Source organism: Paenibacillus bovis (genome assembly GCF_001421015.2).
Classification (GTDB): Bacteria; Bacillota; Bacilli; order Paenibacillales; family Paenibacillaceae; genus Saccharibacillus; species Saccharibacillus bovis.
Genome location: NZ_CP013023.1, coordinates 795001 through 910343, shown reverse-complemented (window position 1 = coordinate 910343; position 115343 = coordinate 795001). Strand labels below are relative to the sequence as shown.

Here is a 115343-nt window from a genome sequence, read left to right as displayed (position 1 = left end):
TATCACCAGATGCCTCAGTTTTAAGTTTAGTTATGCGCATAACGGAAATGGTTCTTTATTCATAGCAGTCTGTCTCTTTGCGACTGCAATCTGGGTGTGCATGCAGTTCCGTATGCAGTCATTTATATTGATAGCGTTTACATTATAGCTGTGTACCAAATGTCTGATTTTGTCTTTTTATGCTATCACATAATTCATATTTACGGGACAAAATGTTTTGTGTAACCGAGGCGGTTAATTGAGCGATTCTCTGTACGAAAGAGGGTTATATCCACTTTGCGGTTAATCCTCTCTCTATATAATGGAGCATGGAGCATGGAGCATGGAGCATGGAGCATGGAGCATGGAGCATGGAGCATGGAGCATGGAGCATGGAGCATGGAGCATGGAGCATGGAGCATGGAGCATGGAGCATGGAGCATGGAGCATGGAGCATGGAGCATGGAGCATGGAGCATGGAGCATGGAGCATGGAGCATGGAGCATGGAGCATGGAGCATGGAGCATGGAGCATGGAGCATGGAGCATGGAGCATGGAGCATGGAGCATGGTCAATTATGTGTTCTTTCAATAAGAAACCGCCAGAACAAAATATTCCGGCGGCCAGATTACTTTTTATTTATCTTCATTATAAAAACGGACCTGGGAACGGCCGCATCGTTTGGCGGTATACAGGGCTCTGTCAGCATAACGCAGCAGCGTTTCTGCTTCTGTCGCGTCATGCGGGTATACGGCTACTCCGATAGAGGATCCGGTTACGACTGACTGTGATTGAAGATCCCATGGTTGCTGAAGATGGGCACAGATCCGTTCGGCGATTTCGGCAATACAGCCACGCGTAGTAATCAGCGGCAAAATAACAACAAATTCATCGCCGCCAATCCGGGCAATCGTGTCCATCGGGCCCAGCTCGCCGGATATCCGCTTGACCATCTGTACCAGCAGTTCGTCACCTGCTTCATGCCCCAACGTATCATTTACTTCCTTGAATCGATCAATATCCAGATACAGAACGCCCAGCAGTGTATTGTTATCTATAGTAGTCTGCATATCCTGGTTCATCTGGTTCATCAGGTAGCGACGGTTAGGGACACCCGTGAGCGGATCCATATAGGCCAGCGAGCGTAGCTGCTGCTCATGGTTTTTGCGCTCCATAATATTGCGCGAGACAATCAGTACATAATCGGTATGGCTACCACTGCGGGCAACATAGGTCATATTCATTTCAAACCAGAGGTAATGCCCTTCTGCATGATGATATCTGCACTCCTCTTTGGTTCCGATGGCGCGATCTGTTACTGTCCGCTCAAAGGCCGCTACAAAACGCTCCAGATCGTCGGGATGCAGCAGCGAGAATCGTTCCTGTTTATAAAATGTCTCGGGGGAATAACCAAGCATCATCTCCAGGGAAGGCGACACATATTGAAGCTTTCGCTCCGGTGTCATCATCGTAATTACATCCGACATATTTTCGGCGATAAGTCGGTATTGTTCCTGGCTGGCATGCAGCGCTTCCTCAGCCTTTTTGCGCTCGGTTACATCCCGGCTCACGATTACGAGCCGGTGTCGTTTTCCATATTCATCGAAAATCGGTGTTTTCATGACTTCCCATGTGCGATGAATACCGTCAGGAGCGACAAATGACTTTTCGACCAGCAGCGCAGAGCCTTTTTCCCAGGCAAGCTCATCGGTCTTGTAATTATATTCAAACAATGCTGTGTGTTGGGGACGATACGCGGCAATCTCCAGATCGTTGTGGTACAGATAGTCTTCGAGTTTCAGCTCATACATATCCATAACCAGCTTGTTGCATATGAGCCAGCGTCCGTCGCCGTCTTTGAGCACGATAAATTCGGGAATCAGATCAATCAGCGTACGCAGCTGGGATTGATCATTCAGGCTGGAAAGCAGTGACTGGTGAAAATCCATAGTTGTCCTCCTTTCGGGTGAAATAAGATAGCAAACAGGGGGCCGGCATCATGATCGCCTTCCCCTATGAATCCCTATCAATCCGTATAATTGGTTTAGTACTATATATATCGGTTATAGCAGTCAATATTGAAAGAATCACACATGTTCACGGCAAATTTTTGCCAAGACTGTTGAAGGATCTATTATTTTCGGTTCAGGACAGCAGTGAAGCTCCTTATCACCTACTACTTGGCACTTCGTATTCGCGATACGCAATTTCATATTTTTATCAGATCATTCCGATTTCAGTACCTCCCCAATGATATAATAAGGGGATACCAATTCTGACTTGATCGCAGGAGAAATGAACCCTATGGAACCTAAAGATAAAATCTATACGGATGCAGACATGTACCCTTCCGACTATTCCCTAGCTGACTGGCAGCAGCATATGAACGAACAGCTGTCTCCGCTAGAAGACAGTATTCGGAATGTCCAATATACCGAGCAGGCACTGGAAATACTTATGCAGCATCAGCCCCGGCTGACTCCGGTTGCCGAAGCTATCTACCGGCTGAATGCACTGCTGCTGATCTATGGCAGCGTCATGCAGCCTACCCACAAAATTACCGGTTCTACGCCGCTCTCGCTCGGCTATCATACCCGGATGGCGGTAACAGAGATGCAGAATCTGCTGAACGCGCAGTTGAGTCAGTCTCTTCCCGCTCCGCAAAATGAGCAGGAATGGCAGCTGCTCACCGCTATGCTGGATCATATTCGGCACGGGATGCTGGCTGAAGTAAGAGATTCCTATGCTCTGCTGTCCTGCTATTATGAGTTCTGGCACAGCTGGATTGTTCCGCTGGACCGTGGACAGAAGCTGCTGCGCGATGAACCGGCTGCGCTGCAGCAAGCTATCCCGGTAGAAGAACCACAGCCGGGCATGCGCAGATCCGGAAGTTCCTTTGCCTATGCTTCCCTACTACTGGCGCAAAGCTATATTGATTTTCTGCTGGAACAGGATGATCAGGCGCTGGAGGTTCTGCATGCAGCCGCAGAGCGGCATGACTTTTACCCGGAAAGACTGCCGGATCTACTGACCCAGCTGGAGCAAAAGCAACAGTGGCCGCGGATGGTAAGATGGCTTGTCGAGCTCGCTCCTATTTTACGACGGCAGTATTCGGATCTGCAGGGCTATGGTGAGCACTGGGAACAAGCAATCCGACATCAACCGGAAGCACAGGCACAGATGTGGACTACACTGGAGAGTCTGCTGCCGCTGGGCGGACGTTTGTATGAAGATAAATTACTGGAATACGGCAAATGGCAGCAGTGGATGGATTATCAGCTCTCTTCCGGCAAAGACCCTGCCAGCTACAAAGTGACCGAGCTGAAGCCGCTGGAAATGAATGCACCGGAGATGCTGTTGCCCTTTTACCATCAAGCGGTAGAGCGTCATATGGCCCACAAAAACAGGGACGGCTACAAAGCAGCCGTACGGCTGCTCAAACGTCTGTCCAAACTATATAAAAAAATCAAACAGGAAGAGCGCTGGGAACAGTTCATGGAGCAGTTCACCGGACGACACAGCCGTCTGCGCGCTCTTCAGGAAGAATTACGGAAAGGAAAACTGATTCCATGAGCCATTATTTGCAAAACATCACGATTCAGGCAGGGATCAGCGAATACGGCGATGCCCTGATTTACGGTTCCAAGGAAGCTTACGGCTTCGTTCCGGCCATGTATCTCAAGCACCTGCTGTTTGCCTGGCATGAGCCTTCCTTTTATGGAACAGAGCTGGAGGTCGAGCAGACACCGGAGGTGGAACTGATCATTTTGCCGGCAGAGCAGGTGATCTCTTTCTTTGCCGATCAAAAGCTGCTGCATCATGTGAACTGGAAATGGGAGGGCGAAGCCGCCCAGCTGCATCTGCTGGCTCCTTATCTGCTCTCCAGTCTGGACAACAAGAAGTATATGCCCAGCCTGAATGCGTATCGACGGGGCAAGCTGCAGTGGAAATGGGATACCGAAGAAGTACTCAAAGCAGCCGGGCGCAAACGGCAAAAGGCTGAAGTGCAGACTATCCTGAAAGAAGCGGATAGCGACTTTCTGCAGGGATTGCAGGCTGCCTACTCGGCGGCGGTATCCGAGCGCTATTACAACGATGAAGCCGAAGCGGCGGATCTGCGGCGGGAATATCCGCAGTTATTTGACCGGAACAACAGCACGGCAGGTCTGGACGAGAATACCTGGCTTGTCTCGATTGGTTGGAAAAGCGATATGGCTCCTTTCCGTCCGGCGCTGCAGCTGCTGGAACCGGAAGATACCAACAGCGGATGGCGGCTGCGGCTGGTACTGCAGGATAAGGCGGACGAGACCCATCTGGTACCCGTCCGTCTGGAAATGAGCGGCTATGCAGAAGGAGATTGGCCGGACGGTTGGGAGCATCATGTACGTGATCGCTCTGCCGGATGGCGCGAACAGCTGCGTGCGGTTCTGCCCGTCACCCAATTTGCTACGGAACAGGATATGATCGGCCGAACGCTGAACAACGAGCAGGCCTGGCGCTTCCTGTCCCAATACAGCAACCGTCTGCTGCAATCCGGTTGGCTCGTACTGCTGCCGGCCTGGTGGGAAGCAGCACGCCGCAAGCGTCCGAAGCTCAAAGCCAAAGTCAGCGAAGAAGAGGAAAAACGGACGGGCAAGTCTTTCTTTGGACTGGATGCACTGATCGACTTTGACTGGCGGGTATCGATTGGAGAGACTGAGCTAACCGAAGAAGAATTCGCCGAACTCGCGGAGAAACAGGAACGGCTTGCCCTGTTCCGCGGTCAGTGGATTGTGCTTGATCCGGAGCTGCTGGAGCAGATTCGCCGCGCGATGAACGGGATCGACCGGCGGCGCGGGCTTTCTTTTCAGGATGTGTTACAGCTGCATCTGATGCGACAAAGCCGTGCTGCCAAAGAAGAAGAAAACGAAGCGGAAGAAGAGGAAAATCAGCGGATTGAGATTGAAGTGGAGCTAAATGAGCATCTCGCCGGACTGATCAGCCAGATTAGCCAGCAAAATGATATGCCGCTTATCCCGGTTCCTGCTGCTCTGAACGCCCAGCTGCGTCCATATCAGCAGGAAGGCTTCTCCTGGCTATCCTTCCTGCGTCGGTTTGGACTGGGTGCTTGTCTGGCCGATGATATGGGTCTCGGAAAAACGATCCAGCTCATCACCTATCTGCTGCATATCAAGGAAGATGCAGCTTCCGAGACGCTACGTCTGTCCCGTCTGCTCCTGGAAACGGCTGAGGAAGATATACAGCATAGCCAGCTGGCAGCAGCCGCGGATACAGTATCTGACCCTATGAATCGTCTGGATTCGGCGAATCGAATAAATCATGCAGGGGCAACCACTATGGATAACCGTGAGCAAAACGACAAGGCGGATAAAGAAGCGGCAGCGATACTGCAAGTCAGTCCGGCGGTATCCAACCCAACTTCACTGGTCGTATGTCCGACTTCGGTTCTCGGCAACTGGCAAAAGGAAATTATGCGCTTTGCGCCTTCGCTCAAGGTTGCGCTACATTATGGCAGCAAGCGATTATCCAGCGATAATTTTCACCAATTGGTCAGCGAACACGACGTTATCCTGACGTCTTATGCCACTGCATCACTTGATCAGTCATTGCTGCAGGAAGTGACCTGGGCAACGATCTGTCTGGATGAAGCACAAAATATCAAAAATGCCCAGACTCGTCAGTCGCAGACGGTACGCAGCCTGTCCGCGCTGCACCGCGTTGCACTGACCGGTACACCGATCGAGAACCGTTTGGCTGAGCTATGGTCGATCTATGACTTTATCACACCGGGTTATCTGGGTAGTATGAAAGGATTCCAGGACCGATTCGCCCAGGCGATCGAAAAAGAGCAAGACGAGCAGCGTACGCTGGATCTGCAAAAGCTGGTCAAGCCGTTCATGCTGCGCCGGACGAAAAAAGATCCGAATATCCAGCTCAATCTGCCCGAGAAAAATGAAATGAAAACCTATATTAATCTCACGCCGGAGCAGGGCGTTATGTACGATCAAGCTGTTAATCAGCTGATGCAGCATATGAATGATCTGGAAGGCATGAAGCGCAAAGGAGCGATCCTGTCTGCACTAACCCAGCTCAAACAAATCTGCGATCATCCAGCGTTGCTGCATACCCGTGCCCAGACTCCAGATCCGGAAGAGACCGAAATACCGGATGTGCCGGAAGATCTGGAAGCACTGGTCAGTCGCTCTGCCAAAATGGAACGTCTGCTGGAAATGGTACGCGAGCTTCGTTCCAAAGACGAGAAGTGTCTGATTTTTACCCAGTATATCGGGATGGGGCAAATTATCCAGCGTGTGCTTAGTGAAGATCTGGATGAGCCGGTACTGTATCTAAACGGCAGCACGTCCAAAACCGCGCGCGACCGGATGATTGAACAGTTCCAGTCTCCGGGCGAACCGAATATATTCATTCTGTCCCTGAAAGCAGGCGGCGTCGGTCTCAATCTGACCGCAGCCAACCATGTCTTCCACGTTGACCGCTGGTGGAACCCGGCAGTTGAGAACCAGGCAACTGACCGGGCGTACCGGATGGGCCAGACCCGAGATGTGCAGGTACACAAATTCATCTCCCTCGGTACGCTGGAAGAACGCATCGACGAGATGCTGGAAAGCAAGCAGCAGCTCAGCAACAATATCATCTCGACCTCGGAAGGCTGGATTACCGAGCTGTCCAACGACGAACTGCAAAGTCTGTTCAGTCTGCGACGGGAATGGGCTGAAGTATAAGCTACACATGGATAAGGTTAAATCCAAAAAAAGCGTGATCTGTTCCCAGGAACAGGTCACGCTTTTTTATTTTATAGGAATGCAGTTAGATTACGATCTCTCATAATCAACAACTGGCTGCGCTGCATTTAAATATCTACTACAGCCATTACACCAAAGTGATCCGATACTACTGCACCATTCTCACCGTTCAAAGCTACATGGGAAGATTGCACCTGTACCGGACGATTGGCATAAATATAGTCGATCCGCAGATTACGCGCATTGCCTTCCCAGCCGGCGATTGACTTGACGACGGTATGGCCGGCGTCTTTGACCGCTGCAGCTGTATACGTATCGTGCCAGATCTGCTTCATCATATAATCGTATCCTTCGCCGCGAATCTCCGCTACATTGTTGAAGTCGCCGAGAAAGAACATAAGCTGCTCCTGATACGGTTCCAGCAGCTGCTCGGCTGCATCCCACTGTGGACGAAACGGCTCAATCTCATCATTCCACCAGCCAAAATGTCCATTAACCAGCCAGAGCGGCTGCCCTGCTTGTTCGGTTTGTACCGCCAGTATTTTACGGGTTTTGGAATTGTTATAGTCCTGCAGCTGGGATACATGTCCGTGCATATGAGCGGTCAGTGGCGTTTTGGATAGAATGGCCAGACCTTCATCCAGTGTTCGCCGGGAAGCGGAATGTACAGGAATCCACGTCCAGTGATAATCGTATTGCAGCTGTTGCAGCAGCACGTAAGCATAATTATTTTTGCGGATAACTGTTTCTGGATCGGCATTATAGTAGCGTCCCAGATCCGGCACCGCTACTGCTTCCTCGGCAGCCAGCTGGTTCACTTCCTGCATGGCAATCACATCAAACTGCTGCTTATTAATAAAGTCTGCCAGCTGGCTGATCTTCTCCAGCTGATTTTCCTCGTGCCAGGCATGGGTGTTCAGTGTAAGTAGTCTCATTGGTTTCTCTCCTGTTTGGCAGGTATCGTCTTGCCGGATAATCTGTATGTATCTACTATACCATATGCCCTTACGGCTCCTTTTATAAAAAAGGCACTTCCGGTGTACTGCCGGATCGTTCAATAGTAAAAAAGCACACAGCAAATTCGCCAGACCCTGCTGCCCGGTCTGGCGAATGGATTGCTGTACAGGATGGAAATGAGACTCTCGATTCGAACTGTGCTTTTCATCCAGATTTTAAATTCAGACAGGCCGGCACTTTATCCTGCAAATGTACGACACGACAGCCTATCTGTTCATTCTCAAGGCTTCCACCAGTTGCCGGAGATGAACAGCAGATTGAGCATATTATAAGAATCGCTGAAATAACTTTCCTTGTGCGTAACCATCCAGCTCCAGCCTTTGTTCACCCATGCCTGATTGCTGCTGTCCGTCACCCCTGCCGATATAAATGGCGCTACAAATACGGCTGTGGCATAGCTGCCTCGATCGTTGCCATTCAGCTGATAGCCGTCTTTGATATTATCCGGGTTACCGCCGGTTTTCTTTTGAATCCATGTTGCCATTTTGCTCGCGATATTCTTGCCACGTGTATCTCCATAAAGGGCATAATCCATAACTATCCGCAAAGGGACACGGGAAGAATTGTAGTTATATTCATTAGTCTCTTTGAACTCATCCAGAAACCATTCCGGTGCAGGCTTCGGCGGATTGCCCACGACAAAGTCGGAGATCAGACCAGTCGCTGGCGAATAGGCAGCGCTGAACTGAGCATATTTGTTGTACAGATTATTAATCACATTCAGCCAGGTCTGGTCGCCGGTCACATCATAATAGGCGCGCAGATGACTGAGCATCCAGTCGGAAGGGCGGGTATCGTAGCCGGATTTGGAGTCCCAGTCACCCAGATTGATACCATTATTGCTCGTGATGTAGCTGGACTTGATCGCACTGATCATCTTTTTGGCTTCGGCGAGATAATTGACAGTACCGCCGGAGCCCCACTGCCGATCTGCCAGAATCAGTGAATAGGCAATATCCAGATCGCCATCGGTAGCGGAACCAAAGTGACCCTGAGCTGCCGAATCATCTGCAACCACCCATCCCATCAATGCTGGGTTGCCGCTGCTGTGGTAGGCTCTGACTGTTTTGAACAGTCCATCGTAGATTGTACGTGCATTGGTATCATGACCGGCCATCAATACGGTAATGATCATGCCATAGCCCTGCCCTTCCGATGTGCCCAGCGGCTCAAATCCTTCGGCATCACCAGTAATATCGCCCTTCACATAATAGCCCCCTGGCAGCGAAGACAGATCATGCTTGAGATAAGTTGATTTCCAGCAATCATAGTAGCCCGATACCTCCCGATTCATTTGCGCCTGGGTAATATGATTGGGCTTGATCACACCTGGATAGTTAACCTGCTGTGGAAAAGGCTTTTTCTCTCCGGCCGCATATGTTGTACCCGGCATCCCGGTCATGCCAATAGACGCAATAATCATTGTCAAAACAAGGGAGAGATAGGTCAGACGGGATCTCAATATGTTTCTTTTACGGATAACATGTCGCATACTTCTGATTCCTCCTTCATTTTTGTGTAAGGCAAAGCCTGTCCTATAGGGAGTTGCTAGACCAGCGCTTTATCTTCAGCAGGCATCTCTTTCTGGAAAAACTGCGGTAGATAAGGACGATTGGCTTCCAGCATTTCTTCCAGCAGCGCTTTGGCAATATCCACCGATGGAACCAGCGGATGGTGCACCATCGCCTGAAGCGCAATATCCCGGTCACCTGTTATCGCTGCTTCGATCGTCAGTTGTTCATACGTCTTCACTGCATGGATCAGTCCCTGGATATGCTGCGGAATGGTGGTGAGCTGGATCGGCAGCGGACCATTCGCAGTCACCAGACAGTTCACTTCAATACAGGCTTCATCCGGCAAAAAATCGATAATGCCCCGGTTGGGTACATTCAATGTCTGTACATCGCCGGTACCGTTATACAGGGAGCGCATCAGATTGACGGCCGCTTCAGAATAATAGGCACCACCACGCTGTTCCAGCTGCTTGGGTTTCTCTTGCAAATGAGGATCACTGTACAGTTGGAATAGTTCTTCTTCGACTTTTTTGACGACTTCGGCACGGCTACCTTCACCCTGCATTGCCTGGATCTGATCTTCCAGCATGGCAGGTGTCATATAGAAGTATTTCAGATAATAAGACGGAAGCGCCCGGAGCGAACGCAGGAAATCTCCATCCCAATCCTGATGGGATACATTCACCGCCGCGTATTCCTGACGATTGTCCAGCAGCTCGGTCAATTTGTCCTGACCATCCACCTCGATCCGGGTGATCCAGTGCAGATGGTTCAGTCCGACAAACTCGGCATATACACGATTCGGACTGACCTGATATTGGGAAGTCAGCCATTTCATCATCCCGATCGGTGCATTGCATAATCCGATACTCCGTACTGTGCTGTGTCTGGTAATCGCTTCGGTGACCATACCGGCAGGATTGGTAAAATTGAGCAGCCATGCGTTCGGAGCCAGCTCTTCAATATCCCGGCAAATATCCAGCAGAACCGGGATCGTACGCAGCCCTTTCATCATGCCGCCCGGTCCGGTCGTCTCCTGACCGATCACTCCATACTTCAGCGGAATGCTCTCATCCTGTGCCCGGGCAGCCAGCATACCGACCCGCATCTGGGTACTGATAAAATCTGCTCCCTTAATTGCATCTCTACGATTCGTTGTTAGACGAACTTCTATCGGTAATCCGGATGCAGCTATCATTCTTTTGGCGAGTTCGCCTACAATATTCAGCTTGTGCAGTCCCGGCTCAATATCGACCAGCCACAGCTCCTGTACTGGCAGCTCGTTATGATAACGAATAAACCCCTCTACCAATTCCGGCGTATACGAGGACCCTCCGCCGATTACTGCAATTTTCAGTTTCTTTGACATATCAGATCACATCCTGTCCTATAGTTCCAATCTGTAATTTCACCTGAATGAGCTGTATATTTCGCTTGATCCAAAGTTTCTGCACTTGTGTCCCGGATGCTATGGTTCTATTAGCTCTGCAGATAACGGATGCAGATTGCCATGTTCACGCAGTTGGTTGTATACGCTCTCATAAACCGTAATATCCGTCTTTTCCATAGCCCGAAGGACAGCTCCTACGACCGGTTCCATATCCAGCCGTACCAGCGAAGCATAAGGAGCACATTCCTGCATAGCCGCTTCAATCCAAAAGCTGATCCAGCCGCGGTCTCCCCGGGTCAGCAAGCTGCCTGCCATTACTACATCGAATGTCTCCTGCTGCATACCGAGCCGATGCACAATTGCTGTAACCGATCGGCCGATCTCCTGTCCCTGACGGGCAAGAATATCGAGTGCTGCCCGGTCTCCTTCTGCGGCTGCTGTAAATAACAGCTCGGCCACCTGAAGCGGGACCTGTTGCTGGTGATCCAGATAATCATGAAACATCGTGGATACATCCGGATAACCGAGCTTTTCCAGCAGCAGACCGGTCAACAGCGTTGGCTGCTCCCTGCCATCCCAGGCACGAATAACGGTACGGAATACCTCGGTGCAAAGCATGCCTCCTCCTCCAAAATCTCCATACATATAATCGAATCCGCCACACTGAAAAATCTCGCCGTCCGGTGAAACACCGGCGCTGTTGGTTCCGGTACCGCAGATCACCGAGATGCCATATGGCCGGTTGGTTCCGGCACGCAGGCCGATAATCGTATCACATACAATTTCATAATTTACAAAGCCAAGACCGAGAATCATCGGATGCAGGATATCATAATCGGCCTGACGGTCAGCTCCCGCCAGTCCAAAACAGCTAAATGTCAGCTGCTCTCTCCGTATCCCCGCCTGCCTGAGCGCCGCGTCGGCTGCCTGACCGATATGGTCCGCAGCCAGCTGTCCGGCGATCTGATGATTGCCGTTACCCGCAAGGCCGCGGCCAAGCAGACGCCCGGATTCGTCGGTAACATACGCCAGCGTCTTGGTTCCGCCAGCATCAATACCCAGGTAATAGTTCACATTATTCACCTCTAGCGGCAGTCGATTGTCGTATAATCAGCTCCGGTTTTAATTTGATTCCATTCATACGTTTGTTCTGATTCGCCATTTTGCGCAGCAGGATATCGACAGCTGCCAGACCGATGTGATCGGCAGGCTGACGCATCGTCGTCAGCAGCGGATGCAGCTGGGAAGCGAGCATCTGATCATCATAACCGATCACCGACATGTCTCGGGGGACCTGGATGCCTTCTCGCATCAGTGCATTGATAAATCCAATCGCCATATGATCATCCCCTGCGAACAGCGCCGTAGGCAGCTTGCCACTTTTGAGCCATTTCTGTGCCGTCTCATAGCCAAATTCCACACCATATACACCCTGTTCCATCGCAAAAGGTTCCAGTCCCGCTTCCTTCATGGCCCACAGGAATCCTTGCCGCCTCTCCCTTGTACTCAAAAAGACTTCCTGCCCGCTCAGATGTGCAATCTCGCGATGACCCAGTTCCAGCAGATGACGGGTCGCTTCATAGCCACCGCTGAAATTATCCACGCTGATCGAAGCCGAATTGTTCTCTTGTAGCTGGTTGTCGATCAATACATACGGAATATTGCGCTTTTTCAATTCCGCTACAAAACGGTCTTCCTCCAAAGGAGACAGCAGAATCAATCCATCCACCCGATCTTCCTGAATCAGATAATGACTCTCTTCATTGCCGAATCCGCTGGATACCGAGATGGCCAGATAATAACCCTGCAACGCGAGCGCATCGTTAATTTCCTTGGCTACCGAGTCAAAGAAAGAATCATGCAGCGTCGTGACGATCAGACCGATCGTTCCGGTTCGCCCCCGGGCCAGTGAACGTGCCGCCGCGCTCGGGCGATAATCAAGCTCTTTGATCGCATCCAGCACTTTCTGGCGATTTTTCTCCCGCACGGTATCCGCACCATTAAGTACACGGGAGACCGTGACCACGGATAGACCGGAACGTTTGGCAACATCAAATATACTGGCTTTCATTGTGTATTCTCCTAGTTGATGCAGTCTTTCCTGTATCAGCGAACTGAATAAGGCTTCCTTCACTGCAGTAAAGCTGACATCCGTTTTTGTGCTCATTATACAGGAAGGAATACGGTACTCACTACAGTTGCCGGTATTTATGACAGAATTTTATTTTTTGGAACGGGCGAGAATCTCTTCCATTTTCTGCTGAACCTTCGGCATCACATCCTCCACTTTGGCAGTACCGTTTTGCAGCGGCTGCATTTCATTGATCATCATATCGTTGATCTGGGAGTAGTTGACGATCAGGTGATTGAATGACTCGTAGCCGTATTGATATGCGCCTTCATATACATTGCGTAGATCCTTTGGATCTATACTTTGGAAATGGGAGTAATAATCTTCGGCCGCATCCTGGTTTACCGGAGGCGTACCGCCGCTCAGCTCGATCGATTGCTTTTGAATATCGGTCTGCAGCAAATACTCAATCCACGCCAGGGCTTCCTTGGGATGCTTGGAATCTTTAAGAATAAAAAGTGGATCGACGAACAATGTACTGCGCACCTTGTCATTGCCGCCTGCCGGAACAGCAGCCACACCCACATTAAAGCCAAAATCATTGGCACCCGACAGGTTCCACGAACCGCCCACCGACATCGCGACCTTACCGGTTACAAAAGGATCACCGCCCTGACCGGCTACACTGGCAGACCATTCGGGAGGTGGAGATACCTTGTCATCGAATACCAGCCCAAAAATTTTCTGGTACGCTGCGATCGCTTCCGGTGAGTCAAAGTAGGATTCGGACGGTACGCCGCCATTTTTCCAGGTATCATCGGAATACATTTTGGCACCAAAGTAGAATGGACGGTTATCCAGCTCGCCCCATCCGAACTGCAGGCCGTATTGCTGCTTGTTCGGATCGTCCGAAAGGACTGTCAGCTTTTTGGCATCTTCGACCATTTTGTCAAACGTCCAGCTCTTGTCGTTATAATCCGATGGCGGATAGGCTACGCCTGCAGCATCAAATAGATCCTTGTTGTAGAGCAGCAGCGTAACATAGGAGCTGAATGGTATGCCGTACGTATGACCATCCACCTGGTAAATGTCCATCAGGTTCTGTGGAATCTTGTACTTGTCCGCCTGGAACCCGGATTCCTTGAGCAGATCGGTCATATCCAGCAGCATGCCCTTGTTGTAATACTCCGCAAACCCTCCATAGCCGAAATGTGAAGTGATATCCGGGGCATTGCCGCCTGCGATCATCGTCTGCAGCTTGCTGTCAAATTGCTCATAGGGAGCGGTCGCGACTTTGACTTTGATATTGGGATGCTGCTTCTCAAAATCCGGAATCAGCTGTTCGACAAAGGTACGATCCGGCGAATCAATCGTATAATACGTGATCGTCACTGCATCCCCGCCTGCTCCCGCATTGTTGCTGCCTCCTCCACAACCGCTCAGTATCATCGTCGTAGCGAGCAGGGTACTGAGGACTGTCAGCGTTTTTCGGTACCATTTCCTTTGGATATTAACCATGAACCATTCCCCCTTTATTTGATACCGGTCAGCACGATGCCTTCGACAAAGCGCTTCTGGGCCAGGATAAACAGCACAACGATCGGGAGCAGAGCCAGCACCGAAGCTACCATTAGTAGATGCCAGGGAGCTACCCGGAATTTGGACGAGGTTAAGGAGGCCATGCCGACCGGCAGCGTGAACTTGTCAGCAGAGTTCAGGTACAGTACCGGTGTCAGCAGATCGTTCCAGCTATAAATGAAGGAAAAGATCGCAATCGTCGCCATCGCTGCTCCGGAGAGCGGCAGCGCGATTTTCCAGTACATGCCGATCTCGGTACAGCCATCCATTCGACCGGCATCGAACAGTTCTTCCGGCAAATTGGCGAAAAATTGACGCAACAAGAAGATGTTATACGCAGAACCGAAAAAAGCAGGCACAATCAGCGGTAAAAAAGTATCCACCCAGCCCAGCTTGCTGAACAGTACAAACTGCGGAATCATAATCGCCGGATACGGTAGCATCATTGTACTGAGCAGCAGCATAAACATCAGATTCCGTCCTTTGCCACGAAAACGAGCGAAGCCATAAGCAACCAGAGATGAAGACAATAGTGTAGCCAGTACCGTAATCACTGCAATCATCAGACTGTTCTGATACATCGTACCGAACTGCAGCCGGGAGAAAATATCCATGTAATTACTGAACTGCAGACTGTCCGGGAAAAGAGTCGGCGGATACTGCATTGTCTCCCGCTGGGACTTGAATGAAGTCGTAACCATAAAAATCAGCGGCATCAGCATCAGCAGCGTGATCATAATCAGCAGGATAAAGCTGATTATTCGCGTCATATCCAGCTTGCGCCGTGAACGTGCTGCTGTCCATACGCCCGATTCCTGCATCCGGTTGGACGTAATCATCGGCTTTTCCCTCCTTCATAATACACATACCGATTCGACAGCTTCATAATGATATACGTAACAATCAGGACCACAATGAGCAGCACCCAGGCCATCGCTGATGAATAACCTGCCCGGTATTCCTTGAATGCACTCGTATACAGACCGTACACATAGAACCAGGTTGAATAACTGGGCCCTCCATGGGTCATGACAAAAGCCTGCGTAAATACCTGAAACGATTCAATTACGCCGAGGATCAGCTGAAATAGCAGAACCGGCGAGATCATGGGTAGTGTCACATGCCAGAAAATCGACAGCTTGCCCGCTCCATCCAATCGGGCTGCTTCCAGTAGGCTCGTCGGCACCCCTTGCAGTCCGGCCAGGAAAATAATCATCGCACCGCCCACACCCCAGAACGACATAATAATAAGGGAATACAGCGCCGTATTCGGGTCCATCAGCCAGGCAGGTCCTTTGACACCGAACCAGGACAGCATGTAGTTGAACAATCCGATCTGCGGATTGAATACCCAGTACCAGAGCAGAGACATGGCTACACCGGACACCATACTCGGAAAATACATCGCTGTACGGAAAAATCCTTTGAACGGCAGCTTCTGATTCAGCAGCAGCGCAAAGCCCATCGCCAGTAGCAGCTGCAGCGGCACACTGATAAAGGTATACTTGAGCGTGACCATTACTGAATTCCAGTACAGATCATCGGCAAACATTTCCCTGTAGTTGCCCAGCCCGACCCACTTGGGCGAATGGATAATGTCATAATCGGTGAAGCTGTAATAGAGTGAAGCCAGAATAGGAAACAGGGCAAAAACCGTAAATCCAATCACCCATGGCGATATAAAAGCGTACATTAACAACGTCTCTCTTCTCATCTCACGAGTCAGCAATTTATCACTTCCTCACTACCAGATTTGTTCAAAAGTTATACCGCTTTAACTTTTTGGATAGATAGAATCTGTTTGGTCATTCCTAAGGGTATGTGTATGCATATTTTTGGTTGTCTTTATAATCCTCCTTTTTCAAATCAATTAACTACTTTTGGATAAGGGGAATGATGTGTAGTGACATATGGCAATAAATAACGATTGGTATTACTTTTTTACGTGTACGATTTACGTCTTCATAATTCATTACTATCGATACTGTCTACTCAAAAGTTAAAGCGTTATAACTTTAGGTTGAGTTTATCATAGATGATCTTTTTACCAATTACAATACTGTTTTTCATTTTTTCTTCTTTTTGTGTCAGTATATTTAACTAAAAAGTAGTTATATATCTAAATTTTCAGTTTTATGTGTTAATTTAGTTATCATTTAAAGTTAAATAAAATAATTTCATACTATTATGTTGATCATCCTGTTCAGGATAAATAATTTATGATGTATCCAAAAGGCAAAGTCTGAATTCCAATTATATTCGAAGCCGAATAGCCCGATAATCTCTATACTAAATTCAAAATAGCAAGAAACCTTTAACCCGCTCGACAATGAATGCGTTTACATGGGAAAAGGCTAAATTCTGTTTTGAATTTAGCCGCTGCTATTTTCTCTTGTCTGTTCTTGTACCGGTGGGTGTTCCCGATCTCTGCCGTACAGATTGTGTAGCAGAGATCGTTTATGTTTGCTATGAGTCGATTGTGCTTACTGTGGAAAGTACTACTTACTGTTCATCCTGCTGATCTGCCAGCCATTGATTGATCCTGTACTTGTGGTGCTCGGACAGTGGCCATTGGGGAATATCCTGCCGGATCTGTGCCAGTGTTATATGTCCACGGCTGAATCCATTTAGCCGTGCAGCAAGCGTAGAATGAAATAGCTCTGCCTGATCGGGATACAGCTCATACAGCTGCTCCATCAGCCGGTGCTGCCGCTGCAGGTAATATTTCTGATGCCTTGCTTCAGCTGGATACCATGTATCATAAGGCTGGATCTCCGTCATGCGTCTTTTCTCTATACCATCAGGATCGATTGCTCCACTATTCCCGGTGCCTGCCGATTCGGAAGAAGCAGGATTCTTTGAAGACTTGGAACGTACCGCCGACGCTGCTGTCTGCTGCATCTGTTCTATTGTGCAGCGCTGTTGTTCATTCCGGTAAAACAGCAGGGAATGATATTGTCGTCCTTTGTATCCATTGATCACCGATGGATTATGATGATTCCAGAACATCTCCAGCAGCTGTTCCAGTGTAATAACGGAAGGGGCAAACTCGATCTCTATCGTCTCGGAATGATCTCCCAGCTGACGATATACCGGTGAGCCTGTTGTTCCGCCAGCGTAACCGGTTCGGGTATACAGCACACCCGGCAGATGCCCAAACAAAGCTTCGGGTCCCCAAAAGCAGCCCATGCCCAGAGTAAGTATCTCCGTTTGAGGCACCGGGGTACGTTTTTCTTTTTCCATACCATGTTCACCATTTTCATGGACAGACATAGCTATCCCTCCTCTCTATCTATTCAACTATTATACAGTCCGCTGATCGTTTCTTCGGATAGTATTGTACAAAAAAGAGCAAGTGCGCCTGCATCAGGAAGCGGCACTTGCTCTTTGCTTTTGTTCGTTTGTACATTGTAGGTGTTAGGTATACGCGATCAGGAGACGGTAATGGTCAGCACTTTGTCCTGTGCAGCAGTGACGCTGCCGGTATACTCTTCCACTCCCTGAAGGGCATCCTGACCATCGGGAATAATGACCGGTGTGATGACCGGATAGCCTGCAGCCTGGATCTGGGCAATATCAAATTCCAGCAACAGCTGGCCTTTTTTGACCGAATCGCCTGTGGCAACGTGAGCTTGGAAGCCTTCCCCTTTGAGAGAAACGGTATCAACACCGACGTGGATCAGCATCTGTACACCAGAGCTGTGCTCCAGCATGATCGCATGTTTGGTTTTGAACATCTGCGCCACATTTCCATCGAATGGAGCATATACTTTACCTTCGGATGGCTCAATAGCGATTCCCTGACCCATCATTTTCTGGGCAAAAGCAGGGTCTGGTACATGGGACAGATCGACTGCCTTCCCTGTAATAGGAGCAGGAATGTCTATAGTCTGTGTCTTGTTTTTTTTGAAAAATGATAGCATGGTTTACTACCTCCTTGGCTGCCTGCACCTCTGTATATATGACAGGCTCTGGTATCAATTAATCATATAAGGGTGGCAATTGCTCTGTCAAACACACCAGAAGAAGCACATATAACAGCATGAATCGTGTCTATTGATAAATAGATCGACGGAGTTGAATATATTCCACACTTTTATCCAAAATAGCATAAAGTCGCTGTTTATTTACATATTTCATCTATTGCACAGGTAGATATTCACTTATCCTTGCTTCTTTTTTAATAGATTTATCTCCAGATTATCTTTATAAAAGCAAAATCAGCACTTTTTCACTTAATCCCTATGTTATTTATTCTCCTTTATCCAAAGTTAATTTCATTTTGGTTAAAAGATGATATACTGGGAAGAGTGAACAAAGGAGACGGTTATGAAAACATCCTATAGACATCAACTGAAGACACTACTGGAGTTATTTCTTGTTTTTTTCAAAATAGGCCCTGCTACTTTTGGCGGTGGTTATGCCATGATTCCGATGATTGAGCGCGAGATCGTCCACAAGCGCAGCTGGATCAGCGAACAGGAGCTGGATGAGCTGCTGTCGCTTGCAGGCTCGGCACCAGGCGGTGTGGGCGTGAATGCTTCCACCTTTATCGGCTATCGGATGGGGCGTATTCCCGGTGCTGTTGCAGCGCTGCTCGGCATTACTTTCCCTACCTTTTTTATTGTTTTCGCGATCAGTATGTTCTATTCCCGATTCGGTGATCTGCACAAGGTACAGGCGGCTTTTCAGGGAATCAAAGGCGCTGTGATCGGTCTGATCGCAGTCGCTGCCTATCGTATGGGCAAAAACGCACTGTTCGACCGGACGACGATTGCAGTAGCAGCCGGGGCGCTAATCCTGCTGCTGGTGACCGGTCTGAATCCCGTAATTCTCATTCTGTGTGGTCTGCTGCTGGGTATTCTGATTATCCGTGTCAAAAAGCATATGGGACTGAATACACGAACAGAAAAAGAAAGACCTGCCGACCAGGATCGACAGGCACAGATTGAATATTATATTTAAGGAGGTGCTCCGGTGATTCTGTGGCAGCTGTTTATCTCTTTTCTCAAAATAGGCTTTGTTTCTTTTGGCGGCGGTTATGCGGTCATCCCGATGATCCAGCATGAATCCCAGCGTTATGGCTGGCTGACACCGGAGCACTTCCAGCAGACCGTATCGCTGGCAGGCATGTCTCCGGGTCCGATTGCGACCAATAGTGCAACATTGATCGGGTATCAGGCAGCCGGTGTTGGCGGCGCATTTGCTGCTACTACTGGTATTGTGCTGCCTTCGCTGGTGCTGGTGGTGCTAATCGCCAGCTTTTTCTACAAAATCAACAGCAACCCAGCGGTCAAATCATCCTTTTATGGACTGCGTCCGATTATTACCGGCCTGATTATCTACGCAGCACTTCATTTCGGATTCGCCAGCGGCTGGTCGTCCCTGCTGCAGCCGTCGAACTGGCTGGTTCTATTGATCGGGGCAGCTGCCTTTATAGCGATTGTAAAATACAAAACCCATCCGCTGCTCGTTATTGCCGGTTCTGCTGTACTGGGTATGGCCTTTTTCTAAAATGCAAAACGGCGCAGCTTGGTCAGTGTCGCAAATGCCTGTTGTAGCTTATCCCTACAGCGAATTACTTCTGGAGTACACTTGTTGCAGCCGGAGTAACAGCAGCGAAATCTTTTTTGAGGTACGTATCCTCTTGGGTGCATAAGGGTTATCCCAGGTTCTCTGCCCACAGCAGATCATGATGCTGATCTTCATACCGCTTCATCGGAATAATAAAGTAAAACAGCGAGCCTTTTCCTTCGGCAGAACGGACGCCGATCTCCCCATCCATCAGCTCAATCAGATTTTTGCAGATAGCGAGTCCCAGTCCGGTTCCTTCATACGTACGGTTGATTTTGGAATCAATCTGGTAAAAGGGCTGGAACAGACGCTGCTGATCTTCCTCGCTTATTCCAATTCCGGTATCCTGCACAGTAAAATTAAACTGCCAGACCGGCTCTTCCGCAGCGTCCGAGGCTGCAGGTGCCGCATGAACCCCCATACGAATACCACCCTCGAACGTAAATTTCACCGCATTACTGATCAGATTAATCAGCACCTGGCGGATACGCTGCTCATCGCCGAGTACTACATCGGGAATAGAATCATCCGACGAGAAATCCAGTTCCAGATTCTTCTGCCGAACCTGTGTACTGAACAGGCCGGACGTTTCTTCCAGCAGCTGCCGGATACTGAACGGCTCGCGTGCCAGACTCATTTTACCGGCTTCCAGCTTGGAATAATCCAGCACTTCATTGATCACATGCAGCAGCACAGTTCCACTATGATGAATATGACCGACAAATTCCTTTTGCTCTTCGTTCAGGTCCATCTCCAGCAGCACATCGCTCATACCGAGTACGCCATTCAGCGGAGTACGCAGTTCATGACTCATCATCGCCAGAAAATCACCTTTGACGCGCAGCGCTTCTTCCAGCTCCTGCTTGGTATGCAGCAGATCGTATTCTGCCTGCTTGCGGCTGGTAATGTCTTTGGAAATGGTATAAATATCTTTTACCCCGTCACTTTCTACCCAGGGAACCATCGTCGAACTCAGCCACATCTCCTGTCCATCCCGGTGACGGAGCATAAATTCGACCGTATGGGAGATTCCATGGAGTGCATCACGAAAGGAGTCCCGGATCATATCATTATATGGCTCTATAATCATGTCGGTAAAAGAAACCCTTTTCAATTCATCCATCGTATAACCCATAATTTTCTCTGCTGCCGGATTCGCACGCAGCAGCTCTCCACTGCGGTTAAACAGCAGCACCACATCCGGATTATGTTCAAATATCGAATCGTACCGGCGCTGATTGATCTGTGCCTGCCGGAATGCAAAGCGTTTGTCCAGAATCTGACTGATCATCAGCAATACCAGAATCAGCAGCATCGCCCCGCCAATCATGATTGCCAGTGTATATTCGTTAGTCTCTTGAACCGGATGCTCTACCGGCAAAGGATACATATTATGAATATGGAGAGCACTCATTCCCGTATAGTGCATCCCGGCTATCGCACTGCCCAGCAGCAGGGACATGAGCAGCTTAGCTTTACGGCTGATCGTCTGCTCCTGATGGCGATGACGCGCCGAGATTTTGAGTGCGGCAAACGAGGCACTCCAGGCGATCATTACCGATAGACCCACCATCCAGCCGTTATAATGCTGCTGAAACGGCATATCCATGGCCGCCATACCGGTAAAATGCATGGCTACAATCGCAAATCCCATCCACAGCGAACCCATAAGCAGACTGCTCGTTTTCATAAAATCGACACTGATCATCCAAAAGGCAGCCAGTACCGCGATAATAGGCAGCAGCATCGAGGTCAGCAGCCAGAAGGGATTATAATGTACATCGGCCGGCAGATTATAGGCGAGAATTCCGATAAAATGCATCGACCAGATGCCGAGTCCCATAATAGCCGATCCGAATACAATCCAGATCAGCCGTGAACGTCCATGAAGTATCAGAACCCGCTCATATATATAGAGTGCACAATAGGAAGCAAAAAAGGAGATAAACAACGAAAGTAGAACAAGCGGAATATTATAGTTTCCCTGCAATTCTGTCATATGCATGTTCCTTCCTCAACGTTGATAGACAGCGTTCTACTATAGGTTTTGTGTATAGATATAGATGAGTGTTATATAAGATTAATTTAACCTAAACTTCGAAATACTCAATACATTTTGGGATGAATTGTAAATGTCTTCCGCCCAAATTTATATTTTTCGCATATTTCATGCGTCAACTCTATGAAATCAGGTGAAAATTTTTCAGAGCTATGCTATCCTAAAATATTAGAAGAGATCATTGATTTTGTTAAGCCTATATGAATGTTGTTGGTATGACACGGATACTTGTCGGGTGGTGAAAGATACACCCATTTTGCTGTGCAAACTTCATGTTCGTCCTGTACAAATATTTTGATTTCATAATGCGTTGGTTCTGACGCTGAATTATACTGTGTTTCTAACTTTAGGGAGGTTTATTCAAACGCCATGCTCATTATTGGTATTGCCGGTGGTACCGGCTCAGGCAAAACAACCGTCGCCCGCTCCGTCATCGAACGTATGGGAACGAGAAAAGCAGTTACTTTCATCTCTCAGGACAATTACTATAAAGATCACACGCATCTGAATCTGGAAGAACGGGCCCTGATCAACTACGATCATCCTTTCGCTTTTGATAACGAACTGCTGATTCAGCACCTGGAAGAACTCAAGCAAGGCAAAGTCGCTCATGCACCAGTCTATAATTTTACGATGCATGCCCGTTTTACCGACCAGACGCTGGAACTTCAGCCCAACAATATTGTTATTATCGAAGGACTTCACGTACTGTCTGACGAGAAGCTGCGCGAACAATTGGATATCAAGGTATTCGTGGATACCGATCCGGATGTGCGTATTTTGCGCCGTGTGCTGCGCGATATCGAAGAACGCGGACGCAGTATTCAATCGATTCACCAGCAGTACATGACGACAGTCAAACCGATGCACGAAGCCTTTATTGAACCTTCCAAAAAATACGCCGATCTGATCATTCCGGAGGGCGGACATAACGAAGTAGGTATTCAACTGCTGTCGATTCTGACCGAGAAATACCTGAACGGCGACCGCAAATGGGGCACGCTGTAATTACCAATTGATTGCATATCGTATAAAAGCTGTCCGGGCAAAGGCCCGGCAGCTTTTTGCATAAGGAGAGAACGATACCCGATGAACCGCAAAATTGTAGCTGTCGATATGGATGATACGATCTGTCATCTTCTTCCCAAAGCCATTCATTATCACAATGCGCTCTACCCAGATCTGCCGCTGACGATGGAGCAGATTATCAACTTTGATCTGAGCCGGATCTGGCATCATGAATGCTCGGAGGAAGTCTTTTTCGGCAGACCAGGGCTGTATGAAGAGTTGGAGATTTTCGACGAACATACGGTGGAAGAAATGCGCCGGATTCATGAGCAGCATGATCTGATCGTCGTTACCGCTGCCCGCCCTTCGTCGGTGCCGGAGAAATGGAGATGGCTGCAGCAGCATCTGCCTTTTATTCCGTATGAGAATTTCTTTGTCGCCAAGCGTAAATATCTGCTGGAATTCGATGTGCTGATCGACGATGGACCGCATAATCTGCTGGCAGCCCGTGAAGCCGGCAAGCGTACGATCGGTATTCCGCGTCCATGGAATCTGCCGCTGCAGCAGGACTTTCTGATGAAGGATTCATGGGAAGGCATGAGTGATCTGGTGAACAAGGTATTGGCGGAACAGCCGCAGAGATAAATTCGCAGCAAAATCGGTTTTATCGCTTCGCCGGCTGCTCAGGATTATTGGTCATTGTGCTCAACCCTAACGGCTCTCGCATCGTGAGAAGGCATTTATGCTATGAGTATCTCTTTTTAGATACTTGGTTAACCTCATAGTCAGAGGTCTTTTTATAGGTCAACTAAAAGCCGGATCATTGTGATCTGTTCAACGAACAGGCAGCAGTGATCCGGCTTTATTTGGTATATAGATGCTATAGGGTGTGTATGTCTTGTGTCTATTCATACATGTGACTATCGATGAGATACATAAAGACAATAGCGATATGAGTGATACTCCCCCTCATCTTCAGGCGAAAAAGTGATCGATCTACGCCCTACCGCATCAGACGTGTATTGGTACAGTGCCGCTTCAGCCAGGCACTAATTCCCTGCAGACCCGGATAGATGATCCGTTCATTTACATTGGCCTGATCCAGCTTGTCTCTTACTTCCAACTTCAATTCAGCCGGGATAATAATCTTTTTGTACAGTCCCGGGTACTGCTTGAGCCAGTCATCCAGCCCGCGATCCCGGTTGCTCATAATCGTGAACATAGCGTACTGGTTCACAATCCGCTCATCAATCGATGGTGGGTCCAGGCAGATGACAAAGTCATCATCGCCTTTTAACTGTTCAAAATCACTCATATCCTGGAACAGTTCATCCAGCAGTTCGACCGTAAATACGAGCAGGTCATCGTCAGCCAGTCGATGCCGCAATGCCGACGGCAGATGAGCATGTACCTGATCGGTATCCAGGCACCAGACAGCCCCGTCCTCATGGTAACGGGTCAGATCCGATGTGGCAAAATGCAGCGCCACATAAGGCGAGAACGACCAGTCCAGCATGCGCGTAGGCAGTCCATGGTGCTGGGCGACTGCCAGCAGCTCCCAGTCATTGCGTTCGTCTTTGAGTGACGCACGGGCGAATTTTTTAAAATTGCGTAAAAGGTGAGACTCCATACCTGTATTTTCAATCCTCATCAGACTGGTACTCAGATCAAAAGAAGCGCTATCCATTCCCCGGTAGGCATATGGAGAATGAAAGCGGCCATGTTCAGGATGAGGAGGAAAGTTAAACAGTTCTTCATGGAGGTCCAACCAGCTTTCTGCGACGCTTACTCCATCCTCAATCGATTTCAAAACAACACCTTCCAACTTATGTTTGTATTTGACTTCTCTATTTATTACACTACTTTGGACCATTTTAATGAACTCCAAAGGTATTTTTTTACATAATATGATGTATTCAAAATAACTGGCAGGCCTGCTGTCAAAGGAGAAAATCCAATTTCGCTATTCGTCTGCTGCTGTCTGTATGCTACACTGATAGATGTAATTCAGCTAACAGAGAACATGCAATATGAATAAGAGAACCTAAAACAACTTGCAACAATTTTTAGCTGAGGATGGCTATTTTTGCTTATCCATACTGAAATTTTACCTTGATCCATTCCTCTATGAATAATTTTATTGGAAAAGGAGTGAATATCGATGCTTGGCAGTATTATGATCGCGCTCGTCGCGCTGGAACATCTGTATATTCTGATTATGGAAATGTTCCTCTGGACAACCCCCCGTGTGATGAAGACGTTCGGCACAACATCCGAGCAGGCACAAATAACCCGTCCGATGGCGGCGAATCAGGGATTGTATAACGGCTTTCTGGCTGCAGGTCTGATCTGGTCGCTACTGCATCCGGACGATCACGTAAGCAGGCAGATTGCTTTCTTTTTCCTCGGCTGCGTCCTGGTCGCTGCCCTGTACGGTGGCTGGAGTGTCAAAAAGTCAATCTGGCTCATGCAGGGTCTGCCTGCGCTGATTGCCCTGCTGCTAGTTTGGCTGGGTTATTAATAATTAGATTTGTAAACACCAAAAAGCCTGCCGACTGCTCCATGTGCCAGAAGATTCAGCACACGGAACAGACAGCAGGCTTTTTCAGTTACATTTCGTTTATTCATCGGCTCCGATATTTATGGCCGAACCGGAGATTCGGGGCTGTCCATCCATATCCTTGCTGTTCCGCATTCCGGGATCAACATATCCACTGTCTACTGCCGGGGAGGAAGATTGCAGATGGTAATCATCATTTTGGGCATCGACAAATTGCGGATCAGCGAAAAGAGAATGGAGATCGTTGCCGCTGCCTTTGCGATACGCCTGCAGACCGCTGTATGCCTCGCCTTTCCAGATCCAACTGGAGCGGGTAATGCCATCCTCGGCGAAATACAAATTATAATCGACCTTATTGCCCGAATTACGAGTGTATTCGTTATAAATGAGCACACCCGAATCTCCGGCGACCATCATATTATTGCGGATCACATTACGCCGGGTATCATACTGGATCAGCAGCTGTCCATTGCCAGCTCCCAGGGTATCATTATGGTAAAGCGTATTATTCACAATCTGTGAATCCGTTGTGGAGCCGCGTTCTTCATCATAACCGCCCATAGCAATTCCGGTCTGACGGTTATGGTAAATGACATTGCTGCGCACATTAATACGGCTGGTACTCCTGCCCGCATGCTCGGAAGCGATCTCGATACCGATATCATTATTGTATGAATAGTTCTGTTCGATGATGCTGTCCCTGCCTCCATCCACATAGATGCCTCCTGCCGAGTTGCTGTGATTCGGCAGCTTTTGGCCATACGAAGGGTTCTGGTTAGAGGAGACATTATAAATACGGTTACTGCGGACTATACCGTTACGGGTCTGGTCGTATTTTATGTCCGGCGCTATGCCTTCGAATCCGATCAGGTCGATGCCAATATTATCGCTGTTATAAATCCGGTTATTCGTTACTGCGAATCCGTCTACATTACCATTCACGACCAGTGATTCGCTGCTGCCCAGTACCAGATCATGCAGCTCGTTATGGTCGATAGTTACCTGCTTGAGCGCAGCCGGTGCCTGGTCGCCGTACACCGCTATACCGTGCGCATCCCGACCTGTAAGATCCGGACCAATGGGAGTCGCTGTATTGGCGATATGATGCACATGATTGCCCGTCAACTGGATCTTCTGTCCGCTACCATGCACATAGATACCGACCGGCACGGCATTGCGGGAATTCGTTTTGTAATTGCGCACTTCCAGTCCCTGGATACGAATATAACTGGCGTCAGCAATGTCGATAAGTCCCTGCAGACCGCCCACTTTTACCCCCTTGCCATCCAGTACGGCCTGCTCCCCCGGATAACTGGCATATGTAATATAACCTGCTGCAGCCGAGCCGGAGCGGCGAATGTCCACCCTCTCATGGTACACGCCGCCGCGAATATAGATCATACTGCCCGGAGCCGCTTGGTCGGCAGCATGCTGTATCGTTTGCCACGGCGCACTCTGGCTGCCCGGTTGGGTGTCTTTGCCTTCGGGAGCGACATAATAGACGGGTCCTGTGCTGTCTTTTGCAGGCGCTGCTGTCGCTTCTGCTTCCACCGATTCTCCCTGTGTGGAGCAGGCTGCAACGCCGATGCCCAGTAAGAGCACTGCACACAGACGTGCTGCTTTTCTGGCGTAATGGTTCAATGAACGTCCTCCTCTGCTGTAGCTCATATTTACTTTCCAATTATTTCCCATGTACAATAAAAAGACAGACCGTACAGTCTAGTAGTCTCGGATAATATAATAATACCTGACGTATAAGCAAGAGGATCATCCAAATCTGCACTCCGGAGGTATCTTAATGAAACAAGCTATTATACAATTCGCTCGCAGAGAGCTATGGTGGAATCTGCTGGCAGTGTTTCTACTATTTATCGTACTGCCATTAGCCGTGCACCATCCACTTGGCAATATGCCACTGATTGGTTTGCTTTCTTTGGTGCTGCTGTCTGCGGTTGGCATATGGGGTAAGCACCGCCAGCTCCAAGCATAGAATGAATAGTGATACTGTATTATTTGGCTTTGAGTGCATATGGATAGCGAGCGAGTAAACCGTAAAAAGCAAGCGCCGGAAGAATCACCCACAACAATATGGGAGTAGCCAGAATAATCATTACCCCTACTATAGAGATGATTGTAGTGAGAATACCGGTTAGATGCCTGTTGGACCAGCGGTACATGACATGCCCTAATACTGCTGCGAGCAGAGCCAGAATCAGGATTACGCCTATGAGATAAATGATGCCCATACACAGTACCTCCTTCTTGTTGAGATATCTCCAGTATAACATTGCGATTTACAATATGTGGAATGTAAGAATGATGCAACCATGCGTAACGGAAGAAAAGAAATAAGAGCAAAGGACGACATTTAAGCCTGGAGATCCCCATTACCTATACCACTTCAGGGATCTCCAGGCTTAACCGGAGGACGTGCTCTTATTCTTTTCTGGAGTGCATGATGTACAATGCGAAAGACACAACGCATGCTCATTCTTCATTGTATCATGCTCCATACCGCTATATACGTCCCACAGCACCCGCTAGATAATCCGATGCTGCAGCCACCTGTTCCCATAAAACCGTTTCATGAAAATAATCCCGCGTACTGCCCATTCGCAGTCCATCGCCAGCCATACCCCGAGTACGCCCCAACCGAGCACAACGCCCAGTACATACCCGAGCACCACCCGGAACAGCCACATCGACAGCATGGATACCATCGAAGTAAACTTGGCATCCCCGGCCGCCCGCAGCGCAGACGGTGTAATAAACCCGATCGCCCACAGCGGAATCTGTGCGATTGTATTAATCAGCAGCACCCAGAAAATCTCATCCACAATCTCTGCCGGCGGATCGAACAGCGAGATCAGCGGATAGAATAGTGGCAGAATAATCAGCCCCATTAATACAAACGACAGCGACGCCAGCACCAGGAATGACTTGGTGAACTTGCGAGCTTCGTCAATATGCCCGCTGCCGATACACATACCAACTACCGTAATAATGGTCAGCGACAGTGCATTGGCCGGAATCTGCATGGCGCCTGCCAGTGCGGAACAGATCGCATTGACCGCAATCGCATATGTTCCCATGCCGACAATGAAGATCTGGGTCAGTATTTTCCCCCCGTTAAAAAACATCTGCTCCGTCGCAAACGGAAAGCCGATAAACAGGATCTTTTTGAACATCTCCCATTTGACCTCGAACAGCTCGCGCACACGCACTTTCAGATTGACGTCCATTTTGAACAAATAGTACAGCGCACACGCCGCGCCGCCATACCGGGCAATGTTGACCGACAAGGTCATGCCGAGTACACCCATATCCAGTCCATTGATAAAGACAAAATTCAGCAGTACATACAGCAAGTTCATAATCAGCGATAGCACCAGTGAAGCCCTCGTACTGCCGACTCCGCGTAGCGCGCCGCAGACCGCTTCCACAATCGCTATCCCGACAAAAGAAATACAGCTCCCGATCAGGTATGTACGCGCATGGTCCATAACTTCCGCTTCGGCCGAGCCAAACAGCAAACTGAGCAGCGGCCCGTGAAAAATAATTCCGATCAGTGCTACAGCCAGCGCCAGCGCAGACACGGATGTTACTGCTCCTGCACTCGCCTGTGATACTTTCAGCTCATTGCCATTGCCCTTGTACTGGGCGACCACGACGGTTCCCCCTGTAGCGACAGCAATAAATACACTTAACAGGAAAATATTCAGCGAATCCACCATATTGACCGCACTGACCGCGGCCACACCTGCCGAGCTGATCATGGCGGTATTGATCAGATTCAGTCCCATGACAAACGCCTGATCGATCAGGATCGGAATAAATAGCGAGATCATCTGGCGGTAATTCATTGTTGCTCCGGAAAAATACTTTTCCAGCAGATTATGAGCTCTACTCCATCTTATGCTGGGGTCTCCCATGTGATTACCTTCTTTATAACTGGATTCATGGCCTCTCCGACGGTTGACATTCTCCACATTATACCGGAATCTCTACAGGATTCCAGTGGAACTCATAATAAAAACGCCCTTCAGGTTAAAATAACTGAAGGACGTAATTGGTAATTATGTATATTCACGTTGTGCGTTTTGAAAAATAGGAATGCGGCCGAGAGGACTCGAACCTCCACGGGGGTAAGCCCACACGGACCTGAACCGTGCGCGTCTGCCAATTCCGCCACGACCGCAAATGAGTTAGTGAGCTGCGTTACGCAATCACAAGGAATAATATATCATGATATTTCGAAAAGCACAAGCTTTTTTGTGAAATATTTTAACGCAGCTCTTACTCCGCAATTCCTCTGATTTATTTCGTATAATTCTGCCTGTGCAGGCTGTACACTTTGTAATTAAATTCGTTCCATGCCCGCGTCTCACCGGCCTGTACATATTCGAGCCGGATCGTGATATGATCCTTGCCTGCCGTATATAGCGCTGGAATCTCGTATTCATCGTCCAGCCAGCGCTGGTACGGATTGCGATCAGCTACATACCAGCTGCGTTCCTGCACAAGTGCTTCATCTACATACACCTTTGCTTTTTGTCGACCGGTCATCTGATCGGATTTGCGCCGCAGACGTACGCCCTGGTTATTCGGATGGATAGATACAACAAATTCACTCCACCCCTCTGTCTCATGACCTGTATCCGTAATGAACACATCATCCTGATCGCCTTCATAACAGGCACACAGGGTATAATAACCACGGCTACCGGATGTACGATAGTGATGGATGCCTTCCGAAGCCTTGTTCCCGATATCCAGTTCGTCCGTCAGTGTCATGCCCTGCTCATCCACGCCATAATAAAACAGAATACCCGAGTGGCGTAAATATTGATTATTGTACTCTCCCGATTCGATGCCAAAAACCAGTTCCTGCCGAAAAGGATACACATCTCCGCTGCACAGTCGCACCATTGACCATGGACTGTCCGGCAGGCCGTCATAAGCACTGGATGGATTCATTTCCGGCGGTGTCGGGAAGCCCCAGCCGTAATTCACCCAGCTCTCGGAGCCATCGCTCTCCACCTGCGGTGTTAATTTACCATCGATATGAACACGCACATCCCCTTCACAGCTAATTTGCCCCATAGACCGGCTGAAAGCAGTCACCTGCCCGGCTACCAGATGTCCGCGACCGCTAATCCGCCCGATAATGCTGTCTGTTCCTTGCGCCGCCTGCGAAGGATAGTAAGCCGAAGAACGGAAGTACCCGGTCCTTCCTTTGGGGTACAGCGGATTATACTCTGTTGTATAACAGATTTCCCATCTGGCAAAGGCAATGTCTTTCTCTCCCCGGTTGATCAGCTCGATGCGTGCACTTGTCCAATATGGCATCGGAAAATACTGATACAGCATACCCTGTTCAGTCTCTCCATGGGATATCAGTCCAATACGGTTATATCCCAGCTCATTACCGAAAAAGGCACCCAGCGGACATTCCACATCCGGCTGCTCATGACCATCCCACGTCGCTCGTACCCAGATCTGCTGCAGCTCCGGCCGCGGAAAACCATTAAGCGGCGCATTGAAGGCTATATCTGGCAGAGTCGTATTCATTTCAGCGAGGACCGCCGTAATACTGCCTGCACCTTGCTGTTCCAGCAGAACCACGCTTTCTCCGCTGCGCAGTGTGAATTGTTCGGTAACAGCCGATTGTACAGGCACAGCCGGCTTGGGGTCCTCCCCTGTACGGTTCCAGGTATCCCGCAGATTATCCAGATGCTCATGACCTGTAAATGTCGTTATCCCCTCTGCAGTCGAATAGGAATGGTAAATAACATGACCCCACCCTCCATCTCCTTTGGCTGCCCCTTTTAGCCGGATATCCGATGTGATGCGGCAGGAACGAGCATATTCCATCGGCACAAAGCTGCGTACCACCCGGATCGGCCCTCTGCCATTATCATCCGGTCCCATATAAGCATCTGCCAGTGGTGCGGTAAAAGGAGCCTTGTGACCAAACTCCGAATGCCGGATACGGAATCTCGGCTCGGCTTCTCCGTCGAAATAAAATGAAAATGTCGGCTCCTCACTTTCCGGATACCGATGCTGTACAAAGTTGTAAATACAGCCGGGACCATCCACATCGAAGATCACCCATTCCGATCCTTCCTGATATAACCACCAGTCCCAGTCGGCATTGCCTCCCTGCTTGTCTATACTGCCCTCATAGTGAACCTGTACTCCTTCGCGCAGCAGTGGCAGCAGTTCGAATCGCTCCATAGCCTTCAGGCCTTTGGGTACGTTATGTTCGGATTCCCCGTTTGATTTCATTATGCTGCTCCTGTTCTCCGTATACATGAACGGATGATAATAGATAACGATTCGATCCTGTTTGCTAACGGACGTTGGTATAACGGATATTACTTGCTCTATCCAGTATAAAAGGAGTCGTCTCTCGCCGGGATTGAACAATTTTCAGATGAGTTGAATATTTTCGATTTGCGATGAGCTTGGTGAATACGCAAAAAGACAACGATCCAGTTGCAGATCGTTGTCTTTTTGGTCTATCGCGTGCTATGCATCTTAACTCAATCTCTATCATTCAAATACCAGCGGTTGATCTAGTGTTTGGATGATTATTTGGAGGACAGCTCGGCCAGCTGGGCTGGTGTCAGGCTGCCTTCGAATACTTGCAGCTCATCCAGCTCGCCTTTGAACGGGGTATCCCAGTAGTTTACGCCGAGTCCAAAGCTGGCGTTATCCGATGCCGAGAAGCGATCCGGGAAGCCAGTGCCGGTAAAGGTTTCTTTGCCGTTCACATACACGGTAACGTTGCCCTGATCGACCGAGAAAGCCAAATGGCTCCATTCTCCTGCCGGAATCTTCATACCGGTGCTGGCATCGTACCATGGCGTACTGCCTGCCCACAGCATCGTGTTATCTCCAGCAGTACCGCGCGGCAGCAGGCTGATCCAGTGATCGCTGTCTGCTGCGCCAAAGAATGCCGGTGAATACAGGTTCAGCTGTTCCGGCTTCACCCACATGGAGACGGAATACGAATTGCTGTGAATAAGTCCATTTGGCAGACGGATACCCGTTGTACCATCCAGTACCGCCGATTGTCCGTGTACTCCTGTACCATACGTGAGGGTGCTTACCGTTGCCGGACGATCCAGGCGATCTCCGGTCAGTTCACCTGCACCATGTTGGCCAGTACTGTCATTCAGGTTCTGATCAAAGCTGTACTGTGCTGTGAGTTGTGCATTGGTATAAGGAAGTACAGTAACTTCAAATATCTTGGTCCGTGTCTCACTACCACGGGTAATACGTGCGGTCAGTGTCACCGGTACAGCCGAACTGCCGGATTCCGGACGGGTTACCTGTCCATTTGCAGCAATAATCTGTTCGTTGGAAGACGTCCAGTTGATCGTTGTACCGCGACTGCCGATAGTTGGCAGTTCCAGATTGGCTGTAATGCCACTTGTTCCGCTCAGTTCCAGTTCTCCGTACACATCTTCGATCACCTGCGTATCCGAAGCATCCGGCAGACGGCTGCCCCAGCCCATAGTCGCCTGGTCGGATAGCGCTGTGAAGGTCATAACGTACTGTTTGGACATCGGGTCCCAGTCTTTGACAAAGACGCCGGTATAGTTTTTGCCGCCAATCGTCAATTCTGCATTATTGGTTCCTTTTTTCTTCCAGGTCCCCTGCAGTTCGCCGGTAATCGTATGATCTTCATTCAAGCGAATAGCGCTCGCTTCTTTGATCGCCGGAGAAGAATCACTGCCGTGATCGACAAATTGATAATCGCCGGTGATCATTTTGTCGCTGACTTTGGCTTCCTGCTCGCCTGCATAACGATAAGGTGAGACAACTGGCCAGCCTTCTTTGTTGATAAACATCTGGTGGATACGCAGCTCATGCTCTTCGCCGCGTCCCGGGAAGCGGGTATGGAACACGAGGAACAGCTGACCGGTCTTCGGATCGGTATAGACCGAGTTATGTCCCGGAGACACATAGCCGTAATCCTGCTCTTTGCCCGGATCGCCTACTTTGCTGTCGAACAGGAAGTTGCCGATCAGCTTGTTGCCGTACTCATCATTACTCGTATTGGCCGGCCAGGTTGCCTGATGGCCTCTGGCATCCACATAAGGGCCGTCTGCAGACTTGGAGCGGAATACACGCATATTGTAGCCGCCGTTCGCTGCCAGTCCACCATACGTCATGTACAGGTAAAAGTAGCCGCTGTCCTTGTTGTACTGGATATACGGGCCTTCACCGGATTTGCCGTAACCACCGGCAATTTTGGTGCCAAAGTAGCGGTCGATCATGCGACCATCTTTGGTTTTGCCGTCTTTGCCCGGATAGATCGGCTTGCCTGTTTTCTGATCCACTTCCAGCACGAAGATACCGCCGGACCAGGAACCATAGGTCATCCACATTTTGCCTTTGGCATCGTAGAAAATGGTAGGATCGATCGCATTCGGATACTGCTGGTTCGCATAGGAGCCGTTTTCGTTAAACCAGGCCGGATTCTCGGCGCTGATCTTTTTCTGGTCGATCAATGTCTGGATATTGGTATTGGTCCACTTTTTATCGACCTGGCTATTGGCATCGAATGCCTTATCTTTGGTGAATCCGGTATAAATGAAGGTATCTGTATATTCATACGGTCCTTCGATTTTCTGGGATACTGCCATACCGATCGCAGAGCGGATATACGTAGATGAGGTGGAGTAATACAGTGTATACGCACCTTTGGAGCCGTCTTTGTTTACATATTTGGGATTCCAGATCACATCCGGTGCCCATACGGCGAATCCGCCTTTGCTGTCGGCATCATTTTCACCCGCCCATTTAAAAGAACCGGCCAGCGTTTTGGACAGATCACCATACAGCGTATTGCCCGGTGTGGTGTAACCGTTTGCAAAATTCGACCAGTGCAGCAGGTCGGGAGATTTGGCTGCCGAGATATGAGAGCCGAATACATAGAATGTATTGCCGGTTTTGATAATGGAAGGATCATGTACAGTCGCATTGGAAAACGTCGGCTCGGCCGGTGGGTTATCTACTTTGGCTGCAGAAGCCTGTTCATTGTTGGTTACGCCTGCAGCAGAGACTGCAAGTGAAAATGCCAGCGTCGCTACAGCGAGCTTTTTGGTTACATTTTTGCGCATATAGTAATCTCCTTCTTGTTTTGAAATGGTTATTTATGACGAATTCGCTGGTTGTATGCTTCTGTTGTGATTTGGTTGTTCTTTTTTGTGCTTCTGTTTCACTTCAAATTGGATGGTGAATAGGACGATTGATAATATGCATTTGCTGGTTCGCTGCAGTTTAAAAAATGAACTGCCTCCATAACTCTCAATGATCGAAATAGATCCTATCCTTTTCATATCGAAGCTTATGGAGGCAGTCAGATTAAGTCATATCACAGCTACCCTTGTTCAGATGAAGCTCAGTTGTTCAGACGCAGTACGAGCACATTCACCGAGCTTGCTGGCAGATCCAGTACAACAGTGCTGCCTTCCAGCTGAATTGTCTGTTCGGAAGGTACAACCTGTTCATTGTTTTTCTTGTTCACATTCGGTGTGTGCAGAAGAGACACATCGCCGGTCAGTGTAATCAGCTGCGCTGCTGCCTGTACGTTCAGCTCTTCCAGATTCAGACGAGTCGCTTTGTCGGCGGCATCGGCATTGACCAGCTTCACATAGACATGCTCATCATCCCGGGTTACAGAATGGAACACTTCACGATTGTAGGCTTCCAGCTTGTAATCCAGCACTTTGCTCTCTGTCTGTCCATCCGTATAGGAGCAAATCAGATTCCGTCCGGTGTCACCACCATAGTCGACAGTGATGACATACTCGGTGTCATCACTGAGCGGTTCATAGCTGGCCGCTCGCAGATTACCGGCTGCCGTACTGGAAGAATAATCACCCAGTGTGTAGCCTTCGATGCCCTGCTTGTATACTTTGACACCGGTCGCATTGCCATTGTAGTTGATCGCATATTCAGTTACATCTTTGGTATCCGGGTGGATATCGGTCAATCCGGCACCGATGTAGAATCCTTCCGGACCACTCAGACGGGTAGCGGTTACTTCTACTTTGTAGTTGGTCCATTCATCATTCAGCAAATACAGACCGTTCAGACCGCTGCTCTGTGCGGATAATATCAGTCCGTGCTCGGCATCTACCGTGTAACCAGCCGATCCCGGGATTACCTGCCATGACGGATGAAGCTCGGCGGTAAAGTCCTGCTCCAGCAGTACGCTGCCATCGGTATTCGATGTGACTTTGACATGTTTCACCGCGATCTTCGCATTACTAGTAGCGATCTCGATACCACCGCGCGGGATCAGCTCCAGCTGGCGGCCATGCTTGTAGGTCGAGAAGGAGGTATCCAGCACTTTGTGTCCGAGATATTTGGCGAACAGATGCTGTACATAATAGTTTGGCGTATACCATACCGTCTCATCATCGAACCAGATGCAGTCCGGGGTCCAGCGGTAGGTGCCGTCGGTCAGTACTTTGTTGAACAGCGGCGCATACGCGGCGAGACGTACCACATCGGCATTTTTCTCAAACCCGGTCATCACAGCGGCTTCGCCGATTGCACCAGCCAGCGTGTTTTTATCGGTTGAAGCATATTCACCGACGAATACTTTGGAAGTCTCCTGCCAGTTGATGCTGCCGTCGGCATTATAGGCTCTGTAATAGTAGTTATAGCGATCTGCGTTGTTGAGCAGATACTCATTGGAGCGGTAATAATGCTCATCCGCAATCGTATCCATATAGTTGTCTTCCTTGGCATACCAGGTAATCGTTTCTTCGATCACTTTGTCGCGATCGGCAAATGCCACTTCTGCTGTTCCTTCCAGGTTACCGCTCAGGAATTTCCAGCCCTGTTGATACGCATCGTCATCGGCCTGCGCACCAACGGTCGAGATAATATTCAGCTCGTGGTCCGGATAATGCTGTGCCATATATTCGTCGATTGACGTTTTGAATACCTCAAAGTTGGCAAAGAATTCGGTACCCCAGTTCTCGTTACCGACTCCCAGATAACGCAGATCAAATGGCGCTTCATGACCCATATGCTTGCGCATCGCTGCCCATTCGTTATGTTCAAAATCCATGCTGATCGCAAAGTCGATCAGATCGGTAAAGTTCTTGATATAGTAGTCACGCAGCTCGCCACCTGCCGGATGCGCATAATCGGAGCGCGCCTGACAGAGCACACCGCAGGCCATAACCGGCAATGGTACAGCATTCAGATCCTCGGCCAGCTGGAAATACTCCATATATCCGAGTCCCATCGTCATCATGTAGCCCCAGACGTTGAAGTTTTCTTTGCGCAGCTCGATATCGCCGACCGATTCTTTCCAGTCATACACATTCTCCCAGATAAAGGAGCCTTCCGAGATACAGCCGCCCGGGAAACGCAGGAAGGTCGGATGCATATTTACCAGTGCATTGACCAGATCCTTGCGCAGGCGATAGTTCGGGTTGCCGGTGTAGTTGGCATGGGCGGATGGAGAACCTTCCTCTTCGCCTGCTCCCCATACATCCTGCGGATACAGGGATACCATATCGATCGATATTTCTCCGTCAAAGGTCAGTGCCAGCTGTCCCAGCACCTGCGTGGAGCCTGTCAGAGTGAGCTTCTGTTCTACGCCATATTTGCGCCAGATTCCGTCACTTTCCACCTGTACAGTCACCGTATCACTGGCTGTCTGTCCATCCGGTGTCTGCAGCTGCAGCGTAATCGTACCAGCGGCTTCTGCTTTGGCCCAGATGGTGAAGTCATAGCGGGCATCCTGCTGGATAAACATCGCGCAGTTGTTGTTCGTATCGTTAAATCCGCGATTGATGATCGTTGCACCATCAGCCACGGTCACATAGTAAGAGTTCACATCCGGATCACTTACACCAAAATGTTCATTCAGTCCGCCGCTATTCTGCGGAGTCATTTTGTCCGTATCGCCATACCAGGCGAATAATGGCTCACGGTTACGACCGGTTGAGCATCCGCATTCACCGGAAGCATGGGAGTACGTATCAAAGGCAAAGGATTCAAAGGAGCGGTTCTGTACCATCTCCGCATAGATTCCGCCATCGGCCGCATTGTTGATATCTTCGTAGAATAGTCCGTACATCACTTCGCTCACATCCAGCACTTCACGGCTGCCATGAATCGTCAGCGTATACGGCGGCAGATCCCTCGGCAGTACGGATACATCGAAGCTTTTCTCCAGTGTACTGCTGCCGCGGGTCATGCTCGCTGTAATCGTTACACCCTCCGCTTCGCCAACTTCCTGGATTCGGCCGTCATGAGTCAGAATCTCCGGACGACTCGATGTCCAGCTGATCTGCACCCGGCCGCCCATGAGGGACTCGGGAAGTGTCAGATCACGCGTAATAATCGTAGTCGGAAAAGACAGATACTTATCTCGTGCCAGACGGGTAACCTCTTCATCGGTCAATGAGTCGCACATGACTTCGATCACTTCATCCTCGGACAGTCCTGCTTGATACACCCGGAAGTCTGCAATCGCTCCGGTATAATCATCATCTGCTGCGAACTGGGAACGTCCGATATAATTGCTGTTGTAATTGCCTTCTTCGGTAAATGTAGCAAACCAGGCACGCAGACGCGCATAATTGCCGCTCGATGTCTGGCTGATCGTTCCATCTACAGCGACTTCACCGTTGACATAGACAACTGGACCTGCACTGCTGAGTGTTCCGCCTTCGGTTCCTTTGACCGAGATGGCGACGTGCATCCACTCATCACGGACAAATCCCTTACCAGGATCGACAGCCAGATCACCGTCTGCTGTCAGGGTTCCACGCATCTGACGAGTAAGGAAAATGGAAGGCTTGCCTTCTCCTCCGCCAAAGTCAAAAATACGTTCCCAGATACTTACGCCCATTCCGAAGTTCACCCAGGCAGTTACAGTGAGTCCTGTGTTATCGCTTACATCTTTGAATAAATCAGCAGGCAGCTGTATGTACGAAGAACCATTCGCTCCGCCGGAAAATGCAGCAGCATGACGTCCATATACTTCTTTGACGATAGGAGCATTGCTCCCGGAAGCGGTTGCATTATTGCCTTTACCCGAGCTGTCATTACCGATCTGATCAGCATGTTCGAATTTGTACTGTGCAATGAGTCGATCCTGGATATGTGTCATTTGCAATACTCCTATACTCTATAATGTTAATATTTATATTAATATATTAATGTAATTATATTCTATAAAGTCATACTACTCTATATAAGGGCTATTTTTCAACTCTTTTTCAACAACAAAGTATTTTGGGAAGAAATTATTGTTTATATATTTGCTGATAAGTCAGAAAACAGACAACTTATCGTATTATGCTACGTTTATATTAAACCCACTATTTTAAGGAAGGAGGATAGCTTCATTGAAGACAATATTACATAGAATATAGATTGTAAGTCTCGTAATTATGGGCTTCATCTCGGTAGTATGGATACTTTTGACAAATAATGAACCTTCAAGCACCCAACTGTATTACACGGGTACGATTACGAATATCAAAAAACTGGATAGTAATATCGATGGTGCCAAACTGTACTATTGGGTGACTCTGGATGATGGCTCTGGCCACGCCGTCACCAAAAACTCCAGATTTTTTATAGCTATGCCTATGCCGTTTGGATCCGAAGAAGATCCTGGTACCAAATTCACCAAAGTTCGGGAAGAGATTGATTTTGATGCTATTCAAGTGGGTCAGATGGTTGAGCTGTGGGAGAGAAAAGTAAATGAACATGCCTATGAAATCTATGAACTAAAAATTCTCGATCCTACAGATATCAAGTAAAAGAAAAATCGCTGAATCCACAGTTGTACTGTAGGTACCATACATTTTAAATCAGTAAAAAGCCCTTCCTGTTAGGAGCGAAGGGCTTTTTGCCAACTTATATAACTTATATATTTAGAAATCATGCATTTGCTACTTTGTTCATTATAATTTACAGCAATAGATTGATCGTGGTATTACCTCTATATCGTCTGGATCATTACCTAATCAAATACGCTTCAGTTCGATCCATTCCACCTGCATACCCGGCTTCACAAATTCAAATGTCACTTCATAGACGCCGCTTGCCAGCTCGGCTTTGACCAGCTTCTGGCGCAGCCATCTGCCTTCGGTGCCGTTGGTCTGGATTGTCGTTACGACTTCGCCATTCAGCAGCAGATTACAGGCACTCTGGGCCAGTTCGGTATCCGGTGACATCACATGAGCGAACAGACGGTAGACGCCTGGCTGTTCCACATGGATTAATGTCGCTGCTGCTGTATCCACTGTTATCTGGCGATCTTCTGTGGCTGGCTGTGCCTGATCTGCGGAGAGGGATGCATTCGCAGCATACGTGTTCACCGTCTCTTCAATCACCTGATTACGAGCGAATACCGGCGCCTGGATCAGGAAGTTACAGATATTGATCGCACTGCGCTGCAGTTCGCCGCGGGTCAGTGTGCCATTCGCCAGCGATTCGATCGTATTGTCGCCCCATACATTCGTCTCGGCACCATAGTTGCTGACAACCATATACAGATCGTTCTGGGCGCGCACCATGGCGTTGGTGTTTTTACGATCGGCCGGGCCGCCATTTACAACGTCATTCATAATCGCCCACCAGTCGGTCATCACGATGCCCTGAAAGCCCCATTCACCGCGCAGAATCGTGGTGTTCAGATCATAATTGGAAGCTGCCCAGTGTCCGTTGACCGGATTGTATGAGGTCATGATGCAGTTGGAACCGCCCTGTTTGACTGCGATTTCGTAGCCTTTGAGATAAATCTCGCGCAGGGCACGCTCGGATACGACGGCATCGACTTTGCTGCGGTACTGCTCCTGGTTATTGCAGGCAAAATGCTTCAGCGTACCATTGGAGCCGCCGCGCATAATCCCGCGTACACAGGCAGCCGCGAGCTGACCGGTGACGAGTGGATCTTCGGAAAAGTATTCAAAATTCCGTCCGTTCAGCGGACTACGGTGAATATTCATACCCGGTCCGAGCAGTGCATCGACATGGTTACGCACCAGCTCCTGTCCTTCCAATACATACATTTCTTCGACCAGCTCCACATTCCAGGTAGATGCCAGCAGTGTACCGATCGACACCTGCGTAGACTTGTCCCCGCTGTCCATACGGATACCGGACGGGCCATCTGCTGTACAACCTACCGGAATGCCGTAGCGCAGCAGACTGTCGCTAACTCCGCCAAATGCCGATGCTGTACCCGGTGTAACCAGTGGACTGCTCATGCCTTCTCCGCGTACAATCGCAGCCAGATCCTCATCGCTCAGCTGGGCGATAAATTCCTCCATACCGACCTTCTGTTCTGCTACATCCCGCAGCTTGTAACCGCGGTCTCCGGTCTGCTCCAGCTGCCGCGGCATCTGCTGTTCTATCCGTTCTGCCAGCGAAATCTTCTGCTTCGGCACTTCGGTGTATGTGATTTCATACGTGCCATTCTCCAGACGCTGTCCCGGCTTGATCCGGTTAAAGGTTACGGTCGGCGCCATCGCCTCCTGCAGCTGCTCCACGACCTGCAGCGAAGCGACTTCATAACCCTCACCACCAGCCCATTTCACAGCATCCAGCTGACGAATACTGCTGCCTGCATAGAAACGATATATTCCCTCTTCGAGCACATAGGCATGTGCATGTCCGGTAATCCCGCTGTCGTCGTAGGAAGCCATGCTATGTACCGGGAAAGTAATTACGAGCCGCTCCGATTCGCCCGGCTGCAGCAGTCCGGTTTTGCCAAAAGCAGCAAGTGAACGTGCCGGCTGACCCAGCTGACCCTGCGGCGCTTCGTAGTAGATCTGTACCACTTCTTTACCTGCATAGGCTGTACCGGTATTCGTCACCTGCACGCCGATCTCGATATACTCCTGTCCTTCGTGGCTAACCAGCTGCGCTTCTTCCGGCTGCACGTCAAAAGAGGTATACGATAATCCATAACCAAACGCATACTGTACCTTCTCCGGCGCGAACGTCTCAAAATAACGATAGCCTACGTAAATATCTTCTTCATAGAGACTCTGATGCTCATTGCCGTAATTTTTAGTGGATGGATAATCGTCGATAGAATACGCGATCGTATCCGGTAGTTTGCCGCTTGGCGTTACTTCGCCGACCAGCACATCGGCAATCGCATTACCGCCCTCCATACCGCCATGCCAGGAATAGATTACCGCCGAGATCGGATGGATATGGCTCTCATCCTGTACCCAGCTCATATCCACGATATTGGATACATTAAGTACCACTGCTGTTTGTTCAAAATGAGCCGTAACCTGCTTCAGCATATTCAGCTCGTTATCCGTCAGTCGGTAGCTGCCCGGGGCATCCGCATTATCCTTGTCCTCACCGGCAGTACGTCCGATTACAATAATCGCCTTGTCCGACTGCTGCCTTGCCTGCGCGACCAGCTCGTCTGTCAGCGTCATCTCCTGCTGGTGCCACGGCTCGGCTGCCCAGCCACCACCTCCGTTGTCAAACGGATTCTCCTGAATCCACTGCTCATATACCTGTGCCAGCTGTTCATTAACGCGAATATCCGTTTTGCTGCGCAGTCCCTCCAGCAGATTGGTCGTATAAGCTACGTTTACACTACCGCCAGAACCTGTACCACTGCGATAATAATCGACTTGTACCCGCCCAAAAATAGAAACGCTTTCATTTTTCTTCAGCGGCAGAACCTGATTATTATTTTGCAATAGTACTGCACCTTCGGCAGCAACCCTGCGGCTAAATTCAGCAAAGCCCTCGAGTGGGACTCCGATTTGTGAAGTAGTTGGTGTAGTCAATGTATTCCCTCCTGAATCATAAGTAGTCTGGTGGTCAAACATGATGTCCATAGTCATGATCTGCATACTTTCTTCTACCATTATGTACGTAACGAACTGGAAAAAGCAAAGGCATCAGCAGTAAATGATCATCCAGTTATGGCTAATTTGTGAGATACACGGGTATGCAGGTCGTTTGCAGAAGTCAGTAGTAGATGTCCGGTATTTATTTCGCTCTTGGCGTTCGTTTGGTGGGTGCTTATTGCCAAATGGGATACTGTTGACATGCTTTTGGTAGTTTGATGATTGATGATTGCTGTTGCTGGTTGCTGGTTGCTGGTTGCTGGTTGCTGGTTGCTGGTTGCTGTTCATTATGCTGGCAGGAATAACAATAAAGGAGTATTTTATAGTTGTGTCTGATGGATGGTCACCGCTCCGGGAAGGGATCATACCGGCGGCCTCCGGTTAAGAATGGATATTTTGAAATACCGCTTGTCGCGGTAAATATCCATTCTTAAATGTCGGCCTATGGTATGATTCCCTTCCCTACGCTCCGTACGTTTGATTGCATGTATTCGGTATGCATACTTCGTATTTTGCATTCGTATGCCGTATGCCGTATGCCGTATGCCGTATGCCGTATGCCGTATGCCGTATGCCGTATGCCGTATGCCGTATGCCGTATGCCGTATGCCGTATGCCGTATGCCGTATGCCGTATAAAATGATGCACCACCTTGCACAGAATGCATACGCACAGAACGAAAGAAAGGAAATAAGGGAAATGGACGACCTTTAAGCCTGGAGATCTTCCTTTTCGCCTACTTATAAAAGATCTCCAGGCTTAACCGGAGGACATTCCCTTATTCCTTTCTGGAGTGGATGAAGCATCCCCACGCCATACACACATTACATACACATCCATATCTTGTATCATTTTAGACTTCAAACAAAAAGGCACCGTAGCAATAACGGTGCCTTGCATTGGACAACGATGCAACTTCCATAACCATACGGTTCACAGTATACAGACGGTCTCCTGCTCAGCAGCACACTTCAGTAAATGTGATGCTTACCGATCACGGTGCACGATATAATCGAGCAGATGTTTTAGAAAAGGAACATCCTTCGGCAGCGTACGCAGCGCTTCGACGGCACAGCAGTAATGGTTCCACATTTCTTTGCGGGCACCTCCTTCTCCGAGGATAGAGACGAAGGTAGAGTTATTGTTCTGCGCATCCTGACCTATAGGCTTGCCGATCACCAGCACATCGCCGCCGAGATCGAGCAGATCGTCCTTGATTTGAAAAGCAATGCCGGCGTGGTAGGCGAAGGTGCGAAGCACCTGAATTTCCTTGTCTGCCGCCTGTGCGAGCAGCGCGGGCATGACGAGTGACGCTTCAAATGCGACACCGGTTTTGTAAAAGCAGATCGTGTTCAGCTGCTCCAGCGTCAGCGTCTGACCACGGGCATCCAGATCCATCGCTTGGCCGGTGCACAGCTCTTCGGCCTTTTCGGCGGAATATTGCATCAGCTTCAGGACAGCTCTGGCGTCGAATCCTTCCATCGAAGACTGCTCGCGGATACTTTTCTGGATCAGGAACAATCCGCTGAGTTCGGCAGTCGCACTATTATGCACTTCATGCAGGGTTGCCCGTCCACGGCGGGTCGGCGCATTATCCTGGGAAGGCAGATCGTCGAAGATCAGCGAAGCGGTATGCATATATTCGAGTGACCGCAGCAGAGGCATCAGCACCTGTGCATCCAGCCCGTAATGATGTACACCCATCACCCAGGCGAGAATCGGACGCAGCCTTTTGCCGGAGCCTTCGAGGCTGTAATTGGCTGCATCGATCAGCCGCTTGTTCATCGGTAGCAGATCGCCCTTTTTGTCCAACAGTAGCGTCTCGTTAATCTGCTGTCTTACCTGACGCAGGGTCTGCTGGAAATGTTCCTGCTGTTCACGATCCTGCTTCAGGCTGTTCAGCATCTGGTCACGTAGTAGCTTGTCCAGAAAATCCACGTCTTCCGCTTTGCGTATCATCTGCTGAATCAATTCGTTAAATCGGGGCATACCGGTAGTGAAAATGCTCATGATCTCATCATATTTGGCGCTGCCCAGACGAATACGGGCACGCTTTAGTCCGTTGATCGCCCGGTCCAGAATAACTTCACGCGTCCGGTAATCGCTGCCGTATACATTGTGAATCAAATGAGCGATTACCGCCCAATACAGTTCAAATGGATTAACCAGATCGGTGCGCTGGTTGTGGTATTTGAGATAATACGTGTACGGTGTGACCGAACCGACCTGCAGATCATCGAACATATCGGCAAAGTCATCCGCCAGCTGGTTATAAATGCCATAGCAGAATGTGCGGTGGTCGAATCCCTCGTCCTCTGGCGCGCCGATGATCGAACGGGCGACCAGCCGGGAACAGGAGGATTTGAGAATGACCGGAATATACAATTCTTCATTGGTATAGTGAGCATGGTTCAGATCCCGGGTCCGGTCGATATCCTGGGACTGAAAAAATACATACGACTGCTCAAAAAACACCTGCTGGGTTCCCGGCTGCTGACGGCTTTGGATATATTCAAACGCTTCACGCAGCTCGGCATGAATATACCGAATCAGCTCCATATGATTGCCTGACCAGTCACCCAGCTTGGGCACGGTACCGGTCAACAAGGCCGTGCGGATCAGGCGGGAATACTGCTCTTTCTCCTGCGCATTGAGCAGTGTCGAATCGAGAATATCATCGACAAATGGATAGGTCAGTCCATAAGAATAACCGAGATGCACCGCTTCATCCAGACGGCGGCTGCGCTCTGTCTGTGACACCGTATCGTCCATTTCCTCGATAGCATGCAGCACGACGCCGACAATAATCTTGATCAGCTTGCGCTGTGCCTGCTCGGCGCTGAGCTCTTCCGGAATATGGGTCGTTACGCGCTGCAGCTTGTCCATGACCCAGATGATCGCTGGTTCAATGCCTTCCTTTTGCGCCCAGCGGTAGACACCATCCATGCTCATAAACATCATGATATCGCCTTGCGGACCTGTCTCTGGATTTACGAGACGCTTGCGCAGACTGGCGATCACTTCCTGAATCCGCGCTTCGGTCTCGGGCGCATCCAGTGCCCGGCCCAGATCACGCATATAAATGTACGAGACGCTGCGGTTCAGATAATCATCCAGTTTGCCGGTCAGATTGAGCCACTGGATATAACGATGATAATCTCGGGTATCCGGCGCCTTTTTGCGGGAAAAACGGGACAACCAAGAGTTGAGCGCGATATGATTTTTTTGCCAGAGACGAAAATCGCCTGTTAACGCTGGAATATACGATTGTGTACGCACCTGTGCATACAATTCCGCAAAATAATCAGCCGCTTTCTGCTCGGCCAGCTGATAGCCGGTATCCGCATTATTTATAAATTTCTCATTCATCAGAAATCCCTCAAATTCAATTTAGTATTCATCCGGTACGCATCCAAAATAACATATCAAAATAAGCTTTATTAGCTGTAGTTAGTACTAAGACAAACGGCGATACTCATACCTGCTCCAGACCAAATGTATCGTGCTGGTTTACCCCATGTATTGGAGTCTGGCTGTTCATATGTACAGAGTAATACGGCAAAACAGGAGCCGGGTTACGAAATGCTCCCTTTCTATCCCTATCGTCAGAATCCGGTACGGGAATAAGAGACAAAATCAACAAAACCACCAACCGGCTGGCGGCTGATGGTCTGCTGTTGGTATAGGATACCGATATCGGTTAAGCTTGCTTTATAATCTTATCTAATTCACTTTTGAGTAAAAGGTAACGATGCACACTGCGCATGATCGGCACCTTGGTCAGCTTGTTTTTATCGACGTAGACCTTCATTTGATCCTTGGACATGCCTAGCAGCGCCCCCGCTTCCGAGACGGTTAATACCACTTCATTACTGGTTGCGTTAAAGGTTTCTTTCACTTTCAGATTCCAGTCCTTAAATACCTGCATAGATGGGCGACCCTTCCTATTCGCAGCCAAAATCGTTTCCTGACCGAATCATTCCAGTATATCACATTTATGTTGTGTTTTTCTTCCAAATCTGCTGGATTCGGATTTTTTTGCAGCTTATTTGGGAGATTAAGTGTTGAAAGGCCGATGGGGGAGTGGAGTAACACCGCTCCGAAAAGAGATTCTACCACTTCCTCCGGTTAAGAATAGAGATCCTGAAGAATTGCCTGCAGCAGTAGATCTTCATTCTTAAATGTCGGTCGTTGGTAGAATTCTCTTTTCTGCGCTCTGTGCTTAATGCTACAACTGCTCCTGACTTTGCTGCCACTTCTCGTTCTCGATCCTTTCCCGGTTTCTGAAAAATTCGATTTTACCATCCACTTTTTGCAAGGAACGCTCTAGCTCCTTTTGCTGCTCTACAATCTTGGCGCGGTAGGTTTCCATAAATTCGCGACGTACCCGGGCCGAGTCGGCTGCGCTGTTATTCATGGCGCTGAACTGCTGCATCTCACGAATAGGCAGGCCCATATCTCGAAAATGCTTGATCACCTGAAACCATTTGATATCGGATTCCGAATACTGCCGGTAGCCGTTAGCATCGCGCTGTATTCCATACACCAATCCCATCTGCTCATAATAGCGCAGAGTATGCACACTTAGTCCTGTCTGCTCGGCAACTTGTTTACTTGAAAAGGTAGTCTCCATTTTTTTAGTATACTCCCGCATTTGGGGTATTGCTATAGAGTGAACTCTATACTTTATGCTGAACCGGTAAGTAGATATCAACCCGACGAGGAGGATTTACCGATGAAAGTATTTGTTACAGGAGCAACAGGATTTGTAGGATCGGCCGTACTGCAGGAATTGTTCAAGGCAGGCCATGAAGTTACCGGTCTCGCGCGTTCGGACAGAGCTGCCGAGTTGCTGACCGAAGCAGGAGCAGCCGTGCACCGGGGATCGCTGGAAGATACCGATAGTCTGCGTCAAGCGGCGCGGGAAGCGGACGGTATTATTCATCTTGGCTTTATTCATGACTTTTCCAATTATGAAGCAGCTGCCGAGATTGACCGACTCGCGATCGAAGCAATGGGCAGCGAGCTGGAAGGCACGGATAAGCCGATTGTGCTGACTTCCGGCGCCTTGATGGTCGCATCGGGACGTGTCGCTACCGAAGAAGATCAAGCATCCGCGCATGCCACGCGGCATTCGGAAACTGCTGCACAAGCACTGGTGCAGCGTGGGGTGAACGCCTCTGTTATACGCCTGGCGCCTTCCGTGCATGATGTAGGCGATCACGGATTTGTGCATACGCTGATTACGATTGCTCGCAGCAAAGGCATATCTGCTTATATCGGTGATGGTACCAACCGCTGGTGTGCGGTTCATCGTCTGGATGCTGCAGTATTATTCCGCAAAGCTCTGGAGCATGCAGCAGCAGGCACGATGCTGCATGGTGTCGATGAAGAGGCTATTCCCTTCCGCGAGATTGCCGAAGTGGTCGGTCAGGAGCTGGGATTGCCTGTAGTCAGCATCAGCGCGGATGAAGCACCAGAACATTTTGGCTGGATTTATTTTGCCGTTGCTGCGGATGCACCCGTATCCAGCAAGCTCACCCGCGAACAGATGGATTGGACACCGGTACATCACGGGTTGATCGCGGATTTGAAGCAGGGGCATTATTTTGAACAGGACTGAACAAGATAATCCGACTGGATCAGTACACTAATCTGCACACTATAGATATACGGATGCTATAGATTCGATAATTATACAAAAGGCACCCCTCGCATGAACATTGATTAACCCTGGAGGTTCACCAATGTTCATGTATAAGGGTGCCTTTTGTGTATCGGCGATATTATCTATACAAAATGCAAAAATCGGTTCTGACTGCGGCAGCGATATGGCTATGCTCACCGCAATCAGCTAATTACCAGCAGTAGGCACTTCGTCTATTTAGGCGAGCTTGTATCCGCAATTCGGACAGAACTTGGAGCCTTCGTTCTTGGTACCGCAGTTCGGACAGAATTTGGGCGTGATTCCACTCTCGCCGGATGCTGGCGCCGATGTACCATTTTGCCCGTTATTCGCCTGCTGACCGGCAGCTGGATTCGCTCCTTGGCCGGCATTGTTGGCATTTGGGTTATTTGTATTCATATTTTTCATCATCTCGTTCGCCATATTCATACCCATCATCATACCTGCCATGTCGGCTGCTGTACCGCCGCTTTGTACTTTGCCGGAAGCAATGCCGTCGGTCATGCTGACCTGCTGGTACTTTTGCATATTCCCAATCATCTCGTGGGAAGCGGTCTTGGTGATCATATCCTGAATTTCTTGCGGATAATTGAAGCTCATCACCTGGAAGCCGGTAATGCCGATTCCGATACTCATCATCTGCATATCGAGATCTTCACGGATACCATTCGCAATATCCGATGCATTGGCCTGCAGGTTGAACATATCCTTGCCTTCGCGGCTGATCCACTTCATGAGCAGCTGATCCAGCACAGCGGTGATGCGGATTTTCACATCCTCGACGACATAGCTTTGCTTGATCCCGGCAACCTTGTCGATCAGAGCCACATAATCACTGACTTTGAAAGTAAACGTACCGTTCGCACGAATCGGCATTCCGCCTGGCAGCTGCGGAGCTGGAATCAAGACCGGACTCTGCGTACCCCATCTCACCGTAAATTCCTTGGTATTGACGAAGAGCACTTCTACCCGCATGCCGCTGTTGAATCCGAATTTGAACCCTTTGAGTGTCGACAGGAACGGAATAATATCCGAATCCACATCAAACGAACCTTCATCCTGGAAAATACCTTCGACTTTTCCGTTATTCAGGAAAATAGCATCCTGACCGGAGCGGATAATCAGCTTGCTGCCTTTTTTGATCTCCCGATTGTTCCATTTCCAGAAGATCATATCATCTCTGAATTCTTCCCATTCCACTACATTGGCAAACTGGTTTCTGAAAAATCCCATATTTCCGCATCCCTTCTATTTGGATATTCCTAAGTATACCTGTCAGCATCGTTTGTTGGTCTATTGCTATCTATTAGATCCTTAAATCTGGTTTATCCTTATTTATAAATATGCTGTCACATAACCGATTTCTCACAAGACTCACAGCCCTGCACACTTTACATGCAAACTAAAACGCACATCTGCTTACAGCATTAGCATTCACTATACACAAGATACATAACCGTTAAAAGGAACCCCTGCTGCCACTGTGCGAATGACCGCCGCTGCTCGTACCGCCGCCTCCGCCACTACTGCTGCTTTTCTCGATTTTGTGCTTGGTGACTGTCGTATGCGTGTAGTTATCATAGCTGTCCAGTACACCGGAGACGCTGGAATCTTCGTAGGTAGACCGGTCAACCGTAACGACTCCGCCAGAACGGGCGGCCATGATCCAGACAATAATTCCGCCGATAGCCGCTGCAATCAATAGCTGGAACCACAGCTTGAACAATAGATTGTCCGGCGTGGTACCAAGCTTATAGTCCATGTATTCGTTGGAGAGCTGGATATACTTTGCAAAGGCTGCCTCGTAATTGCCTGCTGCCAGATCCGGTGTAATTTTGCTGCGGATTTTGTCCAGTCTGCTGTTATTCAGCGTGTGCTCCGCTGTGCCGAAGCCAGCAAGATATACTTCCCGGTTATACATATCCATTGTAAGAATTACCGCATTACTAAAAGGCTGGTTATAGCCAAAGGCTTTGCGATCGTAGAGATCTTCTGTCATTAGCTGAACATCCCGGCCTTCCGGATTGTTGCTGGTATAGATAATAAAGTCTGTCTGGTGCTCCGGTGCATACTGTCTGGCCAGCTGTGTCAGCGACTGCTCTTCCTGCGGAGTGAGCAGATCCGCCTGATCATAGATCAGTTTCTTGGAACCGGTGGGTGCCGGTGTTGTATTCGCTGCATGTAGATCGACTGGCAGCATCAGCCCAAGCAGCATCACAAGAGCTATAATGAAAAGAGGAAGACGAGTATTTCTCATAAAAATCCTCCTCCCAGCGCCCATGAAATAACTTTTACACCAATCAGCGATACAGCTGTAATCCCGGCAAACCATGCCGTGATTTTACCCTTGCTGAGCGGGGGCTTGCCGACGACTTTGCCGGTCTGACCGTTCATCGCGAACATGTAATTTTTTTGGCCAAAATCATAATTCACTATCCAGACAGGCAGCAGCGCATAATCGGTACGACTCACGGTCGTATTCACCTGCTTGTCCCTGTAGCTCACACTGCTGTAACCCGATAACGACTGGGAGACCGACGAATCGATATACGGCTGCGTCTTGTCTTTGGCACGCGGCACCAGCTGTTCATCATCGTAGCTGTATTTCTCTGCGATATAACCAGCCAGATACGGGGTTTTGAATTCTTTTAACTGCTCATACGGAAAAGGCTCCAGCTTGTCCATCAGTTCATCGTTCATTTTCTCCGAAGCATCCAGCGGCAGATTCACATAATCCAGGCGCAACTTCCGGTATACATCAAAATGCCGGGTCTCGGTATATTGGTAGTCGCCCTGTGTGTAACTTCTCACTCTGGTCGCATTGGCGTATACTTCAACCATATTATGTAATTCATATAACCAGAAAGGCACATAGATCCCCGTTATGCTCTTGATCCGGTCGGCACTCATAAATCCGGCTGGTGTCAGCAGGCCATTTCTACACCATTTGCGAAAAGCTTCCTCTGCCTGCGCCTTGCTGATCGCAAAAGGAATGACCAGATCTGGCGCCAGATCGCCGACTAGTCGGTCACCCAGTACAACTGCCGATCCGCAAAAGCTGCACGTCATCGCACTCGTCTCCGGCTCGGTCACGATGTCTGCGCCGCAGCTCGGACAGTGGTACTGCTGGACTTCATTTTCGGTAAATACCTGCTTTTTCAGTGGGTCAGGCAGCTGTTCGATATTATCCTGTCTACCACAGCTCGGACAGGACAGCGCTCCGGTTGCACTATCGAATAACATGCTGCTACCGCAGTTGGGACATTTGTAGTCTATTACTGGCATAGGCTCACCTCACTAACATATTTTCTTTTGATTGGCACACTGCTGCTGTTCTCTTCCAGAGAATGACGAGGGGAATGCAGCTGCCTTTATTTGTATCGGACAAATAGTAAAGATGGATAAATCCACAGGTAATGATAGTTCTTCATCCACTGCAGAAAGGAATAAGAGCACGTCCTCCGGTTAAGCCAGGAGATCTGTGAATAGGGAGAAAGAGTGAATATCTACTGGCTGAAAGTAGTGGGATAGTTTGCTGTGCAAAAGTCACTTTTTATTGAACCCCGCGTTTCCAATGCCAAACGCTTACGTGACTCTTATTTACTTTCTTGTGTTCTGTACTGGATTTAATCGTGTTTGTACGCTGCTATCCATATATTTTCAAAATAGGATGGATGCGTTGTGCAGCCTTTGGATTATTGGCTGCTGGTGTTTTGCTGTTTTAGCAAAGATAGTTCCTGTTCCGGTGTCGCCTGACTGGATGACAGATCAGGCTGGGCGTTCATCCCTTTTTCCAGGCGGGCGATAAGAACGTCCAAATCTTCTTCCTGGGAGCCGCCACGGAGTTCGACGAGTGCTTCTGCTTCGTTCAGTGCCATAGCCGCCTTGTTCTCCATCGCCTGCAAGGCTTGCTCCGTACTGTTGGCAGAGCTTTGATATGCATTCGCTTGCTGCTGGGCGTTGGCCTGAGCCATCTTGCTCTTGAGCTCAGTATAGCGTGCTTCCAGTTGGGCGACGTCTTGTGTGAGTTTGTCCTGCATCAGCTTCATCGTATCGGCTTTGGCAGAAGCCCGTTCATGGGCAGCCTGAAGATTAGCATGCGCTGCCGCGAGGCTGGCTTTCTTTTGCAGAAATTGCAGTGCATTCTGCTCTTCGCCGGCCTGAACCGATTTTTCAGCGTAGCGCTGGAGCTTGGCGATCTCTGCACTGCTTTCGTTCAGCGCTCGCTGCGTACGGCTCTGTTCGGCGAGAACGGCCGCTGTCTCTGCCTTGAGCTGGCCTAGATCACTGTTCATGCTGCTTAGATAAGTCTGTACATCCTTTTCCGGATTGTTCGAACGTTCCAGCAGGCTGTTTACATTGGCTTTCATCACATCTCTGAATCGTGTCCATACACTCATCCTGTTCACCCCTCAGCGGAAATAGTCAATTACACTATATTACACCAATTACAGAGTACAGGTTTCAGCTATGGTATAAGTTGCTTTAATCGATCCCGCTGGATAGGAACAATTTTGATAATAAAAAGCACGATATTATCTCCTTTCCAAGTGATTTAAATGGAATACTTAACACATGTTTATGATGTAACAATCATAGTTACATGAAGTAGTTGTAATATGGCAGGATATTTGATGTGGACTAAGCCAGCCCAGCGAACATCATCCACGAATGAAATGAAAAATCACCATCCCCGAATTATCTATGCTGGATAAAGAAAAATCCTGCTGCATCTCCATCCTGTAATGTTTTGATTCGGTAATCGAGAAAAACATAACCCAATCCCTGATGCAGTATTCCCTGATAAGAAGGATCAAAGTTAACAAGCTCCTGCTCACTCAGCTGACATAGCAGATGATAGCGTGGGCTGATCCGGATCATTTCCTGCAACCAGTACGCTCTGCCCATTTGCTTGGAGACAGGCAGTCCGTTAAAAGAATGCTTATTCTCCTGATCCAGCTCTTTATCGCTCATTGGTTCCAGAGACAGATAGCCTTTTGGCAGCATTTTGGCAGAAGGAGGATGCAGCTCCTCGCTTCCTTTGTGGTGAAGAATCATTCTGGTAGAGAGCCGGGCCGGATTCAGGGTAGCTGTATTGGAGTTGTGACTCATTCGCTCTTTTCTTTCTCCAGTGAGCAGCCCGTTCGGCTGCCCCGGTACGAATACCGTCATCATAGAGCTCGGGGGAATCTGGGGCACAGGGAAAAAGGCTGCTTCAAAACTCACCAGCGGTAGCAGCAGCTCTCCAGTCTCCTCATCTACTGGCCATGCTGCAATGCTATTCAGCCAGGCACCCCCACCCAGCTGCCCGATATGATTATTGTCCAGAGTTATATTTATTTTGTTCAGCGACATCCTGTCTTCCTCCTTTCATTGTCCAATCTATAGTTAGCCTGTATAGGGTACCGATTACCGGAAAATTAATTGCCCATTATAATCAATCAATGCTCTTCCGGCAAAGCTTCCAGTGCGGTAAAAAACACATCATACAGCTCCCAATCAAATTCACTGCGTACATAATGCGTAATCTCATCCAGCTGCTCCGAGCTGGCATATTCCAGACATGGCCGTCCTTCACTCCATAATACCCGAGAAGCAAAATTTGCTATAACCTGCTGAATAACATAATCCTGGGATACGTATCCGCGACTGATCGACATACCTCTATTCCCCCTTGTTGATTCTTATGGAATTCATTCCAGTATATTTTATTATTTAAAATTTACAGTGACTATCTCTATATCATTGATCACAGAAAGCCAAATATCAGTTTTAGCATCATCCCGCTATGATAATCTAGACCAAAAAGCACTGGTCCGATCGGATTCAGATCATGGTAGAGCTTCCTCTGTGTATACCGCTGTTCATGATCTCCGGCTCATTGTTTTTTCAGACCCCTATATTTTTAAACCTGTGCATTTTTAAATAAGTACATTTCCAGACCACAAATTTCCGTACAAAAAAAGCACAGCATCTATCATGCTGCACTTTTGATTTGGATCTATTGCGCGGATTATTCTATACGATTGAGACGCATAGGCAAATAATCATTACCCGTCACTCAAATGGTATCTGTTCATCCTTAGGGTAGCAGCTTGTTTTCCTTCAATTGCACAATATCATGCCCCGTCGGATTCTGGAAAGGACGCAGTCCAAAAGTCGGCGCTACCGCAAAGATATGGTCGAAAATATCTGCCTGCAGCTTTTCATAAATGCTCCAGGTAGTATCGTTACTAAAAGCATAGATCTCCAGCGGAAGGCCGTTATCCCCTGGAGCCAGCTGCCGGACAATCAGAGTCATATCCTTATGAATCTGCGGATGATTCCTCAGGTACTGATGAATATACTCACGGAATACGCCAATATTGGTCAGCTGTCTGCCATTGACATTGCTGTCCCTGTTAATCTGGTGCTCTGCGTTGTAGGCATTAATCTCTTCCAAGCGGACCGTAATATAATCCGCCAAATAATGAATCTTGCGGAATTCCGCGATCATCTCATCACTGCAAAAGCGGATGCTGCTTGTATCGATATGAACGCTGCGCTTGATTCGGCGTCCGCCTGACACCTGCATGCCTCGCCAGTTTTTGAATGAATCCGAGATCAGAGCATAGCTTGGGATCATCGTAATCGTTTTGTCAAAATTCATGACTTTGACCGTGTTCAGTGTAATATCGATAACGTCGCCATCTGCATCGTATTTAGGCATCTCGATCCAGTCACCGACACGTACCATATCATTGGAAGATAACTGAATCCCCGCTACGAGCCCAAGGATAGAATCCTTAAAAATCAGCATAAGCACGGCGGATAGCGCGCCCAGACCACTCAGAATAATGAGCGGATTCTGACCGATCAGATTGGAGATTACCACAATACCCCCAATAATGAACATAACGATCTTCACGACCTGAATATACCCTTTGATCGGCCGAATCTTGGAGATTTCAAAAGAACGATAAATCGTCTCAAATGCATTCAGCAGCGCATTCACAACAGTGATCATAATGATGATCATATACGTCATGGCAGCCTTCTCGATCAGTACCTGATACAACGGGAAAATCGGCGCAGAGAAATAGATGATGATGGCCGGCACGAGATGGGAGAGATTGTGGAATACCCTTTTCTCGACGATGATATTGTCCCAGGTGTATCGGTTGTTGTTGACGATATGAATAATCGTACGCAGTACGATTTTTTTGGTAATAAAATTAGCCAGGATGCAGAGTAGGGCTATAAACAGCACCATAATAATATTCGCTGCATAGATTTTGGTAAGACCGTTTAGCCCTAATCCTTCCAGTTGTTGTTTGATAAATTCCATTGCTTCCTCCTGTCGCAGTACATCATAGCTTACTATTATAAATGACTGCTCTACACGATACAAAGTTTGCTAGGAGCAGTATCACTCAAGTCCGATAAAGTCGTTATTCACCCCGAATTATTAGAAAGAACTATCAATCACAACTATGCAAATACTTCTGACTATCATTTACTCGCTCATGCTTATCAACTTAGAACACTAGGTAGCTAAAATATCAGCTTATTATCCGTAGTATTGAATGCGAATATGGCTTACTTATCTTTCAATGTATACTTATGATTTAAGAAATAAAGCTTTCAAGCAGTTACAAGTTATATATGACGCGAATAAATAAAAGAAAAACCGCCTCATAAGCGGTTTATGTCTTTCCTATACTAAATCACTGTTCAAAAATAATTCGGGCTTTAATCCCATTTTGTTCTAATAAATAAAGTAAACCTCCACCATCAATTAACTCAATCGGTTTATCTTTGGCGAACTCGTATGCGTCTGGCCCATAACTTTTAGTAGTTACCAAAATCCCTTTGTTAGCACCTTCATTCATCATAGTTCCATATAAATCTCTTACAGACGAAACACCTACAGTATTTTTATAGCGTTTAGCTTGTATAACCACCTTACCACCCACTATTGGTCGAGTATCAAACGCAACACAATCAACCCCACCATCTTTCGATGAACGTGTCAATTTTGCATCCAAGCCCATTCTTGCAAATAAGTCTGTAACCAATTTTTCAAATTCGTATGGGTTTAAATCCATCAAATTAGGCAAACTTTGCAAAGAGTCTAGCATGCTCTCATGATCAACAAAACGTTTATCAACCATATTAAACTCTAAAATCGGTTTTACAGCTTGTAACTCCGCAGGTCGTGGCGATACCTGCGCTCCCAAATTTCGCAAACATACTGATTTTTCTACTCTGTTTAAATCAAGCTCTTTAAATACTTCTTTTACTACTCGAGTTGAAATAAGATATGGTGCAATATCTTTTCCTGTAGCAGGATCTATTGAATGCACATATCCACTAAATACAATCACATCAATATTGTTTGCTTGATCTGCATCAAATATTTCGTAAAGCGTTCGTAACGCTATACTTGCAACAACATCAGAGTATATGTTCTTAATCTCTTGATCCTTTCTAAGTTTTTCACTTATCTCGTCTCTAGTTTTTATATACTTATATTCTGCTACAGGCGGAACTATATCCTTGTTTGGTATCTCATAATCAATGACTAACTCTTTTGAGTTGGGAAGATAGGCTAAGCGAAATTGTTGAGGAAATTCAGCAAGATACTTAGAACGTTCCAATACGATATTATTATAGGCAATTACTGCCTCACTCTCGCCATTACGATAATTTCTTTCGAACTCATCAATTTCAAGATTATTGTTTTTTATCTCCATTTCAAATTCAGATTTTTCTTTTTCATATTTTGCTTTTAGCGTATTTAGTTTGGATATCCGTTCTCGCTCTAACTTTTCATAGCTTGCAAAGTCATTCTCAAATTGCTCTTTAGCTTCTAACATAGCCTTTTGGTATCTTTTCTCCAAAATAGGTATGATTTTTTGCAAAAATTTCCGCGATTTAACTTGGCTGCTATAGCTTTCAAATGCCGGTTCAATTGTTGGTACAGTTATTTCATTAGGTACACTAAAGCTTTTGAATTTCTTTTTACTCTTTAAAGATGCGAATGAAATAATATTGTTTACTTGCAAGCTTTGATCTAGGATTATGTTTAAATGATGTATTTGTTCTTTCAGATCATAGTTAAGATCTTCCGTTTCTTTTATTCTACTTTCGATATACAACATTTTTTCTTCTTTTTCAAATTGGATTTGCTGCCTTTGCTGCTCTTTTAATAATCTAATTCGCTCACGTTCCTGGCGCTTTCTCTCTGCTTCATTTATTCTAGCCTGTCTTGCAGCTTCTCTTGCCATCTGAACCATAAAACTACTTTTCCTTGCCAAAATAATTACCCCTTCCAAACTAAGCTTCGTATCTTGTTTATACTTTTCAATGACTTTGGAACTATTATTACCATATTGATTATACATCCAATTAAAGGAAAATAAATAAATTTTATGATACAAATGGACTATTTGATTTAGACTCACTTTTTTCACATTGTAGTAAATTTATTAAATATTATTTCTGGTGCTACCCGGTGCTCCGTAGCCTGCTCAAACCCAAATGCAATTCTGATCAAAGCCGGCTCACTCCATGCTGTGCCCACAAAAGATATCCCTTGCGGTCCCTTCGTAATATAACCACCGGGCGCAATTACTCCTTCTTCCGCATATCCTCCCGGAACTGTAATAATCGGATATCCCGCTCGGGCAGCCAGATCAGATCCACCCTCACCGCCGAGAAAAAGAAGGGCATCCAGCTTATGCTGATTCAGCGCATAATCAATTCCTTTTTCTCCAGCCATTTCTCTGTTATAACTCAAACTGTCCAGATATTCCTGTTCGGTCAGGGTACCGCTGGTTTCTTCCGCCCACATCAATGTCCCCTGACCGTACTTCAATGTCTTCTCTGCATGTTGTTCATTAAAAGCAATCACTTCGGCCAAAGAGTGAACAGGAATATGTTCAGCCAACCGGCTTAAGTAGTTATTCAGTGCATACTTGAATTCATAACGCATTACGTTCGCATCCCAGTGGGCATCTTCACAGGGAAGATGTACCGGATCGATAATCGTCGCACCTTGCTGGCGAAGTACGTGTATAGCTGCTTCGATGACTTCCAATCTGTCTTTATCGAGATGCTGATAATAATACCGGGGGATACCGATTCTAGCCTGCTTCAGAAAGGCTGTATCCAGAGACGAGATATAGCTCCCATCCATATCCTTGGTACCATGAGTACCGTGCCACTGCTGTACCCCTCTCTCCTCCAGCACCTCCAGCAAAATTGCCGCATCCGTGACTGTCCGTGCTATCGGGCCTACCGAATCCTGGCTGAAGGCGATAGGGATGATTCCATCCTGGCGAATCAGACCGACAGTAGGCTTGATACCAACTACATTATTCTGACTGGCTGGACCGATAATAGACCCGGCTGTCTCCGTACCAATCGCTGCTGCGCCAAAATTCGCGGCAACAGCTACTGCCGATCCAGAGCTGGAGCCACCTACGAACAGCTCACCCGGTCCATACGGATTCAGTGTCAGTCCACCGCGTGAACTGTATCCCGCCCAGATATCGACAGACATAAAGCCAGCCCATTCCGTCATATTCGTCTTGCCCAGCAGAATCGCACCAACAGCCCGAAGCTTGTCGGCAACGACAGCATCTTGCTGCGCCAAAGAATGCTCCAGCGTTATTGATCCCGCACTCGTATGCATCTGATCAGCGGTATCGATATTATCTTTGAGCAGGATAGGAATACCATGCAGCGGTCCTCTGCTGCCTTTTTCTTTTCTCTCTATATCCAGCGATCTGGCAATCTCTATTGCTTCTGGATTGATCTCTAGAACAGATCTTATTTTACCGTCAAAAGTATGAATTCTATGTATGTACGCTTGAACGATCTCTTCCGAACTTGCTTCTCCTGACTCCATGGCTTGCTGTAAGGTTTGAATACCTGCTTCAACGATCCATTTTTCTACATTCATGTAATCATCCTCCATATACTGGGGTATTCCACAGGCTGCTCGATATTTCCTTTAATGAAGCAGCGATTTCTAAGCAATAGATAGTAAATAACAAAATCTTGTGCAGCAAACAACCAAAGGTACTTCTGTTGATTCAGATATGTGTGTAATATCGCTAGAAATTAGTCTGTAACTATACCAACTATCAGCAGAACGGAATGACAATAAAAAACAGACACCTCGAGGTGTCTGCTTCTGTTATGGCTTATAGAGAAACGGAGATTACTTCGCCCAATACTGCTTGGCGATCCGCTGCCCTTGATCAATTTTCGCCCACTGCTCGTCTTCTGTTAGCTCATTCCCCCCATCACAGGAAGCAAAGCCGCACTGGTGAGACAGCAACAGACGGTCCTTGTCGATAATAGTAGACGCTTCATCCAACAGACGCAGTACGCGCTCTTCATCATCCAGCGTGCTGGTCTTGGAAGACAGCAGACCCAGTACAACTTCTGTTTCCGGCTTGTCTTTGAATACAGCCAGTGCTTCCAGCGAACCTGCACGATCGTCATCCCACTCCAGGAAGAAACGGTCGTATTTCAGCTGCTTCAAGAACAGGTTGGCGATCTTCACATAAGAGCCGCCGCCCATGTTGCGAGAATCGTAGTTACCACGGCAGTTGTGTGTCCACATTTTCAGACCGAGGCTGTGACCGTAATCGATAATGATATTGCTAATATCAATAAATTCCGCTGCCAGCGTCTGTACCTGCTCCTGATCGATATTCTCGCCAGTGTATGGAGAGTTCGGATTGTCATCTGCAAATAGCTCCCACAGACAATCGTCGAATTGCAGAATCTTACCGCCTGCTGCAGCAAACTCCTCGACGAATTCTTTGTACGCTTTGACCAGACCTGCTTTCAGCTCTTGCTGCGTCTGGTACACTGCATCCGTGCCACCGATGTTATCCGACCAGGACAGCTCTCCGAAAATGTGAGATGGAGAAGGGACACACAGCTTCGTCTCCCGATCACCTGCTTGGTCTTTCAGCTTTTTGAATACTTCGATAAAGTGGTGATTTTTGCCGCCCAGTTCACCTGTGATACGCAGACCGATGTCTTTGCGTGTCTCGTATTTGGAACTGCCGTCTGTATCGCGGAAGAAGTAGCCGTGATCTGCGATATAGCGCTCGATCCCTTGGAATCCCCAGACAAAGTCCAGATGCCACATCGACTTGGAATACTCACCGTCGGTGATGATCGACAGATCATGCTGGATTTCTTTTTCGACAACGGACTGGATCGCGCGGTGTTCGCACTCTTGGTAACCATCGAATTCCTGGTAGAACGGGTACTGGATATCGTCACGGTGTTCGATTTGCGTTTTATATTTTAGCAGTTCCGCTGGACGTAGCAAACTGCCTACGATTTGAAATTTATCACTCATTGGAAAGTCCCCCTTGGTGTGGATTGTGCTTGGTTATAGTAGCTTGATTGTAGCACGAGGGAGATGGTTTTTACGTAAGCTTAAAAGGCATATCTGGTTATAGATTGGGGCTATGGCAAACTCAGATCGATATTTCATGACTTTCTATGGCTTTACTATAAATATATTCTCATGTAACTGCTGCGGATCAGTTATGTTCCTTGTATTCGACCATACATTTTTCGAATTACAAAAATTACATTAACTAGCTTTCATTAATACTGTAAAATTGACTATAAACCGGTTGTATAAGCCATAGCATCGAAAGCGTGAAGAACTATTAGAAAAGCTGACACTCAAAAATTTTACTAGAGTATCCAAAGGATACACTAAATAAATAAAAATTTATTTATTTAAGTTTGAATATATTCATTTCAAATCATAGTGACAACATATTACATTTTATTAAACTTTTCGATTAAAATATATAATTTTTCTCGTCTATCAAATTAAACCAAAAAAAATTATGTTGCATGTTACACTTCTTTGCAGTGTCAGTATCTTTCTTAACCTATCTGTATTTGTCTTAGCAGTGTAATTCCAAGCAAGAATGCGAACAGTTCTACTTCAAGCACTTCTCATAAAGTTTAAGAATTTTCCAGAGCAGCCAGTAAAGAGCTTAAACGAAAGCCTCGACTAAATCTCTAGTAAATATTTGCACTCGAAATCTATATATGTGAATTGTTTAGAAACTCACTATCGTAGCTAGATTAATAATTCCATAGAAGTAAAAACATCCATGATCTTAAATAAGATAATGGATGTTTCTTTTATTTACAAACATTAAATTTTTATTTTTTACTTCCTCTATTTAATCTTCTTTCTCTTAATTTAATCCAAATTTTTCTGAAAGATATAATGATTTCCTCAGGGATATTTAATAAATCAACTAGTATCTTTTTATCTAATTCTGGAAGAAAAGCAGAAATATCATCATTTTCTCGAACAAATGTTTCTAACGAATCAATTATTTCTTGAATTTGCGCATCAGCAATCTCAAGCGCAAATAGATTAGGAAGAGTTAACTTTTCTACTTCTCCCGGTAATATTTCTAATACTCCTCCACCGTAGCTTCTTCCTTCTATTTCAGTAAAAGCTAAAGAAATACTATTGTAATGAGCTAAAACGGCTAGTTTAGGATTAATATTTTCTTTAAATCTTATTCTATGCATAGTATCAGTACTAACGGCATTAACTTCATTTAAAACAAATTTAGGATAGAGGTAGTTTCTCCTTAAGAAAAAGGCATCCGGTATCCATATAGAAGGTACTCTATACCATCGTTCACGAATAGAACATTTATAGCCGACATGTTCCTTTCGTTCTTCTCCCTCTAGTATATACCTTTTATGACCATCTAAATAATCTTCGAAATTTTTTAAAGGAAAGTCTAGCAGAAAAGCTTTGGCACCTCTATCAATATTATAATTCCATTCTGCTTCATCATAATAAGTTCCACGAATACTAACACTTCTAGCAATCAATGGTCTTGTTATATCGAATAAATTATATTCTTCTACAGTTTGAAAATTTACACAAAAGAAATTATTGTTACCCGTAGTGATACCAATATCTACATCTGCTACATTATTGAACTGAACAAATCTGGTATCATTTTTAATTTGTTGAATAAGTGCGTTTTCTTCTACATTTAAAAAATAACTTGTCCATTTTGAATTATTATATTCAACATTCATATAAGCAATATTTTCATTATCGAAGTTATTAATCAACTCATTTATATTATTGTACTCTAAAAGTTTAATTTGATGTTCACCTTCATAGTCAGAGATTTTCTCTCCTAAAAAAATTACTACTTCTTGCTCAACATCAGGAAAAATAAGTTCTTTAAAAGTTAAAATGGTTATTCTTTGCAAATTTTGCATTAAATACGTTCTTAATCCTTCAGAATAAGCTACCTGTAATAATTCTGCTGGAATGACTAATCCGATTCTAGAATTTTCACTCATTAGATGAGTACTAGCTACTACAAATGACACCCAAGCATTAATAAGCTTATTTGATTTCATACCACTTGAAGTTAGAATCAGTGATTGCTCTATTCTTTGTTTTTCTGTAAGATACTGATATCTTATATAAGGAGGGTTTCCTACAATCAAGTCAAAATTTTGATTATTTACTTCATCTTCATAAAACTTATAAAAATCTTCATTAATTAATTGGAAATTATCAGAGTTTGATAGTCTTTTTTTTGCTTTTTCTAGCTCATCCTCATTAATTTCAATACCGGTACAATGAAAATCAGCTTCGATTTTAGATAAGCTCTCAATAAAATTTCCGTCTCCACAACTAGGCTCTAGTACTGTTAAAGGATTATTTACAAATCCCCATTCAACTATGAAATCTGCCAATAATGCAGGGGTATAATAACCCCCACGTAATTTTTCAATAGAAGCATTCTCTTTTAATAGCATTATTATCACCTTTATATATTGTATCATAAATTATTTCAAATCTCTTTAAATATATACAAACATACATTCTTCTTTTTAGTATATCAAATCTATTTGCTGTATGGCTTATTTCTTAATTAAAATAAGTAAAATAAAATAATAAGGAATGATTAAAATAGCTAAATTAAATTTTATTATGCAAGGGTTATCGGAAGAGAATAACCACTTTGACAGTATTATAAGATTGCTCGAATTAAATGAAATTACAAAAGTAATAATAAGTACAGCTTTTTTAAGAAAAAGCGGTCTACTTCTTATTAAAAATCATCTTATTCCTCACGTTGATAAAATAGACTTTTATGTTGGTATAAGAAATGAAATTACATCTGCACAAGCTCTACAAGAATTGATCGATCTAGGAATAAATCCCTTTATTGTTGATACTGGTTCCTCAGATATTATTTTCCATCCGAAAATTTATTTATCTATAAGTAATTGTAATAAAAACGCCCGGACTATAATTGGAAGTGCCAACTTAACTAAACGAGGTATTACTGGAAATATTGAAGCTAGTATAGTAGCAGATTTAAATTTAGATAATAATTTTGAGGATATCAATATATTGAGTAATATTAATAATTCGTTTGAAAATTTAAAGTTGAAATTCCCAGAAAATGTAGTTCAAATAAATTCTTCAGAGGAAATAGCTGTTTTATTATCTCAAGGTAGAATCTCAGATGAAAATCTAAAAACATACATTTCTAAACAAGAAGATTTAGAAAATGAACCTGAAGAAAATTCTAGGGAAACTATACAATCATATATTCCAAAAATTAAGCTTAAACTCCCTAAGATAACAAGTAACCAAAACAACAAGGAAGCTAGTATAGCAACCCGTTTATCTAAATTAAATAATTCCTTTGAACTTACAGGCATTAGCAATCATGAAGATATAATTCCTGCTGGATGCATACTAAAATGGGAAAGTACTCCGTTGAAAGAAAGAGATTTAAATATTCCTCAAGGGCGTACTACAAACATTACGGGTTCAATGACTTTAAGAAGTGGACTTTCTAAAATTTCAAACTTTCAATCTTATTTTCGTAATGATTTATTTGCAGACTTACATTGGGCGCACAGTTCGAGAGTTAGTTCATCACATTTAGAAGTAGCAACTGCTGCATTTGAATTAATTATTTTAGGAACCAATCACGGAATATTCCATTTAGAAATAAAACATGATCCTCGAAAAAATACTGCTTCTTATTTACAAAATAATGCTATGTCTCATTTGAGATGGGGAGCTGCTGCTCCTTATATTAAAAGTCGAGAATTACTAGGTTACACTTTAAAAATATATGAGAATTCTTCTGGTTCACCAAGTCCCTTTGTTCTTGTAATCAGTTAATAATTATTTTATATTTTCGTACTTACAACTCTTGAAGCAATTTGATATTTTATCTATCTGCGTCTACTTAATGTTAAGTATTCATAGTATATTAATTCCTGTCTATCTATAGCTTATTAATTATAAAGCAAAAACCCGCTCAGTGAGCGGGTTTTTAATATGGAGGCGAGGGGAGTCGAACCCCTGTCCGAAGATAACGCAACACAAGCTTCTACGGGTGTAGTCACAGATTTAATGTCACCCGAGTAGCGCCCTGTAACCGGCTCTACGTTGGGTCAGCCTGATTATCTTCTTCAGCACACCCCAGGCGGAGATGTGACAGCGTAGCCCACTAAGAGTTGGGCCCTCATCCTGGCACATGGGCGATGCGAGGCGAGAGCACGTTTCACAGTTTCTTAGGCTGCGAAAGCGTAGTTAGTTTGTTGTTTGCCGTTTAATAGGCTTTAGCGTTGATAAAGCGGACGCGTCCCCACTACCCGCTACTCATGCCCGACCTACCCCCGTCGAATCCAAAAAACGCCCCCTTGATAAAAAGGGATTGGATTAAGACGAATTCGAGAACATGAGTCTCGTTATTCGAAAACAATCATCCATGCAGTCTTTCCCTCCATAGAAAGGACTGCACCGGGCAAATTCAGCGGCGATCCGGCACGAGGCCAGATGCTTTTGTATTTCCCATAGACTCTGATTATACCACATTTGGCTGCAAATGGGTAGCTGTACAGGCAGACTCCGTCTGATGCGAGGGTGATCACAGGGGGATATCCAACCGACTTGCTGTCTGTTCAGAGATCCTACCGTATATTGTCCAGCCTCCTATGAACCGCCTATCAAGAGAGCCATTTACCATACAGGCTATTACCCTCATTACCGGGAATCTAATCGCTCTACTTCCCCAGCTACCCTGTTCTTCTCTGCAGCCTAGCGGCCGATTTTTTGATTGTCACGCATTGCACGCTGGATATCACGCTGTGCATCCCGCTTGGCGGCTGTAGCACGTTTGTCATGCTGCTTCTTACCTTTACCGAGGCCGATCAGCAGCTTGGCATAGCCGTTGCGGATATAGATCTTGAGCGGCACCAGCGTATAGCCATCCCGTTTGGATGCACCGATTAGCTTGCTGATCTGCTCTTTGTGCAGCAGCAGCTTGCGCGTACGGGTCGGGTCGGTCGGATTGCTCCGGTTACCCTCTTCGAACGGGCTAATATGCATATTGTGCAGGAACACTTCACCATTACGAATCGTGGAGAAGGCATCGCTGATATTCGCGCGTGCGCGGCGCAGCGATTTGATCTCGGTTCCGGTCAGCACCATACCGGCTTCGTACGTATCCTCGATAAAGTAATCGTGGGATGCTTTTTTGTTCTGGGCCAGCACTTTGCTTTCGCCTTTTTTGGTCGCCATCTTGTATTCCTCCTTTCGAGAGATTTGCCGGTCATTGCCGGATCTTATGGTCATTTATTGTAGCAAGGGATCCGGGACAAAGCAACAAAGCCGGGGCCGATGATACGGGTCCCGGCACTGTCTGCTTGCGATCTGTTCCATGATGCACGTTACTTGCCGAACATGCATCTCCCGTCTTTATTTGACTCCTGTAGGCATTCATTATCTGTATCTTGCTTGGAGAATAGAACGCTATACCCTTTCTCGCTTGTGTAGAGCGATTCACTGTATAACTGAACTAATCCCCGACCATTCTTAGCTAATGATGCTTATTCAGGACTTTGTGGTTTGTTCTTTTTCTTGCGGCGGCGCGGACGTCCTGCGCCTGAACCTGCTTCTCCCTTGGGAGCTGCCGGACTCACAGCTGAACCCGGACCGGCATCGGTCGCTTTTTTCTTGCGTCCGCTACCTTTTTTGTTGGAAATGACCGGACTGTCGTATCCACCCTTGCCGGAACCAAAGCCAAAGCTGCGGGCTGGAGGACTGGATGCGTTCGATGATGAGAAGGCGATGCCTTTGTCTTTTTTCCGTTTACGCTTGCCGGCTGCAGCTGTTTCGCCTGTTGCCGGTGTAGCCGGAGTTGAAGCTGCAGCGGGTGCTGCTTTGGCAGGCTTGTCGGTTTTGGCACCCTTGGCGGCTTTGGCCGCTTTACCGAAACGCTCAGCTTTTTTGGCATTTTTGTTCTTGCCTCTGCCACCGCTACGTTTCTCGCCATTCTGTCCACCCTGGCCTCCGCGTCCACCGCGGTCGCCACCACCTCGTGCTCCACGGTCACCACCCGAACGGCGGTTGCTTTTCGGCATATCTGGCAGTTCAAAGTCGATCGTATGATCGTCCATATTAACGTTGGCCACGCGGATCGTGATATTGTCCCCGATACGGAAAATGCGGGAAGTACGCTCGCCCAGCAGAATCATATGCTGATCGTCGAAATGGTAATAGTCATCTGTCAGCATACCGAGACGGATCAGACCCTCTACCGTATTCTCCAGCTCGATAAACATACCGAAGCCGGTTACGCTGCTGATAATCCCTTCGAATTCCTGACCGACTTTGTCCAGCATATATTCGGCCTTCTTGAGCTGGTCGGTATCACGCTCGGCATCTACCGCGACGCGCTCGCGCTCGGAAGACTGCTGGGCAATATCCGCCATGCGGCTCTCCAGATACGCTTGACGCTCCGGTGTGAGGCCGCTGCCGCCGTTCTCGATCACTTCGCGGATCACCCGGTGGATGACCAGATCGGGATAACGACGAATCGGGGAAGTGAAGTGACTGTAGTACTCTGCTGCCAGACCAAAGTGGCCTGTGCTCTCTGCAGAATATTTCGCCTGCTTCATCGACCGCAGCATCATTGTGCTGATCACGGTCTCTTCCTTCTCGCCCTTGATCTGCTCCAGCAGCTGCTGAAGTGCGCGCGGATGGATCAGATTGCCTGTGCCTTTGACCGCATGGCCAAAGTTGGCAGCGAAGGCCAGGAAGCCCTGCAGCTTCTCCTGATCCGGGTTCTCGTGAATACGGTACAGGAATGGCACTTTGAGCCAGTGGAAATGCTCGGCGACCGTCTCGTTGGCTGCCAGCATGAATTCCTCAATAATCTGCTCGGCTACCGAACGCTCGCGCTTCACGATATCGATCGGCTTGCCGCTTTCATCCAGAATGATCTTGGATTCTTCAAAGTCAAAATCAACCGCGCCGCGGCGAATCCGTTTGTCACGCAGCTGCATCGCCAGCTCACGCATCAGCTTGAAGTCGTCGATAAGTGGTGCATAGCGTTCCAGCAGTTCCGGATCTTCATCTTCCAGAATACGGCGGACGTTTTTGTATGTCATCCGTTCTTTGGTCTTGATCACGCTGGTGAAGATATCATGATTGACCACCTTCATGTTCTCGTCGAACTCCATCTCGCAGGAGAGAGTCAGACGATCCACCTGTGGATTCAGACTACAGATCCCGTTGGAAAGGCGATGCGGCAGCATCGGAATAACCCGATCGACCAGATACACGCTGCAGCCGCGATTGTAGGCTTCGTTGTCCAGCATCGAGCCTTCGCGTACATAATAGCCTACATCGGCGATATGAACGCCCAGACGGTAGTTACCGTTCTCCAGACGCTCCACGTTGACCGCATCATCCAGATCCTTGGCATCCTCGCCATCGATCGTAACGATATTCTTGCCGCGCAGATCGCGGCGTCCCTGCTGGATAATCTCTTCCTGGGTAATTTCATCCGGGGCAGCCTGCGCCTCGTCCATCACTTCATCCGGGAAAGCTTCCGGCAGCTGGTGCTTACGGATAATCGAGATAATATCGACACCCGGATCATCCTTGTGACCGAGTACTTCGATAACGCGACCTTCTGCCGCAGCCCGGCCTTCCGGATAGTTGATAATCTCGGCAACGACTTTCTCGCCGTCTACCGCTCCGCCAAACGACTCCTTGGGAATAAAGATATCGCGGTTGATCCGCTTGTCATCCGGCAGTACAAAAGCATACGTGTCCAGCGCCTGGAATACGCCGACGATACGGGTATTTTTGCGGACGAGTACACGAACGACCACACCCTCCATCCGTCCACCGGATGTGTTGCGGGAAGTCACCTTCACGAATACGGTATCGCCGTTCATGGCGGTATTCAGATCATTGGCGTTGATATATACATCGCCATGCTCCCGGTCTTCCGGAATCAGGAAAGCAAATCCTTTGGCGTGAGCCTGAATCCGTCCACGGACCAGATCCATACGTTCCGGCACACCGTAAGCATTGGCATTATTTACAACAATATCGCCGGCATCTTCCAGCTTATTGAGCAGTTTGACCAGTTCTTTGAAATCCGAGGCATCTTCAATCTGAAAATGCTCTTCCAGCTCTTGGTACGTCATTGGTTTATATGCGTCAGTGCGCATGAATGTTAATAGTTGTTCTTCTGTAATCATTGGTTTCACCTCGGCCAACCGTCAGCAGTGATTATGTGCATTCGGTTCGTATGTAATCCTGGTTTGCGATGCGATACAAGCGGATCTGTGGCGGTCATCAATAGGTCAACCGCAGTCCGTGCGCATGACAGCGGCTTTTTCTGCCAGACTCGTCATGCCTCATTTAGTATACACATACCCTAGTATACACTAAATTAATCGAATCCCCTTATTTCGCCAGAAATATTCAGGAATTGACTGCTATTTTGCATACTCAGACAAACAGCCTATCGTATTATTTCACTATGAAGCAGGCAGGTATTTTTCTTTGAAGAAATTTTCTTTAAAATCATTTTCCTAATCGATAAAGTAGTTGAAATTAGCGGAGTACAATCAGTACAGCACCCTTAGCGCATACTCGGTTAGTACATTTCTATTGGCGCATTACTATCCACGTTATGAAATCGGCCTTACAGGTCCTTTATAAAAAAAGACGATCCATCTGTCACTCTCTCCTTGGTAAGGAGTGACGAATGGACCGTAAAGGGTCTTGCACATCATGGACTTCGGTCTTGCTTCAACTTACATGGGAATAATGGACAAGCTCGGGAACAATTCCAAGTATAGTCCCGCTCTATGAACTCTTTATGAACAGATAGCATAAAAATAACCCGTTACCGGCAAAAAATCTCGCGATAACGGGTTATTGAGGTAATGCCTGAGCTGGTCACTCGTGACCTGCCTATTTATCTAAATACAGCGACCAGAATCGCCAGAATGAAGAAACCTGCTGCCAGCCCGATTGTTACGCGCTGCAGTACGAGTTCCATTCCGCGTGCTTTGGTTTTGCCGAAAAGTTGCTCGGCGCCGCCGGAGATGGCACCGGACAGGCCCGCACTTTTACCTTTTTGGAGTAATACAACGAGAATCAGACCAACGGAAAAAATAGTGAGCAAGATTTGCAAAGTTGTTTGCATGAATTCCACCTCCTAGAGCGAATGCGCCGAACATCTATAAATGGTATAAAATCACGAATCATGTTATAGAAACAGCATTTATAGTTTAGCATAAATTCAAGTCGTATAGCAATGGTCTGGAGTCAGAACTCTCCTCATCGTCCTGTCATTGGACAATAAAAAAACCAGTCACCTGCATAGGCAGATGACTGGCGGATGTATGAGTATGCTGCTGCTTTTACGGCTAAGTAGCGGCCCAGACCGTTCGAGCGCAGCATAACTTATACATGTATTACATATAAACAGAGCCTAGGTGCAGTCATATCCGGCTGGTGTCAGCCGGAAAATGCTGCGATCAGAAGCAATAATTACTTCGTCAGACCTCTGTGCTCAGTCAGGTTGTAGAAAGATTTCAGGCCATCGTATTTCGCCAGTTCACCCAGTTGATCTTCGATACGAAGCAATTGGTTGTACTTCGCGATACGGTCTGTACGGGAAGGAGCACCTGTTTTGATTTGGCCAGCGTTAGTCGCTACAGCGATGTCAGCGATTGTGCTGTCTTCGGATTCACCGGAACGGTGAGAGATAACTGCTGTGTAACCAGCACGTTTCGCCATTTCGATTGCATCGAATGTTTCTGTCAGCGTACCGATTTGGTTAACTTTGATCAGGATGGAGTTACCGATGTTTTCTTCGATACCACGGCCCAGACGCTCAGTGTTTGTTACGAACAGATCGTCACCAACCAGTTGAACTTTCTCGCCCAGACGTTCGGTCAGCAGTTTCCAACCTTCCCAATCGTCTTCGGAGCAACCATCTTCAATGCTGATGATTGGGTATTTTTCTACCCATGAAGCCAGCAGGTCTACGAACTCAGCGGAAGTGTAAGATTTACCTTCGCCTGCCAGCTCGTATTTACCGTTTTTATAGAACTCAGTGGAAGCTACATCCATACCCAGGAATACGTCAACGCCTGGTTTGTAACCCGCTTTTTCGATAGCTTCAATGATAGAAGTCAGTGCTTCTTCATTGGAAGTGAAGTTAGGAGCGAAACCGCCCTCGTCACCTACAGCTGTGTTCAGGCCTTTGCTGCTCAGTACGGATTTCAGGTTGTGGAAGATTTCAGCACCTGTACGCAGAGCTTCTTTGAAGCTAGTAGCGCCAGCAGGGATAACCATGAACTCTTGTACGTCAACGTTGTTGTCCGCGTGCTCACCACCGTTGATGATGTTCATCATTGGTACTGGCAGTTGTTTTGCGTTGAATCCACCCAGGTAGATGTACAGTGGCAGGTCCAGAGCTTCTGCAGCAGCGCGTGCTACAGCCATGGATACTGCCAGGATTGCGTTAGCACCCAGTTTGCCTTTGTTCGGTGTTCCGTCCAGTTCGATCATTTTGCGGTCGATCAGCAGTTGATCTACAGCGTCCATGCCGATAACTTCTGGAGCGATAACTTCGTTTACGTTTTTAACAGCGTTCAGTACGCCTTTACCCAGGTAACGGGATTTGTCGCCATCGCGAAGCTCAACAGCTTCGTGAGCACCAGTGGATGCACCGGATGGTACGATTGCGCGGCCCATTACGCCGGATTCCAGATATACTTCTACTTCAACAGTCGGGTTACCACGGGAGTCAAGGACTTCGCGTGCGTATACGTCAGAAATAATAGTCATGAGTAAAAAGTCTCCTTTTTAGGTAAGTAATTTGGGATCTTGATGATCCTTGATTTATAAAATGAAGCCGAGAAACAGGCCCACTTCCTGCAAACCGGTCAGCAGGCGATATTTATCAGCGTCCATTACGGAAATACGGATTCATGACATGAGCTCGGCCATGATGTACAGAGACTTCCTCTCAGCCGCGAGTGATCAATTCACAGCTGGTCCCGTCTGCTAATCCTACATCGATGACACCTGCCATAAACGGTTGGTTCCAGATGGTACGTCAGATTGCCTATCGTTTACTTGCGGCTGGAAATGATAGACGTGCCTGTCATTTCTTCCGGCTTCGCGATTTGCAGCAGATCCAGAATCGTTGGAGCGATATCGCCCAGGATTCCACCTTCACGCAGTACTACGTTTTTGTCAGTGACGATAAATGGAACCGGGTTGGTCGTATGGGAAGTCTGAGGACGTCCATTCTCATCAATCTCGGTCTCGGCGTTACCATGGTCCGCTGTAATCAGCGCCACGCCGCCTTTAGCCAGAATCGCTTCCACGACACGGCCTACACATTCATCTGTTGTTTCTACCGCTTTGATTGTCGGCTCCAGCTTACCGGAGTGACCTACCATATCGGGATTGGCAAAGTTCAGGATGATAGCATCCTGTCTTTCCGCTTCGATCTCGGCGATACAAGCATCAGCCACTTCACGTGCACTCATCTCTGGCTGCAGATCATAAGTGGCTACTTTAGGAGAGTTAATCAGAATACGAGTCTCGCCTTCCAGTTCCACATCACGTCCGCCGCTAAAGAAGAAGGTTACGTGCGGGTATTTCTCTGTCTCGGCAATACGCAGCTGGGTTTTGCCGTTTTGTACCAGCACTTCACCCAGTGTGTTGTCGAGACTCTTCGGTCCGTAAGCTACATGTCCGCGAACGGTATCGCTGTATGTGGTGAGACATACATAATACAGATTCTTCGGATAGTCGCCACGCTCAAAGCTTGCGAATTCAGGCTGTGTGAACGCCTGGGACAGCTGGATCGCACGGTCAGGACGGAAGTTCAGGAAGATTACGGAATCTCCATCGCCTACAGTGCCTACCGGTTGTCCGTCTGCATCAACGATCACGGAAGGTTCTACGAATTCATCGTAAACTTCCTGAGCATACGAAGAAGTTACTACAGTCAGAGGATCTTTGAATTGAGGACCTTCACCGTAAGCAACCGCACGGAAAGCTTTTTCTACACGTTCCCACCGTTTGTCACGGTCCATCGCATAGTAACGTCCCTGTACGCTGGCAATTTTGCCAATGCCTACGCTGCTGATTTTCTCAGTCAGCTGTTCCATATATTTTTTACCGCTGTCCGGCGATACATCGCGTCCGTCCAGGAATACATGGATCAGTACATCTTCAAAGTTTTCTGCTTTTGCCATATCGAGTGTAGCGAACAGATGGTCAATATGACTGTGTACGCCACCATCGGACAGCAGTGTAAATACATGAAGTTTTTTGCCGCCGGATTTTGCATTTTCGAATGCACCCTTCAGCACTTCATTTTGGAAAAATTCTCCGTCACGGATCGACTTGGAGATGCGGGTCAAATCCTGATATACGATGCGGCCTGCACCGATATTCAGGTGACCTACTTCCGAGTTACCCATCTGCCCTTCCGGCAGACCTACCGCTTCACCGCAAGCAGTGAGTGTAGTGTGAGGATATTCCGTCATGTAACGATCGTAGTTCGGCTTTTTGGCCTGGGCAACACCGTTGCCTTCCATTTCTGCGCGAAGACCGAATCCGTCCATGATAATCAGAGCTACCGGTTTTGGTGCTGACATTTACTTCGCCCCCTCAACCAGCTGAATGTAAGAATCAGGCTGAAGACTGGCACCGCCGACGAGTGCACCGTCGATGTCGCTTTGTCCCATGTACTCCTTCACGTTCTCAGGCTTCACGCTGCCGCCGTATTGGATACGAACTGCGTTTGCCACTTCTTCGTTGTACAGATCTTTCACGACGCCGCGGATGTAAGAGATAACTTCATTCGCATCAGCAGAAGTGGAAGATTTGCCTGTTCCGATCGCCCAGATTGGCTCATAAGCGATAACGGTTGCTTTGGCTTGATCTGCGCTCAGACCAGCAAATGCACCTTCGGTTTGTACTTTACATACGTCTTTGGTTTGATCCGCTTCGCGCTCTTCGAGCTTCTCGCCCACGCACACGATAGGAGTCAGACCATGACGGAATGCTGCCTGTACTTTTTTGTTGACGATTTCGTCTGTCTCCGCAAAGTATTGACGACGCTCGGAGTGACCGATGATTACATAGTCCACACCCAGGTCTTTCAGCATTACGCCGCTGATTTCACCAGTGTACGCGCCGTTGTCTTCGAAATGAAGGTTTTGTGCGCCGATTTTGATGGAAGTGCCTTTTACAGCTTCAACCAGTGCAGGCAGGTTGGTAAATGGTGCGCAGATAACAGCTTCTACGCCCTCTACTTCTGCTTTGCCCTTGATGTCTTCGATGAATGCTTTGGCTTCCGGAACGGTTTTGAACATTTTCCAGTTGCCGGCAATGATTGGTGTTCTCACTGCTGGATCACTCCTTCTATTCCATACTTGCACGCCCTGCTTGCGGCATGCATATTGCCTCTATTGTAAACTTATTTATCGTTGAGTGCCACAACGCCTGGAAGCTCTTTACCTTCCATGAATTCCAGGGAAGCGCCGCCGCCTGTGGAAATATGGTTCATTTTATCAGCCAGGTGGAACTTCTCAGCTGCTGCTGCGGAGTCACCGCCACCGATTACAGTGTAAGCGTCAGTTGTTGCACAAGCTTCGGCTACTGCACGAGTACCATGGGAGAATGGTTCAATTTCGAACACGCCCATAGGTCCGTTCCATACAACCAGCTTGGAGTTTTTGATAACATCTGCATAGATTTCACGAGTTTTCGGTCCGATGTCGATACCTTCCCAATCTGCAGGAATGTCGCCAACTTCAACGATTTTCGTGTTTGCATCTGCACTGAAATCATCAGAGATTACGATATCTACCGGCAGGTAGAAGTTTTTGCCCAGGTTTTTCGCTTTTTCGATAAAGCCCAGAGCTACATCCAGTTTGCTTTCATCCAGCAGGGATTGGCCAACTTCATGACCCTGTGCTTTCATGAAAGTATAGGACAGACCGCCACCGATGATTACGTTGTCTGCCAGGTTCAGCAGGTTGTCGATTACATCGATTTTGTCTTTTACTTTGGAACCACCGATAATCGCTGTGAAAGGACGCTCCGGATTATTCAGTGCTTTACCCAGTACATCCAGTTCTTTCTCCATCAGCAGACCGGATACGGCCGGCAGGTGGTGAGCGATGCCTTCTGTAGAAGCATGTGCACGGTGAGCCGCGCCGAATGCATCATTGACGAACAGATCAGCCAGTTCAGCAAACGATTTTGCCAGTTCAGCATCATTTTTCTCTTCGCCAGGATAGAAACGCACGTTTTCAAGAACCAGTACGTCTCCTTCTTTCATGTCAGCGATTTTCGCTTTTACGTTATCGCCGATTGCTTCGTCAGCTTTGGCTACTGGTTTGCCCAGCAGTTCGGACAGACGTTCAGCCGGAGCTGTCAGACGCATGGATTCAACCACTTCACCTTTTGGACGTCCCAAGTGACTCGCCAGCAGAACTTTTGCACCTTTTTCGATCAGGTAGTTGATTGTTGGCAGTGTCTCGCGGATACGCTTGTCATCCGTGATTTTGCCATCTTCCATAGGTACGTTGAAATCTACACGTACAAATACCACTTTGCCAGCTACTTCTACATCACGCACACTTTTTTTATTCATCGTCGTTCCTCCATGTCCGTATTTTGAACAGATTATTCTGTGCTGCGCAGCCTTCCAAATGCCAGACCGAAATGATTTTCCCGGGATCATCTCTGCTGTATTCTTGCGCTTCGGCAGTCCAGTTCCAATCTATTCATAGTAAAATCAGGAACAGCTTATTGCCAACAGCCAACAGCATCTGCCAGATGTTAACTTAGAAAAAGCGGAAACAAATGAGATCTGTTTCCGCTTTATGGAATTAATATTTATTCCAGCTGCTGCTTCGTATTAGGCTTTGTTTGCAAAGTACTCCAAAGTACGAACCAGTTGAGCTGTGTAGGACATTTCGTTGTCGTACCAAGCTACAGTTTTAACCAGTTGCTTGTCGCCAACTGTCAGAACGCGAGTTTGAGTCGCATCGAACAGGGAACCGAAAGTCATACCTTTGATGTCGGAAGATACGATTTCATCTTCAGTGTAGCCATAAGTTTCCGGATCGGAAGCTTCTTTCATAGCTGCGTTGATTTCTTCAACTGTTACGGATTTCTCCAGAACAGTTACCAGCTCAGTCAGGGAACCAGTAGCTACAGGCACACGTTGTGCTCCGCCGTCCAGTTTACCTTTCAGTTCTGGGATAACCAGACCGATTGCTTTAGCAGCACCAGTTGTGTTAGGAATGATGTTTTCAGCCGCTGCACGAGCACGACGGAAGTCACCTTTGGAGTGTGGAGCATCCAGCGTGTTTTGGTCGCCAGTGTAAGCGTGGATTGTAGTCATCAGACCTTCAACAACGCCGAATTTGTCTTGCAGCGTTTTTGCCATAGGTGCCAGGCAGTTTGTTGTGCAAGATGCGCCGGAGATAACTGTTTCAGTACCATCCAGGATTTCGTGGTTTACGTTGTAAACGATTGTTTTCATTTCGCCAGTTGCTGGAGCGGAGATAACAACACGCTTAGCGCCTGCTTTCAGGTGAAGCTCAGCTTTTTCTTTTGTTGTGAAGAAGCCTGTGCACTCCAGTACGATGTCTACGCCAAGCTCGCCCCAAGGCAGTTCTTCAGGGTTACGGTTAGCCAGAACTTTAACTTCTTTGCCGTTTACTTTGAAGAAACCATCGTGTACTTCAACTTCGCCGTTGAATTTACCTTGAGTAGTATCATATTTCAAAAGATGTGCCAGCATTTTAGCGTCTGTCAGATCGTTGATTGCTACCACTTCGATACCTGCTACATCTTGAATACGACGGAAAGCCAGACGTCCGATACGTCCAAAACCGTTAATACCAACTTTAACCATGAGTTAATTCCTCCTAGAAATAAGTTTATGATTTATTCAATCAAGACATGACCCTCTCGAGCCTGTCAAGACAACGATAATAAGATGAAGCTTGTGTGCCTGCTGCCAGTGATGCATGCCGTGACACCGTCACAAGCATAACATTGATTGATACAAGGAAACCACTATAGCTCTTTGACGATCTCTCTGGCAGCGGCTTCGTCGAGGACCAGGATATCTTCCTGTCCAAATTTAAGTACAGCATGGATAGATTTGGCTTTGCTGCGTCCGCCCGCTATTCCAATAACGACTTCGGCGTTTGCAATATCCTCCAGCTGAAGTCCAAGGGTCAGCATATGATGCACCGTCTGACCATCTTCATTGAAATAATGACCGAATGATTCGGCTACGGCTCCAGCATTGCGGATTTCCTCTACCGTCTGTGGATCCAGTCTCCGGCGCCGTACCATCTCCATCGCATCACCGATACCATGAATAATGATTCTCGCACGCCGGATAAAATCGACAATCTCACGGACATTCTGATCCTGATACAGCAGCTCGTAAGCATCTCTGCGCAGCAGATCGGGCACATGCAGCAGCCGGTACTGCGCGCCTACGCGCTTAGCCATGGTCGAAACGATGGAGTTAGCCTGATACTCCATGTTCTCACCGAGTCCGCCTCTTGCCGGTACGAACCAGGCATCCTTTAGAGGTGCCGGAAAGGTTGGGCTAAGCTGCTCTGCCACTTCGGCAAGCGTAAAGCCGCCGGTTACAGCTACGATATCATTTTCGCGAATCACACTGAGCAGAGCTTTGGCACCAGCTCTGCCAAGATTCTGCTTGGTGCTGGCTGATGTGTCACTGTCTCCAGGTACAATAACAACCTGTCTTAGTCCATACACATCACGAATGCGATCTTCCAATACGGACAATCCGAGCAACTCTTCCATAATAGGCTCAAGTTCCTCCAGCAGCTCCCTGCCTGCTTCGCTGATGCGCATCCCTGTACTCTCAATCTCAAGAAGTCCCTGAGCCTTGAGCAGGTCTGTCTCAGCCCGCAGTACCCGCTCTGTCATATTGAGGGAAACGGCAAGCGATCTTCGCCCGACAATTCCGGTCAGCATGACCTGATGTAAAATGGCATATCTTTTCTTCAATACATCGGTGAGATCGGGCAGAAGCTGCTGTTGTATTTCAAGTAATTTTCGCATGCTTTCCACTCCTGCAACTTGTCTCGCTCAGTGTAATTGGATACCCAGTAAATCAGGCTGTGTGTAATGGACTCAAAATGTCCCGGCATAACTTTTTAAGTCCCACGTCTATATTAACCAATTTCCATGCCAGAATCAAGTCTTTGCGACAACTAATTATGGAAGGTGCACGTTATAATTATTATGGAAGCGCTGCTTGCTTTTTGACTTTATTTCATCTATACTAATTCTTGCTGTTGCTTATATGCGCCCGTGGTCCAATGGATATGACGTAGGCCTCCGAAGCCTGAGATCCAAGTTCGATTCTTGGCGGGCGCGCCATTTTACTTCTTGAGCAGCAGAGGCTCAGAGCTTGATCGTAGCACGTATATATTATCGCATGATTAATTACATAATCTTTTCTTCGACGAAATAGTAATGACGTAACCAGCCCAGGCTGGTTATTTTTGTATCTGCATATAATCGTATTCATATAGTAGCAATTATATATACGCGGTCAGATCTGTATTCCAAGATGAGACTTATCGTGTCCGTGATTAAAGTTCCATTCGTGATTAAAGCTCCGTTTTAGAGACGGGACATATTGTGTCCATAGAGAACAGCAAATGTTCCTCTTCATCATTAACCCATTTTTTAGAAATTCAGGCAGTTTTGCAAGCAATAGTTTGACTATCTTTGACTTTTAGTTTGAATTATCCTATAATGTGGTAAGAACAATTGAGTTCCTGATATTGTTTGAAGTAATGATCCACTATATAATCACACTTATTATGATTGTAATCTAAGGAGGGTTTCTAGTGAGTTATATCCCAATGGTCGTTGAACAGAGCAGCCGTGGTGAACGTGCGTATGATATTTACTCCCGTCTGCTGAAAGACCGTATCATTTTCCTTGGTTCCGAAGTCAATGATGTGGTAGCCAATGCAATTATTGCACAGATGCTGTTCCTGGAAGCCGAAGACCCTGAGAAAGATATTCACCTTTACATTAACAGCCCGGGCGGTTCCATTACTGCAGGTATGGCTATTTACGATACAATGCAATTTATCAAAGCCGATGTATCTACGATCTGCGTAGGTATGGCTGCCAGCATGGGCGCGTTCCTGCTGAATGCAGGTGCCAAAGGCAAGCGTTTTGCGCTGCCGAACAGTGAAGTTATGATTCACCAACCACTGGGTGGTGCTCAAGGTCAGGCGACAGATATCGAAATCCGTGCACGTCGCATCCTCAAAATGCGCGACAAGCTGAACAAAATCCTGGCTGAACGTACAGGCCAGCCGCTGGAACGTATCGAAAAAGATACCGATCGTGACTATTTCATGACTGCTGCAGATGCACAGGAATACGGTCTGATCGACAAAGTTATCGAAAAAACACCTCCGCAAGGAGTATAAGCCGGCAACTGCCAGCCTATCCAAACACCTCCAGACTAATGTCTGGAGGTGTTTTTGTTCTGCTGTTAGTCGTTGCTTCTCATTATGCTATTATCTATACGATTTTGGATTCCCCCTTTCCTACTCTGCCGAAAAAGAAATATATAATAAAAAGAACCTGTTCAGCATCGTACGATCACGATGGAACAGGTTCTTCGGATATTTCTAGCTAATAGCCAAATTCTATATGGCCTTGTTTAAAATAAATCAGGATTGATAAGCAGACAGTGGGTTAGTACCCGATTTCAGCAGCTGACTGAAAGTAAAGTCTATTTTCGGATTGCCTGCTGCTCCCGGAGCAATATCATACTTCTGGAAGAAAATCGTGAATCCGCTATCTGTCAGATAGTAATTCTCCAGGTATTTGCTGGAGTTTTTGCTGAGATCGTTGAACTGCTCCAGAGATAATCCCTCGGTATCTGCGTTTTTCTTGATATGTGTCTGGATCAGCTTTTTGATATCCTGGCTGTAGTTGCTGTTGGACTTGAGCAGATCAGACAGCTGAATAGCTTTGCCGTCTTTCAGCGAGAAAGTCATGCTGGTCAGGATATCATCGCCATGTGCTCCGCCCAGATATTGATAATCAGTCAGCAGGAAGCTGATAACCCCATTACGGTTGTAAGTAACTTTGTAGCCGCCATCAATTTCGTAAGTAATATCTTTGTTAACAGGTGCTCCGGCTTCTTTGACCTGTTTTTGCATGGTAGTCACGAACTGATCAAAATGTGCTTTGAGAGCTTTATTGATCTTGGTCTGCGCAGCTTCATTTTCCAGACCGGATACAACTGGATATACAATATTAACGTTAGTGTATTTATTTTGAATAGAAGATTCTAGTTTGCTGCCTGTCACTTCTACATCATTCATGCCTGCAGCTGTTACATTGACAGTACGTGTGGCATTATTCCACAGCGCACGATAGCCAAACGGCTCGGTTACTGCCTTGATGGCTACATACGTTGTTCCTTTGACTACGCTGGCATCATAGCTGTCACCAACGGCACTGCCATTCAGACGTACAAATACCATATCTTTCTGATTAAGGTCGTAGCTGACTTTATTTTTACCTTTAGTAATAGTTGCTGTGCGTTCTTTGGCATTGTAGGTTACTGTAGCACCCACTGTTTTTGCTATGTCTTTGAGAGGAAGCAGCGTGCTGCCGGATTTGCTCAGTATTCCCTTGGCAGAGATTGCTTTCCCTTCCACTTGTACATTGATTGCAGATTTGGCAGATGAAGAAGTGCTGGCTGCATAGGCAGATGATTGTACCAAAGGCAGCGTTGCTGCTGTACCTGCTGCCGTCAGGCTGGTCGCAAGTACGATTGCTGATAGTTTTTTGAGATAGGTTGTGTTTTTGATATTCTGGTGCTGGTTCATCATTGATCTCTCCTTCAAATAAGTCAGTTGCAACATTATTCAGTATAGCGATAACTCTGCTTCTTGAATTTACAAAGAACTTAACAAGGATTTACAACATAGTCATGCTCTATGAATCAAAAGTAATAAAAGTGTAAACAAACTTTCCTGCCAGCGTGAAACATAGAACCGACAGGAAAGTTTCTATTTTTGGCATATCGCCGGTTTAATAAACTTCCGTTATACTGAAACGATGAGAAGGTTATCCCGTATAATAGTTACAATACTGACGATTTTACCCTATTGTCATCTCCAGCTTACTTCATAGCATATTGGACGTTAAGACTAATATTTAACTCTACCATCCCCGGTTCAATCTCGGTTGATTTATCTGCACGTGCAGATTCCATCGCCGCACTCTGAGATACGTATACCGGTGGAGCCTCGACACCTGCTTCACTTACGGACACCAGATCTCCCAGGGTGCGATTTGCTGCTTTGGCGATCGAGCCTGCTTTGGCTGCTGCGTCTGCCATCGCTTTTTGGATCACCTGATCTTCGTAGGTTTTGGTATTCTCCACATTAAAGCTTACAGAACCTACATTGTTGGCACCGGCTGCTGAAGCTGCATCCAGCAGTGCACCTATTTTATCCATATTGCGATAGGTCACCTGCAGCGTATGATATGCTGTATAGCCTGTAACTTTTTGCTGATCCTTTTCGTTATAACTATAGTTCGGCTGTACATAAAATTGCACACTCTCGATATCCTTGTCTGTAATGGACCATTTGTTTTTCAACAAATTGTTCAGCTTGCTCATTTTCTGGGCATTAGCAGCCTGTGCTTTGGAAGCTGTAGCAGCCGTTGTCTGTACACCTACCGAGAGATAAGCAACATCCGGCTTAACGGATAACTTGCCATTGCCGCTAACATTGATCGTACCTGCCATTGCCGTCATGGATGCGGTCTCCGCAGCATATGCTGTAGATGCTCCCGGCAGACTTACGCCCATACCTACACTTGTGAATACGGCTCCAGCCAACAGCAGTGAAGCCATATAGTGATTTTTTTTCATAAATATTCACCCTTTCCTAGTTCTACTTACTAAACGAATGTTTTGAAACGAATGTTGCATTGGGTAAAGAATAGAAGAAAGCTTGGTGACTGGTACAACGATTAATACATGTAAGGAAAGCGGATTGAACTGCTCGTTAACGCTTTCTTTATGTATACGACTTTTGCAGTTGGCAAAGAAGTAGAAAGGGATACAGCTTCATCGTGACAATTGCTGTTATTTTACTTATAATCTCATATAATCCCATCCTCGAAATCCCTCATAATGACAAGGGTTTTAGGAGATAGGGATCATCAGAAAGAGGGGAGAGTCACCATGTTTAAAAACAAGTTTCGACGGAATTCCATTTTGCTGCTGGCAGGCATCCTGGTGCTGGGCACTCTGATTCAGCCTGTTATCGCATCTGCTGCCGCACCACCGCGTCAGGTGAAGCTGGAATGGAATGGCACACGCCTTCCGGAGAACGGATTATTGATTAATGGCAATACCATGATTCCGGTGGTACTCCTGCGTGATTCACTCGGAGTCACCCTGCGGTACGAACCCGCCGTTAAAACATATACACTGCTGCAAAATGATGACCAACTGGATATGGTGATGACTGCTTCCGGCGTTACCATGCGATTGAATAATCATCAATGGAATGGACCAAGTGCCCAGGTGGTAAACGGACGGATGTATATTCCATTTACGGTACTGCGTGATGGATTTGGCTATCAAAGCTCATGGAATGCGGTACAGCTCAAATTGAACTTTGCCAAAAAAGGAGTCTTTTTCGAATAAACTTGCTGGCTGGGAGGCAGCGGCCGGCTGCATAAGATCCTCCTGCCGAACATACCAAAAAACCGCCACAGTATTCTGTGACGGCTTGACCTCTCATCCTGGGATGAGGGGTTTTATTGGTTTTCCAGTTCTTCTTTGCTGACCAATCCGACTAAAGCGTTTACAGCTGATTCTGCATCCGCACCCTCTGCACTGATGTAAACTTCAGTACCCGAGCTGATCGCCAGACTCATGATTCCCATGATACTTTTGGCATTTACTTTTTTATCGTCTTTTTCCACGAAAATTTCCGCGGAGTATTTATTCGCTTCCTGTACAAACAATGCTGCAGGTCGTGCGTGTAATCCCGTTTTCAGACGAACCACTACCGGGTGTTTTATCATGTGATTATTACCCCCTATAATACATATTCATTACGATTTATTTGTTCACTACACTGAAGCCCATTTTATGAACACTGTATACATCATACTACATTATTATAACATGCGCTTTAGCAGAAAAAAATAAAGCTTACCTGGTCGGTACAAATTTTAGACCAGGTGCTCATTGCGTACCCTGTCAGCCAGCTCGTCGATTTTGCGAAGCCGGTGATTGACCCCCGATTTGCTGACGCCGCCCTTGAGCATTTCGCCAACTTCCTTGAGGTTCATATCGGGATGGGCCAGACGAATCTCTGCTACTTCACGCAGCTTGTCCGGCAGCTGTTCCAGTCCCAGATGACGCTGGATCAGACGGATATTATCGATCTGGCGCACTGCAGCGCCGATCGTTTTGTTCAGATTGGCGGTCTCGCAGTTGACGATCCGATTCACGGAGTTACGCATATCCCGCATAATTCGGACATCCTCAAACTTGAACAGCGCCTGATGTGCACCAATGATGCTGAGGAACTCGATAATTTTCTCGCCCTCTTTGATATATAAAATAAAGCCTTTTTTACGCTCGATACAGCGCGCATTCAGCTCGAATTCATTCGCCAGATCAACCAGGGCCTGACACTGCTCCTCATACATCGAAGCAATTTCCAGATGATACGATGATCCTTCCGGATTGTTAACCGACCCTCCAGCCATAAAAGCGCCACGCAGATAAGCCCGTTTACAGCAAGTTTTGCTAACCATATCCTTGTTGATACCCGGGGTAAACATAAAACCTTCCGAGACGATTGTGAGCTTGCTCAGAATCGCCTGAACACCGGCAGGGATACGAACGATATATACGTTATTCTTTTTGAGCCGCATTTTTTTGCGCACAAGAAGCTCGGTATGCACAGCAAAATGCTTTTTGATCAGGGAATAAATCCGTCTTGCGATTGCGGCATTTTCGGTGGAAATATCCAGTATCACTTTTTTATTGGATACCTGGACCGATCCGTTCATCCGGATCAGCGCCGCCAGCTCCGCCAATTCACAGCAGTCGTCGGCTTCAACCATCGTTAGTTCCTTTTTCGTTTGCGCCGCAAATGACAATGGACTCACCCTTTCGCTAAAATATGTTTCTTCACCTGCTCATAAATATGATGGCTCAGCTGTTCTGCATCATGACGCAGATAGGTGCCATACATGACCAGTTTATCCGCAATAATTTTGTATCCCATACTTTCAACCTTGTCGGCATCCAGCTTGACCGGCTTGGCGCCTTTTTCGGCATAGCGATTTTGCACTTTGACCGGAATTGGCTCGTTGTTGACGAGTACATAGTCGAACAACCGGTGGCCGACATGCTCATAGATCGCTTCCAGATGATCACTGACCGTGTAGTTATCCGTCTCTCCCGGCTGGGTCATGACATTGCAGACGAATAATCGAGGAGCCCGCGAGGTCAGAATCGCCTCTACCAGCTTGGGCACGAGCAGATTCGGCAGCAGGCTGGTATACAGACTGCCCGGACCGATCAGAATAGCGTCAGCCTCCTGAATCGCACGTACTGCCTCTGGCAACGGCTCCACGTGGTCCGGTTCAAGAAAAATACGTTTGATCCGCTTGCCCGCTTCGGGGATCTTCGATTCCCCGGTGACAATCGTTCCGTCTTCCATCTCCGCATGCAGGATGACGGCCTGCTCGGCTGCCGGCAGAACCGCGCCTCTGACCGCAAATACACGGCTCAGTTCCCGCACTGCCGTAACAAAGTCTCCAGATATATCTGTCATTGCCGCGAGGATCAGATTACCGAGACTGTGACCAGCCAATCCTTCTCCTTTTTGAAACCGGTACTTGAGCATTTCCGACATCAGCGGCTCCACATCCGCCAGCGCAGTGAGCACGTTGCGTATATCTCCCGGCGGCGGCATCTTCAGCTCATCTCTCAGAATACCGGAGCTTCCTCCATCATCCGCTACGGTTACGATAGCGGTTATGTCGATCGGCTTCTCTTTGAGACCTCTGAGCATAACGGACAGACCGGTACCGCCCCCCATAACTACAATACGGGGACGAAGCACCGGCAGGCCCGGTTGTGAAATTGACATATGTTCCACTCCTTAATGCCGATCACGATCAGCATCACGATGACTGACACGAACGGTTTCTGTCTCACTCGCTCCCAGCATACGGCCGAGATATTCGGAAATGGCTACAGAGCGATGTTTGCCCCCTGTACAGCCGATACCGATAATAACCTGGCTTTTGCCCTCATTGCGATATTGAGGAATGAGAAAATGCAGCATATCCAGCAGTTTGGTCAGAAACGCCTGGGTCTCCGGCCATTTCATTACGTATTCATACACGTCACTGTCCTGACCGGTATGCGGCCTCAGATGGTCCACATAGTGAGGGTTGGGCAGAAAACGAACATCAAAAATCAGATCTGCATCGATAGGAATACCATATTTAAATCCGAATGAAGTGACATTGACCGATAACCGGTTGCTCTCCAGATGAGAGAAACGGGAAATAATTTTCTCTTTGAGTTTGGCAGGCTTGCTGGTACTCGTATCGATCACCTGGGTCGCCGAGGTTTTCAGCTCATCCAGCATTTTGCGTTCCAGACGAATACCGTCCAGCGGCATGCCATCCGGTGCAAGCGGGTGCCGGCGCCGACTTTCCTTGTAGCGCTGAACCAGTACAGCATCACTGGCATCCAGGAACAGAATCTCCGTATGGATTGTATAATGATTTTTCATGTAGCTCAGGGACTCGGAAAGGGCAGGGAAAAATTCACGACCACGCAGGTCGATTACGAGTGCCACTTTGCCGATTTTACCGTTCGACTGTTCGATCAGCTCGGCAAATTTGGGAATTAGAACGGGCGGCAGATTGTCCACACAGAAAAAGCCAAGATCCTCCAGGCTTTGTACTGCAATGGTCTTGCCCGCACCGGACATTCCTGTAATGATAACCATGGTTGATGTCGATGAATTTTCAGTATTGCTCATTCGTAAGTCCCCTCCCTGTTTAGATACTGTTCTCCGATTCGTTCACACTACTGCAAAATGGCATATATCAAATAGTCAGGATACGGTTTAGCGCAGCAGCAGACCTGCGGCGCCTACGATACCTGCATCATTGCCCAGCTTGGCAGGAATAATCTCTACGCCCTGCTGCAGCGGCGCAGGTGTACATTCCATAAATACTTCGCGGATCTTGCTGAACAGAATGTCTCCGGCTTTGGAGACGCCTCCACCTACAATAAAACGCTCCGGATTCAGTGTCGCTGCTACGGATGCCATCGATTTGCCCAGATAAAAGGCTGCACGGTTGACGATCCGGATGCTCACTTCATCACCAGCTTTGGCTGCATCAAAAATATCCTTGGCTGTAATCTTGCTTTCGATCATAGAAAGGCTGGTAGCATCGCCGCGCTCTACCGCTTCTACTGCCATACGGATAATGCCCGTAGCAGAAGATACCGTCTCCAGACAGCCCATTTTGCCGCAGCCGCACTGAATAGCTTCTAGATCAGGTACGACAGAGATATGGCCAATTTCGCCAGCGAGTCCGGCAAAGCCCTGATAGATTTTGCCGTTAATAATAATACCGCCGCCTACACCCGTACCGAGTGTATAGCAGACGCAATCGGTTACACCTTTGCCCGCACCGCTCCAGGCTTCGCCCAGGGCAGCTACATTGGCATCGTTATCGATAACGATCGTTTTACCGATACGTTCTTCCAGGATCGCGCGGATCGGTACATTGCGGAAACCAATATTCGGCGCCAGCAGGATTACACCGGCACGCAGATCCGTAAATCCGGCTACACCCGCTCCTACTCCAACCAGCTGGTCCCAGGTATAAGGTGATTGCTCCACAATAAGACGTACATACTTCTCGATATTTTCGATTACTGCATCGGTTCCTTTTTCCTTTTCGGTAGGTCCCTCGTACGTATGAAGCAGTTCACCTTCCTGGTTGCAAATCCCAACCTTGATTGCAGTACCGCCAAGATCGACGCCGACATAAATTTTCTCAGACATATGACCGATCCACCTTTTCTACTCGAAATTTAATATATATCGATACGCACTTTCTCTGCATCGTCTCATCCGCATCCATTGTAGTGAATTATTCAGACCGGTATACATGAATGAGCAGAATCATGACGCTCCACTCCTATTGTATCACTTCCACTGCTGCAAAGATTGGACAAAATGCGATTATACACTAATTTATAGTACGGAAATGCACTGTTCTTCTTGTAAAAAAGCGATATGATACCGTGCTCGCTCCCTTGGGGAGAAGCCCTGTTTCAACACAAACGTTCGTATCCAACTATAAGCGAATGGACTGATCAGGTCAAGCGGTACCCGCGGGTCTGTTGTCTTGAACCTGTCCGCTAAAAAAGGAGCCGTAACGGCTCCCTTTCTACTTCTATATCTATTACTTGTCGAGCGCTTCGCTCCAGTCGTGGATCATATGACCTTCCAGATATTTCTCACAGTCCATGGCAGCCATACAGCCACTTCCTGCTGCTGTAATCGCCTGACGATAACGTGTATCCTGCACATCTCCGCAAGCGAATACGCCCGGAATATTGGTTTCTGTTGTACCCGGCGTTACCAGTACATAGCCGTGGCCATCCAGATGCACATGATCTTTGAGGAAATCGGTATTCGGTGTATGGCCGATCGCCACGAATACACCATCCGCTTCGATCAGTTCTTCCTGACCGGTCTCATTATTCAGCACTTTCAGTCCTTTGACACCCATATCACCAGCTACGACTTCAACCGGCTTGCGGTTTAGTGCCCAGCTGATTTTTGGATTATCTTTGGCACGATCCTGCATGATTTTGGAAGCGCGCAGCTCTTCACGGCGATTCACTACAGTTACATCTGTAGCAAAACGGGTCAGGAAACTTGCTTCTTCCATCGCGGAATCGCCGCCACCGACCACGATAATCTTTTTGTTACGGAAAAAGAAGCCGTCGCAGGTCGCGCATGTACTTACGCCGCGTCCCACATTGTCCTGCTCACCCGGAATTCCCAGGTAACGGGCAGAAGCACCGGTAGAAATAATCACGCTTTCCGCTTCCAGTTCTCCCATGCCTTCGACTTTAATTTTGAACGGACGCTGGGAAAAGTCGACCTGTTCTACCCAGCCAGACTTGAACTCCGCTCCAAAGCGCTCGGCCTGCTTGCGCATATTATCCATCAGTTCCGGTCCCATAATACCTTCAGGGAAGCCCGGGAAGTTCTCGATTTCGGTAGTTGTGGTCAGCTGACCACCCGGCTGCAGTCCTTCGATAATCAGCGGCTGCATATTTGCACGCGCCAGATAGATTGCTGCCGTAAGGCCCGCAGGCCCGGTTCCGATAATAATTGATTTGTACATACTCCCAACTACCTCCTTGTAATGAATGAACACCTGTCCATCACAGCTGTCATTTATGATCCCTGCGTACTCTTTGCCTGCGCATAGCGTACTTTTTGCTGTACATTGCATACCCTGCTGATCCGGCGGGCGTATCTGCTAATAATGGATACAGATACGCCATAACGCTGGGCCACCTCATCATATGTGAGTGGGAGACGATGTATGCGGGCTACCAGATACTCCAGCGCCGCTGCCCAGCCTTCCGGATGATGCAGCAGCGGGAGTTCGGGATAGACCCTTTTTATAAATTCAATCCATAGTGCTTCCACATCACGATTGAATCCGGAGTCATACCGTTTATGCGGCTGTACGGTCACTTGCTCAATAATCTGCTGCCAGCGTTCATCCCAGAGCGGCAGACTCATGCGCGCCGTCTCAATATCGTCGATCAACTCATCCGGCGAGAGAGACTGGTTGGCAGCCCACTGCCGCAGCAGACGTTCTGCCGCATGTTGCAGCTCTTCGGAAATTAACGGGCGGTTCACATACTGTCGCAGCACCGTATGTACTTCATGATTTCCATCGAGCACATAGGACTGGAGCGCATGCAGCTGCTCGTTCTCGCTGCCATGACGCAGAATATGCAGAAATTGTGCTGCATCCGACTCTAATGATTGGCTGCCTGGCTGCTCTCTGGTATAGAAGTACGACATCTTTTGTACTCCATACCGATAGGAAGGTGTCATTTCTCCCTGACGCAGTTCGTGCAGATGGGCCAGGTAAAATGCAGGTACCTCAGCATCTGGTTCAAAACGCAAAATACGCTTCCACAGCTTCTCTGCTTCATCATATTTACCCATATAACATGCTGCTGCCGCTGTATAATGATACATTTCCCAATGATTCATCAAATCATCATGTCGCAGCAGCCTTCGAAAATGATAATAAGCATACTGGTGTTCACCCAGCATAGCCATCGTCGTTGCCAGCTTGAGCTGATGCTCCTGATGCAGCGGTGTTACCCGGCGCAGCTGCTCCAGCTGATGCTCCAGGGCAGGATCTTCATCATAATGACTCAGAATAGCCTGATTGCACAGCGCATGCAGATTGCTCGGATCGTACTTCAGCACTTCGCCGACCTGTTCGGCAGCCAGCTCCAGCATTCCCTGCTGATAGTAGGCGACAGCCAGATTATTGCGTGCTGCCGACAGATCCGGCTGTTCGTGAATAAGCTGCCGGAGCAGCGTACAGGCCGCTTCCACTTCGCCCTGCTCCAGCAGCTCGCGCGCTTGATCCTGACGGTCCATTTCGGGAGCCGCCGCAGCGGGAGCAGGGCTGCTGCCGGACGGACGCTTCATTTCATGACGGATCAGATCCATCATTTCTTCGGCTTCACTGGCAAACTGTCCGTAGCGATCCTGCTCTAGATAAATGAGCAGCTCCTGCTCGGCCTGTTCAAACTGCTCCATATTGGCATAGTTATTTGCTTTATAAAAATGACACTCGACCATCAAAGGGTCCACGGTGTCCATAATAGTCTGCAGCACCTGATTGGAAGCTTCATACTTGCCCATCTCCGATAATATGCCTGCCATATTGCAATGATTCACAGGATTATCAGGCTCGTACTCCACAGCCTTTTCAAAATATTTCAATGCCTTGTCGTAACGATAATGGTCTAATGAGCGAACGGCCCTTTCAAAAAAGAAGTTCGCATCCAGCTTAAGCGTAATGACTTTTCGTTCGGTATCTTCGACTTTTCGCTTGTATTCATTCACCGGACCAAGGCACCTCCTTTATTACTTTCCACCTACAAAAATATAGTTATCGACGAAAAACATCATCCAACAGTATATCATATCCTGCGCTTCTGCTAAAGCCACATCCTAAAATGCCGCTTCCCCATCTATTTCGAATTAAATACCTACATCACTGAACATGGTAGCGATAGAACCGCCTTCCATAATAATGCGCACAGCGTGCGCCAGCATTGGCGATACGGACAATACGGTCAGCCGGTCCAGATGGCCTGGCGGCAGACTGATCGAATCCGTCACAATCAGCTCGCGGATATACGGGTGATCCAGACGCTGCAATGCAGCACCGGAAAATAAACCGTGGGTTGCGCAAACGATTGCTTCGCGAGCCCCACGTTCTTTCAAACTTTCAACCACATTGACGATGGTCGTACCGGTATCGATCAGATCCTCGATAATAATCGGAGTCTTGCCTTCCACATCGCCAATTACATGGGTAATGACTGATTCGTTATGGGCAGGTCTTTTTTTGATCATCATGGCAAATGGCGTATCCAGACGATTGGCCAGTTTTTCGGCCATATAGGCACGTCCGGCATCCGGCGACACCACAACTGCATCTTCTATTTGTTTATCACGTAAATACCCGCTGATCAGATCAAGCGCTGTCAAATGATCCACCGGTATATTAAAGAAGCCCTGAATGGCCGAAGCATGCAAATCAATCGTAATGATCCGGTCTGCGCCAACCGTCGTGAGTACATCGGCGACCATTTTGGCGGAGATCGGTTCCCGCGGTGCGGACTTGCGCTCCTGACGGGCATATCCGTAATACGGGATAATCAGGTTGATCGTTCCTGCCGAAGCTCTTTTGGCTGCATCAATCATAACCATTAATTCCACAAACAATTCATTGATCGGATGAGACAGCGACTGGACCAGAAATACATCCATATTACGAATCGATTCCTCGTAATGTACATAGGTCTCTCCACTTTTGAACTGGGACAACTTGATTTTACCAAGCGGTACACCCAGACGTTCTGCAATCTGTGCACTCAGCTCGGGACTTGATGATCCCGAAAATATACGCATTTTTTCCTTCATGGGCCCTCCTGTAGATAGCCTGCTGACTTTACTTTATTTTAGCTTGCTTTGAGCCGATATCATAGACAATTCTGTATTTATCTTATGAATATAACATGATAGATAATGTCGTTATAGCACGGTTTACAGAATATTATGTTGAAATTTTCATAAAATTTTCTTGACCAAACTAGTTCGGCGCCGTACAATTATCTTCATTGAAGACTTCAGAAAGGTGAGTAAAATGCCGAATATAGATTCATCAGGCTCCAAATGCAGTACGCTGAACGAGTTGGATCGGCTCAGTGAGCTGGCGCCTTTGTTTCCCCAGATTAATGTCGAATGCATGTTGACCTCTCTGCTATTGGTACGCACTTCCCATGATTTGTACAACCAATCCGCTTCTCTGCTGACGGAACGCGGAATATCACAGGGCAAAATGCGTATTCTGACCTCTCTGTTGCTGCGCAAAAAACCACTGCTTCCTTCTGAACTGGCGAAATCTGCCGGTGTCACACGCTCCACCATGACCGGACTGATCAATGGCCTGGAAAAAGACGGCTTGATCCGGCGCGGAGCTCATGAAGACCGTCGTATGACAGCTATTCACTTAACTGAAGAAGGCGAGACGCTATTAATGACTACATTGCCCGAATATGCCCGTGTGGTCACTTCAGTCATGTCTCAATTGACGGAAGAGGAACGGGGAATGTTGCAGCAGTTATTGTACAAACTCCGTACTGGCATTGAACTTAACGAGTAATTCAGCTTTTTTTGCATTAATTGTTCGGCGCCGTACTATTTGGCGGCTAATAATATATTTTTTATTTAAATGCCTTTAGGGCATGTATGTATTGATTTTATCAGATAGGAGAGCATATCAAAGTGAAAATTGTAAAACTTATTCCGATTATTCTTTTAATCGTTGCGTTGGGGGTTGGAGGTACGCTGCTTGCCATGCACGGCAAGGATGCAGTATCCATGGCTGCCATGAAAAAAGAAGGCGTGCTGACGATCGATACCGTGAACAGCTCCTTTGAAGGACAGTCCGGCAAAATCAGTGCTGTCAAAGTCAAAGAAGAACAGCATGTCAAAAAAGGACAGACGCTGCTCGTGCTGGATACTCGTGATATCGATCTGCAGATCAAGGGTGTCAAAGAGCAAATGGCCCAAATCGATGTTCAGATCAGCCAGGCTCAGAGCAGTCTGACCAGTCAGGCGCACAAGCTCGCTGAGCAAAAAGCCAATGCCGAACTGAATATCAAAGCTGCCCAGGTAGCCGAACAAAAAGTATTGACCGGCGCACGTCCGGAAGATATCCGCAGCCAGGAAATCGCCGTGGATTCTGCCAAAAAATCGGTTGAAGTTGCCAACAATGGTGTAACTTCTGCACAGACAGCCGTGGAAGCCGCCCAGCAAACACTGGATTATGCCAAAACCAGCTATGACCGTGCCAAAGCTTTGTTTGATAACGGTCTGGGTACACAAGCCAGCCTGGATACTGCACAAAACAGTGTCGACAATGCAACCAAACAGGTGCAAAGTGCACAGGATCAACTGAACTCTGCCATGAAGCAGGTAGAGGTTGCCAGCAATCAGGTGAGCACCCAGGAAAATGCTCTGCAAAAGCTCAAAAACGGTGCAACTGCCGAAGAACGCCAGCAAGCCCATGTTCAACTGGAACAGGCTCAACAGGCGCTGAAGCAGATCGAACAAGGGCAGGAAGATATCGATAACGGCAAGTACAATATCGAACTGCTGCAAAAACAAAAAGATTCTCTCAAAGTAACACTCGATGGCTATGAAGTTCAAAAAGGCCGCCGCATTCTGACCGCAGCTGCCGACGGCAAAGTAACCCGTGTCGTACCAAAAGTAGGCGAAAACGTATCTGCCGGTACACCGGTTGTCGTGATTGAGACGGGTAAACTGTACTATGACCTGTATGTGGGCGAAGAGAATATCAAATCCTTCCAGGCAGGTGCCAAAGTATCGACCGACGTTATCTCTCTTGGCAAAAATGTTCAGGGTACTGTACGCTACATCACTTCTGCGCCGCAATATGCCGCTCTGCGCATGAGCCGTGAAAAAGGTCAGTCCGATACGACTTCCTTTATCGTACGTGTAGATGTGAAACGTACCTCTGACTTGCTGCCGGGAATGACGGTGGAGGTTCCGACCAATGAAAGCCATAATTGATGAATTCAAGCATATACTGAACGGCAAGTTCATTTTTATTATCCTGATTGCGCCGCTGATCATCTCAGCGGCCTTCGGGTATGTATTTAAAAACAATCAGCTGAATGAAGCTCCTGTAGCCGTAGTCGATATGGATCACAGTGACTATAGCCAGCAGCTGATCCAGAAGCTGGATGCCGATCAGTATATCAATATTAGCTACATTACCTATAACTACATGGAGCCCAACAGCTTTATGTACAATGAAGAGTATTTTGGCGTTATTTATTTGCCAGCCGGGCTTGAGAAAGCTCATGCCCAGGGTGCGCAGACGAATATCGGACTATATGTGGATACTTCACTATCTACAGCTACCACCTATCTGCGTAACGGGGTGACCGAAGTAATCGCCGCCGAGAATGCTTCTGCTGCCGCCAACAAACTGGTAGCGATGGGCGTTAGTTCGGCACAGGCGACCAACTTTACGACCGGTCTGAATCTACAGACGCGTCTGCTCTATAACCCGACCAACAATATGCTGATGAGTTCGGTTATCGGCTTTGTAAATACGGTGTTCCTGTCTATTCTTGGTGGAGCAACGCTGACGATTATACCGCGTCTACGTGAGCAGGGATTGCTCAAGGACATGCTGCGTCGTCCACTCAGTCTGGTGCTGCGTATTCTGCCGTATTCCATTATTGCGACTTGTTCCATGTATCTGGTTATGGGCTGTCTCAAACAGGTAGGCGGTCTGCGCTTTGAAGCGAACGTATATCAGCTGTGGATTCCTTTCCTGATGTATGCCATCGCGCTGTCCCTGCTCTGTATGATGATAGGCTGGAGTGCATCCAGTCCAGCCAAAGCGGCTGGCCGGATCACCATGATCCTGCTGCCATCCTTTATCCTGAGTGGTGCACAGCTGCCGGTAGCCCTGCTGCCGCCAATTTTGCAAAATGTCAGTCATGCCCTGCCGCTGTCCTGGCATTTTAAATTCCTGCGCGGTCTGGGATTCCGCGGCGGTGACCTGCACTACTTTATGCAGGAAATCGGTGGATTCCTGATCCTGATTACCTGTATTCTCGTTGTGATCTTCCTGCTGATGCTGAATGAAATGCGCAAGATTCGCAAAGCCGAAAAAGAAGGATTGCTGCATCCGGATGAGATTGACTCTACAGAGACGGTCATTACTTCTGATTCTGATTCTGATTCGGCGCTTATTCTGCCGAAGGGCGACAAGCAGGCGGGTCCAAGTCACAGCTAAGCTGGAACAGCCATTGCAATCAAGGGATGGATCAAGCATCCAACAATCGATCCTACATCCGAATAGGATCGAGTCGAACCACATATATCCAAAAAGCCCACTGGCCTGTTTACATGGTCAGTGGGCTTTTCGTTTTGGAAATACGTCTTCTGCATGAATGAAGATTCTGTACGGGATAGAGTGAATAATAAGCTGTTATACAGAAGCAGGCTTGCGTCTTTCTCTATACCGTTTATTATTTCATTTCCAAATAAAAAATAAACTTGTGGAATCCGGATAGTTAGTCATTCAGCGGTACCATCGTGCGCTGACGATGCTCGAAAGTGGCCACTTCCTGCACACCCAGCTCGGTCAGCAGCGCTCTTGCTTCATCCAGATGATCGCTCAGTTTCCGCGGATCATGAGCATCCGAGCCAAGCGTCAGCGGGATATCCCAGGCGATAGCCTGTTCCACGATACGACGGGAAGGGAAGATTTCCTTGCACACTTTGGACAGACCGGAGGAATTCAGCTCCATGACCATATCGGCTTTTTTGACAGCCTGCAGGGCTGCATTTTCCAGAGCAATGCGCTCTTCGGCCTGCTCTGGCTCCGGAATATAGCCAAATCGCTTGATCACATCCAGATGACCGGCGATATCATAAAAGCCGGTTGCGGCGGCTTTCTGTACAGCCTCATAGTACTGACGGTATACGTCCAATACCTGTTTGCCTTCCCAGTTATGCGTCTGCCGATGATCCGAGATATCCCATTCTCCGAGGAAATGCACAGAACCGATAATATAATCGAAAGGATAACTGTCCAGGATTTTGCCAATCACTTCCTCATAGCCTTCGATATAATCGGCTTCCAGTCCTACACGGATAGATATCTGATCCCGGTATTTCTCTTTGAGCATCAGACACTCTTCCACATAGCGGGGCAGTTCTTCCATCGGCATTGCCATTTCCGGATAATAGGTGGCCGGGTCCACATGGATCAGCGGCAGATGGTCAGATAATCCCAGCTGCGATAAGCCCAATTGTATCCCCCGCTGTACATATTCCTCTAGCTCACCGATAGCATGACCACACCGGACATGATGCGTATGATAGTCAATCAGCATCGCCGCTTCCTCCTTTACAGCAGATTAGTCTTTGCGCGGACGCTCATGACGGCGATCCAGCTCGGCCAGCACATCATCCAGCGGCACTTTGCGTTCCTGCAGCAGCACGAGCAAGTGATAGATCAGATCGCTCACTTCGTAGCGCAGTTCTTCGTTATCTCCATTTTTAGCAGCGATAATCGTCTCGGCGGTTTCTTCACCGACTTTTTTCAGGATCTTGTCGATTCCTTTCTCGAACAGATACGTGGTATAAGCACCCTCCGGACGTTCACGCTCGCGATCAGCGATCATCTGCTCCAGTTCAGCCAGTATAGCGAACCGGTCTTTGCCAGCGGCTGTACCTGATGTATCGTTATTAGTATCGACCGTATTATTTTGAAAAGTTGGCTGGTTGTCCACTGTATTCACCTCATTATAAAAGCAGCTTATTCTGCCTGTATGGCAGGCTGGTCCATTTACTTCTACTAATAACAGCAGCGTATCTCCATCACAATCGTAATACAGTGACTGGATACGCTGTGTATTGCCTGACGTTCCACCTTTGTGCCAGTATTCCTGGCGGGACCGGCTCCAGAACCAGGTCTCACCGGTATCCAGGGAACGGCGCAGTGATTCTGCATTCATGTAGGCCATCATGAGCACATTTTTGCTGGTGGCATCCTGCACAATCGCAGGTACGAGCCCGTTATGATCCCATGTAATGGCTGTTGTCAGCTCTTCAAAAGAGAGCGACTGATGAATCATCTCCGATTGCAGCTGATCATTACTCAACGAATTTCCACTCCTTCGGCTTTCAATTCCGTTTTGAGCGCTGGAATCGAAATCTCTTTGTAATGGAAAATCGTTGCGGCCAGACCTGCATCGGCATTTGCCTGATCGAACACATCATAAAAATGCTCCGGTTTGCCGGCTCCACCAGATGCAATCACCGGAATATGGATCGCTTCGCAGACCGCTTTGGTCAGCGGCAGATCGAATCCATCCTTGGTTCCATCGGCATCCATGCTCGTAAGCAGAATTTCACCAGCTCCGCGCTGCTCGGCTTCACGAACCCATTCCAGTGCTTTCATACCGGTCGGTTTGCGGCCTCCGTGTGTGTAGACTTCCCAGTCATTCCATTCTGCATTGAACTTGGCATCGACTGCTACGACGATACACTGGGCACCAAAACGCTGCGAGCCTTCATTAATTAGCTGCGGATTCAGCACGGCGGCTGTATTGATACCGATCTTGTCGGCACCGGCGCGCAGGATTTTTTTCATATCCTCTACCGAGGAGATCCCCCCGCCGACTGTAAACGGAATCGAGATTTCTCCGGCTGTGCGGCGCACCACATCCACCATCGTCTCCCGACCTTCTACCGAAGCCGAGATATCCAGAAAGACCAGTTCATCTGCACCTTCACGGTCGTACAGCGCCGCCAGTTCTACCGGATCGCCGGCATCCCGCAGATTCACAAAATTCACACCTTTGACGACCCGTCCTTCTTTGACATCCAGACACGGGATAATACGCTTTGCGAGCATGAGCTGCCCCTCCTTTACCGGATCGTCTGCAGCGCCTGCTTCAGATCGATTTTGCCTGTATAAATGGCTTTGCCTACAATTGCACCGCTAATTCCTTGCTCGCGATACTCTGCCAGCTTCACCAGATCATCCAGCACCGTTACACCGCCGGAAGCGATGACCTGCTTGCCGGATGCCTGTGCTATCGCTGCAATCGCTTCGATATTGGGTCCCTGCATCATCCCGTCACGGGAAATATCGGTGAAAATAAACGTCTCTGCTCCCTTGGCAGCCAGTTGGATCGCCAATTCCTCGGCTTTGACTTCGGAAGTCTCCAGCCAGCCGCGGGTCGCTACATAGCCATTACGCGCATCGATCCCGATCGCTACCTGACTGCCGTAAGTCGCCAGCACAGACTCTGTAAATTCACGATTTTCAATCGCTGCCGTGCCGATAATTACGCGGCTGACGCCCAGTTCCAGCAGCTTCTCTACATCTTGCAGTGTACGTAACCCGCCACCAACCTGTACAGGTACTTCTACCTGCCGGGCAATACGTCCGATCAGCTCATGATTGACCGGATGACCGGCTTTGGCGCCGTCCAGATCGACCAGATGTACATAACCAGCTCCCTGTGCAGCAAAGTCTGCCGCTACTGCCGCCGGATCTTCATTGTATACCGTTTCCTGATTATAATCGCCTTGGATCAGGCGTACACAGCGGCCGCCGCGAATATCGATAGCTGGATAAATGGTGAAAGAAGACAATATAGTTCCCCCTCGTTCGATAGAATAAATATGATTACTGGCTCTCTGTGTGATTAATAACGATATCTGCCGGACGATCTAACCGCTCTCCGGTCGACAGGGCGAGGAAGTTGCGCAGCAGCAATCTGCCCAGCTCTCCGCTCTTTTCCGGATGAAACTGCATTCCATATACATTATCCCGGCCTACAATAGCGGTAACCGGCTGTCCATAATCTGCCACGGCAATGAGATCCTCCGGACGATCCGGCTGTACATAATAAGAATGGACAAAGTATACATGTCCTTCATACAGATCACGTACCAGCGGATCTTCGGGACGCTGATACTCCAGCTTATTCCAGCCCATATGCGGAATCTTGTAATCGCCTTCCGGGAAGCGCACGACCCGACCCGGCAAAATATCCAGACCGCGATGAACTCCGTACTCTTCGCCTTCGCTGAACAGCAGCTGCATACCCAGACAGATGCCCAGCAGCGGCTTGCCGCTATCGGCCACTTCCTGCACGATATGATCCATTCCACCCTCGCGGATATGATTCATCGCATCGCCAAATGCACCTACGCCAGGCAGTATCACTCCCTCGGCTGCAAAGATCTCATCCTTATCGCCTGTGATGACATATTCATAGCCGAGACGTTCGATTGCTTTGCTGACGCTGTGCAGATTGCCGATGCCATAATCTACAATCGCAATCGCCATCGGTTACAGCACTCCCTTCGTCGAAGGTACCCCTGTTACACGCGGATCTATAGACGTCGCTTCATCAATCGCACGTCCCAGTGCTTTGAAGACCGCTTCGATCATATGATGCGTATTCTGACCATAATGTACAATCACATGTAGGGTAATGCGTGCTTCAAGCGCCAATTTCCACAGAAACTCATGCACCAGCTCCACCTGGAAGCTACCCACCTGAGACGAAGGATATTCGGCCCGATATTCAAAATGCGGACGATTGCTCACATCGATCACCACTTGTGCCAGTGCCTCATCCATCGGTACAAATACACTCGCATACCGTTTGATCCCGCGCTTGTCTCCCAGCGCTTCACGCAGCGTCTGACCAAGGCAGATTCCGATATCCTCTACCGTATGGTGATCATCAATCTCGATATCGCCCTGTGCTTTGAGCTTGAGATCAAAATGTCCATGCTTGGTAAACAGATCCAGCATATGATTCAGAAAAGGCACATCCGTCTCGATCTCGGCCTGTCCTGTTCCGTCTACCTGAAAAGCCAACTGAATATTCGTCTCGTTCGTTTTGCGGCTCACTTCGGCCTGGCGTGTACTTTGATTCTCGGTTGACATATGAATTCTCCCCCTGGTCTCCTGCTATTTTATATATACGATATGATCCAAGACAGACGATAGGCTGCTGTCTCAGCTTCCTTCCTGTTCCAGCCGTACCTGAATCGCCCTTGCATGGCCTTCCAATCCTTCATGACGGGCCAGCTCCATAATAATATTGCCGTTTGTCAGCAGTGCTTCCTTGCTGTAATAGATCATGCTCGACTTTTTGATAAAATCGTCCACATCTACCGGCGAAGAGAAGCGGGCAGTCCCGTTGGTTGGAATAATATGATTCGGTCCGGCAAAATAATCGCCTACCGGCTCCGAGCTGTAATTACCGAGGAAAATAGCTCCTGCATTTTCGATCATGCCCAGCACATTCATCGGCTGATCGACCATGATCTCCAGATGCTCCGGCGCCAGTCGATTCACAATACGAATCCCTTCTGCAATATCCCGAGTGACAATAATAGCGCCATAATTTCGGATTGAAGCAGTCGCAATCTCTCTGCGCGGCAGGCTCTCCAACTGTCGCTCCACTTCGGCTGCCACAGCATCCGCCATCTCCTGGGAAGAAGTCACCAGAATCGCGGATGCCATCTCATCATGCTCGGCCTGGGACAATAGATCGGCTGCTACATAGACCGGATTCGCCAGATGATCGGCCAGTACGACGATTTCACTCGGACCCGCGATACTGTCGATATCGACCACACCGTATACTTCCCGCTTGGCGAGAGCTACATAGATATTGCCGGGACCGCATATTTTATCAACTGGCTCAATACTGTCCGTGCCATAGGCCAGCGCTGCTATCGCCTGAGCGCCGCCGATACGATAGATTTCCGTTACACCTGCTTCGGCTGCTGTGACCAGAATATACGGATCAATGCCTTCGGTCCCTCCTGTTGCTGGTGGTGTCACCATCACGATCTGCGGCACACCCGCTACCTGGGCAGGAATCACATTCATGAGTACCGAGGAAGGGTATGCTGCCTTGCCGCCTGGCACATACACGCCGACTCGCTGCAGGGGACGAATAATCTGCCCGAGCAGACTGCCATCAGGTTGCAGATCCATCCAGGAATTACGCTTCTGCTTCTGGTGAAACTGACGGATATTGTTTGCCGCCAGAGTAATCGCTGTAATAAAAGAAGGTTCTACCTGCGCGTAGGCTGCCTGCAGCTCTTCTTCGGTCACCCGCAGCTGGCTTGCTGTCAGCTCGACCCGGTCAAACTGAGCGGTATATTGCAGCAGTGCTGCATCTCCCTCCTGCTTCACACGCTGCACAATCTGTTGTACAGCAGCATTCTGCTCGGGCGAACCATATTCTACTTCACGCCGCAAATCAAATTCCTGTGCAGATACTATTTTCACAATATGCTCCCCCTTGCTTCATCCCTTGCTATGACTGCAGGTGCCCAAGCAGGCTTACCCGACCTGTTCTCTATGATTGGATCTCCTGAATCTCATTTGCTACAGATGGCTGAATGACCTTTTGCAGTTGATCACACAGCTGCTGGATTTCTTCACTTTTCATACGATAGCTTACCCGGTTGGCAATCAGCCGACTAGTGATACCGAATAGCTCCTCCATCTCGACCAGCCCATTCTCCCGCAAGGTCTGTCCGGTTTCTACCATATCGACGATCCGGTCAGCCAATCCGATCATGGGCGCCAATTCAATAGATCCGTTCAGCTTTATTACTTCAACCTGCTGTCCGCGTTCACGGAAATACTGGGAAGCTACATTCGGATACTTGGTCGCTACACGCTGCTGAATCCCCGGCTGCCAATCCGGCAAAGCGATTACCGACATCCGGCAGCGAGCGATACCCAGATCGAGCAGCTCATACACATCACGATTTTCTTCCATCAATACGTCCTTGCCGACAATACCGATATCTGCTACTCCATGCTCTACATAGATCGGTACATCGACCGGTTTGGCCAGAATGAACTCCATTTTTGCTTCCGGCAGTTCCACGATCAGCTTGCGCGATTCATCTACATCGGTCGGAATCGGAATACCCGCCTGCAGGAATAGCTGAGCTGCCTTTTTATAAATACGCCCTTTGGGCATGGCTACTTTCAGAATCTGACTCATAGGGTATGCATCTCCCTGTTCTAATTTGCAGTTCTTGATTCATATTACTGGCTCATTGCTTGGCTGCCCCTCGTAAAATGAACAACCTCTCCATAACGATCCGGAGAAAAGGAAATATCTGCTGCTTCTGCTGCATACTCCGTAACTACCATTTTCCCCTGCTGCCGCAAATTAGCTGCATGAGCAAAAGCTTCACGGCGGCTGGCTGCATCATAAGTGATCATCACCGGTTTGGCCGGTTGCGGTACGGGCAGATGCACACCATCCAGAATACGATTCGTTTTGAGTGCAAATCCGGTTGCTACTACAGCACGTCCAAACTGCGCCAGCAGGTTATCATATCGCCCGCCGCTGCAGATCGGTGATCCCAGTTCAGCCGCATACCCTTCGAATACCATGCCGGTGTAATACGAGAAGTTACCGATCATCGTTAGATCAATCATTACGTATTTCGAGATATCGTATGCTTCCAGCACTTCCCATACTTTGCACAGATGACGAATCGAAGCAGATGCCTGTTCATTGCTGCTGATCTCCAGTGCCTGCTGACAGATCTCTTCCGCTCCTCGTAGCCGCAGCAGTCCTTCCAGTTCACTGCGCTGCTCGGCAGACAGGCTAAAAGCAGCCAGCTGCTCCCGGAAGCCTACAAAATCACGGTTGAGCAGTCGATCCTTGAGCGCTTCCTGCTCGCGCACCTTGCCTGGTAATGCTTCTTCCAGCAGTCCGCTCAGAAAGCCGACATGACCAAGAGATATTTTAAAATTCTGCACCCCTGCTGCCTGCAGGCAAGCAATCGCGAGGGCAATCACCTCTGCATCCCCTTCCGGCGAATCCACGCCTACCAGCTCTGCTCCGGTCTGGAAAAACTCTGCTTCCCGTCCTGCTTCTTCTTCAATCGAGCGGAATACATTCGCATGATAAGCCAGTCGGATCGGCAGCTGCTCTTCTTTGAGCAAAGAGCCCATGACACGTGCGATCGGTGTTGTCATATCCGAGCGCAGTACCATTGTGGTACCACGGTTATTTAGCATTTTATATAATTTACGGTCCGAGGTCGAGCTGGCTACCCCTACCGTATCGTAATATTCGAGCGTTGGTGTAATGATCTGGCGATAGCCCCACTGGGACATCGATTGCAGCACATTTTCCTCAATATACCGCAGTTTGGACACGACATGCGGTAGATAATCACGCACACCTGTCGGTTTTTCGAATCCTTTTGGCTTGGACAAAACGGTCACCCCTGATCACACAATATTTTATCACATTAAAGTGGTACTTTGCTAATAAAGTAAAGGATATTTGATATATTACCACACCGTAACTGTACAGTCAATTGACATCCATTTCTCGATATAGCTTCTATCGTGCTTCCTTTGTGCTTTTATATCTGTCTCTTTATCTGCTTCATTTGTATGCTATTTTTTCAGCCAACAGATGCTTTCATCCAACTGCTTCACAGGCTCTTCTGTTCGCTTATAGCCTTTTCGATTGCTCTCTATCCCAATTACCCACCGGGCAGTCATTCTCCTTCTTATTTCCCGGAAAATAAAATCCGGAAGCTATTCGCTATCCTTCTTTCCATTATGCTTGTTTCCAGCTATACAAAAAGGCCACCTGCATTAGAGGTGACCTTTTGGATTTATGAATACAAGCTATTGCCTGCGCTATTCCTGTTATGGACTGGTTCGCTGAACCGCATCCGTTTTACGCGTACGTTTGGTGCCATCGTTACTACCGCGTTTCTTTTTGGATAAGGATGACGGAACACTTCCCAGCAGTACCCACGAGAAAGGAACCCGTCTAAACATAATCTGAACAATAATGGAGGAGACTACCAAGGCAAAAATAAGACCTCCATAGATCCAGCAGAAATACGTAATCGTGCTCATCGAGAACTGATCCTGTGTTTCCCGGTAAAAGGCCAGCAGGAACGGATGAACCAGATATACCGCAAAGGATATCTCTCCCAGACGACGCAGAATTGCCAGCAGCCATGCCGGTGCACGACGCTGTAGAATAAAGGCACTGTGGAACAATACCAGAGAAGACAGCATCGTGTAGATATTCCACATGAACTCATACCAGAGCGAGTCCAGCCATTCATTGGTCAGACGTGCATCATACCAGATCTGCACATAGATCAGACCGGTGATCAGCCAGCTGACCCATAGGACAATCGTGCTGATCTTCTGGATACGGCGCATTTCGCTCCATTTACTCATCACCCAGGAACGGAAAGGCTTGAAGTAGATCGCTACGAAAGCACCCATCAGATAATAAGCAAAATACGACAGCGCAATGCTGCCCTTACTCGCATAATGCAGATCGTATTTATTCCATAATACCCATCCCCACTGAATGGCCAGACCAATCGGTAGCGCCCAACGTGCAATCCAGCGCTGACTTTTGAGTAGCGCCAACATGAGCGGGAACAGAATATAGAACTGCACACTGATAAATACAAAGTACAGATGCGTCCAGGCCGAGCCGTGGAAAATGGCATGAACATAGTCACCGAGCAATACACCGATCGGTTCATCAAATCGATCATTATTATACAGCTTATACAGGAAATATAGTGCCGAGATCAAAATATACGGCAGCAAAATATACAACATTCGTTTTTTATAAAAACTGCCAATCAATTTACCTGTGAGCGGACGATCATAGTAATTATAAAACAATACAAAGCTGCTCAAGAAAATAAACGAAGGCGTACCGTACTTGAAGAAAAGATTCAGAAAGTTAAATACATAATACAGCGAGGTGCTCACGGCTTCTATCGTCGCATTGGACGTGGAATGCACATGCAGCACACCTATAATAGCAATAGCCCGAAAGAAATCAAGCTGTGGCAGCCGCTCTTTCTTAATTGGATTCAATGTTAAAGCATCTCCTTACAATTGAAATGGTACAACAGATGGTTGGCTTTTCTATTCCCGGGCTTGTCCATTCGCCCCATATAGCCACCATGTATGCACCATTCTCATTCTCACATTCAGAATATTGCCTATATCTATTCCTTGTTTATTCTGAATGGGTTTACCTTTTTGTTTCAGGGTCTGGAAGAGGTTCGGTTAATATTACATCATTAACATTACCCAACATTTCCGGATTTTTCCGTGATAATACGCGCAAAGGATTGCCGCCGACAAATGTACCGGCAGCTACATCTTTATGTACCACTGAACCTGCCGCCACAATAGCTCCATCTCCAATCGTGACTCCCGGCAGGATCGTACTATTGGCACCAATCATCACTTCATCGCCAATCACTACATCACCCAGACGGTATTCACGAATCAGATATTCATGAGCAAGGATCGTTGTATTATAGCCAATAACCGTATTTTTGCCGATCTTGATACGTTCGGGGAAAAACACATCGACCATGACCATTAATCCAAATGCCGTATCCTGGCCCACTTCCATACGGAGCAGATGACGATAAATCCAATTTTTCATTTCCAGAATCGGACAATATCGCGATATCTGTATAAAAACAAAATTGCGAACCCCTTTCCAGGGGCTCACCGTTTTATAGATTTGACGCAGCGCATTCCGATTGCCTTCCACGGGATAACGCTCTACTTTTCTCATCGGTCTACCGTATCCCCGAGTACCAGCTCATACAGATCGCTCATCGTATGCAGAATATAGGTAGGGTGATACTTGGACAGCTCCACTTCTCCCTTGAGTGACCAGGCAACAGCTGCCGAGCGTACACCTGCAGCTGCAGCAGACTGTAGATCCGCTGGACTGTCGCCAACCATCAATGTCTGTTCAGGCGAGGAGCCAAGTGCCTCCAGTGCTCTCTGAACAGGCTGTGCATCCGGTTTGGGACGCTCTACATCATCCAGCGTAATAATCACATCCATATACTGAGCCAATTCGAACAGCTCCAGTACACGGGTCGTGGTAGCACGGATTTTGGTCGTTACTACGCCCAGCTTGAATCCTTCTGCTTTGAGACGTGCCAGCACTTCATTTACTTCCGGAAAAGGAGCCACCATATCATCATGGTGCAGTGAGCTGTACTCGCGATAAGCAGCCACCAGTGCCGTTACATCCTCCAGACCGGAGAATGTACGCAGCTGCTGTTCCAGCGTCAGACCCATATGGGGAATAATTTGTTCCCGGGTAAGGGCAGCCGCTGGCTGTTGATTCATAATATGAAGAAATGAGGAGATAATCAGCTCATTCGTATTTACAATCGTACCATCCAGATCAAATAATATCGTATCCATCATTTTTGATTACTCCTTACGTTCAGGGTGCAGCTTTTCATGAGTATCAGACTCTGCTGTTTTATGAGTGCCTGCAGCAGCCGGATGCTCGGTATGGTGATTATCCGGTACAGGATCGTGGTGAGCCCCTTTGGTCGACAGAATCGGATCGCTATACAGTTCCTTCGACCAGCCTGCACGGCGGCGAATAATAATGATAACAATCGCAGCCACGATCAGTACGAGAGACAATAGCTGGGAGACGCGAATATTGCCGTATCCCGGTTCAATCGCTCCCTGTTCAAATCCAAACCAGGTCATCGGCGTCCATAGACTGTTGACGAATGAAGCCAGCCAGACCGGTCCATCAAAAGTAAGACTGTCAGTACGCAGTGCTTCGATAAAGAAGCGCCCAATACCATACCAGATAAAGTACGTCATAAAAATCTCACCGGCACGTACAAAATGACGACGGCGCAGCACAAAGATCAGCAGAATGCCGACCAGATTCCATAACGACTCATACAGGAATGTAGGATGATGGAACACACCATTTACATTCATCTGATTCACGATATAATCGGGCAGATGCAGATTACTGCGCAGGAAAGACTCATCGACAGGTCCGCCATACGCTTCCTGGTTTACAAAGTTCCCCCAACGACCAATCAACTGGCCTGCCAGCAAACCTGGCGCACAAATATCAGCAATCCGCCAGAAATTGTAGCCTTTATAACGTGTGTAGATCACACCACAAATGATGGCACCGATTAGTGCACCATAAATGGCAATGCCGCCATTCCAGATTTTGAACACATCTACAATGTTATCTTTGTAATCCGGCCAGCGAAAAGCAACATAATAGATCCTTGCGGCGATAATGGCGGACGGTACACCGAACAACACCAGATCCATAAAAAATTCCTGTGGAATCCCGAACCGGTTGCCTTCCCGCAGCGCCAGTACCAGACCCACCAGTGCACCGAGACCCAGGATCAGGCCGTACCAGTGCACCTCCAGTGGCCCAATTGCAAAAGCAATCGGATTAATTAACGATGTCCCCATGCATACCCTCTCCTTAATCCAATTCGTCGAGATCTTCGGCGATCGTCTCGGTCAATTTGTGCGTGAATTGGAGAGCTGCATTGTACCCCATACGCTTCAGGCGGAAGTTCATTGCCGCCACTTCGATAATAACAGCCAGGTTACGTCCCGGACGTACAGGGATGGTAACGAGCGGTACATCAGTATCGATGATCTGCGTTGTTTCTTCATCCAGACCGATACGATCATACTGCTTGTCCTGCTGCCAGGCTTCCAGACGTACAACGAGTGTGATACGTTTGTTATTGCGGATAGCACCTGCGCCAAACAGAGTCATCACGTTGATAATACCGACTCCGCGAATCTCCAGCAGATGGCGGATCAGCTCGGGAGCTGTACCATGCAGCTGATTGTCCGATGTCTGACGAATTTCTACCGCATCATCCGCGATCAGACGGTGTCCGCGCTTGACCAGCTCCAGCGCCGTTTCACTTTTACCGATACCGCTGCTGCCGGTAATTAGCATACCTACACCATATACGTCTACGAGTACACCGTGAATGGTTGCTGTAGGCGCGAGCTTTTTCTCCAGAAAGTTGGTAATGCGGCTGTGCATAATCGTGGTGGACAGATTGCTGCGCAGTACAGGCAGATTATGAGCATCACTGGCTTCTATCAGTTCCTCGGGTACTTCCAGACCGCGGGTAACAATAATACATGGCGTATCTTCATTACATAGCTTGCCCATGCGTTCCGCTTTTTCTTCGTGCGTCAGCATTTTGAAAAAAGCGAGTTCCGTTCTTCCTAGAATCTGTACGCGCTCTGTAGGATAGTATTCAAAATATCCTGCCATTTCCAAACCGGGCCGGTTCAGATCATCTACGGTAATGTTTCGTTTTAAGCCCTGTCCCCCGGATACAACCTCAAATTGGAACATCTGCACTAATTCCGAAACCTTCACATGTTTAGCCATACTGTTCTTCCTTTCCCTGAGTGGATCACTTGTCTCGTATTTGATTATGACCATAAATCGCAGTACATATTATTCCCAATGTACCAATGGTAATTGAAAACGTTAATGAAATCAATTATATCGGCAGATTCCCGGCTTTATTATGGCTATACATCATCATTCAGGACAAAGACCTCTCGTGGCAGGCAGAATATACAACTTTCTGACTTCTGACTTCTGACTAAGTGTATCTTTTAATTATGAACAGTCTATGATGAAATTCCTGTATCTGCTCTATTTTTTTCTATGTATGGGTCCATACTATTTTATAATATTCTAAATCAACCTCTTATACCGCTCTATTGAAAAACCCCATAATTCCCGTCACCTAAATATGGCTCCAATATCTGCAACCCACACCCACACCCACACCCACACCCACACCCACACCCACACCCACACCCACACCCACACCCACACCCACACCCACACCCACACCCACACCCACATAAATTCTGCTGCGGATTTCAACTTAATGCAAAAAAAGCTTACCGCACCTTTATACCAACAGGCACGATAAGCTTTTATCATATGAATCATCAGCCTACTGCTCACTAATGATCAAATTCATTTACATTAAATACAGTCCGTTACCGTGTACAATTATACAGTTGCTGGCGCTGTATAGAACAAGTTATCTTCGGATTGCGGATCGAAAAGATGTGCTTTGTTCATATCAACAGCCATCGTTACTGTTGCATTGTCACGTGTAGTGGAACGTCCGTCTACACGAGCGATAACTGTATCGGAGCTGATACCGCCCAGATACAACAGCATTTCGTGACCCAGGTTCTCGGATACTTCTACTTTAGCGGTGAATACTGTATTTGGTGAAGCATCCAGGAATACCGGCTCTTCGTGGATATCTTCCGGACGAACACCCAGAATTACTTCTTTGCCCACATAACCTTGCTCTTTCATTACCTGAGCTTTACCACCTGGCAGGCTCAGTTCCAGACCGGATGCGGAGAAAGTAGTCGTTCCATTTTTCTCGGACAGCGTACCACGAATAAAGTTCATTGTAGGCGATCCGATAAATCCGGCTACGAACATGTTGCGCGGATGGTTATACAGTTCTTCTGGAGAAGCAGCCTGTTGAATGATACCCTCTTTCATAACGACGATACGATCGCCCATAGTCATGGCTTCGATCTGATCATGCGTTACATAGATAACAGTCGTTTGCAGACGTTTTGCCAGTTTGGTGATTTCCGCACGCATCTGACCACGCAGTTTGGCATCCAAGTTGGACAGCGGCTCATCCATCAGAAAGACTTGAGGATCACGGACAATCGCACGTCCCAAAGCGACACGTTGACGCTGACCACCGGAAAGTGCTTTTGGTTTACGCTCCAGCAAGTGCTCGATATCCAGAATTTTCGCTGCTTCGCGAACACGTTTGTCGATTTCTTCTTTTTTCACTTTACGCAGTTTCAGACCAAACGCCATATTGGAGTATACATCCATATGAGGATACAGGGCGTAAGATTGGAATACCATCGCAATATCGCGATCTTTTGGAGCAACATCGTTAACCACACGGTCACCGATGTACAGTTTACCCTCAGAGATTTCTTCCAGACCTGCAATCATACGCAGTGTTGTAGATTTACCACACCCGGAAGGACCAACCAGTACCAGGAACTCTTTATCTTTAATATCCAGATTAACGTCAACTACTGTTGCTTTATCGGAACCTGGGTATTTTTTGAAAATATGCTCTAAACGTACGCCTGCCATAATAAAAAACCTCCCTGAATGATAGATGTAGTATTTTTCGAATTCCTGCTCATAGCCTGCGATTCACGCATCATATGAGCACTTGCGAAGCTTTTCATTGAAACTTTCATTATTGAATCTCTAAATTAAATCTCTAATCCTTGGTAAATAAATTGATTTGCTAACTTGTAACCGCTTACCAAATCGATTCTATAATTATTGTTTTGGAGTCGTTGACAGGTGTATCTACACCTACCTGCATTCGAAAACAAATATTACAGACCTGATCCGTCACCCTGTCCCTTTGCAGTATGTATAATCACTGTGATGCAGCAGAAAGGGTTGGAGCGATAACAGAATAAAGAGCAAATCACCAAACCGGCTAGCCTATTCATCCTTTTGGTTGAATGTTTGAAACCGGTTTCTTTATCTGTTTATATCTTACTCCAATCCCCTCTTGCACTCCATCCACAAACTGTACAAAAAAAAATCTAACTTTTTGTCACTTTATACAAAAGCAGTGTCAGTCGCATCAGAACAGCATCTTCAAACCGGCGTACATCCAGCTGCGTCTCCTGCTTAATCTTATCCAGTCGATATAAAAGCGTATTACGATGAATATAAAGCTGCTTGGCTGTTTCACTAACATTACAATCCATTTTGAAAAAGGTCTCCAGTGTACTTACAGTCTCCTCATCTCCAAACAGATGAGAATGGTCCTCTGCCGACTCTACAAATCGCTGCCTTTCTTCTACCGGTATCCGGTATAACAGACTTTCAAGGCGCATTTCCCAGGGCAAATGAATATGATCGGACACATGAAACAATTTGCCCAGATGTATAGTTTCTCTAAGCTGGGCTACAGTCTCTAACAGCCGGTCTGCCGGAATCAAAGGGCGCGCCACACTAATATGAAAGACGCCAACCCATTCGCTCGCTACAAGCTCATGCAGTCCCAGTGCAAAAGCCGTCAATACATCTTCCTCGGTATCTTCATGCTCACTGTATACTTCTCTTCCCGAATAAGCAGAAAGATCGCTTTGCTCATCATCCTCGATAAGATTATGATTAGCCAGAATGAGCCATTCATTGTCATGCAGCGGAATAAGCAGAACTTCTCTATCAAAATAGCTGGATAACAGCTTTTCCAACTCTTTCATCTGTAAATTACTATTTTGCAGATTATCCACCACAAGCAGAAAAGGAATCATTGAAATATTCAGACGCTGGCGCAATACAGTCTCATCAGGTATAACCTCTGCAGGAGTACGACTACTCAATTGGCGAACTATCCATTGACCTAATTCTCGCGCAGCCAGCTCTGATTCGTCAGTAGTAACTGTCTGCTCTAACTCCAATCCTATGGCCGAAGGAAGAAGCAGCTTCAACAGCTGATACACCTGCTCCATCCTTTTTTCTTCAGCTTCAGATACGATAGTGGTGTAATCTGAACGTAATTTAGAACTATTCAGATTCGGATTTTTAAATTTGTAACTGCTGGCTTGATCTGCTTTTTGCTCTATATTTACATCTGTGTCTGTGTCTGTGTCTGTGTCTGTGTCTGTGTCTGTGTCTGTGTCTGTGTCTGTGTCTGTGTCTGTGTCTGTGTCTGTGTCTGTGTCTGTGTCTGTGTCTGTGTCTGTGTCTGTGTCTGTGTCTGTGTCTGTGTCTGTGTCTGTGTCTGTGTCTGTGTCTGTGTCTGTGTCTGTGTCTGCAAATGATACGGATATAGACGGGATATCGGAAAACATAATTTCCCAAACCATAACTTCTTTTTCTTCTACAGCTACAGGAAGAAGAAAAGTATTGGTCTTCGCATTCTCTGTATATCGTTTATCACTTTGTTTCTTTGTCTTATTTCGTTTCTTTTTATAATCCCACTGCTCTATTGTCCATTGATGTTCTGAAATAGAACATCCAATAATATGCTCGATTTGATTCTTTAGCCTCGTTAAATTCATAATTATATTCCTTCTCCATTCTCCCTCATCATTCATCTGGCAAAGGTATAAGAATATAAAACATGTATACAAAGATCATATCTTTAAACTTTAACTACTGTAAAAGCTCAAACCATACATAGTAACTGCTATAAGATCCTTATATCTAGTATGAAATTCTGGATCTAGTATTTTTATTTTATCCTATTTTTCAGTCAAAGTATAAATATAACGCACTTTATCAAAGTAAACTATTGAAGAACATGTTTTCCCAACAAATGTACTATTAAAAAACATACAAAAAAAGCACCCTGCTTTTCGGCAAGATGCTTTTATATGATGAGCCATGAAGGACTCGAACCTTCGACACCCTGATTAAAAGTCAGGTGCTCTACCAACTGAGCTAATGGCTCATAATAAAACTGGTGGAGGCTGATGGATTCGAACCACCGAACTCGGAGAGAACAGATTTACAGTCTGCTGCGTTTGGCCACTTCGCTAAGCCTCCACAAAATAAAGGTGGCTCGGGACGGAATCGAACCGCCGACACGAGGATTTTCAGTCCTCTGCTCTACCGACTGAGCTACCGAGCCATACTAATATTCAATTAAATAAAAATGGCGGAACCGACGGGATTTGAACCCGCGATCTCCTGCGTGACAGGCAGGCATGTTAACCCCTACACCACGGTTCCAGGGTTAAAAATGGTGCCGGCGAGAGGATTTGAACCCCCGACCTACTGATTACAAGTCAGTTGCTCTACCAACTGAGCTACACCGGCACATAATGGTGGAGACTGAGGGGATCGAACCCCCGACCCTCTGCTTGTAAGGCAGATGCTCTCCCAGCTGAGCTAAGTCTCCAGGTATGTATGGTAGCGGCGGAGGGGATCGAACCCCCGACCTCACGGGTATGAACCGTACGCTCTAGCCAGCTGAGCTACACCGCCATATAAAAGTAATTCAATGTAAACATTTATTACTATATCATACCAAGTAAGTTCTAGTGGCGGAGAGAGAGGGATTCGAACCCTCGCACCGCTGACGCAGTCTAACCCCTTAGCAGAGGGTCCCCTTATAGCCACTTGGGTATCTCTCCAAAAGAAAACTCACAAAGTTGCTCCCTGAAAACTGAATCCGAAACGAAACACCGCTGTTTTAGAACGCTTATTTGGATAAGCCCTCGACCGATTAGTATTGGTCAGCTCCATGCATTGCTGCACTTCCACCCCCAACCTATCTACCTCGTCGTCTTCAAGGGGTCTTACTAATTGGGAAATCTCATCTTGAGGGGGGCTTCACGCTTAGATGCTTTCAGCGCTTATCCCGTCCGCACGTAGCTACCCAGCGATGCTCCTGGCGGAACAACTGGTACACCAGCGGTGCGTCCATCCCGGTCCTCTCGTACTAAGGACAGCTCCTCTCAAATTTCCTGCGCCCACGACAGATAGGGACCGAACTGTCTCACGACGTTCTGAACCCAGCTCGCGTACCGCTTTAATGGGCGAACAGCCCAACCCTTGGGACCTACTTCAGCCCCAGGATGCGATGAGCCGACATCGAGGTGCCAAACCTCCCCGTCGATGTGGACTCTTGGGGGAGATAAGCCTGTTATCCCCAGGGTAGCTTTTATCCGTTGAGCGATGGCCCTTCCATGCGGTACCACCGGATCACTAAGCCCGACTTTCGTCCCTGCTCGACTTGTAGGTCTCGCAGTCAAGCTCCCTTATGCCTTTACACTCTTCGAATGATTTCCAACCATTCTGAGGGAACCTTAGGGCGCCTCCGTTACATTTTAGGAGGCGACCGCCCCAGTCAAACTGCCCACCTGACACGGTCCCTGTACCGGATCACGGTACCAGGTTAGAACTCAGATGCGATCAGGGTGGTATCCCAACGGCGCCTCCAAGGAAGCTTGCGCTCCCTCTTCGTAGGCTCCCACCTATCCTGTACAAATCGCACCCCAGTTCAATATCAAGCTGCAGTAAAGCTCCATGGGGTCTTTCCGTCTTGTCGCGGGTAACCTGCATCTTCACAGGTATTAAAATTTCACCGGATCTCTCGTTGAGACAGCGCCCAAATCGTTACGCCATTCGTGCGGGTCAGAATTTACCTGACAAGGAATTTCGCTACCTTAGGACCGTTATAGTTACGGCCGCCGTTTACTGGGGCTTCGGTTCATAGCTTCGCTTGCGCTAACCACTCCCCTTAACCTTCCAGCACCGGGCAGGCGTCAGCCCGTATACTTCGCCTTGCGGCTTCGCACAGACCTGTGTTTTTGCTAAACAGTCGCTTGGGCCTTTTCACTGCGGCCCCCTCGTGCTATTCACACTACCGGGGCACCCCTTCTCCCGAAGTTACGGGGTCATTTTGCCGAGTTCCTTAACGAGAGTTCTTCCGCGCGCCTTAGAATTCTCTTCTCGCCCACCTGTGTCGGTTTGCGGTACGGGCACCTGCTTCCTGGCTAGAGGCTTTTCTTGGCAGTGTGAGATCATGACCTTCGCTACTGTAATTTTCGCTCCCCATCACAGCCTGGCCTTGGAGCATGCGGATTTACCTACATGCAAGCCTCACTGCTTAGACGGACATCCATCAGTCCGCGTCACTACCCTCCTGCGTCACCCCATTGCTCATAACGGCTTTCGGTGGTACAGGAATTTCAACCTGTTGTCCGTCGACTACGCCTTTCGGCCTCGCCTTAGGTCCCGACTTACCCTGAGAGGACGAGCCTTCCTCAGGAACCCTTGGGCTTTCGGCGGATCAGATTCTCACTGATCTTTTCGTTACTCATACCGGCATTCTCACTTGAATTCTGTCCAGCGCTCCTTACGGTACACCTTCAACCTAAATTCAACGCTCCCCTACCCCTGATACGAATGTATCAAGCCATAGCTTCGGTGGTGTGTTTAGCCCCGTTACATTTTCGGCGCAGAGTCACTCGACCAGTGAGCTATTACGCACTCTTTCAATGGTGGCTGCTTCTAAGCCAACATCCTGGTTGTCTAAGCAACTCCACATCCTTTCCCACTTAACACACACTTGGGGACCTTAGCTGATGGTCTGGGCTGTTTCCCTTTTGACAATGGACCTTAGCACCCACTGTCTGACTCCCGGAATAAAGTCTGCGGCATTCGGAGTTTGACTGAACTTGGTAACCCTTGCGGGCCCCGCATCCAATCAGTGCTCTACCTCCGCGACTCACCTTCCGAGGCTAGCCCTAAAGCTATTTCGGGGAGAACCAGCTATCTCCGGGTTCGATTGGAATTTCTCCGCTACCCCCACCTCATCCCCGCACTTTTCAACGTGCGTGGGTTCGGACCTCCAGTACGTGTTACCGTACCTTCATCCTGGACAGGGGTAGATCACCCGGTTTCGGGTCTACGTCCACGTACTAACTCGCCCTATTCAGACTCGCTTTCGCTGCGGCTCCGGCTTTTCACCTTAACCTTGCACGGGAACGTAACTCGCCGGTTCATTCTACAAAAGGCACGCCATCACCCCTATATCGGGCTCTGACTTTTTGTAAGCACACGGTTTCAGGTTCTATTTCACTCCCCTTCCGGGGTCCTTTTCACCTTTCCCTCACGGTACTGCTTCACTATCGGTCGCTAGGGAGTATTTAGCCTTACCAGATGGTCCTGGCAGATTCATACGGGGTTTCACGTGCCCCGCACTACTCGGGATCCGTCTCGGAGAGAACTGACTTTCAGCTACAGGGCTTTCACCTTTTCTAGCGGGCCTTTCCAGACCTCTTCACTTACCCAGTTCCTTTGTAACTCCAAAGAGACGTCCCACAACCCCAAGAAGCAAGCTTCTTGGTTTAGGCTGTTCCGCGTTCGCTCGCCGCTACTGACGGAATCACTCTTGTTTTCTCTTCCTGAGGGTACTTAGATGTTTCAGTTCCCCTCGTCTGCCTCTACACATCCTATGTATTCAGATGTGAGTAACTGGAGATGAATCCAGCTGGGTTTCCCCATTCGGACATCCCCGGATCAAAGCTTGCTTACAGCTCCCCGAGGCCTTATCGTTGTTCGCCACGTCCTTCGTCGGCTCCTAGCGCCTAGGCATCCACCGTGTGCTCTTAGTAGCTTAACCTAGTGGTTTCTTCTAAAAGAAGAACCTATTTCATTCCTTACTTTCGCCTGTTTGCACAGTCTCAGCAAGAACAGTTTCTAAAACGCGATGTTTCGTTTCGGTATCCAGTTTTCAAGGATCAACTTGTATAACATATTTGGTGGAGCCAAGCGGGATCGAACCGCTGACCTCCTGCTTGCAAGGCAGGCGCTCTCCCAGCTGAGCTATGGCCCCAAATTAGGTTTTAAATTATATGGTGGGCCCTGGTGGACT

At 47.7% G+C, this 115343-nt stretch carries 87 protein-coding genes, 12 tRNA genes, 1 rRNA gene and 1 other RNA gene (1 of these 101 running past the window's edge); 18 read left to right on the top strand and 83 right to left on the bottom strand.

The features are described 5' to 3' along the window. Positions 1–315: 315 nt before the first annotated feature. Positions 316–573 (top strand): hypothetical protein, encoded by a 258-nt coding sequence (locus AR543_RS03950; protein WP_064505553.1) that lies wholly within the window; start codon positions 316–318, stop codon positions 571–573. A gap of 41 nt (positions 574–614) precedes the next feature. Here the strand turns inward: AR543_RS03950 and AR543_RS03945 are convergent, their stop codons facing one another. Then, positions 615–1928, bottom strand: a complete 1314-nt coding sequence (locus AR543_RS03945; RefSeq protein WP_060532018.1) for a diguanylate cyclase domain-containing protein — start codon at positions 1926–1928, stop codon at positions 615–617. 355 nt (positions 1929–2283) lie between these two features. On the opposite strand from AR543_RS03945, the gene AR543_RS03935 reads away from it, so the two are divergent. Together AR543_RS03935 and AR543_RS03930 are read left to right on the top strand one after the other, a co-directional pair. Next, positions 2284–3552 (top strand): hypothetical protein, encoded by a 1269-nt coding sequence (locus AR543_RS03935; RefSeq protein WP_060532015.1) that lies wholly within the window; start codon positions 2284–2286, stop codon positions 3550–3552. Beyond that, positions 3549–6722, top strand: a complete 3174-nt coding sequence (locus AR543_RS03930) for a DEAD/DEAH box helicase (protein WP_060532013.1) — start codon at positions 3549–3551, stop codon at positions 6720–6722. Before AR543_RS03935 ends, AR543_RS03930 begins: the two co-directional genes overlap by 4 nt. A gap of 128 nt (positions 6723–6850) precedes the next feature. Here AR543_RS03930 and AR543_RS03925 read toward each other — a convergent pair whose 3' ends face one another. From AR543_RS03925 to AR543_RS03880, 10 genes are all read right to left on the bottom strand, one after another. Beyond that, positions 6851–7678 (bottom strand): endonuclease/exonuclease/phosphatase family protein, encoded by an 828-nt coding sequence (locus AR543_RS03925; protein WP_060532010.1) that lies wholly within the window; start codon positions 7676–7678, stop codon positions 6851–6853. Between the two features lie 302 nt (positions 7679–7980). Continuing rightward, positions 7981–9252, bottom strand: a complete 1272-nt coding sequence (locus tag AR543_RS03920; RefSeq protein WP_060532008.1) for a family 8 glycosyl hydrolase — start codon at positions 9250–9252, stop codon at positions 7981–7983. 56 nt (positions 9253–9308) lie between these two features. Continuing rightward, positions 9309–10643, bottom strand: coding sequence for a 6-phospho-beta-glucosidase (locus AR543_RS03915; RefSeq protein ID WP_060532006.1), 1335 nt, complete (start codon positions 10641–10643; stop codon positions 9309–9311). A 99-nt stretch (positions 10644–10742) separates the two neighbouring features. Next, complete coding sequence (locus tag AR543_RS03910) at positions 10743–11738, bottom strand: N-acetylglucosamine kinase (protein WP_060532004.1); 996 nt, start codon at positions 11736–11738, stop codon at positions 10743–10745. A 1-nt stretch (position 11739) separates the two neighbouring features. After that, positions 11740–12735: a LacI family DNA-binding transcriptional regulator gene (locus AR543_RS03905; protein WP_060532002.1), complete on the bottom strand. Its 996-nt coding sequence runs from the start codon at positions 12733–12735 to the stop codon at positions 11740–11742. 150 nt (positions 12736–12885) lie between these two features. Further along, positions 12886–14253 carry an ABC transporter substrate-binding protein gene (locus AR543_RS03900; protein ID WP_060532000.1) on the bottom strand — a complete coding sequence of 456 codons (1368 nt, stop codon included), beginning with the start codon at positions 14251–14253 and terminating at the stop codon, positions 12886–12888. 14 nt (positions 14254–14267) lie between these two features. Continuing rightward, positions 14268–15152 (bottom strand): carbohydrate ABC transporter permease, encoded by an 885-nt coding sequence (locus AR543_RS03895; protein ID WP_060531998.1) that lies wholly within the window; start codon positions 15150–15152, stop codon positions 14268–14270. Next, positions 15149–16006 carry a carbohydrate ABC transporter permease gene (locus AR543_RS03890; protein WP_418304216.1) on the bottom strand — a complete coding sequence of 286 codons (858 nt, stop codon included), beginning with the start codon at positions 16004–16006 and terminating at the stop codon, positions 15149–15151. Before AR543_RS03890 ends, AR543_RS03895 begins: the two co-directional genes overlap by 4 nt. Positions 16007–16815: 809 nt before the next feature. Next, positions 16816–17586, bottom strand: a complete 771-nt coding sequence (locus tag AR543_RS03885) for a peptide-methionine (S)-S-oxide reductase MsrA (RefSeq protein ID WP_060531994.1) — start codon at positions 17584–17586, stop codon at positions 16816–16818. Between the two features lie 158 nt (positions 17587–17744). Further along, a complete protein-coding gene (locus AR543_RS03880; RefSeq protein WP_060531992.1) occupies positions 17745–18236 on the bottom strand; it encodes a PTS sugar transporter subunit IIA in 492 nt (163 codons plus the stop codon). A gap of 406 nt (positions 18237–18642) precedes the next feature. Between AR543_RS03880 and AR543_RS03875 the strand changes: the two genes are divergently transcribed. Next, positions 18643–19278 (top strand): chromate transporter, encoded by a 636-nt coding sequence (locus tag AR543_RS03875; RefSeq protein WP_060531990.1) that lies wholly within the window; start codon positions 18643–18645, stop codon positions 19276–19278. Positions 19279–19290: 12 nt separating this feature from the next. Then, entirely contained in the window at positions 19291–19827 is a 537-nt protein-coding gene (locus AR543_RS03870; protein WP_082472107.1) for a chromate transporter, read from the top strand. Between the two features lie 148 nt (positions 19828–19975). Here the strand turns inward: AR543_RS03870 and AR543_RS03865 are convergent, their stop codons facing one another. Further along, positions 19976–21886, bottom strand: a complete 1911-nt coding sequence (locus AR543_RS03865; RefSeq protein ID WP_060531988.1) for a sensor histidine kinase — start codon at positions 21884–21886, stop codon at positions 19976–19978. A gap of 429 nt (positions 21887–22315) precedes the next feature. Between AR543_RS03865 and udk the strand changes: the two genes are divergently transcribed. Next, positions 22316–22954: a uridine kinase gene (udk, locus tag AR543_RS03860; RefSeq protein ID WP_060531987.1), complete on the top strand. Its 639-nt coding sequence runs from the start codon at positions 22316–22318 to the stop codon at positions 22952–22954. 81 nt (positions 22955–23035) lie between these two features. Continuing rightward, entirely contained in the window at positions 23036–23599 is a 564-nt protein-coding gene (locus tag AR543_RS03855; protein ID WP_060531985.1) for a 5' nucleotidase, NT5C type, read from the top strand. A 358-nt stretch (positions 23600–23957) separates the two neighbouring features. On the opposite strand, the gene AR543_RS03850 is transcribed toward AR543_RS03855, so the two are convergent. After that, entirely contained in the window at positions 23958–24764 is an 807-nt protein-coding gene (locus AR543_RS03850) for an FRG domain-containing protein (RefSeq protein WP_060531983.1), read from the bottom strand. A 351-nt stretch (positions 24765–25115) separates the two neighbouring features. Between AR543_RS03850 and AR543_RS03845 the strand changes: the two genes are divergently transcribed. Continuing rightward, positions 25116–25475 (top strand): DUF1304 domain-containing protein, encoded by a 360-nt coding sequence (locus AR543_RS03845; protein ID WP_418304209.1) that lies wholly within the window; start codon positions 25116–25118, stop codon positions 25473–25475. A gap of 99 nt (positions 25476–25574) precedes the next feature. On the opposite strand, the gene AR543_RS03840 is transcribed toward AR543_RS03845, so the two are convergent. Continuing rightward, positions 25575–27155 carry a right-handed parallel beta-helix repeat-containing protein gene (locus AR543_RS03840; RefSeq protein ID WP_060531979.1) on the bottom strand — a complete coding sequence of 527 codons (1581 nt, stop codon included), beginning with the start codon at positions 27153–27155 and terminating at the stop codon, positions 25575–25577. Between the two features lie 157 nt (positions 27156–27312). On the opposite strand from AR543_RS03840, the gene AR543_RS03835 reads away from it, so the two are divergent. Further along, a complete protein-coding gene (locus AR543_RS03835; RefSeq protein ID WP_060531977.1) occupies positions 27313–27504 on the top strand; it encodes a hypothetical protein in 192 nt (63 codons plus the stop codon). A gap of 19 nt (positions 27505–27523) precedes the next feature. Here AR543_RS03835 and AR543_RS03830 read toward each other — a convergent pair whose 3' ends face one another. The 6 genes from AR543_RS03830 to AR543_RS03805 form a co-directional block, all read right to left on the bottom strand. Continuing rightward, entirely contained in the window at positions 27524–27760 is a 237-nt protein-coding gene (locus AR543_RS03830; protein ID WP_060531975.1) for a hypothetical protein, read from the bottom strand. Between the two features lie 294 nt (positions 27761–28054). Further along, positions 28055–29446: an MATE family efflux transporter gene (locus tag AR543_RS03825; RefSeq protein WP_060531973.1), complete on the bottom strand. Its 1392-nt coding sequence runs from the start codon at positions 29444–29446 to the stop codon at positions 28055–28057. Between the two features lie 182 nt (positions 29447–29628). Next, positions 29629–29712: transfer RNA gene (locus AR543_RS03820), tRNA-Leu, on the bottom strand. A 119-nt stretch (positions 29713–29831) separates the two neighbouring features. After that, a complete protein-coding gene (locus AR543_RS03815) occupies positions 29832–31802 on the bottom strand; it encodes a DUF2961 domain-containing protein (protein WP_060531971.1) in 1971 nt (656 codons plus the stop codon). A 305-nt stretch (positions 31803–32107) separates the two neighbouring features. Further along, positions 32108–34648, bottom strand: a complete 2541-nt coding sequence (locus AR543_RS03810; RefSeq protein ID WP_060531969.1) for a LamG-like jellyroll fold domain-containing protein — start codon at positions 34646–34648, stop codon at positions 32108–32110. Positions 34649–34929: 281 nt separating this feature from the next. Continuing rightward, positions 34930–38670, bottom strand: a complete 3741-nt coding sequence (locus AR543_RS03805) for an alpha-L-arabinofuranosidase C-terminal domain-containing protein (protein ID WP_060531967.1) — start codon at positions 38668–38670, stop codon at positions 34930–34932. 313 nt (positions 38671–38983) lie between these two features. Between AR543_RS03805 and AR543_RS03800 the strand changes: the two genes are divergently transcribed. After that, positions 38984–39328 carry a hypothetical protein gene (locus AR543_RS03800; protein ID WP_060531965.1) on the top strand — a complete coding sequence of 115 codons (345 nt, stop codon included), beginning with the start codon at positions 38984–38986 and terminating at the stop codon, positions 39326–39328. Positions 39329–39535: 207 nt separating this feature from the next. Here AR543_RS03800 and AR543_RS03795 read toward each other — a convergent pair whose 3' ends face one another. From AR543_RS03795 to AR543_RS03780, 4 genes are all read right to left on the bottom strand, one after another. Beyond that, positions 39536–42373 carry a glycoside hydrolase family 3 protein gene (locus tag AR543_RS03795; protein ID WP_060536621.1) on the bottom strand — a complete coding sequence of 946 codons (2838 nt, stop codon included), beginning with the start codon at positions 42371–42373 and terminating at the stop codon, positions 39536–39538. Between the two features lie 1008 nt (positions 42374–43381). Continuing rightward, on the bottom strand, positions 43382–45763 hold the full coding sequence (locus AR543_RS03790; RefSeq protein WP_060531963.1) for a polyprenyl synthetase family protein: 2382 nt from the start codon (positions 45761–45763) through the stop codon (positions 43382–43384). Between the two features lie 331 nt (positions 45764–46094). Next, positions 46095–46322, bottom strand: a complete 228-nt coding sequence (locus AR543_RS03785) for a MerR family transcriptional regulator (protein WP_060531961.1) — start codon at positions 46320–46322, stop codon at positions 46095–46097. 300 nt (positions 46323–46622) lie between these two features. Further along, a complete protein-coding gene (locus AR543_RS03780; RefSeq protein WP_060531959.1) occupies positions 46623–47027 on the bottom strand; it encodes a MerR family transcriptional regulator in 405 nt (134 codons plus the stop codon). 102 nt (positions 47028–47129) lie between these two features. Here AR543_RS03780 and AR543_RS03775 point away from each other — a divergent pair, with 102 nt between their 5' ends. Beyond that, complete coding sequence (locus AR543_RS03775) at positions 47130–48017, top strand: SDR family oxidoreductase (protein WP_060531957.1); 888 nt, start codon at positions 47130–47132, stop codon at positions 48015–48017. Positions 48018–48278: 261 nt separating this feature from the next. On the opposite strand, the gene AR543_RS03770 is transcribed toward AR543_RS03775, so the two are convergent. From AR543_RS03770 to AR543_RS03720, 11 genes are all read right to left on the bottom strand, one after another. Continuing rightward, positions 48279–49313, bottom strand: coding sequence for an SPFH domain-containing protein (locus tag AR543_RS03770; protein WP_060531955.1), 1035 nt, complete (start codon positions 49311–49313; stop codon positions 48279–48281). Between the two features lie 226 nt (positions 49314–49539). Continuing rightward, a complete protein-coding gene (locus AR543_RS03765; RefSeq protein ID WP_060531953.1) occupies positions 49540–50337 on the bottom strand; it encodes a TPM domain-containing protein in 798 nt (265 codons plus the stop codon). After that, positions 50334–51365 carry a TFIIB-type zinc ribbon-containing protein gene (locus tag AR543_RS03760; protein WP_060531951.1) on the bottom strand — a complete coding sequence of 344 codons (1032 nt, stop codon included), beginning with the start codon at positions 51363–51365 and terminating at the stop codon, positions 50334–50336. Before AR543_RS03760 ends, AR543_RS03765 begins: the two co-directional genes overlap by 4 nt. A 410-nt stretch (positions 51366–51775) precedes the next feature. Next, positions 51776–52480 (bottom strand): PspA/IM30 family protein, encoded by a 705-nt coding sequence (locus AR543_RS03755; protein WP_060531949.1) that lies wholly within the window; start codon positions 52478–52480, stop codon positions 51776–51778. Between the two features lie 298 nt (positions 52481–52778). Continuing rightward, positions 52779–53435: a hypothetical protein gene (locus AR543_RS03750; protein WP_060531948.1), complete on the bottom strand. Its 657-nt coding sequence runs from the start codon at positions 53433–53435 to the stop codon at positions 52779–52781. Positions 53436–53521: 86 nt separating this feature from the next. Further along, the gene (locus AR543_RS03745; protein ID WP_060531940.1) at positions 53522–53740 is read right to left on the bottom strand and encodes a hypothetical protein; all 219 of its coding nucleotides are present in this window, start codon (positions 53738–53740) and stop codon (positions 53522–53524) included. A gap of 422 nt (positions 53741–54162) precedes the next feature. Next, entirely contained in the window at positions 54163–55407 is a 1245-nt protein-coding gene (locus AR543_RS03740) for a mechanosensitive ion channel family protein (RefSeq protein ID WP_060531938.1), read from the bottom strand. 379 nt (positions 55408–55786) lie between these two features. After that, complete coding sequence (locus AR543_RS03735; protein WP_227871828.1) at positions 55787–57466, bottom strand: restriction endonuclease; 1680 nt, start codon at positions 57464–57466, stop codon at positions 55787–55789. A 65-nt stretch (positions 57467–57531) separates the two neighbouring features. Next, on the bottom strand, positions 57532–59028 hold the full coding sequence (locus AR543_RS03730) for an amidase family protein (protein WP_060531934.1): 1497 nt from the start codon (positions 59026–59028) through the stop codon (positions 57532–57534). Between the two features lie 261 nt (positions 59029–59289). Further along, positions 59290–60450, bottom strand: coding sequence for a cobalamin-independent methionine synthase II family protein (locus AR543_RS03725; RefSeq protein WP_060531932.1), 1161 nt, complete (start codon positions 60448–60450; stop codon positions 59290–59292). An 830-nt stretch (positions 60451–61280) separates the two neighbouring features. Continuing rightward, positions 61281–62924 (bottom strand): Eco57I restriction-modification methylase domain-containing protein, encoded by a 1644-nt coding sequence (locus tag AR543_RS03720; protein ID WP_060536620.1) that lies wholly within the window; start codon positions 62922–62924, stop codon positions 61281–61283. 145 nt (positions 62925–63069) lie between these two features. Here AR543_RS03720 and AR543_RS03715 point away from each other — a divergent pair, with 145 nt between their 5' ends. Next, entirely contained in the window at positions 63070–64311 is a 1242-nt protein-coding gene (locus AR543_RS03715; RefSeq protein WP_145953886.1) for a phospholipase D family protein, read from the top strand. A gap of 157 nt (positions 64312–64468) precedes the next feature. Here AR543_RS03715 and ssrA read toward each other — a convergent pair. The 10 genes from ssrA to AR543_RS03665 all read right to left on the bottom strand — a co-directional run bounded on the left by ssrA (position 64469) and on the right by AR543_RS03665 (position 77598). Continuing rightward, positions 64469–64835, bottom strand: a transfer-messenger RNA (tmRNA) gene (gene ssrA, locus AR543_RS03710). A gap of 397 nt (positions 64836–65232) precedes the next feature. After that, positions 65233–65715 (bottom strand): SsrA-binding protein SmpB, encoded by a 483-nt coding sequence (smpB, locus tag AR543_RS03705; protein ID WP_060531928.1) that lies wholly within the window; start codon positions 65713–65715, stop codon positions 65233–65235. 308 nt (positions 65716–66023) lie between these two features. Continuing rightward, positions 66024–68690, bottom strand: a complete 2667-nt coding sequence (gene rnr / locus AR543_RS03700; protein ID WP_060531926.1) for a ribonuclease R — start codon at positions 68688–68690, stop codon at positions 66024–66026. Positions 68691–69415: 725 nt separating this feature from the next. Beyond that, positions 69416–69646 (bottom strand): preprotein translocase subunit SecG, encoded by a 231-nt coding sequence (secG, locus tag AR543_RS03695; RefSeq protein WP_060531924.1) that lies wholly within the window; start codon positions 69644–69646, stop codon positions 69416–69418. 347 nt (positions 69647–69993) lie between these two features. Continuing rightward, the gene (gene eno / locus AR543_RS03690; protein WP_046216259.1) at positions 69994–71298 is read right to left on the bottom strand and encodes a phosphopyruvate hydratase; all 1305 of its coding nucleotides are present in this window, start codon (positions 71296–71298) and stop codon (positions 69994–69996) included. Between the two features lie 287 nt (positions 71299–71585). Continuing rightward, complete coding sequence (gpmI, locus tag AR543_RS03685; RefSeq protein WP_060531922.1) at positions 71586–73127, bottom strand: 2,3-bisphosphoglycerate-independent phosphoglycerate mutase; 1542 nt, start codon at positions 73125–73127, stop codon at positions 71586–71588. Further along, entirely contained in the window at positions 73128–73880 is a 753-nt protein-coding gene (tpiA, locus tag AR543_RS03680; protein WP_060531920.1) for a triose-phosphate isomerase, read from the bottom strand. It abuts the gene before it with no gap. Between the two features lie 71 nt (positions 73881–73951). Beyond that, positions 73952–75133: a phosphoglycerate kinase gene (locus tag AR543_RS03675; protein ID WP_060531919.1), complete on the bottom strand. Its 1182-nt coding sequence runs from the start codon at positions 75131–75133 to the stop codon at positions 73952–73954. 267 nt (positions 75134–75400) lie between these two features. Further along, entirely contained in the window at positions 75401–76405 is a 1005-nt protein-coding gene (gene gap, locus AR543_RS03670) for a type I glyceraldehyde-3-phosphate dehydrogenase (protein WP_046228432.1), read from the bottom strand. A gap of 164 nt (positions 76406–76569) precedes the next feature. Then, positions 76570–77598: a sugar-binding transcriptional regulator gene (locus AR543_RS03665; protein WP_060531917.1), complete on the bottom strand. Its 1029-nt coding sequence runs from the start codon at positions 77596–77598 to the stop codon at positions 76570–76572. Between the two features lie 246 nt (positions 77599–77844). Between AR543_RS03665 and AR543_RS03660 the strand changes: the two genes are divergently transcribed. Together AR543_RS03660 and clpP are read left to right on the top strand one after the other, a co-directional pair. Continuing rightward, positions 77845–77919: transfer RNA gene (locus tag AR543_RS03660), tRNA-Arg, on the top strand. Between the two features lie 476 nt (positions 77920–78395). Next, positions 78396–78992 (top strand): ATP-dependent Clp endopeptidase proteolytic subunit ClpP, encoded by a 597-nt coding sequence (gene clpP, locus AR543_RS03655; protein WP_060531915.1) that lies wholly within the window; start codon positions 78396–78398, stop codon positions 78990–78992. Positions 78993–79238: 246 nt separating this feature from the next. Here the strand turns inward: clpP and AR543_RS03650 are convergent, their stop codons facing one another. Beyond that, a complete protein-coding gene (locus AR543_RS03650) occupies positions 79239–80411 on the bottom strand; it encodes a stalk domain-containing protein (RefSeq protein ID WP_158523925.1) in 1173 nt (390 codons plus the stop codon). Between the two features lie 293 nt (positions 80412–80704). After that, complete coding sequence (locus AR543_RS03645; RefSeq protein ID WP_060531911.1) at positions 80705–81463, bottom strand: SIMPL domain-containing protein; 759 nt, start codon at positions 81461–81463, stop codon at positions 80705–80707. Between the two features lie 315 nt (positions 81464–81778). Here AR543_RS03645 and AR543_RS03640 point away from each other — a divergent pair, with 315 nt between their 5' ends. Further along, the gene (locus AR543_RS03640) at positions 81779–82246 is read left to right on the top strand and encodes a stalk domain-containing protein (RefSeq protein WP_060531909.1); all 468 of its coding nucleotides are present in this window, start codon (positions 81779–81781) and stop codon (positions 82244–82246) included. Between the two features lie 113 nt (positions 82247–82359). Here the strand turns inward: AR543_RS03640 and AR543_RS03635 are convergent, their stop codons facing one another. The 8 genes from AR543_RS03635 to AR543_RS03600 form a co-directional block, all read right to left on the bottom strand. Beyond that, positions 82360–82629, bottom strand: a complete 270-nt coding sequence (locus AR543_RS03635) for an HPr family phosphocarrier protein (protein WP_017814879.1) — start codon at positions 82627–82629, stop codon at positions 82360–82362. A 150-nt stretch (positions 82630–82779) separates the two neighbouring features. Beyond that, entirely contained in the window at positions 82780–83718 is a 939-nt protein-coding gene (gene whiA, locus AR543_RS03630; protein ID WP_026136354.1) for a DNA-binding protein WhiA, read from the bottom strand. A 5-nt stretch (positions 83719–83723) separates the two neighbouring features. Then, a complete protein-coding gene (locus AR543_RS03625) occupies positions 83724–84716 on the bottom strand; it encodes a gluconeogenesis factor YvcK family protein (RefSeq protein WP_060531907.1) in 993 nt (330 codons plus the stop codon). 12 nt (positions 84717–84728) lie between these two features. Then, complete coding sequence (gene rapZ / locus AR543_RS03620; RefSeq protein WP_060531905.1) at positions 84729–85622, bottom strand: RNase adapter RapZ; 894 nt, start codon at positions 85620–85622, stop codon at positions 84729–84731. Positions 85623–85709: 87 nt separating this feature from the next. Next, positions 85710–86660: an ROK family glucokinase gene (locus tag AR543_RS03615; RefSeq protein ID WP_060531904.1), complete on the bottom strand. Its 951-nt coding sequence runs from the start codon at positions 86658–86660 to the stop codon at positions 85710–85712. Between the two features lie 403 nt (positions 86661–87063). Further along, positions 87064–88017, bottom strand: a complete 954-nt coding sequence (gene trxB / locus AR543_RS03610) for a thioredoxin-disulfide reductase (protein WP_060531902.1) — start codon at positions 88015–88017, stop codon at positions 87064–87066. 53 nt (positions 88018–88070) lie between these two features. Beyond that, the gene (locus tag AR543_RS03605; RefSeq protein WP_060531899.1) at positions 88071–89777 is read right to left on the bottom strand and encodes a tetratricopeptide repeat protein; all 1707 of its coding nucleotides are present in this window, start codon (positions 89775–89777) and stop codon (positions 88071–88073) included. A 138-nt stretch (positions 89778–89915) separates the two neighbouring features. After that, positions 89916–90863 (bottom strand): ribose-phosphate diphosphokinase, encoded by a 948-nt coding sequence (locus AR543_RS03600; RefSeq protein ID WP_060531897.1) that lies wholly within the window; start codon positions 90861–90863, stop codon positions 89916–89918. A gap of 160 nt (positions 90864–91023) precedes the next feature. Between AR543_RS03600 and AR543_RS03595 the strand changes: the two genes are divergently transcribed. From AR543_RS03595 to AR543_RS03585, 3 genes are all read left to right on the top strand, one after another. Continuing rightward, entirely contained in the window at positions 91024–91605 is a 582-nt protein-coding gene (locus tag AR543_RS03595; RefSeq protein ID WP_158523924.1) for a MarR family winged helix-turn-helix transcriptional regulator, read from the top strand. A 122-nt stretch (positions 91606–91727) separates the two neighbouring features. Then, entirely contained in the window at positions 91728–93038 is a 1311-nt protein-coding gene (locus AR543_RS03590) for an HlyD family secretion protein (protein WP_060531892.1), read from the top strand. Beyond that, entirely contained in the window at positions 93022–94278 is a 1257-nt protein-coding gene (locus tag AR543_RS03585) for an ABC transporter permease (protein WP_060531890.1), read from the top strand. Before AR543_RS03590 ends, AR543_RS03585 begins: the two co-directional genes overlap by 17 nt. Positions 94279–94558: 280 nt before the next feature. Here the strand turns inward: AR543_RS03585 and hisJ are convergent, their stop codons facing one another. From hisJ to AR543_RS03440, 28 genes are all read right to left on the bottom strand, one after another. Beyond that, a complete protein-coding gene (gene hisJ, locus AR543_RS03580; protein ID WP_060531888.1) occupies positions 94559–95383 on the bottom strand; it encodes a histidinol-phosphatase HisJ in 825 nt (274 codons plus the stop codon). A 24-nt stretch (positions 95384–95407) separates the two neighbouring features. Further along, entirely contained in the window at positions 95408–96127 is a 720-nt protein-coding gene (hisIE, locus tag AR543_RS03575) for a bifunctional phosphoribosyl-AMP cyclohydrolase/phosphoribosyl-ATP diphosphatase HisIE (protein ID WP_060536619.1), read from the bottom strand. A gap of 23 nt (positions 96128–96150) precedes the next feature. Beyond that, the gene (gene hisF, locus AR543_RS03570; RefSeq protein ID WP_060531886.1) at positions 96151–96909 is read right to left on the bottom strand and encodes an imidazole glycerol phosphate synthase subunit HisF; all 759 of its coding nucleotides are present in this window, start codon (positions 96907–96909) and stop codon (positions 96151–96153) included. 14 nt (positions 96910–96923) lie between these two features. Continuing rightward, a complete protein-coding gene (gene hisA / locus AR543_RS03565) occupies positions 96924–97655 on the bottom strand; it encodes a 1-(5-phosphoribosyl)-5-[(5-phosphoribosylamino)methylideneamino]imidazole-4-carboxamide isomerase (protein WP_060531884.1) in 732 nt (243 codons plus the stop codon). 34 nt (positions 97656–97689) lie between these two features. After that, positions 97690–98355, bottom strand: a complete 666-nt coding sequence (hisH, locus tag AR543_RS03560; RefSeq protein ID WP_060531881.1) for an imidazole glycerol phosphate synthase subunit HisH — start codon at positions 98353–98355, stop codon at positions 97690–97692. A 3-nt stretch (positions 98356–98358) separates the two neighbouring features. Beyond that, positions 98359–98964 (bottom strand): imidazoleglycerol-phosphate dehydratase HisB, encoded by a 606-nt coding sequence (gene hisB / locus AR543_RS03555; protein ID WP_060531879.1) that lies wholly within the window; start codon positions 98962–98964, stop codon positions 98359–98361. A 72-nt stretch (positions 98965–99036) separates the two neighbouring features. Further along, on the bottom strand, positions 99037–100323 hold the full coding sequence (gene hisD, locus AR543_RS03550) for a histidinol dehydrogenase (RefSeq protein ID WP_060531877.1): 1287 nt from the start codon (positions 100321–100323) through the stop codon (positions 99037–99039). Between the two features lie 70 nt (positions 100324–100393). Then, positions 100394–101053, bottom strand: a complete 660-nt coding sequence (gene hisG, locus AR543_RS03545) for an ATP phosphoribosyltransferase (RefSeq protein WP_060531875.1) — start codon at positions 101051–101053, stop codon at positions 100394–100396. Between the two features lie 44 nt (positions 101054–101097). Then, the gene (locus AR543_RS03540) at positions 101098–102285 is read right to left on the bottom strand and encodes an ATP phosphoribosyltransferase regulatory subunit (protein ID WP_060531873.1); all 1188 of its coding nucleotides are present in this window, start codon (positions 102283–102285) and stop codon (positions 101098–101100) included. A gap of 444 nt (positions 102286–102729) precedes the next feature. Further along, positions 102730–103938 carry an acyltransferase gene (locus tag AR543_RS03535; protein ID WP_060531871.1) on the bottom strand — a complete coding sequence of 403 codons (1209 nt, stop codon included), beginning with the start codon at positions 103936–103938 and terminating at the stop codon, positions 102730–102732. 160 nt (positions 103939–104098) lie between these two features. Continuing rightward, positions 104099–104656: an acyltransferase gene (locus tag AR543_RS03530; RefSeq protein WP_060531869.1), complete on the bottom strand. Its 558-nt coding sequence runs from the start codon at positions 104654–104656 to the stop codon at positions 104099–104101. After that, positions 104653–105306: a pyrophosphatase PpaX gene (gene ppaX, locus AR543_RS03525; RefSeq protein WP_060531867.1), complete on the bottom strand. Its 654-nt coding sequence runs from the start codon at positions 105304–105306 to the stop codon at positions 104653–104655. Before ppaX ends, AR543_RS03530 begins: the two co-directional genes overlap by 4 nt. Positions 105307–105312: 6 nt before the next feature. Next, the gene (gene lgt / locus AR543_RS03520; RefSeq protein ID WP_060531865.1) at positions 105313–106347 is read right to left on the bottom strand and encodes a prolipoprotein diacylglyceryl transferase; all 1035 of its coding nucleotides are present in this window, start codon (positions 106345–106347) and stop codon (positions 105313–105315) included. 13 nt (positions 106348–106360) lie between these two features. Continuing rightward, positions 106361–107299 (bottom strand): HPr(Ser) kinase/phosphatase, encoded by a 939-nt coding sequence (gene hprK, locus AR543_RS03515; protein ID WP_060531863.1) that lies wholly within the window; start codon positions 107297–107299, stop codon positions 106361–106363. 642 nt (positions 107300–107941) lie between these two features. Beyond that, on the bottom strand, positions 107942–109078 hold the full coding sequence (locus AR543_RS03505) for an ABC transporter ATP-binding protein (protein WP_060531859.1): 1137 nt from the start codon (positions 109076–109078) through the stop codon (positions 107942–107944). 470 nt (positions 109079–109548) lie between these two features. Further along, positions 109549–110457: a PucR family transcriptional regulator gene (locus tag AR543_RS03500; protein ID WP_227871827.1), complete on the bottom strand. Its 909-nt coding sequence runs from the start codon at positions 110455–110457 to the stop codon at positions 109549–109551. Positions 110458–110582: 125 nt separating this feature from the next. Beyond that, complete coding sequence (locus AR543_RS03495; protein ID WP_060531855.1) at positions 110583–110774, bottom strand: hypothetical protein; 192 nt, start codon at positions 110772–110774, stop codon at positions 110583–110585. Between the two features lie 563 nt (positions 110775–111337). Beyond that, a tRNA-Lys gene (locus AR543_RS03490) sits at positions 111338–111410 on the bottom strand. 10 nt (positions 111411–111420) lie between these two features. Further along, positions 111421–111505, bottom strand: a tRNA-Tyr gene (locus AR543_RS03485). A 12-nt stretch (positions 111506–111517) separates the two neighbouring features. Next, positions 111518–111590, bottom strand: a tRNA-Phe gene (locus AR543_RS03480). A gap of 25 nt (positions 111591–111615) precedes the next feature. Continuing rightward, positions 111616–111691 (bottom strand) — tRNA-Asp (locus AR543_RS03475). 11 nt (positions 111692–111702) lie between these two features. Continuing rightward, positions 111703–111778, bottom strand: a tRNA-Thr gene (locus AR543_RS03470). Between the two features lie 6 nt (positions 111779–111784). Beyond that, positions 111785–111860, bottom strand: a tRNA-Val gene (locus AR543_RS03465). Positions 111861–111869: 9 nt separating this feature from the next. Beyond that, a tRNA-Met gene (locus AR543_RS03460) sits at positions 111870–111946 on the bottom strand. Positions 111947–112003: 57 nt separating this feature from the next. Next, positions 112004–112095 (bottom strand) — tRNA-Ser (locus AR543_RS03455). 72 nt (positions 112096–112167) lie between these two features. Then, positions 112168–115091: ribosomal RNA gene (locus AR543_RS03450) — 23S ribosomal RNA — on the bottom strand. 137 nt (positions 115092–115228) lie between these two features. Next, positions 115229–115304: transfer RNA gene (locus tag AR543_RS03445), tRNA-Ala, on the bottom strand. A gap of 20 nt (positions 115305–115324) precedes the next feature. Beyond that, positions 115325–115343: transfer RNA gene (locus AR543_RS03440), tRNA-Ile, on the bottom strand; it runs 58 nt beyond the window's last position.

Bases quoted from the DNA above. Each gene is read 5' to 3' on its own strand.
- AR543_RS03915 (WP_060532006.1), bottom strand. From the start codon at position 10,643: ATGTCAAAGAAACTGAAAATTGCAGTAATCGGCGGAGGGTCCTCGTAT.
- AR543_RS03735 (WP_227871828.1), bottom strand. From the start codon at position 57,466: ATGTATAATCAATATGGTAATAATAGTTCCAAAGTCATTGAAAAGTAT.
- hprK (WP_060531863.1), bottom strand. From the start codon at position 107,299: ATGGCTAAACATGTGAAGGTTTCGGAATTAGTGCAGATGTTCCAATTT.
- hisF (WP_060531886.1), bottom strand. From the start codon at position 96,909: ATGCTCGCAAAGCGTATTATCCCGTGTCTGGATGTCAAAGAAGGACGG.
- AR543_RS03715 (WP_145953886.1), top strand. From the start codon at position 63,070: ATGATTAAAATAGCTAAATTAAATTTTATTATGCAAGGGTTATCGGAA.
- AR543_RS03740 (WP_060531938.1), bottom strand. From the start codon at position 55,407: ATGGAATTTATCAAACAACAACTGGAAGGATTAGGGCTAAACGGTCTT.
- AR543_RS03825 (WP_060531973.1), bottom strand. From the start codon at position 29,446: ATGGGAGACCCCAGCATAAGATGGAGTAGAGCTCATAATCTGCTGGAA.
- hisG (WP_060531875.1), bottom strand. From the start codon at position 101,053: ATGAGTCAGATTCTGAAAGTAGCCATGCCCAAAGGGCGTATTTATAAA.
- AR543_RS03835 (WP_060531977.1), top strand. From the start codon at position 27,313: ATGAAACAAGCTATTATACAATTCGCTCGCAGAGAGCTATGGTGGAAT.
- AR543_RS03775 (WP_060531957.1), top strand. From the start codon at position 47,130: ATGAAAGTATTTGTTACAGGAGCAACAGGATTTGTAGGATCGGCCGTA.
- AR543_RS03640 (WP_060531909.1), top strand. From the start codon at position 81,779: ATGTTTAAAAACAAGTTTCGACGGAATTCCATTTTGCTGCTGGCAGGC.
- AR543_RS03935 (WP_060532015.1), top strand. From the start codon at position 2,284: ATGGAACCTAAAGATAAAATCTATACGGATGCAGACATGTACCCTTCC.
- udk (WP_060531987.1), top strand. From the start codon at position 22,316: ATGCTCATTATTGGTATTGCCGGTGGTACCGGCTCAGGCAAAACAACC.
- AR543_RS03675 (WP_060531919.1), bottom strand. From the start codon at position 75,133: ATGAATAAAAAAAGTGTGCGTGATGTAGAAGTAGCTGGCAAAGTGGTA.
- AR543_RS03585 (WP_060531890.1), top strand. From the start codon at position 93,022: ATGAAAGCCATAATTGATGAATTCAAGCATATACTGAACGGCAAGTTC.
- AR543_RS03810 (WP_060531969.1), bottom strand. From the start codon at position 34,648: ATGCGCAAAAATGTAACCAAAAAGCTCGCTGTAGCGACGCTGGCATTT.
- eno (WP_046216259.1), bottom strand. From the start codon at position 71,298: ATGACTATTATTTCTGACGTATACGCACGCGAAGTCCTTGACTCCCGT.
- AR543_RS03755 (WP_060531949.1), bottom strand. From the start codon at position 52,480: ATGAGTGTATGGACACGATTCAGAGATGTGATGAAAGCCAATGTAAAC.
- AR543_RS03805 (WP_060531967.1), bottom strand. From the start codon at position 38,670: ATGACACATATCCAGGATCGACTCATTGCACAGTACAAATTCGAACAT.
- AR543_RS03950 (WP_064505553.1), top strand. From the start codon at position 316: ATGGAGCATGGAGCATGGAGCATGGAGCATGGAGCATGGAGCATGGAG.
- rnr (WP_060531926.1), bottom strand. From the start codon at position 68,690: ATGATTACAGAAGAACAACTATTAACATTCATGCGCACTGACGCATAT.
- trxB (WP_060531902.1), bottom strand. From the start codon at position 88,017: ATGTACAAATCAATTATTATCGGAACCGGGCCTGCGGGCCTTACGGCA.
- AR543_RS03505 (WP_060531859.1), bottom strand. From the start codon at position 109,078: ATGGCAGGCGTACGTTTAGAGCATATTTTCAAAAAATACCCAGGTTCC.
- AR543_RS03745 (WP_060531940.1), bottom strand. From the start codon at position 53,740: ATGTCGATCAGTCGCGGATACGTATCCCAGGATTATGTTATTCAGCAG.
- AR543_RS03635 (WP_017814879.1), bottom strand. From the start codon at position 82,629: ATGATAAAACACCCGGTAGTGGTTCGTCTGAAAACGGGATTACACGCA.
- hisH (WP_060531881.1), bottom strand. From the start codon at position 98,355: ATGGCGATTGCGATTGTAGATTATGGCATCGGCAATCTGCACAGCGTC.
- AR543_RS03725 (WP_060531932.1), bottom strand. From the start codon at position 60,450: ATGAGTGATAAATTTCAAATCGTAGGCAGTTTGCTACGTCCAGCGGAA.
- lgt (WP_060531865.1), bottom strand. From the start codon at position 106,347: ATGGGGACATCGTTAATTAATCCGATTGCTTTTGCAATTGGGCCACTG.
- AR543_RS03900 (WP_060532000.1), bottom strand. From the start codon at position 14,253: ATGGTTAATATCCAAAGGAAATGGTACCGAAAAACGCTGACAGTCCTC.
- AR543_RS03830 (WP_060531975.1), bottom strand. From the start codon at position 27,760: ATGGGCATCATTTATCTCATAGGCGTAATCCTGATTCTGGCTCTGCTC.
- hisB (WP_060531879.1), bottom strand. From the start codon at position 98,964: ATGTCAACCGAGAATCAAAGTACACGCCAGGCCGAAGTGAGCCGCAAA.
- AR543_RS03650 (WP_158523925.1), bottom strand. From the start codon at position 80,411: ATGATGAACCAGCACCAGAATATCAAAAACACAACCTATCTCAAAAAA.
- ppaX (WP_060531867.1), bottom strand. From the start codon at position 105,306: ATGATGGATACGATATTATTTGATCTGGATGGTACGATTGTAAATACG.
- AR543_RS03930 (WP_060532013.1), top strand. From the start codon at position 3,549: ATGAGCCATTATTTGCAAAACATCACGATTCAGGCAGGGATCAGCGAA.
- AR543_RS03770 (WP_060531955.1), bottom strand. From the start codon at position 49,313: ATGGGATTTTTCAGAAACCAGTTTGCCAATGTAGTGGAATGGGAAGAA.
- AR543_RS03720 (WP_060536620.1), bottom strand. From the start codon at position 62,924: ATGCTATTAAAAGAGAATGCTTCTATTGAAAAATTACGTGGGGGTTAT.
- AR543_RS03645 (WP_060531911.1), bottom strand. From the start codon at position 81,463: ATGAAAAAAAATCACTATATGGCTTCACTGCTGTTGGCTGGAGCCGTA.
- rapZ (WP_060531905.1), bottom strand. From the start codon at position 85,622: ATGAGCAATACTGAAAATTCATCGACATCAACCATGGTTATCATTACA.
- gpmI (WP_060531922.1), bottom strand. From the start codon at position 73,127: ATGTCAGCACCAAAACCGGTAGCTCTGATTATCATGGACGGATTCGGT.
- AR543_RS03855 (WP_060531985.1), top strand. From the start codon at position 23,036: ATGAACCGCAAAATTGTAGCTGTCGATATGGATGATACGATCTGTCAT.
- hisJ (WP_060531888.1), bottom strand. From the start codon at position 95,383: ATGCTGATTGACTATCATACGCATCATGTCCGGTGTGGTCATGCTATC.
- AR543_RS03665 (WP_060531917.1), bottom strand. From the start codon at position 77,598: ATGCGAAAATTACTTGAAATACAACAGCAGCTTCTGCCCGATCTCACC.
- AR543_RS03765 (WP_060531953.1), bottom strand. From the start codon at position 50,337: ATGAGAAATACTCGTCTTCCTCTTTTCATTATAGCTCTTGTGATGCTG.
- AR543_RS03780 (WP_060531959.1), bottom strand. From the start codon at position 47,027: ATGGAGACTACCTTTTCAAGTAAACAAGTTGCCGAGCAGACAGGACTA.
- AR543_RS03865 (WP_060531988.1), bottom strand. From the start codon at position 21,886: ATGACAGAATTGCAGGGAAACTATAATATTCCGCTTGTTCTACTTTCG.
- AR543_RS03875 (WP_060531990.1), top strand. From the start codon at position 18,643: ATGAAAACATCCTATAGACATCAACTGAAGACACTACTGGAGTTATTT.
- AR543_RS03945 (WP_060532018.1), bottom strand. From the start codon at position 1,928: ATGGATTTTCACCAGTCACTGCTTTCCAGCCTGAATGATCAATCCCAG.
- AR543_RS03905 (WP_060532002.1), bottom strand. From the start codon at position 12,735: ATGAAAGCCAGTATATTTGATGTTGCCAAACGTTCCGGTCTATCCGTG.
- AR543_RS03600 (WP_060531897.1), bottom strand. From the start codon at position 90,863: ATGAAGGAAAAAATGCGTATATTTTCGGGATCATCAAGTCCCGAGCTG.
- AR543_RS03920 (WP_060532008.1), bottom strand. From the start codon at position 9,252: ATGCGACATGTTATCCGTAAAAGAAACATATTGAGATCCCGTCTGACC.
- AR543_RS03880 (WP_060531992.1), bottom strand. From the start codon at position 18,236: ATGCTATCATTTTTCAAAAAAAACAAGACACAGACTATAGACATTCCT.
- AR543_RS03885 (WP_060531994.1), bottom strand. From the start codon at position 17,586: ATGTCTGTCCATGAAAATGGTGAACATGGTATGGAAAAAGAAAAACGT.
- AR543_RS03625 (WP_060531907.1), bottom strand. From the start codon at position 84,716: ATGTCAATTTCACAACCGGGCCTGCCGGTGCTTCGTCCCCGTATTGTA.
- AR543_RS03815 (WP_060531971.1), bottom strand. From the start codon at position 31,802: ATGAAATCAAACGGGGAATCCGAACATAACGTACCCAAAGGCCTGAAG.
- secG (WP_060531924.1), bottom strand. From the start codon at position 69,646: ATGCAAACAACTTTGCAAATCTTGCTCACTATTTTTTCCGTTGGTCTG.
- AR543_RS03890 (WP_418304216.1), bottom strand. From the start codon at position 16,006: ATGTACGCTTTTATATCGCCATGGGTGATTGGATTTACGGTTTTTGCC.
- AR543_RS03785 (WP_060531961.1), bottom strand. From the start codon at position 46,322: ATGCAGGTATTTAAGGACTGGAATCTGAAAGTGAAAGAAACCTTTAAC.
- AR543_RS03750 (WP_060531948.1), bottom strand. From the start codon at position 53,435: ATGTCGCTGAACAAAATAAATATAACTCTGGACAATAATCATATCGGG.
- hisIE (WP_060536619.1), bottom strand. From the start codon at position 96,127: ATGATTCATCAGTCGCTCTCTTTTGAAGAGCTGACAACAGCCATTACA.
- AR543_RS03615 (WP_060531904.1), bottom strand. From the start codon at position 86,660: ATGTCTGAGAAAATTTATGTCGGCGTCGATCTTGGCGGTACTGCAATC.
- AR543_RS03730 (WP_060531934.1), bottom strand. From the start codon at position 59,028: ATGAATGTAGAAAAATGGATCGTTGAAGCAGGTATTCAAACCTTACAG.
- gap (WP_046228432.1), bottom strand. From the start codon at position 76,405: ATGGTTAAAGTTGGTATTAACGGTTTTGGACGTATCGGACGTCTGGCT.
- AR543_RS03925 (WP_060532010.1), bottom strand. From the start codon at position 7,678: ATGAGACTACTTACACTGAACACCCATGCCTGGCACGAGGAAAATCAG.
- AR543_RS03895 (WP_060531998.1), bottom strand. From the start codon at position 15,152: ATGATTACGTCCAACCGGATGCAGGAATCGGGCGTATGGACAGCAGCA.
- smpB (WP_060531928.1), bottom strand. From the start codon at position 65,715: ATGGCGACCAAAAAAGGCGAAAGCAAAGTGCTGGCCCAGAACAAAAAA.
- AR543_RS03530 (WP_060531869.1), bottom strand. From the start codon at position 104,656: ATGAGAAAAGTAGAGCGTTATCCCGTGGAAGGCAATCGGAATGCGCTG.
- AR543_RS03795 (WP_060536621.1), bottom strand. From the start codon at position 42,373: ATGTTTGACCACCAGACTACTTATGATTCAGGAGGGAATACATTGACT.
- AR543_RS03845 (WP_418304209.1), top strand. From the start codon at position 25,116: ATGCTTGGCAGTATTATGATCGCGCTCGTCGCGCTGGAACATCTGTAT.
- AR543_RS03760 (WP_060531951.1), bottom strand. From the start codon at position 51,365: ATGCCAGTAATAGACTACAAATGTCCCAACTGCGGTAGCAGCATGTTA.
- AR543_RS03790 (WP_060531963.1), bottom strand. From the start codon at position 45,763: ATGAATGAGAAATTTATAAATAATGCGGATACCGGCTATCAGCTGGCC.